Genomic DNA, 115343 nt, shown 5'->3' on the forward strand with positions numbered 1-115343 from the left:
TTGACCTAACACCAATCAAGAAAATTATTGTTGCAGACAAAGTGGTGTTAGACCCAATTTACTTTGAGTTTGACAAATCTAACATTACACCACAAGGAGCATTAGAGTTAGACAAACTAGTCTTAGTGATGAACAAATACCCAGAAATGGTAATTTATGCAACATCACATACAGATAGTAGAGGTCCTGCAGGTTATAACATGAGCTTATCTGATAGAAGAGCTAAATCTACAGTAGCTTACATCGTATCTAAAGGTATTGATGCAAGTAGAATATCTGGAGATGGTAAAGGAGAATCAGAGCTATTATATGACTGTGGATCTAGTTGTACAGAAGAGCAACATCAATTTAACAGACGTTCTGAGTTTACAATCGTAAGCGGTGGACCTAAACAATAATAAACACTAGTTTAACAACCAATTAAAAACCAAAAAATAGCCTTACTAATCTTAGTAAGGCTATTTTAATTTATAGCTATTTTAAAGTCTTTGTAGCTTTGTAAACTATTAAGGTTTGTTATTGTAAATAGTATTATTAAGTATGCGAAGATTGACCTACTAATTTTATTATACACTTTGGTGCAAAAAAAAAGCCTAACTATAAAATAGTAGGCTTTTTTATTAATTAATTTGATTACCATCTTTGTCAACAAAATGATATTCAAGGTATGTGTAAGCATCTCTTGGTTGTATTTTAACCCATTTTTTGTGTTCAAAAAACCATTTTGAACGAATTGATGGAAAACCTTTTGTTAAAAAGGCTGCTATAAAAGGATGTGTGTTTAAAGTCACCTTCTTATAGTCTTTTTTAAATATTTGTTCTATGTCGTGAGTTATTTTAGGCACAATGTTAATTGGTGCTTCGACTTCTTCTCCATTAAAACTGTTAGGATTTTCCTCTCTTGTTTTAATATTCATTTCTGGTCTTACTCTTTGACGTGTAATTTGAATCAATCCAAACTTACTAGGAGGTAATATTTTGTGTTTGGCACGATCATCTTTCATTTCGTCACGAAGATGATTGTAAAGTTTTTTTCTATGTTCAGCAGTATTTAGGTCAATAAAATCTATCACAATAATTCCACCCATATCACGTAATCTTAATTGTCGTGCTACTTCTGAAGCAGATATTAAGTTTACTTCAAGTGCTGTGTCTTCTTGAGAGTTTGATTTATTTGATCTATTACCACTATTTACATCAATGACGTGAAGCGCTTCAGTATGCTCGATGACAAGGTATGCACCTTTAGCCATAGAGACCGTCTTACCAAAAGCAGTTTTTATTTGTCTTTCTATTCCAAATTTTTCAAAAATAGGAATATTAGACTGATGTAATTTGACTATTGATTCTTTTTTTGGTGCGTATTGTTGCACGTAATCTTTAACTTGTGCATGTAATGCTTCATCATCTACATGAATCCCTGTAAAAGTGTCGTTAAATATATCTCTTAAAATAGAAGAGGCTTTATTTAACTCACCTAATACTTTGGTAGGATGATTTGCTTTATGCAATTTTTTACACATTGCTGTCCAACGACTAAGCAAATTTTGTAAATCTTTATCTAGTTCGGCTACTTTTTTGCCTTCTGCTACTGTTCGTACAATAACTCCAAAACCAGGCGGAGTTATACTCCTTACCAAACGTTTTAAGCGCTCTTTTTCTTCTTTGCTCTCTATCTTTTGCGAAATAGAAATTCGATCAGAAAATGGCACTAAAACAATATATCTGCCAGCTATGGACAGCTCTGAGCTAATCCTTGGGCCTTTAGTAGATATTGGTTCTTTAACTATTTGTACTAAAATAGACTGATTTGATTTTAAGACGTCAGTAATCTTTCCGTCTTTATCAATATCTTTTTCAAATGGGTAATCCTTTAAAGAAAAATCTTTTAGTTTACCTGTGCTTACACTTTTTGTAAATTTTAAAAGAGATGACATTTTTGGTCCTAAATCATGATAATGCAAAAATGCATCTTTTTCATAACCAACATTGACAAATGCTGCATTTAGTCCTGGAACAGCTTTTCTTATTTTGGCGATAAACACATCACCAACCGCAAAGTTGTTCCCATCTTCCTCTTTATGTAATTCAACTAATTTTCCATCTTTTAATAAGGCAAAATCAACAGCTTCTGGACTAGATCTAATAATTAATTCTTTATCCATTTAAGGTTAATTTTTATCCATACAACTAAGTATAGATGGATTATACAATATATCATACCTTTTTTTTAAACAAAAAAAGGTATGATAATCACAGGATTTTTTAAATCCGTTTGAGTTTAAAAATACGCAAGGTTTTACATATTTATAATAAACTCTATTTTCAAAGAACGATAATTTTAATAAACCAAAAAAGTAGTTATATAAACTACTTTTTGGTACTATTTCTTCTTCTTGTGACGATTAGCGCGTCTACGTTTTTTACGCTTATGCGTTGCAACCTTGTGTCTTTTACGTTTCTTACCACTTGGCATAGGGTTAATGTTTTTAAATTAATAATTCGTTTATAATATTTTTTACTTTACGTCTACGTTAGTTTTTACACCCTCTACAAATACTTTTGCAGGTTTAAACGCTGGTATGTTGTGAGCAGGAATCTTGATAGTCGTATTTTTTGAAATATTTCTTCCTGTTTTTTCTGCTCTTGTTTTAATGATAAAGCTACCAAATCCTCTAAGGTAAACATTATCACCTCCTTCTAAAGATGTCTTAACTTCTTCCATAAAAGTCTCTACAGTTGCCTGAACATCTCCTTTTTCTATTCCTAATTTTTCAGAAATCTTTGTTACTAAATCAGCTTTAGTCATTTTCTTTTCTTGTTTGCGTTATTAATTTTTCTAAGGGTTGGCAAATATAGGCATTTAATATTCAATATTTCAAACCTAATTCATTAAAATTTAATGCGATAAACTTTACTTTTGCTTTTCTTACTTTTTTCTAATAAATGAACTTTGCAAAACAATTAATTAATTGGTACACAGATAATAAACGAGATTTGCCTTGGCGTAACACTACAAACCCTTATTATATTTGGCTTTCCGAAATTATTTTACAACAAACACAAGTCGTTCAAGGCTTGCCATATTACACCGCTTTTACTACCAATTTCCCTACTGTTTTTGACTTAGCTAACGCTGAGGAACAAGAGGTGTTAAAGTTATGGCAAGGATTAGGTTATTACTCTAGAGCACGAAATTTGCACGCCTCAGCTAAATACATAGTAGATGAGCTTGATGGACATTTTCCGGATACTTTTGATGATATTATTAAACTGAAAGGAGTAGGTGATTATACAGCAAGTGCAATTGCTTCTATTAGTTTTAATGAGGTTACTGCAGTTGTTGACGGTAATGTTTACAGAGCGTTGTCTAGGATTTATGGTATTTACACTCCTATTAATACAGGTAAAGGTTTTAAAGAGTTTAAGATGTTAGCACAACAATTAATTGATGTTAAGCAACCAGCTACTTTTAATCAAGCTATAATGGAGTTTGGTGCAAGATTGTGTAAGCCTAAAAATCCAGATTGTAATAGTTGTCCTTTTAACAACACTTGTGTTGCTTTACAAAAAGCTGTAATTAGTGATTTGCCTGTAAAAATTAAAAGTGCTAAGGTTTCCAAAAAGTATTTTAACTTTATTGTAATTCTTTCTAAGGATGGTAAAACGGTTATACAACAGCGACTAGGTAGTGGTATTTGGCAAAATTTATATCAATTTCCTTTAATAGAAACTGATAAAGATGCGTCTTTTGATAGTATTGAGGAGCAAATTAAATTGATTGCACCATTAAAAGAACAATTTTTAGAATTGTCTTTGTATAACGAAAAAGCAATAGTGCATAAATTATCCCATCAGCATTTATACACTAAATTTTGGATTGTATCTTTAGATAGTAACCTTCCAGAAGGTATTGCTTTTGATAAAATAAAGGATTTTCCAGTACCAATATTGATAGGTAATTTTATCGAAAAATTTAATTTTTAATTCATTACTGTCAACGCCTCAATATTTTTTATTAAATTTATTTACATTGAAGCTTAAAACTGTAATTTTGTATTAGAAAAAAACACTACTTATGTCAGGAACATTAAATAAAGTTATGCTAATTGGGCATTTAGGAGATGAAGTTAAAATGCACTACTTTGAAGGAGGTGGTTGTGTTGGACGTTTTCCTTTAGCAACCAACGAGACTTATGTTAGCAAGCAAACTAACGAGCGTGTTACTAATACGGATTGGCATAATATAGTAGTGCGCAATAAAGCTGCTGAAATTTGTGAAAAATATCTAACAAAAGGTGATAAGGTTTATGTTGAAGGTCGTATAAAAACTAGAAAATGGCAAGACGAATCTGGAAATGATCGTTATAGTACAGAGATACAAGTGTCTGACTTTACATTTTTAAGTACAAAGCGTGATCCTGAGGCAGCTCCAGTGACACCAGCTGTACAACAGCAACAAGCACCAAAAACCGATATTCCAAAACAAACGTCTTCAGCCTCTAGCGAAGACGATCTACCGTTTTAATAAGTGATTATGGACCCTGAACCCTCTAGTTTTTTAGCATTAGTAATTTCTGACAACATTAATATTGTACTAGGTTTTGTGCTGTTAATTGTATTATTGATATGTTCTGCAATGATTTCTGGAGCAGAAGTCGCTTTGTTTTCATTAACAAAATCTGATCTTGAAGACGAAGCATTACAAGGTAAAAAGCAGATTCAAATAATTTCAAAGCTATTAATTCGTCCTAAAAAATTATTGGCAACCATTTTAGTGGCTAATAATTTTATAAATATTGGGATTGTAATACTGTTTGCCTTTTTAGGCAACTATTTGTTTGCAGGTATAAACTCTGCATTAGTTAAATTTATAGTGGAAGTAGTAGTCATTACTTTTTTAATATTACTTTTTGGTGAAATTTTACCTAAGATTTATGCTAGTCGCAATAATTTAAAATTTGCGACATTTATGGCCTATCCATTAGGTGTTTTAGATGTATTATTTTCGCCTTTAAGTTTGCCAATGCGCAGTATTACGCTGACAATTCATAATAGATTAGGAAAACAAAAATCTAATATCAGTGTGGATCAATTGTCTCAGGCATTAGAGCTAACAAGTGAGCATGACACAACTAAAGAAGAACAAAAAATATTACAAGGGATTGTAAGTTTTGGGAATACAGATACCAAACAAGTTATGCAACCGCGTATTGATGTCTTTGCTCTAAATGTAGAGCAACCTTATAGCGAGATTATTCCAGAAATTATAGAAAACGGTTATTCTAGAATACCAGTATATAAAGATAGTATGGATAATATCGTTGGCGTATTGTACGTTAAAGATTTATTGCCATATATTGATAAACAAATATTTGATTGGACATCTTTATTAAGATCACCATTTTTTGTGCCAGAAAATAAAAAATTGGACGATTTAATGGCGGAATTCCAAGAGAAAAAAGTACATCTTGCTGTAGTTGTTGATGAGTATGGAGGAACATCTGGATTAGTGTCATTAGAAGATATTATTGAAGAGATTGTAGGTGATATTAGTGACGAGTTTGATGACGAAGACTTAGTGTTTTCAAAGCTTGATGATAAAAATTATGCTTTTGAAGGTAAAACTGCATTAAAAGATTTTTATAAAATTATTAAGTTAGAAAACGATACAATTTTTGAAGATAATAAAGGTGAAGCTGAGACTATTGCTGGTTTTATTTTAGAAAATTCTGGAGGTTTTCCTAAACGAAACAGTAAAATACAGTTTGAAAACTACGTTTTTACAATTGAAGCATTAGATAAAAAACGTATAAAACGTGTCAAGGTTACCTTGCCCTAAATAACAAAATATAAAGGCTAATTATTATTGCCTAAGTAATTAAAACATGAGACATTTAATAATCTTCCTTTTAACCTTTGTAATACTAACAAGTTGTGGAAACGACCCAATACCAAAGCCAAAAGGGTATCTAAGGTTAGAGTATCCTCAGGCAGATTATAAAATGTATAATCAAGATTTGCCTTTTGCTTTTGATCAAAACATGCAAAGTGATACCATAATTTATAAGCCTTTACAAGATGATGTAAAAAGTTTTGGACTTAACATAGAGTATAAAAAATTAAAAGGAACCATTTACCTTACTTATAAAGCAATAGATGGACAAGAGCGCTTAATAAAGTACCTTAAAAATGCTCAAAATTTTACTCAAGAACATACTAAAAAAGCAGATGCTATTGAAGAGGTAGTTTGGGAAAACCCTGTGAATAAAGTGTATGGAATGTTTTATGAAGTTGGTGGTAATGCAGCTTCACAATCTCAGTTTTATATAACGGATAGTATAAATCATTTTTTAACTGGGTCATTATATTTTTATGCTAAACCTAATTATGACTCGATATTACCTGCTGCTAATTATCTTCAAAAAGATATTAAGCGTATAATGGAAAGTGTCCAATGGAAGTAATTTTGATTATTTAAACACATCTTTAAATCACAAATAGAAAAGAATAAAAAAAGCCTTGAATTTTCAAGGCTTTCATATTTAAATAAGGTAATGTTTGTTAAGCTTTTTTAGCGTCTGAACAACATGCTTTTTTGCAGTCTTTAGCGCAAGCTAATTTTTCTGCTTCAGTTTTGTTAGCACATTTTTTCTTGCATTCTGCAGTTTTAGCAGCACAATCTTTACAGTCTTTTTTAGTGCAATCTTCTTTACACTTCATTGTGCATTCTTTTTTTGCAGTAGAAAAAGCATCTACCGTATGCATGTCTTTTACTTTATAGGTGTCAGCAACACTTGTAACAGTAGTTTCTAATGATGCAGGAGTTACTAATGCTTCATCATATTCTACCATTGCTAATTCGCGATCAAAATCTACAATTGCAGATTTTACACCTTCCATTTTAGCCATTTTTTTCTCAATAGTTTTTGCACAACCCATTGCGCAAGTCATACCTTCGATTTTAAATTCAGCTTTAGCTAACTTAGCATTTGGATTAATTTCTGCTTTTTTTGTTAATTCTGTAGTTTCTGTAGCAGAAGGTGATGTCATAACTTCTGGCTCAGCTTCGTTTTTACAACTAAATGTTAATACTGTTATTGCAACTAGTACTAGTATATGTTTAAATGATTTCATTTTAATAAAATTTAATTATTGTTTAATAGTTACAAAATTACTAAATAATATGCTTTATTGCTTTTTATATTGGATTTTTGTACCGTAAAATTTAGCTATGCAAAATAATAACACTAAAAAATGGGTGTATTTACTTGTTTTGTCTCTTATTTGGGGAACGTCATTTATTTTAATTAAGAAGGCTTTGTTGGGTTTAAATGCCTATCAATTAGGTGCTTTGCGTACTTTAATTACAGGACTGTTTTTGTTTATGGCAGGTTATAAAAAGATACGTTTAATTAAAAAAACGGATTGGAAATGGATTGCGATTTCGGGCTTTTTAGGGTCTTTTATTCCTGCGTTTTTCTTTGCAATTGCCGAAACCCAAATAGATAGTGCGGTTGTGTCTGTTTTAAATAGTTTAGTGCCTTTAAACACTGTTTTAATTGGTGCTGCTGTATTTAAAATAGCAAGTACTACTAAGCAGGTTGTTGGTGTTATTATTGGCTTTATTGGTACGTCTATTTTGATCTTAGAAGGTGCAGATTTAAATCCAAATCAAAATTATTGGTTTGCAGGATTTGTAATAGCGTCTACGGTTATGTACGCCATAAATGTTAACATTATTAAGCGCTATTTGCAAGATGTTAAACCTTTAGCAATAGCTGTTGGTAATTATGTTGTTATTTTTATACCTGCTTTAGTTGTTTTGATTTTCGCAGACTTTTTTAATGTGGCAAACTTTAGTAATCCTGATTTTACAAACGCAATTGGTTACGTTGTTATTTTATCCTTTTTTGGTACTGCTTTGGCTAAAGTATTGTTTAACACTTTGGTGCAAATGTCTACTCCTGTATTTGCGTCTTCTGTGACTTATATTATGCCAATTGTTGCTTTAGTTTGGGGCTTGATGGATGGAGAAAGTTTTAGTGTGACACAAATTATTGGGACTTTAATTATTTTAATTGGTGTGTATTTAGCTAATAGAAAAGCAAAAAAAATCCGAAACGTTTAAGCTTCGGATTTTTAGTTTAATTGTAATGTATATTAGTTAAAATCTGCATCAGTAACTTCTTCGTTTACTTTTACATTTTTAATATTCATAGACATTGTTTGTGGTCCAGCTATGATAGTCTGTGCGTAAGGGAATTTTACTCCGTTTACTTCAGAGTAGTTATCATACTTTACTGTTGTAGTAACTTCTTGTCCTTGCGCTTTAGTTGTGCTTTCTTCTTGAACTAACAAGTTTGATGCAACATCATAATAACGGTAAGATGCATCGTCACCTTTCATTACTTTTACTTTATAGCTGTCTGCTCCATCAATATCAACAATACTTACTAATGTTATATTAGCCATATCATATGATGTTTCTGGAAACATTCCAGCTTCAGCTTTTTTGTCTGATACTTCAGTGTCTGATAAAGGCATTTTTTGACCTTGTTGCTCTCTGTAACCAGTTGTACCGTTCCATTTAGACTTCATCATTACCATACCTTGCATAGCAACTTCCATAGACTCTTTATTGTCTTTAGTTTTCTTTATTTCAACTGTCAATGGTGGCGCTCCTTGGATTACAAAATCACCATCCATTTTTACAGAGTTTACCATGTTAATATTGTTGGTTCCTCCAATAGCTGTAATATAGTTGTCTAATACTGTTTTAGCAGTTACGCCATCAGGAATTGACTTTGAAAATTCTGGTTTTTCAACTGGATTTGCAAACTTGTCAAAGTACTTAATTGGTACTCCTGTTTTTTCTAATCCAGGGATTACATCACTACCTTTTCCAACTATAATTATACGTGCATTTTCTGGCTTAAAGTATTTGTTAGCCACACGTTGTACGTCCTCTACAGTTACTGCATTTATTTTAGATAAATACGTTTTGTAAAAGTCAGAAGGTAATTTATTTAGTTTAATGCTTAATGCGTATCTAGCAATTGTCTGAGGGCTTTCTAAAGCTAAAACAAAATCTCCAACATACTTAGCTTTTGCATTAGCTAATGCTTCAGCAGTAACAGGTTCTGATTTTATTCTTTTAATTTCTTTTAAAGTCTCTACAACTGCACTGTCAGTAACAGTGTTTCTTACTTCAGCTCCAGCTGTAAATCTTGACGCACCAAAACGAGAAGCACCAATACTAGAACGTGCTCCATACGTCCAACCATTTGCTTCACGTAAATTCATGTTTAAGTAGCTGTTAAAACCACCACCTAAAATTTTATTAGCAATTAATACTGCATGGTAATCAGGATCATTCATTTCTAACGTTACGTTATTAGTTAATGATATGTTTGATTGTACAGCATTTGGCATGTCTACAAAATTGATTTGTGTACTTGCTAGGTTTGGATTAGGAGTAACTAGATTTGTTGTAAAATCAATTCCTTTATCCCATTTTTTGAAGTATTTTTTAACTTGCTTTTCAACTGTCTTAAAATCTACATCACCAATAATTACTAAGTATGCATTGTTTGGGTTGAAGTATTTTTGATAAAATGCTCTAACATTATCAATTGTAATATTATTTACAGTTTCTTCTGTAATATATTCTCCGTAAGGGTGGTTATTACCATAAGATAATGCGCTACCTACACGACCTGCTACAGCATCTACACTTTTTTCGTTGTTTTTTAAACCTTCTAGAATAAGTGCTTTTTCTTTATCAAATTCTTCTTGAGAAAATAATGGATTCATAGCTGCATCAGCCATTAATTCCATAATACGTTCAGAGTATTTAGATAAACCACTAGCATAAGCTCCATCAGAACTAAACCCAAGGCTTGCTCCTAAAAAGTCAATCTCTTCATTAAAAACATCTTTAGGGATGTTAGTTGTACCGTTTCCTAACATGGCACCTAACATTGCAGATACACCTGCTTTGTTACCTTCTGTAATTGGTTGGTTATCTATAGTTAAAGCGTATGATACTCTTGGAAGCTTATGGTTTTCAACAATTAAAACTTTAAGTCCGTTTTTTAGTTCAAACTCTCCAGGGACTTCTAAAGTAATGGTTGGAGCAGGACCTGGTTCTGGTTGTTTAGATCTGTCTATTTGGGCTGTTGCCGAAATTGATATAAACAATACCGCTAATAAGGCTGTTATTTTTGTTTTCATATCTATTGAAATTTCTTTTTTATTTTTCGTCTTTACTTGGTAAATATTCTAAAACAACACGTTGGTTAGGATTTAAATATTTTTTAGCAACATTTTGAATCTCTTCTCTAGTAATAGATCTGTAGATTTTAATTTCGTTGTTAATTAAACTAATATCCTTATAAAGCATATAGTAGCGAGCTAATGAGTTTGCTACACCAGAAATGCTTGAATTTGAACTTACAAAATTGTTTTCAAATTGGTTTTGAAGTTTTTGGTAATCTCTTTCAGACATTAATTCAGTTTGTACCTTAACTAATTCTTCATCAATTTCGGCTAATAAACCATCTAAAGTATTTTCACCTAAAGGTAAACCGTAGATAATGTATGTACCGTAATCTTCTTGGCTTTGGTTAAAAGCACCTACTTGTACAGCCATTTTTTTGTCATCAACAATTTTTTTATACAATTTAGATGTTTTACCAGAACTTAAATAACTAGATAACATATCTAATACATAAGCATCTCTATCTGTCATTGCTGGTGTTCTGTAAGCAGCAATAATTGCAGGGATTTGTATGTTGTCGTCGTAAGCTGTTGCTTTAATAGTCTCAGTAATTGGGTCCTCTTTAGGGAAATTTCTAACTATATCTTCTCCTCTTGGGATTGGTCCAAAATAGTCTTTAATCATCTTTTTTGTAGAGGCAATATCTATATCACCAGCAACAACTAATACAGCGTTATTTGGTACGTAGAATTTTTTGTTAAACGCTTGAAATTCTTCTAAAGAAGCAGCGTCTAAATGCTCCATTTTTCCAATAGTTGTTCCTTTATAAGGGTGTTTTTTGAAAATGTTAAGTTTAACATTTTCGATAAATTTACCATAAGGAGAATTGTCTACACGTAAACGTTTTTCTTCTTTTACAACTTCATTTTGAGTGTCCACACCAATCTGATTGATAATTGGATGCATTAAACGCTCAGATTCCATCCATAATCCTAATTCTAGGCTATTAGAAGGGAAAACTTCGTAATAATACGTTCTGTCGTCAGTTGTGTTTGCGTTATTACTTCCTCCTTGAGAGGTTACAATTTTAAACCATTCACCACGATCGATGTTTTCAGTACCTTCAAATAAAAGGTGTTCAAAAAAGTGAGCCATACCTGTACGATCTGGCTGTTCGTCTTTTGCACCAACATGGTACATTACAGAGGTAGTTACTACAGGAGCAGAGTTGTCTTGGTGTAAGATAACGTGTAAACCATTGTCTAAATCATACTCTTCGTAGTTAACTTCTTGTGCTGTAGCAGAAAAACCAGCTAAAAGCAAAGCAGCTAATGAGAATAAACTTTTTTTCATGTGTTTGATTATTTAATTTATCAGTTTAAGTATTAGTATACTGTTATATGTTTTTGTTACAACAGTTTTAACAAAAATAACAATACAACCATGTATTACTGCTTAATTTATTGAAAATTAACATCAAATTATAAAAATTTGGTTTCATTTTCACGAAATTTAAAGGGATTATTAACCAAAAACCATAAATTAATATGAAAAATATTTCCCTTCCTATAAGATTTGGGTTAGTTATAAGCGCATGTTTAATTGCCTTTTTTTTAATCCTGTCTTTGTTTAATTTACATACTAATCCTTTTTTTAGTTTATTTAATGGTGTAATAACAGGTTTTGGTATTTATGAAACTATAAAGTATTATAAATTACAACAAGCTGATAAATTTAGTTACACAGGCGGTTTTACCGTAGGTGTCATTGCCGGTTTTATAGCAGCGATTTTGTTTACAGTTTTTTTTACCTTTTATGCTACAGAAGTTGATGCTGAATTTTTGAAGAAATTATTAACCGTTTTTAAAAGAGACTATAATGTGCACATAGGCTTGGTTGCTTTTGTTGTTGCGATTATGGGATTTGCAACAACAGTAGTTATTACACTTACTTGTATGCAACTTTTTAAAAATAGCAGAAATATGCCTCAAAAATAATAAAAGGTTTGTAGATTAATTAATTAGAAGTATATTTGCATCCGTTTTCTCAGGAAAATGAGATTATTTTATATAAACTAATTAATAAAAACGTTACGCTATGTACGCAATTGTAGAGATAGCAGGGCATCAATTTAAAGTTGAAAAAGACCAAAAAGTTTTTGTTAACCGTTTAGCAACAGAAGAAGGAGAAGCAGTGTCTTTTGACAATGTCCTTTTAATTGCAGATGGTTCTAACATAACTGTAGGCGCCCCAGCTATAGGCGGAGCACAAGTAAGTGCAAAAGTCTTAAAGCACCTTCAAGGTGATAAAGTTATTGTTTTCAAGAAGAAAAGAAGAAAAGGTTACCGTAAGAAAAACGGACACAGACAAGCCTTAACTGAAATCGTAATTGAAAGTATAGTAGCTTCAGGAGCTAAGCCAGCAGCGAAAGCTGAAAAAGCTGCTCCAAAAAAAGAAACTAAAAAAGTAGAAGCTAAAGCTGCACCTAAAAAGGCTGCTAAAGCATCAGGAAAAGCTGACGACTTGAAAAAAGTTGAAGGTATTGGACCAAAAATTGCTGAAACATTAGTTGAAGCAGGAATCGCTACTTTTGCTGAATTAGCTAAAACTGATGCAGCTAAAATTTCTGAAATTATCGCAGGTGTACGTGGTAATCACGTAACTGACACATGGCCAGCACAAGCTCAATTAGCTGCTGATGGTAAGTGGGATGAGTTAAAGAAATGGCAAGACGAATTAGATGGTGGTAAAGCGTAATTGCTAAAACACTTTAAGTATAACAATTTAAACACTTAAGATCATGGCTCACAAAAAAGGGGTTGGTAGTTCGAAGAATGGTAGAGAATCTGAATCAAAACGTTTAGGCGTTAAGATTTTTGGAGGACAAGCTGCTATTGCTGGAAACATTATCATAAGACAACGTGGTAATACACATCACCCAGGTGAAAATGTATACCAAGGAAAAGATCACACTTTACATGCTAAAGTTGATGGTTTAGTAAAATTTACAAAGAAAAGAGACAACAAGTCTTACGTTTCTATTGAGCCTTTCCAAGCTTAATAATTTTATTTCCTAAAAAATTAAAACCCTTTCTATTATTTAGAAAGGGTTTTTTGTTGTTTTAGTATGTCGTTTATAATTTTTAAATGATGGTTGGTGTGCATTTGTAAAAATTTTGGTACACGTTTGGTATTTATGTGTCCAAATAAAGGATGTTTAAAATAGGCGTTTTTGTCTAAGTTTGTTAGTGTAGCAATATTAGATTTTGCTATTGTAATTTGTTGTATTAAATCTGCTTTAGTAATATTTTCTGGAGGTAGCACATGTTTTGGTGCTTTTGCTTTTCCTCTGGGGAAAAAGCCAAATATGAAAAAGACTTTACCTAAAAGTGTAAAGTTATTTTTAAATTGTTTTGGGTCTGATGTATTGGTAGCAATACTTACGTTGTTTATTACTTTAAGACTGTGGCCTATATGCCAAGCTATATTGCTTTTAGATACTTTAGAGTTTGATTGGTCGTGATTTATTATGTGATGTTCTAAATTATTTATGGCTGTAGTAAGTTTTTGTTTGGACATGGTCTTATTTTTTGTCTTGTGAAGATACTTAAAACGAACTTGACTTAACAAAAATGAAACCATTTTACTAGAAGAACAGTGCTTTTGCGGATTAATTTGCAATAAGGATTGTAGTGGCATCCTTTTTTGAGGTACGAGAAAAAGATATAACGGAAAGCGTGGTTGTTTTTGGTTTTTTTCCAAAAACAAATTGCCATAAAACAAAAAAATCCCAAACATTGCTGCTTGGGACTTAATATATAATTTCAAAGTATGTGATTGCTAAATCACTAAAAAGTGACGTGCAATGACGCTTTGATTAGTATCTGTAATGTTCTGGCTTGTATGGTCCTTCAACTTTAACACCAATATAATCAGCTTGGTAATCTGCTAATTCTGTTAGCTCTACACCAATTTTTTCTAAATGCAATTTAGCTACTTTTTCATCTAAATGCTTTGGTAACATATATACGTCGTTTTCGTATTTATCGCTATTTTTCCAAAGTTCGATTTGTGCTAAAGTTTGGTTTGTAAATGAGTTAGACATTACAAAACTAGGGTGTCCTGTTGCGCAACCTAAGTTTACTAAACGTCCTTCGGCAAGCAAGATAATATCTTTACCATCAATGTTGTATTTGTCAACCTGAGGTTTGATTGTGTCTTTAGTATGGCCATGGTTTTTGTTTAACCATCCTACTTGAATTTCGTTATCAAAGTGACCAATGTTTGCTACGATTACTTTGTCTTTCATTGCTTCAAAATGCTCTGCACGTACAATGTCTTTGTTACCTGTAGTTGTAATGATTATATCAGAATTACCAACAACTGTTTCTAGTTTTTTAACTTCAAAACCGTCCATTGCTGCTTGTAAGGCACAAATTGGGTCAATTTCTGTAACTGTTACAATACTTCCAGCACCTTTAAAAGAGGCAGCTGTACCTTTACCAACGTCTCCATAACCACAAACAGTTACACGTTTACCAGCTAACATAATGTCTGTTGCACGACGTATTGCGTCTACTGCAGACTCTTTACAACCGTATTTGTTGTCAAATTTAGATTTAGTTACAGAGTCGTTTACGTTAATTGCTGGCATTGTTAAAGTACCGTTTTTAACACGCTCGTACAGTCTGTGTACTCCTGTTGTAGTTTCTTCAGATAATCCTTTAATTCCTGCAGATAATTCTGGGTATTTATCTAAAACCATGTTGGTTAAATCTCCACCATCATCTAAAATCATGTTTAATGGTTTGCGGTCTTCTCCAAAAAATAAGGTTTGCTCGATACACCAATCAAATTCTTCTTCTGTCATGTCTTTCCAAGCGTACACAGCTGTACCTGCATCTGCTATTGCAGCAGCAGCTTGATCTTGTGTAGAGAAAATGTTACAAGAACTCCAAGTAACTTCTGCTCCTAAAGCTTGTAATGTTTCTATTAAAACAGCAGTTTGGATAGTCATGTGTAAACATCCAGCAATACGTGCTCCTTTTAAAGGTTGTTCGTTTTTGTATTCTTCACGTAAACTCATTAAACCTGGCATTTCTGCTTCGGCTAAATTAATTTCTTTTCTTCCCCAAGCCGCAAGCGACATGTCTTTTACCTTATTAGGTACGTAAGCAACGTTTTTTGTACTCATATTATTTCTCTCTTTATTTTATAAATGAAACACCTTTGGGAATTAGCACTTAAAATGGTTAAATTCGCTTAACTAAAATGCATATTTCGCCTTAGGCTTTGCAAAGATAACTAATAGAATTTAGAATATTAAATGCCTCTATATAAAACCCTTACTCCAAATTCACAAACTACTGTTAAAATCTGGAAGATTGAAGAGTCTTATGACCAATTAATCAATGGATTAGAATTAAAACCAGAGAGTTTAGATCGTGTCTTAGGTATGAAAAGTGAGCTGCATCAACGTGGTTTTTTAAGTGTTAGACACTTGCTTAATGCTTTTGGTTATACGGATCATGATTTATTTTATGACGCGAATGGCAAACCACATTTAAAGGATGGAAAGCATATATCTATAACCCATAGTTTTACGTTTTCTGGCGTTATTATTAGCGATACCGAAGTTGGTATAGATATTGAAAGACAGCGTCAAAAAATAGCAGTTATTGCAAAAAAGTTTGTGGCGTATGAGTTTGAATATTTGGATAAAGAAGCTTCTGATTATATTAATAAACTAACTGTTATTTGGGGAATAAAGGAATCTTTATACAAATTGTTTGCTACTCCAGGTATGTTGTTTAGGGAACATTTTTTGGTAATTCCGTTTTCTATAATTGATGCGCAAACGGTTTGCTGGATAGATTATAAGGGTTTAAAAAAACGTTATACTGCCAATTACTTAGAGTTTGAAGGTTTTACTTGTGCTTATGTTATAGAATAATGAGTGTTTACAACGACATACTTTCCGCGAAAGCGAAACAAGAAAAATTATTAGCTATACTAATTGATCCTGATAAATTTGATATTAATTCATTATCGCAATTTGCCAATAAAATTAATCGCTCTATAATTACACATGTTTTTGTTGGTGGTAGTACAGTTGAGTTGGAGGTTACGCAAAAATTAGTAGCTGCTTTAAAACCACTAACTAAATTACCCATTGTGCTATTTCCTGGTGATGTAACGCAAATATCAAAGGATGCTGACGCTATCTTGTTTTTGTCCTTAATTTCTGGTCGAAACCCTAAATATTTAATCGAAAAACAAATTGAAGCGGTTTCAATTTTAAAACACACCAATTTGGAAGTGATTCCTACGGGATATATTTTAATTGAAAACGGAAAAGAAACTGCGGTTCAAAAAGTAACAGAAACTAAACCGATCCCAACTGCTTTACATTGTTTAGTTGCCGATACAGCAAAAGCAGGTGAATTAATGGGTAAAAAAATTATTTACTTAGAAGCTGGAAGTGGAGCATTACATCCTGTGCCATTACAAATGATTAAGTTTGTGAAGCAAGATTTAACTATCCCTTTAATAGTTGGAGGTGGTATTAGAAGCAAACAACAATTGGATAACGCTTATAGTGCAGGAGCAGATTTAGTAGTAATTGGTACTGCTTTTGAAGAAAACCATGACTTTTTTGAAGAATTAAAACTATAAACCATGAAAATATCGGTAGATTTAACTTTGTCACCATTAAGTAATAATTATGAGCAGCACGTTATTGATTTTATTAAAGCTTTACGTGACTCTGATTTTACGGTTTTAGAAAACCCATTAAGTACTCAGGTTTTTGGCGATTTTGACCAGTTGATGCCTTTTTTAAACGAAAAGATTAAAGCTTCGTTTGAAAATCAAGACATCTGTGTACTAACTATGAAAGTTGTAAAAACAGACAGAAGCGATTATGAGCCACATTTTTGATTTCCTTTTTGGACAATATTTTGAATACGAAACAACAGATGTTGTTTTAGAGATTATTGCTGTAATTTTTGGTTTTTTATCTGTATTGTTTTCTAAACAAAATAAAATTTGGGTGTTTCCTACAGGTATGATAAGTACCTTAATTTTTGTGTATTTATTATTAAAATGGGATTTGTTAGGCGATATGATGATTAACGCCTATTATTTTGTAATGAGTGTTTATGGTTGGTATATATGGACAAGAAAAGTGGACGATCAACACGTTACACCTATATCTGTTACCACAAAAAAGGAAAAAAAATTAAGTGTAATTATTTTTTTAGCAACTATGTTATTTGTGTTTGCAGTTTATAAAACATTTGATAAGTGGACTAGTTGGGTAGCATATGTTGATACAATTACTACTGCAATATTTTTTGTTGGTATGTGGTTGATGGCTAGACGTAAAATTGAAAACTGGATTTACTGGATTATTGGAGACATTATCTCTGTTCCTTTATATTTTTATAAAGGATTTACATTTACTTCTTTTCAGTATTTAGGATTTACAGTAATTGCAATATTTGGTTATTTACAATGGAAAAAACACTTGAACAGCAACCGGCAAACTGTGTAAAAATAGTTTTGTTTGGACCAGAATCTACTGGAAAAACGACGTTATCTCAGCAATTAGCTAGGCATTATCATTCCGTTTGGGTACCGGAATATGCTAGAGATTATTTACAAAATAAATGGAATAACGAACGTAAAACCTGCGAAACTCACGATTTACTTCCAATAGCTATGGGTCAAATGAGTATGGAAAACCATTTGGCAAAAAAAACAGATTCTGTACTAATTTGTGATACTGATTTATTAGAGACTAAAGTATACTCTGAAACCTATTACTCTGGGACTTGCGATCCGATTTTAGAAAAATATGCTATAAAAAACACTTATGATTTATACTTTTTAACGTATATTGATACACCTTGGGAAGCAGATGATTTAAGGGACAAGCCTGAAGAAAGAGAAGCAATGTTTGAAACGTTTAAATCTACATTAATAAAATATAATAGACCTTATGTATTATTAAAAGGAGATAAGAAAACAAGATTACAATTAGCCATAAAACACATAGATTTATTATTAGCAAAACATAATGATGCAGTTTAATAGTTCAGATAAAATTTTCATAGAAAAAAAAGGATTAACACTTAAAAAGGTAGAGCAACAATTACAGTTGCTTAAAACAGGATTACCCTTTATTAATTTAGAAAGAGCAGCAACTATTGAAGACGGAATACTTAAGTTTTCTGAGCAAGAGAAATCGGGTTTAATAAAGGTTTATGATGCTCAAAAAGAAGCACTCAAAATTGTCAAATTTGTTCCTGCTTCTGGAGCAGCGACTAGGATGTTTAAATTTTTATTTGATTTTATCAAGGATTTTAAGCCTAAAAAGCAAAGTATAAATGCTTATGTAAATAAATTTAAGGCTTCAGAATTATCTTTATTTTTTATTGGGTTAGAAAAACTACCTTTTTATAATCTAGTAATAACCTATTTAAAGTCACAAAACAAAAACTATAATAAATTATCAAACGATGAAAAATTGGTTGCGTTTATCAAAGCTATTTTAAACGATGATCAATTAGCGTTTAGTGCTTTTCCAAAAGGATTATTACCGTTTCATAAATATAAGGATCATTTAGCCAGCGCTTTTGAGGAGCATTTATTTGAGGCTGCATTGTACGCGACCTCAAAAGGTAAAGCTTCTCTTCATTTTACTATTTCAGAAAAACATAAAGAAAAGTTTGATGCTGAGTTTACTAGAATTCAGCAAATAGTTGAAAGTAAAACCAATACTAAATTTGATATTTCTTTTTCCTATCAAAAAGAATCTACAGATACAATAGCTGTTTCAGCAAAAAATGAAATTGTTAGAGAGGACAATCACGAGCTATATTTTAGACCATCCGGTCATGGTGCTTTACTTGAAAACTTAAACGACTTTGATGCTGACATTATTTTTATTAAAAACATTGATAATGTTGTAGTTTACAAATATGAAGAAGAAGTCGCTAAGTCTAAAAAAATGCTAGCTGGTTTATTGATTAATATAAAAAAACAAGCGTTTAAGTATGCTAAAGATTTAGATACAAAACAATTGTCTCATGATGATATAGTCGAGATTGCAGAGTTTTTGATTTGTAAAATGAATGTTGTAATTTCTCCTGAATTTGAAAAATATTCTACAGCATATCAAATAGATTATTTAAAAAATAAACTAGACAGACCAATCCGCATTTGTGGTATGGTTGAAAACGAAGGAGAGCCAGGAGGAGGTCCATTTTGGGTTAAAGATGAAGGCGCAAATCTGTCTTTGCAAATAGTGGAATCTGCTCAAATTAACAAAAAGGATAAAGAGCAAAAAAACATCTTAAAAAAAGCGACGCATTTTAACCCTGTAGACATCGTTTGTAGTATAAAAAACTATAAAGGCGAAACGTATGATCTTCAAAAATTTGTTGACCACCAAACAGCTTTTATTACTATGAAAACAAAAGTTGGTAAAGATATTAAAGCGTTAGAGTTGCCAGGACTTTGGAACGGAAGTATGTCTAATTGGAACACTATTTTTGTTGAAGTACCTTTAGTTACCTTCAATCCAGTAAAAACGGTTAATGACTTATTAAAACCAACACATCAAGTCTTATAACGTGTTAGACAAACAAGCTTTAGAAAAAGAATTTAACCTTAAAGCTATCAGAAGTTCTGGTAGTGGTGGTCAGCATGTCAATAAAGTTGCTACTAAAATAGAGTTAAGTTTTTCTATTAATGATTCCTTAGTGCTTGCAAACGACCAAAAAGAACGTATTAAATCAAAATTAGCAACTAGGCTAACTAAAGATCAGGTATTATTATTGCAATGTGGAGACACTAGAAGTCAATTAAAAAATAAAGGGATTATTATAAAACGTGCAATTGCTATTTTACAACAAGCTTTACAAGTAGATCCAGAGCGTAAACCAACCAAAATCCCAAGAGCAGTTATTCGTAAACGCTTAAAAAACAAAAAACACAATTCAGATATAAAAGCTAGTCGAAAAAAACCAAAAATAGAGTAGCTTATTATATATGTCTTAATTGTATTTTAACAATATTAATTATTGCGTAGATTATTCTTTGAAAAAAAATCAAGAATCATATTTCATAAATCAAAATTCTAATCTACCTTTGCAGCGTTCTCAAAAAAGGGGTGCCTATATCGGCTGAGATCATACCCATTGAACCTAGAACAGGTAATGCTGTTTAGGAAATTTGAAACACAATTTTTTGTGTTACTATGTAATATATAGAGAGTCTATGTATTACAAAATTTAATTAATAACAATTAAGAATAATTACCTCTTTTTATTCGATTAGTAATTTAATCGTAATGAAAAATTTATTTCTTTTTTTAACACTATTAGTGTTATCGGTCAGTGTTAACGCACAAGACAAAAAAACAGTTGAGTCGGACTCAACAAAAATCACAAAACTTGATGAAGTCTTACTATCTGCTACTAGAGCAAAGGATAAGACACCAGTAGCTTTTTCAAACATCACAAAAGAAGAGTTAGAATCTATAAATCTTGGTCAGGATTTGCCAGTATTATTAGATCAATTACCATCCGTAGTAACAACAAGTGATGCAGGAGCAGGTGTTGGTTATACAGGGATTAGAGTTAGAGGTAGTGACGCGACACGTGTCAATGTTACTATCAACGGAATACCTTACAATGACCAAGAAAGTCAAGGGACATTCTGGGTTAATATGCCTGATTTTGTAAGTTCTGTTGAAGATATTCAATTACAACGTGGTGTTGGAACATCTACCAATGGATCTGGTGCTTTTGGTGCTAGCTTAAACTTGAAAACACTTAATCCATCGACTGATGGTTATGCTACAACAACTAACGCAGTAGGTAGTTTTGGAACTAGAAAACATAATATTAGTATTGGTTCTGGTATTAAAAATAATTTTTATGCTGAAGCTAGATTATCCAATATACAAAGTGATGGATATATTGATAGAGCTAGAGCAGACTTAAATAGTTATTATACAGAGGCTGGTTTTGTTAACGAAAAAACATCCATAAAAGCTATTGTTTTTGGAGGAAAAGAAGAGACTTACCAATCTTGGTACGGAACACCAGAAGCAGTTGTTAATAACGATTTAGAAGGAATTCAGGCTTTTATTGATAGAAATTATCCAAGTGATGCAGAAGCTGAAAATTTATTAAATTCAGGAAGAACATATAATTACTACACATATGATAATGAAATTGATAGCTATCAACAAACACATTATCAATTACATGCTTCTCACCAATTTAACTCTAATTTTTCTGCTAATATTTCTGGTAATTTTACAACAGGTAAAGGTTATTATGAACAATATAAAGATGGTGAGGAATTAGGTGACTATTTCCCAAATAATGCAAATGCTTCAGACGAAGGTGATGTCATTAGAAGACGTTGGTTAGATAATAATTTTACCGCAATTGTATATTCACTTAACTATAAAAGGGATAAGTTAAATTTATATTTAGGTGGAGGTTATAATTCTTATAAAGGGGATCATTTTGGTGAAGTTATTTGGGATTCATTTGAAACACCAATACCTGTAAGAAGCAATTATTATTTTAGTTATGGAGATAAGCAAGATTTTAATACGTACTTAAAAGCCGAGTATAATATCAATTCAAATTTATTTGCATTACTAGATTTACAATATAGAACGGTTGATTATGAGTCTGTTGGAACAAGCTCAGATTTACTAGATATTAATGTAAAAGAAACGTATAATTTTTTTAATCCAAAAATGGGATTAACCTACAGGATTAACAATAATAGTAATGTGTATGGATCTTACGCTGTAGGTAACAGAGAGCCAAATCGTGACGATTTAACAAAAAATCCAATCAAACCAGTATCGGAACAGTTACATGATTTTGAGTTTGGTTATAAATTACAAAATTCTAAGTTTTACCTAAATGCTAATTTATACTATATGGATTATAAAGATCAATTAGTGTTAACAGGAGATTTAGATGATGTTGGTGATCCAATCAGACAAAATGTAGCAGATAGTTACAGAGCTGGTATCGAGATACAAACAGGATATAAATTATCGGATCAATTTAGGATTGATGCTAATGCAACTTTTAGTCAAAATAAAATTAAAGCGTTTGATTATGTCGTTTATGACACGCAGTATGATCCTAGCACATTTGATACAGTATCTTATGATGCTGTTGTGACAACTTATAATGATACAGATATCTCATTTTCGCCAAACGTAATATTTGGTAGCACATTAACCTACTCCCCAATTAAAAATGCTAACATCGCTTTATTATCTAAGTATGTTGGGCAACAATATTTAGACAACACGTCAAGTGATAGTAAAAGTATGGATGGCTATTTTGTAAACAACTTAAATGTTTCTTATCGTATCAAACCAACTTGGATTAAAGAAATCGCTTTTAATGTATTGGTTAACAATGTGTTTAATAATAAATATGTATCTAATGGTTATACGTATAGCTATTTTTATAGACCAGAAAACTCTAATGATGCACCAATCACAGAAAATTTTTACTACCCACAAGCAACCACTAACTTTTTAGCAGGTGTAACCTTAAAATTTTAACCAATAATTTTTACAACAACCCTTTAAAAGCATCTCTAAATTAGAGGTGCTTTTTTAGTTATTGTAAACTCTAATAACATCTCCATTAACCTCTACAAAGTAAGGTTTTAAACTATATTGTCCACTAGTGCCATCAAAAGGAACACCTCCACCAGCAACGCTATAACTATTACCATCATCGCAATTACAAGTTGCAATACCACTTTCAACAGTTAGTAAAGAGCAGTCTGAAGGGACGTGATTAGGATCTGTAATTTCAAAAGCATAATAAGTGTTACCTGTGTAATAAATGACAATGCCATTATACCCAAAACCATTGATAACAATACTACCACCAGGAAACTGCAAGTCATTATATTGTGGTAAAGTTGTGTTTATGGAATTAAAAGTGTCAAAATTAATATTTGGTATAAAATTATTGCTGTTATCAGTATCATCGTTTTTTTGACATGACGTTATTAGCGCAAAGCATAATATTATTGTAGTTAAAGACCTTAACATATAAATTTAATAATTTTTTAGGATTGCAATTTACAACAATTACAATGTTGAGTTAAATATTTTGTATATTTGTAAGACAAAATCTCGTGTCGACGAGATTTTTGTGTTTAACGCTAAATTGTTTTAGCGTCTTTTTATTTAAACGAAAAAAATATGAGTAAAGTATCTTATTATACAGCAGAAGGGTTAAAAAAATTGCGTGACGAGCTTAAGCAACTTAAGGATGTGGAGCGCGTTAAGGCCTCTAGAGCAATAGCAGAAGCAAGAGATAAAGGTGATTTAAGTGAAAATGCTGAGTATGATGCAGCCAAGGAAGCGCAAGGTATGCTAGAAATGCGTATTGCTAAACTAGAAGATCAAATGGCTGGAGCACGTGTTATTGACGAGTCACAAATGGACACCTCTAAAATATTAGTCCTATCTAAAGTAAAAATCAAAAACCAAACCAATGGTATGGAAATGAATTATACTTTAGTAGCAGATGGCGAAGCAGATTTAGCCTCAGGTAAAATATCTGTAAACAGCCCAATAGGTAAAGGTTTATTAGGTAAATCAGTTGGTGATGTTGCTGAAATACAAGTGCCAAGTGGTATTATTAAATTTGATATTGTCGAAATTAGTAGGTAATTATTCATTTAAATAATAACGCTAAAGCGGAAATATATAAAAATGTAAATTTTTTGAAGATTCCTGTTTATTCTGAAACAAATTTCAGGTTAGCAGGAATCTTTTTTTATCTTTAGTTTCTAAACCGAAACCTATATGTCATCCATTTTTACCAAAATAGTAAACGGAGAAATTCCGTGTTATAAAGTAGCCGAAACTGAAGATTTTTTAGCCTTCTTAGATGTTAATCCTAATGCTAAAGGACATACTTTATGTATTCCTAAAAAAGAAGTAAATAAACTTTTTGATTTAGATGAAGCAACATACACTGCCTTAATGCTATTTTCTAGAAAAGTAGCAATAGCTTTAGAAAAAGCTGTGCCTTGTAAACGTGTTGGTGTAAGTGTAATTGGTTTAGAAGTACCACATATACATGTACATTTAATACCATTAAATACAATGGAAGACGCAAGGTTTATTAATAAAGTGTCTTTACAAAAGGAAGATTTTGAAGCTTTAGCAAAAGCAATTGCTGCTAATTTATAATTGGTAAACTAATACGCTTAGTATTGCAGCTATTAAAAGGGTAGCTGCACCAATCAAAATCCAAAACAGACTTTTGTACTTTTTAGATGATTTTTTAGGCTGGAAAGCTTTCATCTGGTAGTCATAAACGCGCTCAATGTCATCCGTCCAACGTGCTGGATAGATTTTAGTATTACAAACAATGCAATTCATTTCCGTACTTACCTCTTGTGTAATGCTTTTATAAAAAGAAGTTTCAATAAAACGTTGCTTAAAAGTTAATTGCAGTCCTTTAGTGCTAAAGCATTCAGGGCAATTATTATTTAAATCAACGGTATTTATTGTTAGTAATCTATCAGACATTTATATTGTTTTTAGGCTAATCTGCATTGTTGTTCCTTTTCCTTTTTCAGAGTGCAAAACTTTTATACGACCATTATGGAAGTCTTCTATTATTCGTTTTGCCAATGATAAGCCAAGTCCCCAACCACGTTTTTTAGTTGTATAACCAGGCTCAAAGATAGTACTAAATTCGTTTTTACTTATTCCTTTTCCTGTATCTGTTACAGTTATTTTCACGCGTTGTTCTAACTGTGTGATACTGACCTGTAAATCACCTTTTCCCTTCATGGCATCTATAGCATTTTTAACTAAATTTTCAATAGTCCAACCATATAATTGGGTATTTAAATTAACGTAGATAGGGTGTTCTGGTAAAGTGATATCAAAATTTATTAGTCTTGAAGATCTTGTTTTTAAGTAGTCATAAGCGTCTTTGGTTTCAGCAACAATATCAACCTTATTTAGTGTAGGAAGCGATCCTATTTTACTAAAACGCTCTGTGATTGTTTGCAAGCGACTAATGTCTTTTTCTATTTCTTTTATGTATTCAGGATTAGTGTTTTCACCTTTTAAAATTTCGGTCCAACCAATTAATGATGATAAAGGCGTCCCGATTTGATGTGCGGTTTCTTTAGCCATTCCTGACCATAATTTATTTTGAGTTGCAATTTTAGAGCTGCGATAAAAAAAGTAAACCACTGCTCCAAATAAGACAATAATTAATAATAGCGCTAATGGATAATATTTTAGTTTATTTAAAAGTGGCGAGTTTCCGTAGTATAGCATACCAAGGGACTCATCGCTATTAGTTTTGTTATTATAATAGGATAATGCAATAGGATGGTTTTCTTCTTCAAATTGTAATTGACTTTTTCTTAAAAAAGCATCAACATTTTTTATTCCTAAAGTATCTAAATTATTAAAGCTACTTATTTCTCCTTTAGGAGATACTAAAATCATTGGAGTAGTAGAGGTGGAGTCTGTTATAATAAATGTTGTGACATTGTTTACTTCGCCATCTAACCCGTTTCTAAAGCTATTTAAAAAATCACTTTGTGCATAGGACCATGTTTGCATTTTTCTGCGTTCTTCTGCTTTAAATTTTTGAAAAAACACATACGTATTCCATAATATTAAAGAGATAATAGCAAATGAAGCAATAATAATTATCCAGCGTATAAGCTGACGATGTTTTGTAAAAAACATGATTGTTAGTTTTTGGTGTTAATATAATGCAATTCTGTTAATATTATTGTGGAGGTTGGTTACTAATTGCCTTTTAGTTGACCGTCAGATTGTGTATTTTTGTAGTAAACAATACTCCTTTATGTTATCATTTACACCACAAGAATTCTCTACAGCTAAATTACATGGCTATTTACTTAGTGCTGTTGCACCTAGACCAATAGCTTTTGCTAGTACAATAGATGCAGACGGAAAACCTAATTTATCACCTTTTAGTTTTTTTAATGTGTTTAGTGCTAATCCACCAATATTAATTTTTTCGCCAGCAAGACGTGTTAGAGATAATACTATTAAGCATACATTGGTTAATGCAGAAGCGACTAAAGAGGTTGTAATTAATGTGGTAAACTACGATATTGTTCAGCAAATGTCTTTAAGTAGTACAGAGTATCCTGAAGGTATAAACGAATTTGAAAAAGCAGGTCTGACTATGTTAAAATCAGATGTGGTAAAACCATTTAGGGTAGCAGAAAGTCCTGTGCAAATGGAATGTAAAGTTAACCAGATTGTACACCTTGGTGAAAACGCAGGAGCAGGTAATTTAATCATTTGTGAAGTGGTTAAAATGCATGTGTCTGAAGATGTCTTGGATGAAAATGGTGCAATAGACCAAAATAAATTAGATTTAGTATCTAGAGCAGGAGGTAGCTATTATAGCAGAGCAAAATCTGGATTTTTTGAAATTCCAAAACCGTTGTCAACCCTTGGTATAGGTGTTGACGCTTTACCAAAAGCAGTTAGAGAAAGTGCTGTTTTAACAGGAAATGATTTGGGGCTTTTGGGGAATGTTGAAAACTTACCTGAGGAAAATAGCATTCAGGCTTTTAAAAACCAACATAATTTAAGTTCTTTGTCGACTGAACAAAAACATAAAAAAGCAAAAGACTTTTTAAGTTTTAGTGATGTGGAAAGCGCTTGGAAAGTGTTGTTATCGTAATTTTACGATATTTAATTAGACGAATATTTAATAATTATATAGAAAATGGAAGTACAAGGTAAAGTTAAGCTAGTAGGAGAAACTCAAAGTTTTGGTAGCAACGGATTTAGAAAAAGAGAATTAGTAGTAACTACAGAAGAGCAATATCCTCAACATATTTTAGTAGAGTTTGTTCAAGATAAATGTGATTTATTAAACAACTATCAAGTAGGACAAGATGTTAAAGTAAACATCAATTTACGTGGTAGAGAGTGGGTTAATCCTCAAGGAGAAACTAAATATTTTAACTCTATTCAGGGTTGGAGAATTGAAGGCGTTCAAGCTGGAGCAGCACCTCAAGGGATGCCAGAAGTACCACCAGCACAAGCTTTTGAGCCAGCTAACAATGTAAAAGATGAAGATCACGACGATTTACCATTTTAAGTAATAGTCAATCTTTAAACAATAACTTTATTAAAATTAGTTGTTGTACTAGATATAAAAACCTCAAGACTTTTGTTTTGAGGTTTTTTTATAAAAAAAAGCCTTGTAATTAAACAAGACTTTTTAAAATAGTGGATTTTATTAGCCTTTAGTTATAAACTTTAAAAACAGTGGAAAACTAATTATCAATATAAAGACTACATAAATATCTAAAAAATAAATTAATTAGAAGATAAAACGTTGGTAATTAATGTTATAAAATTAAATATTAGTGTTTTTTGTAAGTAAATACAGTTTATAATAAGGTTTTCTAATTCAATTTCTTACTTTAATATCTTAAACTAATTGATTACAAATGGAGTTTTTAAACAATAATCATGTGTTTCCTGAAGTTGATAAAGCCACAGAAGATGGTCTTCTAGCTGTTGGTGGAGATTTAAGTGCAAACCGATTGTTAACTGCGTATCAAAAAGGCATTTTTCCTTGGTTTGAAGATGATAACACTATAATGTGGTGGTCTCCAGATCCCAGATTTGTATTGTTTCCAAAAGATTTAAAAGTGTCTAAAAGCATGAAGCAAATCCTGCGTAACACAGATTTTGTGGTCACAGTTAATAAAGATTTTAACGCTGTTATTACAGCTTGTGCTGCAGCAAAACGACCAGGACAAGATGATACTTGGATTACAAAAGGTATGATTGACGCCTATACTAAATTACATCAATTAGGTTATGCAAAGTCTATAGAGGTTTGGCTAAATAATACACTTGTTGGAGGCTTATATGGTGTAGACTTAGGTAATGGTGTGTTTTGTGGAGAAAGCATGTTTGCTAAAGTTAGTAACGCCAGTAAAGTAGGGTTTATAAGTTTTATTCAAAATACAAACTATAAGCTTATTGACTGTCAGGTTTACACAAATCACTTGGAAAGTTTAGGTGCAATGGATATTTCTAGAGCGCAGTTTTTAAAGTATTTAACTTAAACCTCATGGTATCTAAAACAAGCTACTTCGTGGTCATTAACCATGCCTACAGCTTGCATAAATGCGTAAACAACCGTTGATCCAACAAATTTAAAACCTCGTTTTTTTAAATCTTTACTTAGGGCATCACTAATTGTAGTATTTGCAGGTGCACTTTTATAATGTGCTACTTTATTTTTTATAGGTGTATTATTTACAAAAGCCCATAAATAAGTGCTAAAACTACCAAACTCTTTTTGGATGTCCATAAATAATTGGGCATTAGTAATCGTGGCATTGACTTTTAATTTATTTCTAATAATGCCAGCATTTTGTAATAATTCAGATTTTTTTTCTTCATTGTAATTAGCTATTTTTTGATAATCAAATTGGTCAAATGCATCAAAAAAATTATTGCGTTTTCGTAAAATAGTTATCCAACTAAGACCAGCTTGGAAGGTTTCTAAGATTAAAAACTCAAATAGTGTAGCATCATCATATACAGGAGTTCCCCATTCTTTATCATGATAAGCTTCATATAAATCATCTCCAACGCACCAACCGCATTTATGTTTTGTCATTTTGTTTCGTTTTTCGATATTCTTTTATGGCAATTAACATGTAAATAAGCACTATTACATGTCTTAAATCAAACAAATATAGATTTTTAAAAATATGATAATTAGGAATCAAATTAAGACTTTTACAAGCTAATAAGCTGAAAAAACCAATAAATAAAATAGGTTTAAAGGTTCTTAAAGTTAACATTGTAAGGAAGTTTTAATATTTTCTACTAATGTAACAACAGTAACTTATAAATCATAATAGTTGCTGTATTTTTGTACTATGGATACACTTAAAGATACAATTATCAAACAAATTTTACAAGATGGGTTGGATAATAGCATGAGCTATGCTGAATATAGAGATTTGGTTTTGACTAAAGTCGAAAACAATTCAAACACAGGTCATGAGGTTAACGAAGCTTTAGCTAATTATACAATGCTTAATAGTAAGCGCATGAAGCGTTGGGATAAAACGATTAAGATTGGAGAAGGCGTTGCAGATGCTATTAAACATAAAACATTTAATCAAACTTGGATTATAATAACTGAAAGTTGGTGTGGAGATGCTGCACATGTAATGCCTGTTATTAATAAAATTGCAGAATTAAACGATGGTATCAATTTTAGAGTTGTATTAAGAGATGATAACGAAGCGTTAATGGACCAATTTTTAACTAATGGTTCTAGGTCTATAGCTAAGTTAATTATTTTAGATACAACTACTAAAGATGTTATTGCTACTTATGGTCCAAGACCAAGCACAGCAACTTTATTGGTAAATGACTATAAAGCTAAGTATGGTAAATTAACGCCAGAGTTTAAAGAAGACTTGCAACAATGGTATAATAAAGATAAAGGTCATACAGTTATAGCGGATTTAGTCGCTTTAATTGGTTAAATAATATATATTCTCTTTTACATTTAAAGGAGAATATATCTATTTTCCGGTAAACTGAAACGTAATAGATCCTAATTGCTTTGATTTTGTTGAGGTATTAAACTTAGCGTCCTTAGCATATTGTAAAGCATGTTCTTGTAAACATGCATTATTAGAAGTTGATGCATTGTTGATATAAGCATCTATAACAGTACCATTACTATTTACGGTTATATTAACTACAATTTTACCTTCTGCATCACATAAATAAACAGGAATTGGTAAGTATTGATCTGTCCGACCTTTTAAAGAATAGTATATAGAGCTGTTAGTGTTGGCTACATTACTTTGTTTGGTACTACTGTTTTTAGACCGTTTGTTAAGTATTTCATTTACGCTATTAAAACTAGTTAATGTCTTTTCAGAGATTGCAGAATTACCATGACTTGCTTCCGTAGCTTCTTCAGTTTTGATATCGTTTTTATAGGTCTCTAATTTTGGATTAGTATAATCCTCAGGAGGAGCTATAGGTTTGTAAGCTTGTGCGTAGTGTTTGTAGTTTTCAGAAGTGTTAAAAGCTTTGTTTGTTGCTTTATTAGCGCTTTGGATGAGTGTATTCTCGGCTATATTTTCAATAATATCTTCAACTTGCTCTATGTCGTACAATGTTTCAGCGACAGCTGTATTTGTTTTAAAAACAGTCACATTTAATACAGACAACAGTAATGTACCTGTTATTAACAAAGTTATAGCTAGCGCTTTATGAGAGTTTTTAAAAAGCATGTAGTACAAACGATTTTTAACTAATTGTTAGTATATGTATATACGTTTGTAAAGTATAAAAAGATGTGTTTTAGTTCTTTTTTGGGAGGTTTTTAATAAAATCATCTATCGAAAGCCCATTTTTTACATCAAAATCACCAATTTTTGTGCGACGTAAAACAGATAAGTGTCCACCGGAATCTAATGCTTTTCCAAAATCGTTAGCCAAAGATCGTATGTAAGTCCCTTTACTGCATACCACTCTAAAATCAATATTTAGACCATCAATGTTAGTAATCTCAAATTCTTGAATTGATATTTTTCTGGATTTAATTTCAACGGTTTCACCAGCTCTAGCATATTCGTAAAGACGCTTTCCTTCTTTTTTTAAAGCAGAAAATATTGGAGGATATTGGTCAATTTCACCTGTAAACTGCTTAGTCGTTTGGTGTATTAAATCTTCGGTAATATGGTTGGTATTAAAAGTCTCGTTAATTTCGGTTTCTAAATCGTATGATGGTGTTGTGCTTCCTAAAACAATTGTTCCTGTATACTCTTTAATTTGACCTTGAAAGGTGTCTATTTGTTTGGTCATTTTACCAGTGCAAATAACAAGCAATCCAGTTGCTAATGGATCTAAAGTTCCAGCATGACCTACTTTTATTTTTTTAATATTAAAAGCTTGGCGGATTTCCCAACGTAGTTTGTTTACCACCTGAAAAGACGTCCAATCTAATGGCTTGTCTATAAGTAAAACTTGTCCTGCTAAATAATCTTCTTTAGTCATTGACTTAATTTAATAGTGCAAATGTTATTGCAATTATACCAACAATAGCACAGTAAATAGCAAAATAGGATAGCTTACTTTTTTTAACCAAGCTAATCATCCAAGTGCAAGCAAATAAACCAGCAACAAAAGCAGCTACAAAACCAGCGGATAATGCAGTGATATTTTGACTGTCAAAATTTAAATCACCTCCTAAAATGTCTTTGGCTATTTTTCCGAATATTAAAGGTACAACCATTAAAAAAGAAAAGCGTGCAGCTTTAGTTTTGTCATTACCTAATAATACAGAAGTAGATATGGTTGCTCCACTTCTAGAAATGCCAGGAAGCATGGCTATTGCTTGAGACACTCCTATAATTAAAGCATCTTTAAAGGATACGTTTTTATTTGTGTTTTTAGCTTTATCAGCAAAAAATAATAGTATTGCTGTGACTAATAACATACAACCTACTAATAGGATGTTGCCACCAAAAAGTTGCTCTAATTGTTCTTCAAAAAACAATCCTACAAAAGCAGCAGGTAGCATAGAGATTGCAATTTTTGTTACAAATTTGGTGTCGTCATTCCATTTAAAAGCTAAAAAGCCTTTAATAATGTCTAAAATATCTTTTCTAAAAATAACAATGGTACTTAATGCAGTAGCAAAGTGAAGAACTACAGTAAATAATAAGCTTTCTTCAGGAATACTTTTATCGCCTAAAATGGCTTTACCTATTTCTAAATGACCACTTGAAGACACAGGAAGAAACTCAGTTAATCCTTGTACTATACCTAATAAAATTGAATCGAAAATATCCATGTTGGCAAAAGTATTAAAATACTATGACCAAATGATACAATGAAGTTGAAATTTAATAGTCTAATTTCAATAAAAATAAACTACTAGAAGTATTATTCGGCTTTAGGCTTAGATAGTATAGCGTAAACCTGTATGCCAAAGCCAATAATTACTAAAGCAGGAGCCAAACGGATACGTCTCCAGCTAAAAATAGCATCACTAAATACATTTGGGTCGTCACTACCACCACCAGACATCAAAATGAAGCCTAAGGCAATGCAAGCTAAGCCAATAAACATAAATTTATAGTTGTGTTTACCAAAAACTAATTCGGTTTTTAAACTGTTTTTATTGTTTTTGTTGCTTTCTCCCAAAGTATTATTTGTGTTGATTTTTGACAAATTTAAACTTTTTAAATTAATCGTAAATAAATTTTGTTTGATGTTTTTTAATAGTCACTTTATCTGTGTGTGCAACTTTAGTTTCAAACTTATTAGTTGTTGTCGCTAAATAAGCAATAATTGCAACTAGACCTATTAATACAAATGTGATTCGTTTCATAAACATTAGTTTTAGAGTTATTAATCATTTTAAAGTATTAGTTGGTCAATAGTGCGTTATTTTTTGGTTAAGTAAATATAACGCGCTAAAGTGCAAAGTATTGTTAACGCTTTAGTTAAAAGCTGTTAAATTAATACAGTTGATCGGTCTTTAAATTTAAAAAACGTTGTGTTGCAAAATGAGTACTTATCCAAGTAATTAGGATACCTAGTAAAAAGATTATTAAAAATAAACCACCTATTAAAATAGGACTTTGACGTAAAACTAATTCTGGAAAAGCTTGGTCCACATAATACACTATAAACCCTAAGCCTACTAAAGCAAGGATAGCACCAAGTATACCTAGTTTAATGCTTTTCCAAACAAATGGTCTACGTATAAAGCGTTTGGTAGCACCTACCATTTGCATCGTTTTTATAGTAAAACGCTTAGCGTAAACAGATAATCTAATGCTGCTATTAATTAGTAATACCGCAATTAAAGTAAAAATAGCACTTAGTAATAAGACCCAAAAGCTAATTTTTTTAACGCGACTATTCATTAAGGTTACTAAATCTTTGTCATACCTAACTTCTTCAACAAAACCTTTTTCTAGTGCAGTTGCAGCTAATTCTTCTAACTTATCAGAAGTCACAAAATCTGCTTTAAGGTTAACATCAATATTATTTTGTAAAGGATTAAATCCTAAAAACTCCATAAAATCTTCACCATTTTCAGCTTTCATAGACTCAGCTGCTTGCTCTTTAGAGATGTATTCGGTAGATTTTACATAATCTGCCAATGCTAGACTTTTTTCAAGCTGCTTAACTTCGACGTCCTTGGCGTTGTCTTTTAAATAAATAGTAACCGTTACTTGTTCTTTAAACAGGTCTGCCACCTTTTTAGCGTTAAGAACCAAAAGGCCTAAAATACCCAATAAAAATAATACTAATGCAATACTTAGTACTACAGAAAAGTAAGAAGAAATTAATCTACGTTTTTGATATCTTTCAAAAGAAGAGCTCATAAATTGATGTTAGTTTATAGTGTAAAAATATAAAAGAAAATGAAATCCCTTTGATTTAGAACGTCAAACTTTTAATAGTCTTATAATAAGTTTAAATTTGTTGCTTAATTAAGCGGAAAAACACAAAAATGCAATACCATTTTAACGACATCGAAGCCAAATGGCAAAAATATTGGGCCGAAAATCAGACTTTTAAAGCCTCAAACAGTAGTGACAAACCAAAATATTATGTTTTGGACATGTTTCCTTATCCATCAGGAGCAGGATTACACGTTGGTCATCCATTAGGTTATATCGCGTCAGATATTTATGCACGTTACAAACGCCATAAAGGATTTAATGTATTGCATCCTCAAGGGTATGATAGCTTTGGATTGCCTGCCGAACAGTATGCTATTCAAACTGGTCAACATCCTGCAATTACTACAGAGACTAACATAAAAACCTACAGACGTCAATTAGACCAAATTGGTTTTAGTTTTGATTGGAGTCGCGAAGTACGTACATCAAGTCCAGAATATTACAAATGGACGCAATGGATTTTTATTCAATTATTTGAGTCATATTATTGTTTTAACGATAATAAAGCAAAAGATATAAAGGAGTTAATTTACGTTTTTAAATTAAACGGAAATTGTCCAAAAGAATCTGGATTAAATGTCGCTTGCGATGATAATATCGAAATATTTTCTGCTGACGATTGGAATGGTTTTTCATCCGAAAAACAACAAGAAATATTATTACAATATAGATTAACGTATTTAGCCGAAACCGAAGTTAACTGGTGTCCTGCTTTAGGAACCGTTTTAGCTAACGACGAGATTATAAACGGAGTGTCAGAACGTGGTGGACATCTTGTTATGCGTAAAAAAATGACGCAATGGAGTATGCGTATTTCTGCTTACGCAGAACGTTTACTGCAAGGGTTAGATACTATAGATTGGACAGACTCGCTTAAAGAAAGTCAACGTAACTGGATTGGTAAATCTGTTGGAGCAAGTGTGACTTTTAATGTTATACCTTCTGTCTCGTCCAGCGCAGTCGAGACGTCTCATCAAATAGAAGTCTTCACAACTAGACCTGATACTATTTTTGGTGTTAGTTTTATGACCTTAGCTCCAGAGCATGAGTTAGTATCTCAAATAACAACACCAGAACAAAAAGCAGAAGTTGAAGCATACATTTTAGCAACCTCAAAACGTAGCGAGCGTGATCGTATGGCAGATGTAAAAACCATTTCTGGTGCGTTTACAGGTGCATACGCAGAGCATCCTTTTAGTAAAGAACCAATTCCAATTTGGATTGGAGATTACGTATTAGCTGGTTATGGTACAGGAGCAGTAATGTCTGTACCTTGTGGTGACCAACGTGATTACGATTTTGCAAAACATTTTGATATTGAAATTCTTAATATTTTTGAAGGTGCAGATATAAGCCAAGAAGCTTTTACATCTAAAGACAACGTGAAAATTGCAAATAGCGATTTCCTTAACGGAATGAACTATAAAAAAGCATCTAAACGTGCTATTTTTGAGTTGGAGCAATTAGGTCAAGGCGAAGGAAAAACCAACTACAGATTGCGCGATGCAGTATTTTCGCGTCAACGATATTGGGGAGAACCGTTTCCAGTATATTACGTTAATGGAATGCCACAAATGATTGACAAACAACATTTACCAATTACACTTCCAGAAGTAGAAAAATATTTACCAACCGAAACTGGAGAGCCACCTTTAGGTCGTGCAGACATTTGGGCTTGGGATACTACTACAAATACTGTAGTTAGCAATGATAAAATTAACAACACAACCATACATCCTTTAGAGCTAAATACAATGCCAGGTTGGGCTGGAAGCTCATGGTACTTTTTTCGTTATATGGAAGAAAAAGCCAATAGAGGAGAAGATTTTGCAAGTAAAGATGCACTTAATTACTGGGAAAACGTAGACCTTTATATTGGAGGAAGTGAGCATGCAACAGGACATTTATTGTACTCACGTTTTTGGGTGAAGTTTTTAAAAGATAGAGAATTTGTTGGAGTTGATGAGCCTTTTAAAAAGCTGATTAACCAAGGGATGATTCTTGGGACTAGTGCATTTGTTTATCGTGAAGATGGTACAAATACCTATCTGTCTAAAGGATTAATTAATGATAAAAAAGTAGCACCTATTCACGTTAAAGTGCAATATGTTAATGCTTCAGATGAATTAGATATCGAAGGATTAAAAAATGATGGAGAATTTGGTGAAGACTTTAAAGATGCAGAATTCATATTAGAAGATGGAGTTTATAAAGTAGGTCGCGAAGTCGAAAAAATGTCTAAATCCAAATACAACGTTGTAAACCCAGATAATATTTGCGAGCAGTATGGAGCAGATAGTTTACGTTTATACGAAATGTTTTTAGGACCTTTAGAGCAAGCTAAACCTTGGAATACTGCTGGTATTACAGGTGTGCATGGTTTCTTAAAAAAACTATGGAAATTATATGTTGGCGAAAACGGAGTTACTGTAAATGATGCTGAGCCAACAAAAGACAATCTAAAAACGTTACATAAAACCATTAAAAAGGTTGAAGAAGATATCGAGAATTTCTCGTTTAATACTTCGGTTTCAACGTTTATGATTGCTGTTAACGAGTTGACACAACAAAAATGCACAAGTAAAGAAGTGTTACAACCACTATTGGTTTTATTGTCGCCTTATGCACCTCATATTACTGAAGAATTATATAGCCAATTAGGTAATGAAGGTTCCATTGCAACTGTAGCATTTCCAAAATTTGATGCAAGTCATTTAGTTGAAAGTAGCAAAAATTATCCAATTTCGTTTAACGGAAAAATGCGTTTTACCTTAGAGTTACCAATGGATATGTCTAAAGACGATATAGAAAAAACAGTAATGGCTCATGAAAAAACAATAGCACAATTAGATGGTCGTACACCTAAAAAAGTGATTATTGTTCCAGGTAAAATTGTAAATATTGTAGGCTAACGTTATTATAAATAATACAGTCATTGCGGAGAACGAAGCAATTTCTTTAATGAGCTAATTTTAGGATACTAACAAGAGTAATCAGGAAAACGTCAGTTCAAGTGATTCGACGTAGGAGAATTATATCGAGAACCAATAGACCTCTTGATACAATTTGCTCGTACCTCACAAACCAATCGATGTGACGTTGCGTTAATAATTATTTTTAAAAATATAACTGTTTAGTATAATTAAAAGGCGAACGTCATTGCGAGAAACGAAGCAATTTCTTTATTGAGCTAATTTTAGGATACTAACAAGAGTAATCAGGAAAACGTCAGTTCGAGTGATTCGACGTAGGAGAATTGTATCGAGAACCAATAGACCTCTCGATACAATTTGCTCGTACCTCACAAACCACTCGATGTGACGTTGCGTTTATAGTTACCCTCACGCAATGACACCTTGTGAAGAAGATTATTTTCTGAGTTACGATAAACTAAAGACAGATTAGTCTTACAGCTTAATGTAAACACTTGATTCGGCAATTTTAAAAGGTTAATTAAAATAAAGTCTAAATCTGACATTTTTTCTATCCTTTAAGTTGGCTTACTTTTTGCTATATTTATGGTATCAATTTTAAAATTTAAAAAAATATGTTTTCAGGATATATGGGTTACTATATACTAATAGGAGCTATAGGTTTAATTAGTAGTATAGTAAGTAGTAAGTTAAAAAGTAAATTTGCATTTTACTCTAAAGTCCATTTGCGTAATGGTATGACAGGAGCAGAAATTGCAGAAAAAATGCTAGCAGATAATGGTATTAGAGACGTAAAGGTTATTTCTGTTAAAGGACAATTAACGGATCACTATAATCCAGTGGATAAAACTGTAAATTTAAGTGAAGTCGTGTATAGTCATGCAAATGCAGCAGCTGCAGCTGTAGCTGCACACGAGTGTGGCCATGCGGTCCAACATGCAACAGCCTATAGTTATTTGACTATGCGATCTAAATTAGTACCTGTTGTTCAAGTAACATCTAGTATGTCACAATGGGTTATTATTGGTGGTATTGCATTAATGGCTTCTGGTGCATTAGGTGCAAGTGGACTTTATGTTGCAATTGCAGGTTTGGTCATGATGGGATTTGCTACACTATTTAGTTTTATCACTTTGCCAGTAGAGTATGATGCAAGTAATAGAGCTTTGGCTTGGTTAAAAGCAAAAAATATTGTCACACCAGAAGAATATAAAGGCTCTGAAGATGCACTTAAATGGGCTGCAAGAACCTACTTAGTAGCAGCAATTGGAGCGTTAGCCTCTTTATTATATTGGGCTATGCAAATTTTAGGTAGACGCGATTAAGTCACTTAAATTATATAAAAATAATACATAATAGTTTTTCTTTTTTTTACATTTGAGCAACCAATAATTTATTCAATAATAATGGAAAATAATTTAGAAAATTCGTTTGACAATTACCAAGGGAATACATTAGTAAATGTGGCATCTGAAGCAGATAGAGTTGCATTTTATAAAAAAACGTATGGTCATGTTGCTGTAGGTGTATTAGTATTTATTTTATTTGAATACCTACTTTTACAAAGCCAAACTGTTGTAGAGTTTATGTTGTCTATGACAGAAGGTTATAAGTGGTTATTACTACTTGGAGGTTTTATGTTAGTCACAACTTATGCTGAAAGTACAGCAATGAAAACTGCCGATAAAAATAAACAGTATTTAGCTTATGCATTATATATATTAGCTCAGGCTGTTATTTTTGTGCCAATGATATACATTGCAGCTTTTTACATGGATTCTGGTCCAGAGATGTTACAGCAAGCAGCATTGGTAACATTAGCGTTATTTACAGGTTTAACTGCTGTAGTAATGATGACTAAAACAGATTTTTCGTTTTTAAAAGCAGGTTTAACTATTGGTGGCTTTATAGCTTTAGGGTTAATTGTTGCTGGATCACTTTTTGGTGGATTTACACTAGGTTTATGGTTTTCTGTTGGGATGTGTTTATTAGCAGGAGGATCTATTTTATACCAAACGTCTCAGATTAAAGATAAATACACAACTGAAGATTATATACCTGCAGCATTAGGTTTATTTGCATCTTTAATGTTGTTATTTTGGTATATCCTTAGAATATTTATGTCAAGAGACTAATAATTATACCAGTAAATAGTAAAAAAAGCACCTAAATTTTAGGTGCTTTTTTTACGTCTAAACTTAAATTTTAACAAGGTATAATTAACTTGTAATTTGCTGTTTTATAGTTGTTTGTTGGATGTAAAACTATTTTTAAAATTAATATCAAAAATTATTATATGGTGTCAATCAATATGTTAAATTTGTTATGCTATTAATTTATATATTATGAAAAATAAACTACTATCATTGATTTTTTTGTTACCATCATTAATCATGTCACAAGTAGGCAATGGTTTTGAAAACACTCCAGGTGTAACATTTAACGCTGTAAGTAATGCGTGTCAATATTTTGACACAAATACTACAACAGCACATACATTAATTAATTATAATGCCAATTGCGGTTTGGTTTATGTTACTGAGGCAAGTTCTGGTTCAACATTAGGATACGCTATTGTATTAGATCCAACAACACCTAATGGTCCTGTAGGTTTCTCTGATGGAGATTATTTTGGTGTTGCTACAGCAGCTTCTATCCAATCAGAATTAGGTTTTGCGCCACCAGAAGGGACGCAAGCTTTTTTTATGGATGATGTTGATGGTACAGTTACTATGACTTTTGACCAAGTCGATCTAGTAGGATCTAATCCACAGTTTAGTATGCAATATTTTTTAGATGATACTAATTGGGATATTTTAGACTTTTTTAGAGTGACTATTCAATTTTCAGATTGTGCTTCACCAGCGCTTACGCTAATTGATACCACTACAGAAACTAATGGTATTGACGATTTACCAGGTTTGCAAGGGTCTTGGCAATTATTGTCTGCAGATTTATCTGCTAATGCAACGTGCAAAGCACAATTGGTAATTGAGTTTTCTTCTAATTCTGGAGCAGAGCAATTGGCTTTAGATGCTATAGATTTTATTCCTGGTTTGACACTAAGTACAGATGTATTTGATTTAAGTAGTGTGTTATCTATATATCCAAATCCTTCTAATGGATTAATGACGATTAAAAACAACGGAGTTAATTTAAAGGCTGTTAATGTTACAGATATTAATGGACGTTTAATTAAAACAATAAATTTAAATAATAGCTCAATAAATACTATTTTAGATTTAAGTACAGATTTAGCTTCTGGATTGTATTTTATTACTGTAGTTTCAGAAAAAGGAAATCTTGTTAAAAAGATAATTATAGAATAATTTAGTAATTTAGATATATATAAAAAAAGCGCCTTTTTGAAGGCGCTTTTTTTATATTTTTATTTGTCGTTCTATTTGTTGGTCTAGAGATATAAAGGTTTCTGTTCTAGAAACACCAGCAATGGATTGTATATCATTGTTTAGTAAATGCATTAAATGCTCGTTGTCCTTACATAGTATTTTTATTAATATACTCCAGTTTCCTGTAGTGTAATGACACTCTAAAACTTCGGGTATTTTTTTTAATTGTTTAACTGCTTCCGGATTACTCATGGCTTTGTCTAAATAAATACCTACAAATGCCATAGTGGTATAGCCCAAAACTTTTGGGTTAATAACAAATTTAGAGCCTGCAATAAGTTTAGATTTTTCTAGTTTTCTTAAGCGTTGGTGTATGGCAGCTCCAGAGATTCCGACTTGACGTGCGATTTCTAAAACAGGTGTTCTAGCATCTTGCATTAAAGCACGAAGTATCTTTTTATCGATACCATCTATTGTAATGTTATTGTTTGTAGTTTTCAAGATGAAATGGGTTGAATTTTAAAAGATAAATTTAAGGATTCTATTTTAAACTGAAACTGGGTTTGTTAAAGATCCTGTTTTTAATTGCATTAAGGATGGAAATGGCATCCTTTTTTGCCATTAAAAGCAAAAAAGATATAATGTACAGCCTGACCTAAGCAACACTTACAAGGTTAATTAAAACCTTGTAAGTGTTGTGTGGTAATGCCCTAAAATTAAATATTTAAGGGGTTGTAGCCTAAATATGGGACTTCGGTTTCTTTAAAAGTAATTCCGTAATCTTTTAATTCTTCTAGAATTGGAGTGTAGACTTCTTTTGTAATTGGTATTTGTACGCCTGGAGTTGTAATCTTACCATTTAATATGGCCAATGTTGCAATTGCCACAGGAAGTCCTACGGTTTTTGCCATAGCTGTGTAAGTTTGGTCTTCGCCAAGGGTAACCATTGTAGAGTCTATTTGGTGTTTTTTACCATCAAGCTCATAACCAAATTTGTGGTACATGACAATCATGTCCTTGTCTTGAGGATCTAATGTCCAGCTATCTAGTAATATTTTTTGTAATATTTGTGCAGGCGTTGCTTTTTTAAGTTCGACCATTTTAGTCTTGCTAAATAGGTCTAACTCTAAAAACTTGTCCCAAATAATATCATCTTGATCTATTTTTAAGGCGTGTCTAAATTTAAGCTCAACAGAGTCTGTTGGACTATAGGGTAAAAAGGCATTGACAAAGTCACGATAGCTCATGTTTTCACTATCATCAATAGTGTAACTGTCGTCTGTCATACCTAATGCAACAAAGACTTGCCAAGCTCTAGAAAATCCTACACGACGCATGGTCCCACGATATAATGTTTTTACATTGTCAAGATTATATACGCTTTGGTACTTTAATGAGTCACGATTAGCATAAGCTTCAAAGCGTCCAAATCCTTCCACGTCTAAAAACTCGGTACGTCTAAATAAGCGATTGTATGGTATGTATTTGTATGTGTTTTCTTGTAAAAATTTTGCTGCTCCACCTTGTCCTGCTGTGACTACATTTCTTGGATTCCAAGTAAATTTGTAATTCCATAAATTGTTGTCACTTTCTGGAGCTACTAATCCACCAGTAAAGGACTCGAATAATATAATTTTTCCGCCTTTATCACGTATACCATCAATAACTTGCATAGCACTCATATGATCTAGTCCTGGATCTACACCAATCTCGTTCATAAACACCAATCCTTTGTCTTTAGCATCTTGATCTAAAGCTTGCATTTCATCACTGACATAAGACGCTGTAACCATACTTTTATTAAAAGTAATACAGTCTTTGGCAACTTCTATATGGAATCTTGCAGGTAGCATTGATACAACTATATCTGCTGCTTTAATAGCATGTTCTCTAGATATTGGATCAAATACATCTAAACTAATTGCCGAGGCGTTAGTATGATTACTAATCATTATTTTTGCGCTTTCAACATTTAAGTCACCAACTGTAATATGTAATTTTTCGGTTTCTGATTTATCTAGTAAGTATTTAATAAGGTACGAGGTTGATTTTCCGGAACCTATGACTAATATCTTTCGCATAATGGGATTTGTTGAGTATTTTTGAACTACGAATGTAGAAAATTTTAATTGGGATAAAAACGAAAATGAAGTATTTATATGAATAAGAAGCTATTACTTTTAGGAACTATTTTAGGATTATTAAGTGTTGTTTTAGGCGCTTTTGGAGCACATGGATTAAAAGCTTTAGTATCTGCAGAAGCAGTCCAAAGTTACGAAACTGGTGTGCGCTACCAAATGTATCATGCATTGTTGTTGTTAGTCGTTGGGAGTCATAATTTGGTGACCTCAAAATCTAAAACAATAATTTTTTATTTGGTTTTGTCAGGTATAATCTTGTTTTCCGGATCTATTTACGGATTAGCAACTAACACATTAACTGCTTTTAATTTTAAATCGATAGCGTTTGTGACACCAATAGGAGGTTTACTATTAATCTTGTCATGGGGTATCCTGTTGATAAATATTTTAAAGATCAAACAGAATAATTAGTATTTGTTTGGCGTTTCTAGTGTAATAATTTTAACTTTGCAACTCAAACAACACATACACAACACACACAAATTATGGTAGACCATACCCAATTTACGAAAACGATTGCGTTGGAACAATACGGAATCAAAAATGCCCAAGTAAAATATCAATTAACACCAGATCAATTACAACAGGAAACTCTAGAAAAAGGTCAAGGTAAAGTAGCCTCTTCAGGAGCTTTAGCAGTAAATACAGGCGAGTTTACAGGACGCTCTCCAATGGACCGTTTTATTGTAAAAGACAGTATTACTGAAGATAAAGTGTGGTGGGGAAATATCAACATTCCTTTTGATGCTGATAAGTTTCAAAAACTATACGATAAAGTAACAGATTACTTATCTAACAAAGAGGTTTTTGTTAGAGACAGTTTTGCTTGTGCTGATGAAGACTACAAACTAAACATTCGTGTTATAAATGAGTATCCATGGAGTAACATGTTTGCTTACAATATGTTTTTAAGACCAACTGAAGAAGAGTTAAAAGATTTTACTCCAGAATGGACTGTAGTTAATGCTCCAGGTTTTATGGCAGATCCAGAAGTTGATGGTACACGTCAGCATAACTTTGCTATTTTAGATTTTACTAGAAAAATTGCTTTAATTGGTGGTACAGGTTACACAGGAGAAATCAAAAAAGGAATCTTCTCTGCACTAAACTTTATTTTACCAGTTTATAAAAATACATTACCAATGCACTGTAGTGCAAATGTTGGTAAGGATGGTGACACAGCAATTTTCTTTGGATTATCAGGAACAGGAAAAACAACATTATCTACAGATCCTGACAGAAGCTTAATTGGAGATGATGAGCATGGTTGGACTGCAGAGAATACTGTGTTTAACTTTGAAGGTGGTTGTTACGCTAAAGTGATTAACTTATCAGGAGAGCAAGAACCAGAAATTTTTGGTGCGATTAAAAAAGGAGCAATTCTAGAAAACGTTATCATGAATGATAAAGGAGAGGTAGATTTTGAAGATACTTCTATTACACAAAATACGCGTGTAAGTTATCCAATACATCATATTGAAAATATTAGAGTACCATCTACAGGAGAGAATCCTAAAAACATTTTCTTTTTAACAGCAGATGCTTTTGGAGTATTGCCTCCAATATCTAAACTAACACCAGCTCAAGCTGCTTTCCATTTTATATCTGGTTATACAGCAAAAGTAGCAGGTACAGAAGCAGGAATTACTGAGCCAGTACCAAGTTTTTCGGCATGTTTTGGAGCACCTTTTATGCCTTTACATCCAACAAAATATGCTGAGATGTTAAGTAAAAAAATGAAAGACGCTAACGTAAACGTGTGGTTGATTAACACAGGTTGGACTGGAGGGTCTTACGGAGTAGGAAGTAGAATTAAGTTAAAATATACGCGTGCTATGATTAGTGCAGTGCTTAATGGAGATTTAGGATTGTATAACTATAAAGATTATCACATCCATTCTGTATTTGGTGTAGCACAACCTAGAACTTGTCCAGGTGTACCTGATGAGGTATTAAGCCCAAGAGCAACTTGGAAAGACGATAAAGAATATTACAAGACAGCTTTTAAATTAGCTAATGCTTTTAGAGAGAATTTTGAGAAATTTGAATCTTATGCAAGCGAAGAAATTAGACGTGGTGGACCACAACGTTACGCTGAATAGTAATAGATAAAGTGTTAATAAAAAAAGCGCCAATTGAAATTTTCAATTGGCGCTTTTAATTTATAGTAGATTAAGGTTTATTTGCCTTTATTAACTTTGTCAATATATTTTTGAAGTGCCATAGTCATAGATGGTGTTTCAGGTGTTGGTGCAGCAATGTCTACACGCAATCCTTTTTCTTCAACAGCTTTAATGGTCGTGTTACCAAAAACAGCAATTCTAGTATCGTTTTGTTTAAATTCTGGAAAGTTGTGGAATAAAGACTCGATACCACTAGGACTAAAAAATACTAAAATGTCATAAGTCACATTTTCTAAATCTGATAAGTCACTAATAACTGTTTTATAAAATACAGCTTCTTTCCAGTCAATATTTAACGCGTTTAAAGTTTCTGGTACCTCAGGCTTTAATTTGTCTGTTGTAGGTAATAAAAACTTTTCGTCTTTATATTTTTTTATTAAAGGTGATAAGTCTGCAAAATTACGTTTACCAACATAAATTTTACGCTTTCTGTACACTACATATTTTTGTAAATAGTAAGCAACTGCTTCAGATTGACAAAAATATTTTAAAGAATCTGGTACTTTAAAACGCATTTCTTCAGCCACTCTAAAAAAGTGATCAACAGCATTTCTACTAGTTAAAATAATAGCGGTGTAATTTTTTAAATCAACTTTTTGTTGTCTGATATCTTTAGATGGCACACCTTCTACATGAATAAAAGGTCTAAAATCAATTTTTACTTTCTGCTTTTCAGAGAGATCAAAATAAGGCGAATTTTCTATTTTAGGTTCCGGTTGCGAGACTAAAATCGTTTTCACTTTCATAAGTTGTATAATTTTATTTAGACCCAATTAGTTGTTATAATTTTATATAAAACAACATAAGGTGCAATTTCGAGAGTGCAAAGATACAAAATAAAATAAAACAAGCTCTTTCTAAAGACATTAAGATTATTCTTAATAAATAAAAACAAGCCAAAAAATTGCAAAGCTAAAAGGATGGCAAGCAGTGTAATTAATAGGGTTTGGTTAGGTGTTAAAGTATAGATTAGTACAGCATTTATTGGTAGAAGTACTAATCCTACAAAGTTTTGAAAGCTAGTTTTTTCAAAAATATATTTATCTATAATAGGCTCTATATCCAATACGCTTGATAATAACCTTTCAAAAAGCACCTTTAATATTAAAAATAACCCAATAAGTAAAGCGTATTTAAAGACGTCCAATTGTGGTAACCTGTTAAAGGATTGCTCATTTAAATAGGTATGCAGTAAAAGTCCTAAGTTAAGTGTAAAGTTTAAAAACAACAAGCCTTCAAATAAATCAAAAAAGCGCTGTTCCTTTATATATAGGTTGGTATGTCTGGAGTTAAATAGTAGTAAGATAAACTCATTAAATCTTTTAGTAAATAATGTCTTAGATAGCGCTACAATAATTAGGCAACCTATAAAAGTTAGGGTTAAAATATCTACAGTATATAGGTCTCTTAGCATGGCATAAAATTATTATTTTTTAATAGTAAATCGCCTAATAATTAAGTAATTTTTATAATTAAGTAATTTTATAAAAATGTACATTTGCCTAAATTTTAATTAGTATTGATGCAAGACGCTGTTGTTATAATACCAACATACAACGAAATTGAGAATATAGAAGCTATTTTAAGTGCAGTTTTTGCACTTCCTAAAGCGTTTGATGTATTAGTGGTGGACGATAATTCGCCAGATCAAACCGCTGTTAAGGTTAAAGCATTACAAGCAGAGTTTGACAATCAGCTGTTTTTAGAAGTTAGAAAAGAAAAATCTGGGTTAGGTACTGCGTATATACATGGTTTTAAATGGGCTTTAAATAAACAGTACCAATATATTTTTGAGATGGATGCAGATTTTTCTCACAACCCAACAGATTTAATACGTTTGTATGACGCTTGTCGTTTAGACAATGCAGACTTAGCCATAGGGTCACGTTATGTAAAAGGTGTCAATGTAGTCAATTGGCCTCTAGGTCGTGTAATATTGTCTTATGGTGCTTCTATTTATGTAAGATTAATTACAGGTATGCGTGTTAAAGACGCTACAGCAGGTTTTATATGTTACAAAAGACAGGTTTTAGAGCAACTAAATTTAGATCAAATAAAGTTTGTTGGCTACGCGTTTCAAATAGAAATGAAATTTAAGGCGTATTTAAAAAAGTTTAAATTAGTAGAAGTACCAGTCATATTTACTGACAGAACAAAAGGAGAATCCAAATTAAGCTCAAGTATTATATCCGAAGCTATATTTGGTGTTATAAGTATGAAAATTAAAAGTTTATTCAAATCCAATTAATAATGCAAAACAAGAAGACACTTATTAAAAATGCAAAAATCGTTAATGAAGGCACAATTTTTAATGGTGATATATTAATCGAAGGTCAGTTTATTACAAAAATAGACCATTCTATTAGCCCAAAATCTGCAGATGTTAATGTTTTTGACGCAGAGGGTAAATATGTCATCCCAGGAGCAATTGATGATCAAGTGCATTTTAGAGAACCAGGTTTAACGCATAAAGCAAATATAGAGACAGAGTCTAGAGCTGCTATTGCTGGTGGAATTACCTCTTTTATCGAGATGCCAAACACCAATCCACAAACAACAACTATTGAAAAGCTAGACGAGAAATTTGCAATTGCTGCTAAAAAATCTTGGGCTAACTATTCCTTTATGTTTGGTGGTACTAATGACAATTTAGAAGAAATTTTAAAAGTAAATAAAAAGGAAGTTGCAGGTCTAAAACTATTTTTAGGATCGTCAACAGGTAATATGCTTGTTGATAATCCAGAGGTTTTAGAAAAAATATTTAACAGTACAGATTTATTAATTTCTGTGCATTGTGAGGACGAAGCAACTATTCAAAAAAACTTAGATATTTATAAGGAGCGCTATGGAGATGATATTCCTGTAAATTTTCATCCTATAATTAGAAGTGAGGAAGCATGTTATATTTCTTCTTCTAAAGCTATAGAGTTAGCTAAAAAAACAGGAGCGCGTTTACATGTGTTTCATTTATCTACAGGTAAGGAAACCGAATTGTTTGACAATAAAGTACCTTTAAAAGATAAAAAAATTACGGCAGAGGTTTGTATACATCACCTGTGGTTTAGCGATAAAGATTATGACGATAAAGGCACGCTAATTAAATGGAATCCTGCGGTTAAAACCGAAAAAGATCGCGAGCAACTACTTAAAGCCTTGTTAGATGACAAGATAGATGTTATTGCTACAGATCATGCACCACATACCTTTGAAGAAAAATCAAACGTATACACATCTGCACCATCTGGAGGTCCTTTAGTACAACATGCACTACCAGCATTGCTAGAAATGTATCATGATGGTGATATCTCTATTGAGAAAATTGTAGAAAAATTTTGCCATAATCCAGCTATTTTATTTGAAGTAGAAAAACGAGGATATATCAGAGAAGGCTATTTTGCAGACCTAGTTGTTGTAGATTTAAACAACCCTTGGACTGTTAAAAAGGATAATATTTTATATAAATGTGGATGGTCTCCTTTTGAGGGTACAACATTTAAATCTAGGATTACCCATACGTTTGTAAATGGTGGTTTAGCTTACAAAAATTTTAAGTTTTATGATACTAACTACGCACAACGTTTAACCTTTAATAGATAGTTATGTTAAAACAGAACATTGTAATATACATATTTATAACCTTGTTATTTGTGTCTTGTTACGGAATTGAAAAACCAAAAAAACCTGAAAATTTAATGAGTAAGGATAAAATGGTAGATGTTCTGGTAGAATTAGCATTAGTGTCTTCTGCTAAAGGAATTAATAAACGCGAGCTAGAAAATAAAGGGATAGTACCTGATACATTTGTTTACAGAAAACATAAAATTGACAGCACCATATTTGCAGACAGTAATAACTACTATGCATATGACATAGATGAGTATTCTCAAATATATAAGGATGTTAGAGATAGTCTAGAAAGTTTAAGAGCTTTTTATAAAGCCGAAGAGAAAAAGGAAGACAAAATCAAACAAAAAGAATTAAAAGAAACGGTTAAACAAAAGCTTAATCGCGTGCAAACGCCAAAGTAGTTTGCTTTAAACTAGTGTCTATACTTGTAAAATTATAATCTATAGCAGTTGTAATTTTACTATTGCTAAATTGACTTTGGGACAAAGCCGAATGTGCTGTTTGTTTAGACAGCAAGCGTCGTTTTCCTGTTAGTTTATGTCGTAACCAATCTAATCGCCAACCTAAAGCTAATAGTAGTTTTGTAGCTTTCTTTTTTGGAGGTGTTACATTTAGATAGTGTGCAGTTTTGTAAATAAAGTCTTTAAAGCTTAAGTTTTCAGATACCAGTATGTAGCGTTCATTAATAATGTTGCTGTTCATAAGTGTAACCATACAGCTTACAACATCATTAACATCCACATAACCTGTACTTCCAGTAGTGTAATAGGTTATCCCTTTTTTTACCATAGTAATAAGCGATCCACTACCATAATTCCAAATACCAGGACCAATTATAATGCCAGGGTTTACAATAACTGCATCCAAACCTTCTTGTGTGCCACGCCACACTTCAAGCTCTGCACCATATTTGGTAATAGCATAAACACTATTATCAAATTCTTTATTCCAATCTGTGTCTTCAGTAATTAATTTTTCATTAGTAGTTGGTGTGCCTATAGCAGCTATGGAGCTGACATAACATAGTTTTTTTACCTGATTAGATAAACAAAGGTTAACAATATTTGCTGTCCCTTCAATATTAGTTTTTCTAAGTAATTCAAACTTGTTAGGTTCAAAAGACACAAAAGCTGCACAATGATAAACTTGGGTAATACCATTAAAAGCTTCAGTTAAATCTGGTATATCGTTTAAATCGGCTTTTACCCAATCAATTTTGCTAAAAAGAACATCAGGTGTATCAGTGTAATAGCTAAAAATGCGTTTAACGGTTTCAAACTTTTTTTCATTTCTATAAATAGCACGTACAGATTGGTTTTCATTTAATAAATTAAACAATAAGTGTGCACCAACCAAGCCTGTTCCTCCTGTAACTAAAATCATACCTCTAAGGTAATAAATATTAGATATTGTATGTAGTTTATGGCACGATTTTTATCTTTGCGACTTCAATAATAAAACCACACTAAAATGGCTAATGCATTTGTAGAAGAATTAAGATGGAGAGGGATGGTACACGATATCATGCCAGGAACCGAAGCGCAACTTGATAAAGAGATGACCACAGCCTATATTGGTTTTGACCCAACATCAGACTCGTTACACATAGGTAGTTTAGTACCAATAATATTGCTAGTACATTTAAAAAAAGCAGGACATAAACCCGTAGCTTTAGTTGGTGGAGCAACAGGTATGATTGGTGACCCTTCTGGAAAAAGTGACGAGCGTAATTTACTAGACGAAGCAACACTTAACCATAACGTAGCAGGTATTAAGTCTGTATTGTCTCGTTTTTTAGACTTTAACTCTAACGATAAAAACGCACCAGTTTTAGTTAATAATTATGATTGGATGAAGACGTTTTCATTCATAGATTTTGCGCGTGACGTTGGTAAACGTATTACTGTAAACTACATGATGGCTAAGGATAGTGTTAAAAAACGTCTGTCTGGAGAAGAAGGTAATGTAGGTATGAGTTTTACTGAGTTTACTTACCAATTAATCCAAGGATACGATTTTTACCATTTACACAAAAACCTAAATTGTAAATTACAAATGGGTGGAAGTGATCAATGGGGAAACATCACCACAGGAACAGAATTAGTAAGACGTATGAATGTTGGTGATGACACAGCTAAAGCTTACGCGATGACCTGTCCATTAATTACAAAAGCAGACGGAAGTAAATTTGGTAAAAGTGAAGGTGGTAATGTTTGGTTAGATACTGATAAAACCAGTGTATATAAATTCTACCAGTTTTGGTTAAACAGCTCAGACGAAGATGCAGAAAAGTACATCAAAATTTTTACCTTTTTAGATAAAGATACCATTGAGGCTTTAATTGCAGAACATAAAGAGAATCCAGGTTTTAGAACCTTACAAAAGCGATTAGCAGAAGAGGTGACCACGTTTGTACACAGTAAAGAAGAATTAGAAAATGCTGAAAAAGCATCAGGAATATTATTTAGTAAAGATTTTAAAAATGAAATCAATCAGCTAAACGAAAATTTATTTTTAGATGTTTTTGAAGGTGTGCCACAAGCCGAAGTGTCTATGGACAAAATCGAAGCTGGTTTAGACATGATTGCTGCATTAGCTGCTGAAACTGATTTTTTAGCCAGTAATGGAGAAGCACGTCGAGCATTAAAAGAAAACTCGGTGTCTGTAAACAAGGATAAAGTAACAGAGGATTACACGATTACTAAAGACGATTTAATTAACGATAAGTATATTGTAATTAACAGAGGTAAAAAAACAACCTTTATTATTAAAGCTATCTAAAAAATTGCTGAGGTTGTAAATCTCAAATACTATAGTAAATAAAAAAGCCTGCTTAAAATAAGCAGGCTTTTTTTGATGAAATCAGTTAACCAACCAAAAACTAATTTCTCTTTTTCATATTAGGTTGGTCGTATCTTTTTTAAAGTCCTTACAATACCATTAAATTACAGCCTCTAATATCACTATTATCAAAGCGACCAATAATTTCAAAGTCCTCATTATCATGTATTTTACCTAAATCTTGAGTCGCAATAAAACTACAAGAATTTATATTTGCCAAATCAATAACATTAATACCACCAGTTTTTGGACTATTAAAAACGGTTAAAGCATCTTCAGTATCTCTAGTTAAAATACGCATCCAAGGTGGACAATTAAAAATACCATGTCCTTTGGAGTATGCTTGGCTTAATAACTCGGTCATACCATATTCGCTATGGATAGCATCTACGCCAAAGCCAGCTTTTAAGGTGTTGTGTAGTTCTTCTCTAATAATCTCTTTACGACGTCCTTTCATGCCACCAGTTTCCATAACAATAGTATGTTTAAGGTTAAAAGTGTGCAGATCTATTAAATCTAAAAGCGCAAAGGATACACCAATAAGTAATACGTGTTCTTCTGCTTGATCCAATGCAATTAGTGTGTCCTTTAATTGGTCTAAATTATTTAAGTAAAAACCACTTTTTGGCTTATTGGAATCTTTAATTAAATGATCTACCATGTAAACTAAAGAGGAACCTTCGCGTTCTAAATAATTGGGCAATAAGGCCAAAATAGTGTAATCCTTTATGTCACCATAAAAATGCTTAAAGCCTAATTTAAAACTAGTTTCATAGACGCTTAAGTCAGATACCAAATGCTTACTGGTAATTTGTCCTGTAGTACCACTACTTGAAAAAGTAGTTTCAATAGGGTTAGTTGTGCTTAATACCTGATGAGATTTAAAAAATTGTATGGGTAAAAACGGAATCTCATGCAAGTCTGAGATATCACTTGGATTAATATACAGTAAGTCGCAAAACGAACGATAGATTGTATTGTTTTCAAACTGAAAACGAAACACCTCTAAGGCTTTTGCCTTAAACTGATCAGGAGTTGTAATTGTAAAAATGTCCTTAGTCGTAGTCATGAAATTGTAAAACACAAAAGTATATAAAATAAAAAAAGCGTTGCTATTGCAACGCTTTTTTTGTGAGGCATAATAAAACTTATTCTACTACTAATTTTTTAGTAGTAGTCGCTCCATTTTGTGTTAATTTTAAAATGTAAACGCCAGCTTTTAAATTAGACACGTTTAAACGACTAGTCGTTAACTTTGTGTTTAATACTTGCTTTCCTAAAACATCATAAGCAACAACCGCTACTGGTTGGTTGTTTGCAGTTTTGATATTTACAAATCCGTTAGACGTTGGATTAGGGAATACTGAGAATTCTGATTGTTCGAAAGTTTTATTGGATAAAGTTGCAGTTTTTGATAACACAACGTTGTCTATTAAAATTCCATTTCCAGTCGTATTTCTAACTGAGAAAATAACTTCTAAAGCACCTGCATCAGGTGTAAAAGTATATGTCATTTCAACCCATCCAGCACTTGATGCTAAATCAGTATAGGCTGTATATGAAGAATATCCGCCATCATGAAAGGCGTTTCTTAATTGACCATCTCCTTTTGCGTAATAAGTCAAAGTGTACTCTTCATTAGTAGCAGTAATAGCTTCGTTTGTAAATCTTTTGTGATTAGTACCAGTAACGCTTAAAGCAACAGAAAATGAACCTTCCTGAGCATCTGTAGATTGTGTAACTGCAGAGGCAGCAATACTTGACCTAGATCCAAACCAGTTTGTTGGTGTGTCTAAAGAAGCAGTTCCAGGCCATGTTTCAAACCCTGGATTAGTTAATTCATTTTGTCCAACTGAAAGTGTCAGAGTTAATAAAGTAAAAAGTAAAAAGTAAATTTTTTTCATAAAATGTGTTGTTAAATTTAGCTTCAAATCTATACAAAAAAAAAGAGTTATCTGATAACAGATAACTCTTTTAACAATACCTTAATATGGGATTATTCTACTATTAAACGCTTAGTAGTAGAGGTTCCGTTTTGGTTTAATTTTAATATATAAACACCAGTTGTTAAGCTTGTAACATCTAATGTGTTGTTGTTAAGTGTTTTAGATAAAACTTGCTTTCCTAATACATCATATACAGTAACATTAACAGCAGTATTTGCTTTAGTTGTAATGTTTACAAATCCTGTATTTGTTGGATTTGGATAGATGTTAAAGTTAGCTTTGTTAAAGGTGTCTACTGATAAAGCATTGTTAGTATAAGTTGCTATTGGGTAAGGTACAGTTGTTGCATCATTAGTTGTGCCTCCTTCTAATTGGTTAGCACCACTAAAAGTCCAGTTTGCTAATACAAATGTTCCATCAGGTCCAGTATTATTAACTCTGTAACCCCAACCATCTAAATGATCCCATTCAGGACATGTCGTTCCGCTGGCATTAGGATCACAATCAACAGTTCCAAAAGTGTCTATAATTGTAGCTCCTTCGTATAATTCAATTGCATCATCTCCATTAATACCTACAACAGCATTAGTGTAAGTTGGTGCAAAACCAAAAAAGCTTGTAAAGTTTGTAGCATCAGTTGTTAAATATATTCTAGTTCCTGCAGTTATTGCATCGGCAGGAAAATTATATTCAACATTACCAGCAGAAGAGCCACCACCATTGGTTACGGAGCTGATTCCGAAAACACTAAGATCAGAAATATCAGCTAATGCCATTAATTCAATACCTTTTGGTGTACCACCACTTAAAGGACCATCATAGGCTCCAACTAAAACTAAAGCGTTAGTTGCAGCTCCAAATACATTACCCGTAATTGCAACTGTTTGGTTAGCAGCAGGAGCAGAAGATATTGTAATATCTCCAGCGTAACTATTTACAGCTAAACCAGAAACTAATCTTACAAAAATTTCAGTGTTTGCAGCTGTACCAGCAACCTGAGGAACTGTTACAGAATTTGAAAAACCTGTTCCTGATGTTAATGATACTTCAAAATTTATTGGAGCAGTAACAGTAATATCGTTTGTTAAAAATAAGCCTTCTACAGATATTGAGTCCTCATTAGATGGTCCAGCACCAACAGCATAATTTAAGGCATCTGGAGTACCAAAAACACTAAATTGAGGTGTAGCAGGACTAACTGTTCCTGTTAACGCTAAAGTAGCATCAGTTGCACCCATTGATGAAGCTGTAATATCTCCTGTATAAGTGTTTGCGCTAAGTCCAGAAATTAATCTAACATATACAGTTGTTGTTGTGGCAGTACCACCAATTTGAAAAACTGTCGTAGATGAACCATAAGGACCTGCTGCAGCATCTGCGACTTCAAAATTTGCTGGAGCAGTAACAGTAATGTCTTGTGTTAAATTTAAACCAGATACGTTAAAAGATTGTTCTGTAGATGGACCGTTACCTTCAAAATAATCTAGGCTAGAAACACTACCAATAATATTTACAGTTGGCGTTGTATTGACTGTAGTTGTATAACTTCCAAATGGCACAATGGTGCTTAAAGCAGCACCTCCATTACAAGTACCCTCACCATCTAATAGATTTTGAGCTCCAAAAGTGAAATCTAATGGGTCAAATACTCCAGCATTGGCAGGTATACCATCAACTCTGTAATAATAAGTATCTACATGTTCCCAAGCTGTATTTGATCCGTCTACACCATCTTCTCCAAATCTATCTATAATAGTCATCGATGCGTCCACTAATTGAAAACCATCATCACCATTACTGCTGATACCAGAATTCGATACAACATTTGTAGTAATACCAAATTCAGTAGATAAAACTGCTGCATCATTTGTAATGTATGCAAAAGTATTAGTAAGTGTACCTAAACTAGAAAGGTCCATGTTAGAACCAAATCCACCACCATTTGATTGTCTTTGTAAGTTCCATCCTGTAAAGTCAATCATTCCGTTTACATAGATTTCTACAGTTCTACCAGAAGCTCCAGAGCATGGTGAGTCAGCATAACCTGTAATAACTGCTTCTTGTGCAAAAGACACTGAAGTTATTAAAATTGTTAAAATTAAAAAGTAAAGTTTTTTCATAATTAATGGATATAAAATTAGGCAATAAAGATACACAGAAAATTGACTTAACCCAACTATTAATAATGCTATCCTGCTTCTTAATGTTAAAATAACATCATTTTAATGCTTTGGTTATCAGATTTGTAGTTAAAGACTGATTATGCGTCTATTATATTTTTTTAGATTAATTTAGCATGTTATCTTAATGTTATTAATCATTTAAAAATTAAATCTTTTAGTAATAGTTTTATCTTTACATTAATATAACCATTATGTAATTCAATAGTAAAGTTCATAAATATGCGACTACATCAGGTTGCTTTTAATAAAGGACTACGTATTGAAACACTATGTGATAGATAAAAAAACCACATATAATAGACACATGAATAAAAAAGACATTAAAATCCTTTTAGTGGATGATGAGCCAGATATTTTAGAAATTGTAGGTTATAATTTAACTAATGAAGGCTATCAAGTAGTCACAGCTAAAAACGGATTAGAAGCAGTCAAAAAAGCTAAAAAAGAAAAGCCACAGCTTATTATTCTAGATGTGATGATGCCAGAAATGGATGGTATTGAAGCGTGTGAAGCTATCAGGAAAATTCCAGAATTAAGCGCATCGCTTATTACGTTTTTAACAGCCAGAGGAGAAGATTACTCGCAAGTGGCTGGATTTGATGCAGGTGCAGATGATTATATTACTAAGCCTATTAAGCCAAAAGTGTTGGTTAGTAAGGTTAAAGCATTGTTACGTCGTTTAAAAGCAGAAGAAACTAGTAAGTCTTTAATGACCATTGGTAACCTAGTAATTAATAGAGAAGAATATAAAATTATTCTGGATGGTGACGAGATTATTTTACCAAGAAAAGAATTTGAATTATTATCTTTATTAGCCTCTAAACCTAATAAAGTCTTTAAACGTGAAGATATTTTAGATCGTGTTTGGGGTAACGAAGTCGTGGTTGGTGGACGTACAATTGACGTACATATTAGAAAACTACGAGAAAAAATTGGCGATGACAGTTTTAAAACCGTCAAAGGTGTTGGTTATAAATTTGTAGAATAATTTGAAGTTAAAAAAGACTTACAAGTTTGCATTAAAAACCTCGTTTTTAATAACAATCTTCCTCACCCTTTTTATGGGTCTGTTTTTATATACGTTTTATATTGTGGACGTAGGACAAATGGTGCTTTTTGCTTTCGCAACCTTTAGCGTATCATTTTTAATAACACAATTTAGGGTAGAAAAATTTATCTATAAGCGTATTAACAAAATTTACAAAGATCTTACCCTTTTAGAAGCAGTTAGTTTTAGTAAAAAAAGCATCACTACAGACATGGCTACGCTGACCAAACAGATAGACCAATATGCTAAAAACAAAAAACTAGAAATTGAAACACTTAAAGTAAGAGAAGAATACCGTAAGGAGTTTATGGGTAATATTTCCCATGAGCTTAAAACACCATTATTTACAGTACAAGGCTATCTTGAAACATTGCTAGATGGTGCTATGAATGACAAAAATGTAGCTGAAAAATATCTAGAAAGAGCCAATAAAGGTGTGGAGCGACTAATCTATATTGTTAAGGATTTAGACATGATTACCAAACTTGAAGTTGGAGATTTAAGTCTAAACGTCGATACCTTTGATATTGTAGAGCTAGTGCAAAGTGTTTTTGAGCTTTTAGAAATGAAGGCAGCTAAGAAAAAAATCACCCTAACCTTTGATATGGAATATAAGTATCCAATAATGGTAAAAGGCGATGAAGAGCGTATACAGCAAGTACTGACAAATTTAATTGTAAACTCTATTAAATATGGACGTGAAAAAGGGACGACCGAAATTAGTATAGAAAAATTAATTAAAAACAAAGTCATTGTCAGAGTAACAGACAATGGAGAAGGGATTGAGAAAAAGCACATCTCTAGATTGTTTGAGCGTTTTTACAGAGTCGATAAAAGTGGATCACGTAAAGAAGGAGGTTCTGGTCTAGGTCTAGCAATTGTTAAACATATTATCGAGGCACACGACGAAAAAATTTATGTGGAAAGCGAGTTTAATATTGGTAGCGAGTTTTCTTTTACTCTTGAAAAAGCAAAAACAACGCCTTAAAATCAATTGCGTTATTAAAAGCCTTAAAACCAGAATAAGCAGTCACACGTTCCAATTGTTTTAAAGTAAAATCCTCCTGACTACAACTAGCAATTACACCTTGATTGTTTAAATACTCTGCTAAATACTCTTGCTCAAATTGTCCAGGAGTTGGTATAAAAAACGCTTGTTTACCCAACTTAGCCAAATCCATAACGGTTGTATAACCAGACCTAGACACCACAAGCTCACTTTTATTAAGTGCCTGTTGCAATTCTTCGGTTTGCATAAAATTATAAATCGTAAAAGGGGTTTCAAACATAACAGTCTGTTCGGCTTCAATTTTTCCTCTAACAAACATCACTTTACCTTCATAGTTTATTAAATCAGATAGTAATTTTTCTTCTAAAATAGTGCGTTGTGGCTCAGGACCAGACAGTAAAACCATGACATCATATTTAGGCTTTACTTTCACTTTTTCTAATCGACTTAAAGGACCAATGTACTTAATAGTTAAACCTTTGTTTTTAAAGTTATGACCAAGGTTTCCGCTTAAATTGGGTTGGTTTTCAAAATCCGGAATCCAACATTCATCAAAATCCTTTAAATAGTGATCATGAAAATAAGTGCTTAATTTAGTGGTGCTTCCACTTAACACATTTAATTGATGCGTTATAAATACAGAAGGTACCGTTTTGGACAAAACACCCATTCTGTTGTCAGATATAATACCCTTAATATTATAGTCCATAATAATTTTTTGTGTCGCGCGATGTTCTTTTTTTATTGCTGTTTTAATTTTAGGTAATTGCCAAAGCATTAACCATTTAAACCATGTTTTAGATTTAGCATATGTAACATTATAAGCAGGTAATGTAAGGCACGTCACACCCTCAAATTCTTTTTTAAGCAAATCCAACGCTTGACCATCACTAGCAATAATAGGCTCAAAACCCGCATCAATCAAGGCGTTAATAATAGGTATGCATCGCGTCGCATGACCAATTCCCCAATTTAAAGGCGCAACAAGAATTCGTTTTTTCATTATAAAAATTTGGGCGTTACCACAAGGGTCAGGCTGTCCGTTATATCTTTTTTTGCCATTTATGGCAGCAAAAAAAGGATGCCACTTCCATCCTTAACGCAGTAAAATGTCAAAATCAAAGATAATCATAAAGTTACTTAGGTATATTTCCTTAATTTTACGCCAGAAATAACAAATAGTTAAGAAGTGGGTAGCAAGAACAAGCAAAAAAGATTTAGAGAAAATGAAACCTTTGATAATGTGTTTCAGCCAACTAGAAGTCAATTAGTAGACCAGGTTTACGAGCATAAAGGAAATTGGAATAAAAATGTCTTTAAAAATAACAACCCATTAGTGTTAGAGCTAGGTTGTGGTAAAGGCGAATATAGTGTTGCTTTAGCAGAAAAGTTTCCAGACAAAAACTTTATTGGTATAGACATTAAAGGTGCGCGTTTTTGGAGAGGAGCCAAAACTGCTACGGAAAATAATATGCCTAACGTTGCCTTTATACGTACACAAATTGAGTTGGTCGAGTCTGTTTTTGCAGAAAACGAAGTAGACGAAATCTGGATTACTTTTCCAGATCCACAAATAAAATATAAGCGTACAAAACACCGCATGACTAACTCGCAGTTTTTAAAACGTTACAAAACAATTTTAAAACCAGACGGAATCATGAATCTTAAAACAGATTCAGAGTTTATGCATGGTTACACATTAGGGTTACTACATGGCGAAGGTCATGAGGTACTACATTCTAATAATGATGTGTATAGACAAGATGGAAGCCCAGAAGAAGTAACTAGCATCCAAACACACTATGAAAGCATCTATTTAGAACAAAACAAACCAATTACGTATATTAGATTTAAAATTAACTAACTATTGAATTTAACAATTACCTTTTTTGTAAGCTTATTAATTGCACTTGTTGGTGTAATCCCTCCAGGATTGCTTAACATGACAGCAGCAAAAATTAGTATAAAAGAAGGGTATAGTCGTGGCTTAGTATTCTCGTTAGGTGTTTGTGTTATTGTAGTTATACAAACATTAATAGCGGTTATTTTTGCACGCTATTTAAGTAAACATTCAGAAGTAGTTAGGATATTGCAGCAAGTCGCATTTGTGTTATTTGTTTTAATAACGGTTTACTTTTTTTTATTAGCAACCAAGGATCCAAAACCAGAAGTAGAAGCCGATCGTAAAAGTAAACGCAGTCAGTTTTTTTATGGTATGGTGTTGTCAGCATTAAATGTGTTTCCAATTCCGTATCAAGCGTATATGAGTATAACTTTGGCTAGTTTAGGATGGATAACATTGGACAATCCAAACATTGCGTCCTATGTTGCTGGAGCAGCATCTGGTACGTTTGTGATGTTGTATATTTATGTGTTTTTTCTAAAAAAGATAAAAAGCAAAAAGCTAAAGTCACAAAAAAACATGAATTACATTATAGGTTCAATTACAGGTATAATTGCAATTGTAACACTAATAAATATTATAAAAGACTTTTAAAACTATGAAACCCGAAACACTTAATTTTTTTGATAAAGTGTATGAGGTAGCACGACAAATTCCGTATGGTCGTGTGACAAGTTATGGAGCTATAGCTAATTTTTTAGGCGCAACACGTGGAGCCAGAATGGTAGGTTATGCTATGAATGGGTCGCATAATAAAGAGGTGCCTGCACACAGAGTGGTAAACCGTAAGGGTTTGCTAACTGGTAAACATCATTTTGATGGGACTAACCTCATGCAACAATTACTAGAAAGCGAAGGTGTTGAGGTTGTAGATAACCAAATCCAAAATTTTGAAACCCTATTCTGGGATCCTTCTGCATTACTTTCGGAATAATTTTTGATACCTATTTTGCATGAAGTACTACACCCTTTTTAATGTAATCTTGCTAATTTTTTTGGTTACATCTTGTAAAAAAGATAATAAAATAAAATTTCCAGTTTTAATTACTTCGGAATACGATACTGTTATTCAGGTGGATTCTAAAGTTATGATGGAAGCTAATCATCTAATTTATGGTGTTAATGTTTTGGATACTTTAGATTTTTCGCTTAAAAAAGATAATAATCAAGCTGATTTTATTAACGCTAAGCAAGGATTTAAAAACGACAGTTTAATAGTGTATGTAGACGTGAATAATGCTAATTTTCACACCCATGAAATAAATGTTTCGGAACTCTCACCACCACCTCCACCTTCATTTTATATTCCAGAATTTCAAGAATATGATAAGGTTTATCGTGATAGTGTTTTTTTAGAAGTCATGGAAAAAAATAAGATTAAAAATAAGCAAAGGTTGAAAAAGCATTACAATACCATTCCAGTATTTATTTATAATCAATCGGATAATAATAGACTAATAGTACCATCTGTTATTAACGGAGAATTGTATGTAATAGTTGAAGCATTGGATAAAAATAACCAATGGAAACCCATTGAATATAATAAGGTGCCTAGAAGGATTTGTATAAGTGATTTTGAATACTACCAGCTAAAGCCAAAACATGTTATGGTGTCGTCCATACTTAAATACGCAGGCGATTATAAAACCAAGATGCGTGTCAAAGTACTTAACGATCAAAAATTGTATTATTCTAACCCATTTAATGGTTCAATTAATTATTCTCAATTTGATACCATCCAAGCTGTAAACGATATGAATACATGGTTTTCAGATACGACCAATCAAACCCATAACATTAAAAAGAAGTTAATATTCTTAGATTTTCAGTTATAAATTTTCCTTATCAAACCATAAAAAAACAACAAACCAAGCGCTTCATTCTTCAAGGTTTATGTAGTATCTTTGCATTTTAGAATCATTCTGAATTAGTTAACAATTATCCAGAGTGGATTATTATACGCTGTAGGCAAAGTCTTTAAGCAATAATTTACTCCTTTTTTTCTAAATAATTATGAAATTAAATAAACAAGACATACTTAAAGCGTTAGAAACTATAACAGTACCAGGAGAAGGTCAAAATATGGTCGAAAGCGGGGCAATAACAAACGTAGTAACTTTTGCAGACGAGGTTATTGTAGACATAACAATAAAAAACCCAGCCTTACAAGCGCGTAAAAAAACTGAGGTCGAAATCTTACAAGCCATTCACAAGCTAGTGTATGAAAAAGCGAAGATTAAAGTCAATATTAAAGTGGACGCACCAGAAAAATCAGCACCAAACGTCATCAAAGGAAAACACATTCCTGGAATACAAAACATAGTAGCAGTAGCTTCTGGAAAAGGCGGTGTAGGTAAATCTACAGTAACAGCAAACCTAGCAGTAACGTTAGCAAAAATGGGCTTTAAAGTGGGTGTGTTAGATGCCGATATTTACGGACCATCAATGCCAATCATGTTTGATGTAGAGTTGGAACGTCCATTATCTACAACAGTAGATGGTAAATCAAAAATGAAACCTGTAGAAAACTACGGAGTTAAAATATTATCAATCGGGTTTTTTACAAAACCAGATCAAGCAGTTGTATGGCGTGGACCTATGGCAGCAAAAGCATTAAACCAAATGATTTTTGATGCAGCTTGGGGAGAATTAGACTTTTTACTAATTGACTTACCACCAGGTACAGGAGATATCCACCTAAGCATCATGCAATCATTACCAATAACAGGTGCAGTAGTGGTTAGTACACCACAAAACGTCGCTTTAGCAGATGCTAAAAAAGGAGTTGCAATGTTCCAACAAGACAGTATTAACGTACCAGTTTTAGGAATTATAGAAAACATGGCTTACTTTACACCAGCAGAGTTGCCTGATAACAAATATTATATCTTTGGTAAAGAAGGTGCAAAACACCTAGCTGAAGATTTACAAGTGCCTTTATTAGGAGAGTTACCATTAGTACAAAGCATACGCGAAGCAGGAGACGTTGGTCGCCCAGCAGCAATGCAAACCGGAACACCTCTAGAAAAAGCATTTGAAACAATAACACAAAACGTAGTGCAACAAGTAGTGGACAGAAACGATAATCTTCCAGCAACAGAAGCTATCAAAATTACCACTATGGCAGGATGTTCTGCAGTTAATAAAAAATAAATGACAACACAAGAACTAAGATTAAACGTAGAAAAAGCACTAGAAGAAATTCGTCCTTTTTTACAAAGTGATGGAGGAGACATAGCGCTTTTATCTATCGAGAATAACGAAGTTAAAGTACAATTACAAGGTGCTTGTACCTCATGTAGTGTCAACCAAATGACTCTAAAGTCAGGTGTAGAGATGACTATCAAAAAGTACGCACCACAAATCGAACGTGTAATCAACGTGGCGTAAAACATAAGTTTTGGCGTTACCACAAAGGTCAGGCACTCACACAGTGGGTAAGTACTGAGCTTTGTCAAAGTACATCATACTTAACGCAGTTAAAAAGCTAACAAAAGTCATAAAACAAAACCAAATCTTGTTTTACTTTTGTCAGGTACACTAAAAGCCCTAAGTAAAGGCTAAAGGTAAATTTGAAAAGAAAAAATAATGATTAAAACAGACATACTAATAATAGGAGCAGGACCAACTGGTCTTTTTGCTGTGTTTGAAGCAGGATTATTAAAATTAAAATGTCATTTAATAGACGCATTGCCACAACCAGGTGGACAATGCTCAGAGATATATCCTAAAAAACCTATTTATGATATTCCAGCCTATCCAGAAATTCTTGCAGGAGATTTAACACATAAGTTAATGGAGCAATGCAAGCAATTTGAACCAGGTTTTACACTTGGCGAGCGTGCAGAAACGATTGACAAACAAGAGGATGGTACATTTATAGTAACCACTAATAAAGGCACAAAACATCACGCTCCAGTAGTAGCAATAGCTGGTGGATTAGGTAGTTTTGAGCCTCGTAAACCGATTATTGATAATCTAGCTAATTACGAAGACAAAGGGGTTGAATACATTATTAAAGAACCTGAGTTTTACAGAGATAAAAAAGTAGTCATTGCAGGAGGAGGAGATTCAGCTTTAGATTGGAGTATTTACCTAAGCGATATCGCTTCAGAAGTAACCTTAATCCATAGACGTAACGAATTTAGAGGGCATTTAGATTCAGTAGAAAAAGTACAAGAATTAAAAAATGCAGGTAAGATTAATTTAATCACACCAGCTGAGGTTATTGGAGTAGAAGGGACTAATAAAGTAGAGGCTATTACTATAAAACAAGATGCTAAAACCTTTAAAAAAGAATGTGATCATTTTGTACCACTTTTTGGATTATCACCAAAATTAGGGCCAATTGCAGATTGGGGTTTAGAGATAGAAAAAAATGCAATTAAGGTGGATAATAGCTTGGATTACCAAACTAACATTCCAGGTATTTTTGCTATTGGAGATGTTAATACCTATCCAGGAAAATTAAAATTAATTTTATGTGGTTTTCACGAAGCAACATTAATGTGTCAATCAGCGTATCAAATTATTAATCCAGGAAAACGTTATGTATTAAAATATACCACAGTCAGCGGAGTCGATGGTTTTGATGGTACCCGTAAAGAAGCGCCAAAAGCAGTGGTAAAATCGATTCAGTAGGCAGTAAATAGTAATGAGGGAATGGCAGTACAAAAATTTGAAGACTTACTAGTTAGGCAAAAGTCGCAGGATGTAGCAATACATCTTTGCAAAGTATTTCAAGATAATAAAGACTTCTCTTTTAAGCATCAAATAGCGAAGTCTGCTAGATGTTATATTTATCAATTAGATTGCATTATTTAAAAGAGACAGAAGCTAAGATTCTTATTGAAAGTACTAACTAAATCTCAAAAATGCTACACGAACTAATAAAATCAATAAAACCTAACAACTAGCTATTAATTACTTCTCCTCATGGAACAAGACATAAATATAAAAATAACAGACAGAGATGGTGTAACACATGAAGTGCTTGCACCAACAGACATGGCAATGAACCTTATGGAAGTCGTACGCAGTTACGAGCTAGCTCCAGAAGGTACTATCGGAATCTGTGGTGGTATGGCAATGTGCGCAAGTTGTCAATGTTACGTGTTAAGTGATACGATGCTTCCAGAAATGCAAGACGATGAAGAAGCGATGCTTAGCGAAGCATTCAACGTAAAAGATAATTCAAGATTAGGTTGTCAAATACAAATGACACCAGACCTAGAAGGTCTGGAAGTCCAATTAGCTCCTGAAGAATAATTCAAATCTCATCGCACACGTCATTGCGAACATAGTGAAGCAATCTGCTTAACACTAGTAATCACAAGAACAAAACAAAACGTTACTACCAACAAAAAATAACAACACACTGCAGCTCCTCTCTTTAGTTAAAGAGCGATGATTTTTTTTTATAAAAAAAACGGAGAGTTTGCCTAAAACGCGAAGCAGTTTAAAAACTAAAGCGCAACAACACATCATCGCAAACAAAACAAATCCCAACCCACACGTCATTGCGAACAAAGTGAAGCAATCTCTTTAATATCAGCAATTACATAAACAAAGCAAATCCCAATCCAAACGTCATTGCGAACATAGCAAAGCAATCTATCTAATACTAGCAATCACAAGTACAAAGCAAAGCAATCTCTCTAATAAATAATCTGTTTCAAAAAAAACAGCAAAACCTAACCGCTATAATCCAACAAACGTCTAGGACCTTCCAGTAAAACACGCACAATTTGTAACGTACCATCTTCTTTAGTAGCAATTTGCCATTTAATCAAAGAAATCGCGCCATTTTCAATCTCAATACCAGTTATGCTTCTAGGATGCACACAACTACCATCATTAAAAAAAGCCACATCACCAGGTTCCGGAAAACGTGGTCTATGCGTATGACCAACAACAGTCATTATATTATTATTCTCAGTAATCCACTTTTTAGTTCGACGTTCGACTTTAATCAGTTCTTTATAGTTTTTTGCAGGACTAGTGGGATCTGCAATACCCATAACATTTAAAGGTTTCCAAAGGACACGTACCATAAACCGACTCCATTTCCAGAAGGTATAATTCCACCAATCCGCTTGATGACCATGTGTTAAAAATACCTCTTGCTGTGTGTCTTTATGTTTTAAAATAATAGCTTCGTGGTATTCAATATCCCCAAATAATTCTACATCTGCACCAACCTTAGGATCAAAAAAAGAATGTAAATTTTTCTTAACATAGTCAGGATCGCGATACACCATATCATGATTTCCCCAAATCATATGCAAGCGGTTTTGTTTATGAAACAGTTGCATCAAGCCATACACGTTTTTATGAGCATAAAGGATGGACTCAAACGATATGTTTTCCCACAACTCATCACCATCACCTAATTCGGCATAGTCAAAACCTTGGACATAATAATGTTTTAAGGCATGGTAATAGATGTTTCGGTTATTAGCAAAATCGTCTGCAAAACTATTATCACCACGATGACAATCGCTAAACAGTATAAATTTGGAGTCGTCATCAAACGCAACAACTTTGGCGTTGTAATAAGCGCGATCTAATTTCTTTTTTGCTGAAAACATAGTATACTTTTTCTAGAAGCAAGATAGGATTTATTTTATAATCCAAACCAGTTCACAATTCAACAACTATAAGTCATGAATGATATGTACTATAAGTAGTTGTAAGCCATGCAGGACTTTAAATAAACGACACAAAACAGGTTGTAAATTAGATTTTAAAGCTCAAATAATTAATATTCAAAGCCTTAGGTTTTAGGGTTTGTATAATCAAATAGCCCATTACGGTTGTGTTAAATCAAGTAAAATAAGCGTGGCGTCTCTTTGTTTTAATTGTGATTTGTCGTAAAATTGCACTCAAATCAATAATTTGAAAATCGGCAATACGTAATTGTTGTGTAAAAAGATTCAGTTTTAACCAAACGGAATCTATTAAAAACGGGAAAATCAATAGTAGCAGTATTACGCTTATTATAAGTTTAATACGATGTGTTTATTAAAGTTTACCTAACCAGTAAAACCACTTTAACTAGCATAAATAATACATTACAATCCCTTTTTATTTATTTAGTAAATTAGTTAAATAGCTAATTTTTAGTCAGCTACGTTTTTTTAAAACAAAGCTATAGACGTTTATTGCTATTTATGTAACTGTAAATAGTAACTAAGTTATACACAATGGATTGCGGTAAAAATGATTTTTTATGTTTAACTGTATAGCGCTATTACTATGTTAACAACAAGCTTACCAACAAACCATGAGCAGATAACACAATTTCTGAGCAACTATAAAGGCATAGTGATAATAATCACAGTAATTACCGCATTAATCATTACACTAATCGTAATGCCAAAAGTAGTGGCTATTAGTAAAGCCAAAAACTTAACAGCCTTACCAAATGGACGTACCTCGCACAAAGGGGTTATTCCTACCTTAGGTGGTGTTGGTGTGTTTACAGGTGTGGTGTTAACCATTCAAGTCGCAGCAATACTGTTTGCTAATTACAGTCAATTAATAGATTTAATGGTATTTAATGTCCTTATTTTATTACTGTTATTAGTAGGTTTGGCGGACGATATCATGAAAATTTCACCAAAACGTAAACTAGCCTATCAATTGCTAGTCGCTTCTATATTTGTAATTGCAACCAATTTAAACATCAACTCGTTTGTAGGCTTATTTGGTATTTATAAAATCTCATTACTCTCAGCCATACTGTTTTCAATATTTGTTATTGTATTAGTGATTAATGCTTATAATTTAATTGATGGTATCGATGGATTAGCAGGAGTGTTAGGAGCTATAATTTCTATTATCACAGCCTTATTATTTTATTATAGTGGTCACTTTTTTTACTGCTTGATATCCTTGGCGTTAATTGGTGCATTAATAGGCTTTTTAGTATTTAACTTTTCACGAAACCGAAAAATATTTCTGGGTGACACTGGATCAATGGTGGTTGGATTTGTATTAGCCATTCAAATGATTACCTATTTAAGCTTAGCAGGAAATAATCCTGATAAAGAAATCTTTCAAAACGCACCAGTAATAGTTTTGGCCTTATTATCCTATCCACTATTAGATACACTTAGGGTGTTTTGCGTTAGGATTTGCAACAAAAAAAGTCCATTTTCGGCAGACCGTAATCACATACACCATCGTTTAATCGACCTTGGACTAAAACACAAATGGGCAACCAGTCTTATTGCACTGTATACTATAGGGATAACACTATTGGTGTTGGCACTAAATCATTTAGCAACTAATGTAGTATTTGCGATTACTGTTCCGGTAGCTATATTTATTTTAGTCATTCCGTTTGCAATACAGAATAATTCTGGTAAGATTAAATTTGTTTTGCCTACTTTGTAAATTCGCATTAAAATAACGATCAGAATAATATTTATATAATCAAAGGGTTTTATATTAAACCAAACCTATAAAATGAAAAAAATAGCATTAATCACAGGCGTTACAGGACAAGATGGCGCATATTTAACCGAGTTTCTATTAAAAAAAGACTACATCGTTCATGGTATAAAACGTCGTAGTTCATTATTTAATACAGATAGGATTGACCATCTATATCAAGATCCGCATGTGGATAATCGTAATTTTATTCTGCATTATGGAGACATGACAGACAGTACTAATTTAATTAGAATTATTAAAGAAGTACAACCTGACGAAATCTATAACCTAGCAGCTATGAGTCACGTGGCTGTTTCGTTTGAAATTCCGGAATACACAGGTAATGCAGATGGTTTAGGGACACTTCGTATTTTGGATGCTGTACGTTTATTAGGTTTAGAGAAAAAAACCAGAATCTATCAAGCGTCAACCTCAGAGTTATACGGTAAAGTACAAGAAGTACCTCAAACCGAAACCACACCTTTTTACCCAAGATCACCTTATGCTGTAGCAAAAATGTACGCCTTTTGGATGACTGTAAATTACAGAGAAGCTTATGGAATGTTCGCCTGTAACGGAATCTTGTTTAATCACGAATCACCTTTAAGAGGAGAAACCTTTGTAACCAGAAAAATTACCAGAGCTGTAGCTAGAATTGGACTAGGCTTACAAGATAAATTATACTTAGGTAACCTTGACGCACAACGTGATTGGGGACACGCTAAGGATTATGTACGCATGATGTGGATGATTTTACAAGCAGACCAACCAGAAGACTGGGTCATTGCAACTGGTAAAACCACAACCATTCGTGACTTTGTTAAACTAGCTTTTAAACACATTGGTGTAACCTTACAATTTGTAGGCACAGGTGTGGATGAGGTCGCTATTATTAAAGAAACCACAAATCCTGACTACCAATTACAAGTAGGACAAGAGGTGTTAGGTGTGGACGCTAGATATTTTAGACCTACCGAAGTCGATTTACTTATTGGAGACGCAACCAAAGCCAAAGAAAAATTAGGTTGGACTCCAAAAATCCAGTTAGAAGAGTTAATCGAAGACATGATGTCGTCAGACATTAAACTAATGAAAAAAGAACAACTGCTTAAAGATGGTGGCTACCAAACCTTAAATTATTTCGAGTAACGTAGCACACACCTAGTAACAGTAAACAACAGCACATGTCAAGCACATTATCAAAAGACGCAAAAATATATATAGCAGGTCATAACGGAATGGTAGGATCTGCCATTTGGCGCACACTAACAGCATCAGGTTATACTAACCTAATTGGGCAATCTAGCAAACAATTAGACTTACGTAACCAAGACGCAGTCAACCAATTTATGGAAGCCACAACACCAGACGTGGTTATTGTAGCAGCAGCCAAAGTTGGCGGTATATTAGCCAATAGTCAGTTTCAGTATCAATTTTTACTAGAAAACCTTCAAATTCAAAATAACATTATAGATGCAGCACATCGTAATAACGCTAAAAAGCTAATCTTTTTAGGCAGTTCTTGCATCTATCCTAAACTAGCACAACAACCCTTAACAGAGGACAGTTTATTAACTGGACCATTAGAGCCTACTAATGAGGGTTACGCGATTGCAAAAATAGCAGGTGTCAAACTGTGTCAACACATCAAAAACCAATACAATAAGGATTTTGTAAGTTTAATGCCAACCAATTTATATGGCTCAAACGATAATTTTGACCTAAAAACATCACACGTATTACCAGCAATGATACGCAAGTTTCATGATGCCAAATTGGATAACAATGCTCCAGTAACCCTTTGGGGAAGTGGGACACCAATGCGCGAATTTTTATTTGTGGACGATCTAGCACAAGCAGTCCTGTTTGCTATGCAAAACCAGTTACCAGACCATTTGTATAATGTAGGTACAGGAACAGATATAACCATCAAACAGTTAGCAACAACCATCCAAAAAGCAACAGGTCATACAGGACCAATAATTTGGGATAGCACAAAACCAGATGGGACACCACGCAAATTAATGGACGTCTCAAAACTAAAACAAGCAGGTTGGCAATACACCACTAACCTAGAGCAAGGGATTGCAAAAACCTACCAATGGTTTTTAGACAACCACGACACCTACAAGCAAGTTAAATTATAACGTAGTAAGACTAAATGCAAAATCAAACAGACAACATTACAACAGTAGTGGACAACCCTAATAAAATAACATCAATATGTTGTATTGGAGCAGGCTATGTTGGAGGACCAACTATGGCTGTTATGGCTCAAAAAAATCCAGACATCAAAATAACAGTCGTGGATTTAAATGCACAACGTATTGCAGACTGGAATAACGACGACCTGTCCCAACTTCCTATTTTTGAACCTGGTTTAGACCAAGTCGTTAAAGAAGCCAGAGGTCGTAATCTGTTTTTTTCGACTAATGTCGAAGAGGCTATAGACCAAGCGCAAATGATATTTATTTCTGTAAACACACCTACCAAAACCTATGGTGCAGGAAAAGGGATGGCAGCAGACTTAAAGTATATCGAGCTATGTGCAAGACAAATCGCCAAAGTCGCAACCACTAATAAAATTGTAGTCGAAAAATCTACACTACCAGTCAAAACAGCGCATGCTATAAAAAGCATATTAAACCATACAGGTAATGGTGTTAAGTTTCAAATACTATCCAATCCAGAATTTCTGGCAGAAGGGACAGCAATAACAGACCTAACACATCCTGATCGTGTCCTAATTGGTGGAGACCAAACACCAGAAGGTCAGCAAGCCATACAAGCCTTAGTGGATGTGTATGCGACTTGGGTACCAAAAGCACAAATACTAACCACAAATATCTGGTCGTCAGAGCTGTCCAAATTAGTAGCCAATGCCTTTTTAGCACAGCGTGTGTCGTCTATAAATGCCATTTCAGAGCTATGCGAAGCAACACAAGCCAACGTAGAGGAAGTTTCAAAAGCAATTGGTATGGACTCGCGTATTGGACCTAAATTTTTAAAAGCCTCAGTTGGATTTGGTGGATCATGTTTTCAAAAAGATATCCTAAACCTAGTCTATATTTCTAAGTCTTTAGGCTTAAATCAAGTGGCAGACTATTGGGAACAGGTAATTATCATGAATAACCACCAACGCGACCGTTTTGCAAAAAACATTGTACAAACCTTGTACAACACAGTATCAGACAAAAAAATAGCCTTTTTAGGTTGGGCATTTAAAAAAGATACCAACGATACCAGAGAGGCTGCAGCCATTTACGTGGCAGACAAGTTAATGGACGAACAAGCCAAAATTAGCGTGTACGATCCTAAAGTATCAGCAAAACAAATGCAGTTTGATATTAACTATCTAAACACACGTACAGAAGCACAAAACCAAACCTATTTAAGTACACAAGACAATCCGTATGACGCAGTTAATGGTGCACATGCAATTGCAGTGTTAACAGAGTGGGACGAGTTTAAAACCTACGACTGGCAACGTATTTATAATAGCATGAACAAACCAGCCTTTATCTTTGATGGTCGAAACCTATTAGATAAACAAGCACTAGAAACCATTGGGTTTAAAGTGAAAGCTATTGGGAAGTAAATAATAAATGAGCAAACTAACAAATATAGTATTAGGCTTAAAACAAAACGACTTTATTAAAGATTCGTTTTGGGCATTGTTAGGTAATGTAATTGCCAAAGGAATGTCGCTTTTAGGTGCTATTTTAGTGGCTCGTTTTTTACAGAAAGATTTATATGGTGAATATGGTACAATTAAATCCACATTAACCAATTTAGCAATCTTTTCAACACTTGGCTTAGGTTATACAGCAACTAAATATATTGCACAGTATAAAAATGAAAAACCAGAACTGTTAAATACTATTACTAAGTTTTCAATGAAAATTTCGTTTGTAGTTAGTACGGTTTTAGCAATTGCGTTGTTGCTTTTTGCAAACTATATTGCATCAGATGTTTTAGAAGCACCACATTTAACTACGCCTTTAAGGTTTGTGTCTGTTTGGATTGTATTTAATGCATTAACTACAGCACAAATAGGAATACTGTCAGGTTTTAATGCCTTTAAACCTATGGCACGTATAAGTACTTATGTTGGTGTTTTTGCTTTTATAACTAGTGTCATTTTTACCTATGTTTGGAGTCTTAATGGTGCCTTATTAGCGTTGTTAAGTACACAAATATTAAACTGGTTACTTAATTATATCGAAGTCCAAAAGTACCTACCTAAAAATCAAGAATTTGTAAAAGATAAAACCTTTTTAAAGCAAATCATACAGTTTTCAATTCCTGTAGCTTTGCAAGAAGGCTTGTACGCACTAACTTCTTGGTTAATGATTTTAATGTTATTAAAATTGAGCGATTTTGGTCAAGTTGGATTGTACTCAGCAGCTATACAGTGGAGTGTCATATTGTTATTCATTCCTGGTATTTTACGTAATGTTATTTTGACACATTTGTCTGGTGTATCTAATAACCAAAACGAACATAAAAAAATTCTAAAACAAACATTAACCATTAATTTTTTAGCAACCTTTATTCCTTTTTTAATAATTTATTTTCTTAGAGGATTCGTAACTAGTTTTTATGGTGAAAGTTATGGTAAAGACTTAGAGTCCGTCTTAACTATATCACTTCTTGCGGTTGTTTTTATAAGTTTATCTAATGTGTATACCCAAGCTTATATGTCGTTAGGAAAGAATTGGTTAATGTTGGTTATGCGCTTATTTAGGGATTGTGGTATCATTGGGTTTGCTTATGTTTTAATTATCCAAAATTATTATACTGGAGCTATTGCATTAGTAATGAGTACTGTTATTATTCAAGTCTTATTTTTAATTTGTATATCCTTTGTGTTTCATAAAGTTTTAAGACCTAATATTAAAGCTAGATTAATTTAAGATGCAGATTAATATTTCAAAACTTATTAATTATTTTATTGTAGCAAACATTTTTGGATTTCCAATGGTAGTAGTGCTTAATTTGTTTATGGGCTTCTCTACTAGTATAGGTTCTATTGTTTTTAGAGCTTTAATCTTAGTGAGTGCAATACTGTTAATAGCTAATGCTATTAAAATTAAAAAACAAGTTAGCTTACAATCTAAATTACTAATCTTTTTTTGGATAATGTATAGTGTGCGGTTGATTTATGATTTGTCTTTTAGGCAGTTATATTTAAATACGACCCACTATAAGTCAGAATATTCAATATACTTGTTTGCTTTTGGTGGTATTCTATTTCCAATTTTAGCTATAATTGTAAATGCTAAATATATTAATTATAGTAAGTTGAGTAATACGTTTCTAAAAGCTTCTTTTTTGCAAGGTGTTTTAGTAGTTTTTGGATTGTATAAAATATTTGGATTAAATATAACTAAGATTGCAACGCAAAGACATTTATATATGTCAGATGAATTAGGAGAGAATCTCACTAATGGTAGTCCGTTAAACCCTATTTTAGTTTCACGTTGTGGTGCATTGTTAATTGTACTTTTTATAGCTAAAGTTTTTCTTCTGAAATCAAAAAATAATTTTTTAATCAAATATCTTTCTATTCCATTAGGTTTAATATTAATAGTTTTAGGTGGTTCTCGAGGTCCACTTTTGTCTACCATAATTATATTGTTTTTTAGTTATTTATTTTTTCTTTATGTTAATAGACTAAATACTAATAAAATTTTGAGTCAAATCATGGTTGTGTTATTATCAGGATATTTATTGTTTTTTACTTATCAAGCTTTTAGTGAAAGTATTGGTGTGTTAGATAGGCTTAATAGTTTTGATTCAAATAATAATTTAGAAACAGGTAGATCGAAACATTGGAATTCAGCTATAAATCAATTTATTGATAATCCTTTTTTGGGAGATCAAATTTTTGATAAGCACCTTTGGATTTATCCACACAATTTAATTCTAGAGTCTTTTATGGCTTTGGGAATAATTGGAGGTTTTTTGTTTGGCTATCTTATAATTAGTAATCTATTAAAGTATAAAAGTATTTTAAGATATAATATTAATGCTTTACCAGTTTTAATCTTATTTGCAGTTTTTTTGATGTTTGGTATGTCTTCAGGCGGATTATACAATAGTACAGAATTCTGGGTTACATTGACCCTAATTTCTATTTACAATATTAATAATATGAAACGATTGTCAAAGTATGAATAAAACGTGTCTTATATATAACTATGCACAACACTACAGGATAGGTGTATTCAAATTATTAGATGTTAAACTTAATATAGACTCCTATTTTGGTGATAAAATGGCTGATGTAAAGAAGCTTGATTATAATGAATTAGCCAATTATAAAAATGAATTAAAAAACATACAGATTTTTAAAGGTGTTTATTTTCAAAAAGGTGCTGTTAGGTTACTGTTTAAAAAGTATGATAACTATATTTTGTTAGGAGAATACTATAATATTAGTACGTGGTTAATTTTAATTTTAGCTAAATTTTCTAATAAAAAAGTGTTTTTATGGACGCATGGATGGTATGGTAATGAAAGTGTATTAAAACGTTTTATAAAAAAAACATTCTTTAAATTAAGCAATGGTATTTTACTTTATGGTAATTATGCCAAGGATTTAATGATAAAAGAAGGCTTTGATACCAATAATTTACATGTTATTTATAACTCGTTATTTTATAATAAGCAATTGGAGATTCGTAATCAATTAATACCCACTAATGTTTACCAATCTTATTTTAAAAACTCAAATCCAGTCCTTGTTTTTATTGGACGTTTAACTAAGGTAAAACAACTTAATAAACTTTTAGAGGCAGTCTCAAATATCAATAATAACGGTGTTTCTGTAAATGTCGTTTTAATTGGTGATGGTGTTTTAAAAGATGAATTGGTTAATTTGAGTAAAAAATTAAATATAGATAATCAGGTTTGGTTTTATGGTGCTTGTTATGATGAAGTAAAAATAGGAGAGTTAATTTATAACGCAGACTTATGTGTGTCACCTGGTAATGTAGGCTTGACTGCTATTCATACAATGACGTATGGTACACCTGTAATTACGCATGATAATTTTGCAATGCAAATGCCAGAATTTGAAGCTATAAAGCAAGGTGTGACAGGTGATTTTTTTAAATACAATGATTTTAATGATTTAGTTAATAAAATAAACCTTTGGCTTAAGAATAATAATAGAGAACAAGTACGAGTTAATTGTTATAATATGATTGATGATTATTTTAATCCCAATTTCCAATTAGAGGTTATAAAAAAAATATTAGATGAAGGAGATGTTAAGAAAGCAGTATAGAGCAGTACGTATGTATTGTTTACGTAAAAAACTAGGTTTAAAAAATGTACATAATACATTTTATTTAGGTGGTACATCTAAAGTTTCCAAAGATTTAATTGCAGGAGCTTATGCATATATTGGTCCTAATTGTTTAATATATCCTAAAGTGACAATTGGTGATTATACAATGTTGGCTAATAATGTTAGTATAATTGGTGGTGATCATAAGTTTGATACAGTTGGTATGCCAATTATCTTTTCTGGTAGAGGCGTATTAAATAATACCATTATAGGCAAAGATGTTTGGATTGGTGCATACACAAAGGTAAAAGCAGGTGTAACAATAGGTGATGGAGCCATAATTGCAATGGGTTCAGTTGTAACTAAAAATGTTGAAGCTTTTGCTGTTTATGGTGGTGTGCCAGCGGTTAAAATAAAGGATAGATTCAATAATCTAGAAGATTTAAAAATTCACGCTGATATGTTAAATAAAACACTCTTGGAAAATGGTTTTACATTCGCACAACTGTGTAAATAATTAAACAAAATATAGCATGCAAGCTGTTGCAAAACAAATGTTAGCATTGTATGATTGGATTTTAAATAAAACTAACAAACCAGATTTTATAGTTGTAGGATGAGTAATATAGAAATTGAAAAATATAAGGATAACATAACGTTAAAGAATAAAATAAGCCGAAAAATTTGGTTTGTTTTTTATTGTCTTTTATTTAGGCCTTTTTCTGGACGGATGTTTATAAAGTGGCGTAATCTTATTTTAAAAATCTTTGGTGCTAAGATAGGTGTAGGATCTATCGTATATGCTAGTGCAAAGATTTTAGCACCTTGGAATTTGGAAATAGGTAAAGAGACCTGTATTGGTCCAAACGTTAAATTTCATATTGGAAAAACAATAATTGGCTCTAAAGTTACAATTTCTCAAGGGAGTTATTTATGCACTGGTTCTCATGAAGTTAGTTCTATTAGTGTTCCATTTATATCTAAAGCTATAGTAATTCAGGATTTTGCCTGGGTTGCAGCAGAGTGTTTTATAATGATGGGTGTTACTATTGGAGAAGGAGCTGTGGTTGGAGCAAGGTCTAGTGTCTTTAAAAATGTGGATGACTGGTCTATTGTTGGAGGGAATCCAGCGCAATTCATTAAAAAAAGAATAATAAATGAACACTAAAAATTATAATCCAATACAATCAGATCCATTTTCTTTAAAGACTAAGCTTAAAGTTAAATTGTGGCAAATAATTAATAAAACATTTTTTAAGTATAGCCCATTTTTTTGTAGAAAATACAGAGTGTGGTTAATTAGACTTTTTGGAGCTGATGTAGATTGGACATGTTCTCTAGATCGTCATGCAATTATAGACCATCCATGGAATCTGAAAATGGGTCCACTTTCTAGTTTGAAAGCTAATAGTTGGACATATTGCTTGGATAAAATAACTATCGGTGAGAAATGCTGTATAAGTAAACATGTTTTTCTTTTGACAGGAAGTCATAAATTAAATTCTTTAAATTTTGATTTAATTACAATGCCTATTGTTATTAAGGATTGTGTTTGGCTTTCAACTCGAGCTAATATTTTACCTGGCGTCACGATTAATGACTTTGCTGTTATTGGTGCTAATTCGGTAGTAACTAAAAGTGTAGCTGCATTTACCATAGTTGGAGGTAATCCTGCAAAGTTTATTAAACAAAGAGAAATAAAATAGTATGTCTAAAATACCTATTACAGTTGTCGTTTCGGTTAAAAATGAGGAGTTAAATTTACCGCATTGTCTTGAAAAATTAAATCAATTTTCAGAGGTTATTGTCGTGGATTCTCAAAGTACAGATAGTACTCCAGATATCGTTAAGCAATTTGGTTATAAAATAGTTGACTTTAATTGGGATGGTAAATTTCCTAAAAAAAGGAATTGGACGTTGCGTAACGTACCACTTCAAAATGATTGGATATTATTTTTAGACGCAGACGAGTTTTTGACGCAACCATTTATTAATGAAATAGAGACTAAAACCAAACAAACAAATTATAGTGGGTTTTGGTTATGTTACAATAATTATTTTATGGGTAAAGAGCTTAAACATGGTGATAAAATGAAAAAATTAGCCTTGTTTAAAAAGAATACTGGAGCATACGAGCGTATCGAGGAAGATTCCTGGAGCCATTTAGATATGGAAGTGCATGAACATCCAATTATTGATGGGCAAATAGGTGCAATATCAAGTCCAATTATTCATAAAGATTACAAAGGTTTAGAACATTACATAGCAAGACACAACGCGTATTCATCATGGGAAGCAAAGCGCTATTTGTTTCTTAAAAAAACAGGCTTTAAAAATTTGACATCTCGTCAAAAAATTAAATATAAAGTAATTAATAGTGGATTATTACCAATGGTATATTTTACGGGTTCTTATGTGCTTAAATTAGGGTTTTTAGATGGTGTAGCTGGTTATCGATTAGCTAAATATAAAGCCAATTACTTTTTTCAAATTCAAACAAAAATAATAGAACAAAAACATAAATAATGAAACGTATTTTAATTACTGGTGGAGCTGGATTTGTTGGCTCGCATTTGTGTGAACGCTTATTAAAAGAAGGGAATGATGTTATCTGTTTGGATAATTATTTTACTGGAGCCAAACAAAATATAGTGCACCTTTTAGATAATCCTTATTTTGAGTTAGTACGTCACGATGTGACTCATCCTTATTTTGCTGAGGTGGATGAAATCTATAATTTGGCTTGTCCTGCGTCTCCTGTACATTATCAATACAATCCAATTAAAACAATTAAAACCTCTGTCCTTGGTGCTGTAAACGTGCTAGGTTTGGCTAAACGTGTTAATGCAAAAGTATTGCAAGCTAGTACAAGTGAGGTATATGGTGACCCAAAAGTGCATCCACAAACAGAAGATTATTGGGGACATGTAAATCCAATTGGGATTAGATCATGCTACGATGAAGGGAAGCGTTGTGCAGAAACCTTATTTATGGATTACCATTTGCAAAATCAAGTCGCTATAAAAATCATTCGTATTTTTAATACGTATGGTCCAAACATGAATCCTAGTGATGGTCGTGTCGTGTCTAATTTTATTATGCAAGCGTTACAAGGTCAGGATATTACAATCTTTGGCGATGGTTTACAAACACGTTCGTTTCAATACGTAGACGATTTAGTAGAAGGTATGATTAGAATGATGAATTCTGGTCCTGATTTTTTAGGTCCTGTTAACTTAGGTAATCCAAACGAGTTTACCATGTTAGAGCTGGCAGAAACGATTATACGATTAACTAATTCTAAATCAAAATTAATCTTTATGCCTTTACCTCAAGACGACCCAAAACAACGTCAACCAGATATTAGCTTGGCTAAAGCAAAATTAAATGGTTGGGAACCAAATATACAGTTGGAAGATGGGTTGACTAAAACCATAGCGTATTTTAAAACTCAACTGGCTAAAGGCTTATAACCAATGAAAATTTCAATCATAACAGCTACATACAACAGCGTCGCAACAATAGTAAGTTGTATGGAGTCTGTACTGCAACAAACCTATCCAAATATCGAGTATGTTATTATCGATGGTCAGTCCACAGATAACACACTAGAAATGGCACAACACATTAAAAGTAAATCGCCTCAGGCTAATATTGTCATTCAATCAGAAGCTGATAAAGGGATTTATGATGCCTTAAATAAAGGGATTGCGTTGGCAACAGGAGATGTGATTGGTTTTGTACATTCGGATGATATGTTGGCTAATCCTAATACCATTCAAAATATTGTAAACACGTTTAACACGCAAAAGTTAGATGGTGTGTATGGTGATTTGCAATATGTCACGCAAACCAATACAGATAAAGTGATTAGACATTGGCAAAGTCAACAATTTAAATCCAGCTTACTTAAAAAAGGATGGATGCCAGCACATCCTACCTTATTTTTAAAACGCGATGTGTATGCTAAACAAGGTCATTTTAACTTAAAATATAAAATTGCTGCAGATTATGATTTTATTTTACGCGTCTTTAAAGACCAAAGCTACACCTTTGGCTATTTACCAGAAGTGATTACCAAAATGAGAGCTGGTGGAGCAAGCAACCGTAGTTTAAAAAATATTATTATTAAATCTAAAGAAGACTACAAAGCAGTAACAGCCAATAAAGTTGGTGGATGGTACACTATTGTGTTTAAAAACCTGTCTAAAGTCAATCAGTTTTTTAAATAATGTTAAGCTATATAGTGAGACTAAATAACAAAAAACAACAACCCAAATAGCGCAACCAAAAAGGGTCAAAAAAGTAGCCCTATAGCATAGGTATAGTAACGGTATAGCAAAGGTATAGATAGTGTATGGATAGTGTATTAAAAATATAGGCCAAAAAAGGTGTAAAAATTAGCCATTTTAAATACGTAAAAGACATGCTTTTAATCCACTAAAAAGTGGTAGTTTATAATTTTGTGCTATTTTTGACACATTAAACAAAATAACTAATACAAAACGTCACGCATCATAAAGATTAGACGTTTAAAAACAACTACCTAACCAGTAGTGGTATAGATAATAATCGCTAATAGTAATCATAAGTATGCAACCCAAATTAAAACAGCACATCGTAAAAGTCATGACAATAGTAGTTTTGGCTTTGTCATTAAGCAGCTGTGTGAGTAATAAAGAAATTTTATACTTTCAGGACGCTAACCAATATAACCAAACTAACGTACAGTATCAAGAAAACACCATTCAGCCTAACGATATATTAGCAGTAACTATAAGTGCTGCCATACCAGAAGCAGCCATTCCGTATAATAAAAATGCAAATGCAGCTGCTACAAATATGAGTGTGGATTTATTAAAACTGCAAGGGTATTTAGTAAATCCGGAAGGGTTTATAGCCTTGCCAGTGTTAGGTAAAATTAAAGCCACACAGCTTACCAACTCGCAACTAGAAAACCAAATTGTGGCACAACTAGAAAATGGTGGTCACCTAATTAATCCTATTGTAACCGTTAGATTGCTTAATGCTAAAGTGACTGTTTTAGGTGAAGTCCAACGTCCTGGAACCTTTAGTTTTACTGAGCAGTACATTAGTGTACCTCAAGCCTTAGGCTATGCTGGCGATTTAACCATAAACGGAAAGCGTAACGATATTTTGTTAATCAGAGAGGTGGACGCAACACGTAAAATTACACACATAGATTTGACCACCACCAATTGGATGGACAATCCAGAATACAGACTAAAACCTAACGACGTGTTAGTGGTACAACCTAATCGTGCTAAAGTAAAAACAGCAGGTTACGTAGGTAATGTAACAACAATAGTAGCAATTGCATCGGTAACCCTAAGTGCTATAATTTTATTGACTAGATAAAAAGACTATGGATAATTACCTAGAGCAACAAGACACACAGGATCAGCAAATAGACTTAAAAGGGATTGCTAATAAGTATTTAGCCTATTGGTATTGGATCGCTTTAAGCGGAATAATAGCCTTAATTATAGCCTTTTTATATTTACGTTACACACCTGATAGCTACAAAACTGCTGCAAAAATTAAGGTATTAACTGAAAAAGAATCGACTGCCTTAAACCTAGACTTAGATAAATTATTAGGTAAAGGAAACGTTAACCTTGAAAACGAACGTGCAGTATTGCAATCCTTTAGATTAAACCGACAGGTGGTTAATCAATTAAATTTACAGGTGCAATATTTTCAGTCTGGTCGTGTCAATAAATCCGAAGTCTTTAACGCACCTTTTAAAGTGGTGTTTGAACCAGAATTAGCAAAACCAGATGCCGAATTAGATTTTCAAATTACACTTCAGGATAAAGGTTATAAATTAGTAAACCTGGAAACCGAAGCAACCTTACAAGTCCCAAACTTCTATTTTGAAAAGCCAACGGTTGATTTTCCGTTTACCATTCAGCCTGCAAATGCACAAAGTTTAGTAGCTAATGATAATCCAGTGTACGAGGTTAAAATTAGTAGTCAAACACAAGCGACTCAAAACTTATTGGAAGCCATAAAAATTGCACCTGATGGAAAGGATAGTGATATTTTAATATTAAGTCTTGAAGATCCAAGTAAGCAAAAAGCACAACAGGTTTTAAATACTTTAATAGAAGTCTATACACAGGATGGTATTACAGACAGACAGGAAGTGTCTAAACGTACTATCGCGTTTATTGACGAAAGGTTTACGTATCTAACTACCGAGTTGGACTCGATTGAAGTCGCAAAAGGCAGCTACAAACAAAACAATAACCTAAGTATTTTTGAGGCAGATGCAGCATCTGTGATTCAGAAAAAATCAATTAAAGACGAACAACTTTTTGAAGCCGAAACGCAATTACTGTTAGCAGATGTGTTGGACAAAAGCATAACAAGTAACCAAGACATAAAATTATTACCAGCTAATATTGGTTTAAATAGTGGTGCAGTAAATACTTTGGTTAGCGATTATAATGCTGCAGTGTTAGAATATAACAAATGGAAAGCCACAGCAGGAGACAATAACCCAAGGGTTAAGATTTTAAAAGCGTCTATTACAGATTTAAATAACAACATACAACGCTCGTTATCTGGTTATAAAACCCAATTGCAACAGTCCTTATCGCAAAATAAACGTGCACAAGGCTTAGCGCAACAGTCTTTTAAAACCTTACCGAGTAAAGAAAAAATATTACGTAGCATAGAGCGTCAACAAATCCTAAAAGAAAACCTATACTTACTATTATTACAAAAACGCGAAGAAGCAGCAATTACTATGGCTGTAACTGCAGCTAATGTAAAAGTGATAGATTACGCGATTACCAACTCGATTCCTGTAGCACCAAAACGTAAAATAGTACTGTTAGCTGCATTGTTGCTAGGTTTAGGACTACCAATCGGTATTTTGTATTTAAAGTTTTTAACCAATACTAAAATTTACACGAGTAAAGATGTTGAAAATATTAATCCTAATACTGCAATTGTTGGTGAGATTCCGGTAATTCCTAATGCTAAACAAGCCATAAAATTAACCTCAGGAAACACACAAACTGAGGAAGCCTTTAGAACCTTAATCCATAACCTAAACTTTACGTTGCATAACACAGTGTCAAATCAAGGTCAGGTTATTGCAGTAACGTCTTCGGTTAAAGGCGAAGGGAAAACAACAGTGGCATTTAATATCGCACAAACCTATTTTCATTTAAAAAAGAAAGTCTTGTTAGTTGGTGCAGATTTGCGTAATCCTCAATTACACACCTTAATTGGAAGCTCTAAAGAGAAAGCTGGATTATCTAATTATTTAAGTAATCAAACCAATAATTGGCAAGAGACTTTAGTCCATATGGATGCTAATAGTAATCAATTTGATTTACTATTGTCAGGACCAATTCCGCCAATGCCAACGGTTTTATTATCAAGTGTTCATTTTAAAGCGTTTTTAAACGAAGCAAAAGCACAGTATGATTATATTATTGTAGATACAGCACCAACCTTATTAGTAGCAGATACGCTAACGTTTATGGATGGGATTGATTATACAGCTTATGTGGTGAGATCTGGTGTGACAGAAAAACCATTAATTGAATATTCTAAAAAATTAGTAGACCAGAAAAAGATTAAAAACATGGGTTATATCATTAACGATATTGATTTTAAAGGGTCGTATGGTTATGGTTATAATTATGGCTATGGTTATGGTTATCATGCCGAAACGGTTAAGAAAAAATGGTATCAGTTTAAAAAATAGAACAATAATATCGCCTTAAAAAGGTTTGTAAAGTAACTCCCTAAACTATTAATAGCGCAATATAGTAACTAAGTTAAAATAGTAACTTGATGAATATTAAATCGCTATTACTACACATTGCTGTAGCTAGTACATTAGTCATGTACAAAGCTGTAGCGCAAGACAAACCACACGTAAAGCTAGCGTTGGGTGTCAACATTATTAATAACTATCCATACAGCAGGTTACCTTGGGCAATAGACAAGTTAGACTTTGCAACGCCTTTTAATTTAGGCGTAGACTACCAGTTAAATCCTAATTGGAGTGTTGGTGTTAATGTGTCCACAAATACGTTAAAAACACCCAAATCCAATGCGAGTTTGTTTGCAGTACAAGCAGATGTTAATTATTATATTATCCCAAATACAGCAAGAGATTACAAGGAGTTATACGTGTTTTTAGCAGCAGGAAAATATACGTACGCTAATACAGACGCACTTATAGTTGGTCCAGGTTTAGGTATTAGTTATTGGCTGCTTCCTAAAATGGCTATTAATATCTCAGGACGTGCCAACGTTGCAGTTAAAAATAACAGTCCAGAAGTGGGTAGCTATTACCAATGTAATATTGGTGTCATCTGGCGATTTACAGATGGGTTTTAAGTGAAATAAATAAGCCTATATAGTATCTAAATAACAAAGACAGTAAAGGCACTACCACAATCACAACCAAAAGCAACAGAAAGAGAAACTATAAAAGCAAAAGCAAAAGCAAAAGTAACAGGATCACAAAACCAAAAGTAACAGCAAAAAAGGTAGAGTATAAAACAAAAAAAGCACGTCTTAACGACGTGCTTTTTTTTATATATAATTAAAAGTATGAAAGGTTAATCAAACAGAAAACAACAAAAACGAAAGTAATGCTATTTTCTATTATCTACTGACTAACCACTTATTACTACAATTTATTTAAAAGCATTTAATCCAGTCACATCTAATCCAGTAATTAATAAATGGATATCATGTGTACCTTCATAAGTAACAACACTTTCAAGATTCATCATATGTCTCATAATGCTGTACTCGCCACTAATTCCCATACCACCTAACATTTGTCTAGCATCTCTAGCAATTTTTAAAGCCATATCTACATTATTACGTTTCGCCATAGATATTTGTGCTGAGGTAGCAGTACCATTTTCACGCATAACACCTAATCGCCAAGCTAATAATTGAGCTTTGGTAATTTCGGTAATCATTTCCGCAAGCTTCTTTTGTTGTAATTGGAATTGTCCAATAGGCTTACCAAATTGCATACGTTCTTTACTATATCTTAAAGCGGTATCGTAGCAATCCATTGCTGCTCCAATCGCTCCCCAAGCAATACCAAAACGTGCCGAATCTAAGCAACCTAATGGTGCACCTAATCCAGATTTGTTTGGTAATAAGTTTTCTTTTGGTACTTTAACGTTGTCAAAAATAAGCTCGCCTGTTGCAGACGCACGAAGGGACCATTTGTTATGTGTTTCAGGAGTTGTAAAGCCTTCCATGCCACGTTCTACAATTAAACCATGGATACGTCCTGCTTCATTTTTAGCCCAAACTACAGCGATGTTACAAAATGGCGAATTTGAAATCCACATTTTTGCACCATTTAATAGGTAATGGTCTCCCATATCTTTAAAGTTGGTAACCATGCCTCCAGGATTACTTCCATGGTCAGGCTCAGTTAAACCAAAACTTCCAATCCATTCTCCACTAGCTAATTTTGGTAAGTATTTTTGGCGTTGTGCCTCGTTACCATATTTCCAAATAGGATACATTACTAACGACGATTGTACTGAGGCAGTACTACGTACACCAGAGTCACCACGTTCTATCTCTTGCATAATTAAACCATAAGCAATCTGGTCTAAACCTGCACCACCATATTCCACAGGAATATAAGGTCCAAAAGCACCAATATCTGCTAATCCTTTAACAATTTGCTTCGGGAATTCTGCTTTTTGAGCATACTCCTCAATAATAGGAGAGACGTCACGCTTAACCCATTCACGAGCAGCATCACGTACTAATTTATGTTCTTCAGTTAAAAGTTCGTCAAGATTATAGTAATCTGGCGCTTCAAATAAATCTGGTTTCATTTAAGTCTGTATTAAAAATAAACTATTCGTGTAGCTTATTGTTTCAATCACAAAAATAACGAAATCGTTTTCAGAACACAATATTATATCAAAAATTAAGGCAAATTTTTACGAATTCTTTTATTTACTCGCATATAATAACATATTTAGCATTTTAGCATAAATCCTTATAGTAACAAATCAAACCCAATAGTATCAAACCAATGTCACAATTAGCAAAACCAATGTCACCCTGAGCGCAGTCGAAGGGTCTCTAATAAGCCACCAAACCCAATTACATTTTAAGATAAAAATCTTTAGTTAACGCAATATAATCATCAGTATATTGATGTCTTGTGGTTTCAATAACCAAGGTCTCGGTTTTAATTTCGCTTTCGCGGAAAGAAAAGGCTAGCAAGCTTCTTTTAACATCCGAAGTAGGCGTGCCTTTAACATGTAAAATGTTATTAGGAAACAAATTAACTTTAGACGCTAGGTCTATAAAGTGAGCCTCTTCTTTAAAAGGAATAACAACCGTAAAAATACCAGTTTCAGACAATAGTTGAGCAGTACAAGCAACTAAATGATCAAACGGTAAAGCATCTGTAAAACGTGCTAAGTCACGTTGTGTATTGTCAGATTTATAATCCTCAGCGTAAAACGGAGGATTGGAGGTAATTAAATCGTATTTGTCCTCAATTTCTTCAGTAAATTCAGCTAAATCGGCATGATAACAAAATAAGCGATCAGCCCAAGGTGAAGTTTCAAAATTTTCCACACATTGCTCGTAGGCATGTTCATCTATTTCTAAAGCATCAATTACTTGTGCGTTGCTACGTTGCGCTAGCATTAAAGCTAAAATTCCTGTGCCTGCACCAATATCTAAAATGGCAAAAGGATTGGTGTCTAAAGGTGACCAAGCACCAAGTAAAACGCTATCAGTCCCAATTTTCATGGCACATTGATCTTGTTGTACAGTAAATTGTTTAAATTTAAAAGGCTTGCTCATATGACGTTATCCTAAATGTATTGAGGATCTCTTTAGTTTTGGATGTGATATTGAAATAAATTCAGCACAAAAAAATTAATCTTCTAAATATAAGTCAATCAAGCCTTCTGGAGTATCTACAAAAATAGTTTTGTTTGGTTTATCCACTTTAGAAATAAACTCATCATTCATTGGGATTAAAATCTCAATACCATCTCTGTCAATTTCAAATAACGATTGTGCTGTGCTGTCATTAACGGCTTTTATAATGCCAACAGTTCCAAAGGTTTTGTCTTCAACTTTAAAGCCTATAATTTCATGAAAATAAAATTTATCGTCTTCTAGTTCTGGTAAAAAACTTAGCGGTAAGTATATGTTGCTTTTAATTAAACTATCAGCATCAGCTTCGGTATCGACATCTTCAAATTTTACACGAAGTAATTCAGATTTATGTAATTGAGAGCTTTCAACAAAAAACGGAACCAATGAACCACGTAAATCTATTAACATAGAGTATAAGTTTTCATAAAGTCCAGGCTCATCAGTATCTAGTTTTATAAGGAGCTCGCCTTTAAAACTATATTTTTTAACAATTTTACCTAAAAAGAAACAGTCTTTAATATCCATAACAAAAGTTTTTTGCATAAAAAACTCCGATAAAAATTATCGGAGTTTAAAAGTATAAAAAATAATTTTTATTCTTCTTCTTCGTTAGATGCTTTTGCATCTTCAGCAGGAGCTTCTTCTACAACTGGAGCGTTAGCTGCAATTCTAGCTTCATTAGCTGCTTTTTCTGCTTCAAAAGCTTTAGTTTTAGCATCAGCTTGCGCTTTTGATAAACCGTCTTTTTTAGCTTCTACTTTACTTGCTTTTTCATCTAACCAAGCTGTAAACTTTGCTTCAGCTTGCTCTTCTGTTAAAGCACCTTTTCTAACACCACCTGCTAAATGGTTTTTAAGCATAACACCTTTGTAAGACAAAATTGCTTTTGCTGTGTCAGTTGGTTGTGCACCATTCTGTAACCATTGTACAGCGCCATCAACGTTTATTTCGATAGTTGCTGGGTTTGTGTTTGGATTGTAAGCACCTAATTTTTCTAGGTATTTACCATCTCTTTTTGCTCTAGCATCTGCTGCTACGATCCAGTAATAAGGTTTTCCTTTTTTACCGTGTCTTTGTAATCTAATTTTTACTGGCATAAATAATTAATTTGTAAGGTACGCGACCTCTATTATTAATAAGCTGCAAAGATACTATATTTTTTTAATTTTCAACTTTTTAAAGTAATTCTGTCAAATAAAATAAATTATTCTATTTTTGGTCTTGTATAAAAGTAACGATAATGAAAAAAATAACAATTTTATTAGTTGTATTATTAACCTTGACATCTTGTAGTGAGGATTTAGTCTTTAATAATCCTGCATTTATAGGATATAATGATGGTGAGTTATGGGAAGCAACAACCTATAGAGCTAATGTTGATGGCTCAGGAAATTTAACAATTACTGGTATTAGAGGTTTAGAGACTATAATACTTAAAACAAATGATACTGCCGAGACTTTATACCTTTTAGGTAATACAACATCATCTGCAACTTATGAAAATGAGTTTGGTGATTTTTATTCAACTAATAACGTGCCTGACCCAGATTTACAAGTGTATCCTGCAGATGGTAAAATAAATATTTCTGATTTTAATATTATTGAAAGAACCGTTTCTGGAACGTTTACTTTTAACGTATTTGATAGTTCTGGTACACAAACAGAAAACTTTAATAAAGGGTATTTTTATAATGTGCCAATTTTAAGCATCGGAACCGTAGTATCGATAGATCCTTTAGTGGCTTGCCAAAATGCAACAGCAGTAGCGTTGACCACTCAAACTAATTACGAAGCAGTAGATATTATGTCTGCAGATTATCCGCAAGTATGTAACTTTTATAAAACTGCATTAGAGAATAAAAAGCAACAATGTGGTGATACAGATGGATCAATACAAGATTTAATAGATGATTTAGGAGATTGTACTAATTAATCACCTTTAAATGATAATATTTAAGCCAACGCATTAGCGTTGGCTTTTTTTTTGTTAAATACTCTTAAGGCTATCACAAACCCTGTTAAATCGCTTGACAACAGCTGTCATTTGTGCTATATTGTAATTGTAGATGTCAAACAATATGCATCTTTAAAAAATATATTGAAATTTAAATGATCAAAGATATTATGAATTACAGCGAAAAAATTTCAAACAAGTTAAACGAATTATTAATTAAAAATTATGATGCCGAAAAAGGGTATTTAAATGCAATTGATAACGTAGATAATAATGAATTAAAAATGTTTTTTAAAAGACGTGCCTCAGAGCGTAGCGCGTTTGCAAAAGAACTAAGAACTGAAATCTTGCAATATGGACAAATCCCTGAAGATTCTGGAAGTTTTAAAGGAACCATGCACAGAAATTGGATGAGCTTAAAATCAACCTTTACTTCAAATAATGAAGAAGCAATCTTAGAAGAAGCAATTAAAGGTGAGGAAGCCAGTCTTGAGGAATATGATAAATTGTTAAAAGAAAATAATTTGCCTCCAACGATAGATAGCTTAATTGCTAAGCATAGAAATGCAATCCAAGCAGCAATTAATACCGAAAAAGTGCATGAAGAATTAATCTCATAAATGCATAATTATATTATAAAAAAAAGCCAGCATTTACATGTTGGCTTTTTTTGTTTACAACTGTTTGCTAATTCGCTTTATAAAAATATAAATTCTATGTACTTTTATAGGCTCGTATTTTTCAGCACAAACTTCAAAGAAATCACAGCATGTACTTAATATTTGATACCGAAACCACAGGATTACCTAAGCGTTGGGATGCACCAATTACTGATACAGATAATTGGCCTAGATGTATTCAAATTGCTTGGCAATTACATGATGAGATGGGTAATTGTATCGAGCATCAGGATTATTTAGTACAACCAGAAGGTTTTAATATACCTTATGATGCTGAAAAAATTCATGGTATATCTACAGAATTAGCTCAACAACAAGGGATTCCGTTATCTGAAGTTTTAGAAAAATTTAATGTTGCGCTTAGTAAAACCAAGTATGTAGTCGGTCAAAATGTAAAGTTTGATTTAAATATTATGGGAGCGGAATTTGTTCGCGAAAGCGTAGAAAACCCATTGCAAGAACTTCCGGTTTTAGATACTTGTACAGAGCAGACTGCAGAGTTATGCGAGATTCCAGGTGGACGTTATGGTAAATTTAAGTTGCCAACTTTAACAGAGTTGCATCAGTTTTTATTTAATCAGCCTTTTGCAGAAGCGCACAATGCAACAGCAGATGTTGAGGCAACAACACGTTGCTTTTTAGAGTTAATAAGATTAAAAAAATATACAAAAGAGCAATTAGACGTTCAGCCAGAGTATTTTGAGCATTTCAATAAAGCAAATCCGCAAACAATTCAGCTTATAGGATTAAAGCATATTAACCTTAAAAAGGAAAGTGCTAAAATCCAAGCGCAATTACAAAAGCAGAATACAAGTGAGATTTCTTCTGCCGAAATTAAAGAAAACATCAAAGATCTGCAATCTGTAGATTTTGTTCATTTACATAATCACTCGCAATTTTCAGTTTTACAATCTACTATTAGTATTACTGATTTGGTTGATTTGGCAGCTGAGCAGGACATGCCTGCAGTAGCACTTACAGACCATGCAAACATGATGGGAGCCTTCCATTTTGTAAAGGCTATTAACGGTCATAACAGAGCTATAAAAGCTAAAAATGCAGAAGCAGAAGCGAGAGGAGAAACACCTAAAGCCAAAGAAATAAAAGGGATTTTAGGATGCGAGTTTTTTGTTTGCGAAGATCATACTGATAAAAGTAGAAAGGATAATGGGTATCAAATTGTCCTAATTGCTAAAAATAAAAACGGATACCACAATTTAGCTAAGCTATCATCGCATGCGTTTGTTGATGGTTTTTACTATTTACCACGTATTGATAAAAAATTAATCGAGCAGTATCGCGAAGACTTAATCTGCCTAACAGGAAACTTATATGGTGAGGTGCCAAGTAAGGTTTTAAATGTTGGAGAAAGTCAAGCTGAAGAAGCGTTGCTTTGGTGGAAAGACTTATTTCAAGACGATTTGTATATAGAGCTTATGCGTCATGATCAAGAGGACGAAAATCGTGTAAATCCAACGTTAATCAAGTTTGCTAATCAACACAATATTAAGCTTGTTGCAACTAATAATACCTATTACGGAAAACAAAGCGATGCTAATGCACACGATATTTTATTGTGTGTTAAAGATGGCGAAAAACAATCAACACCAATAGGTAGAGGTCGTGGTTACCGTTACGGTTTACCAAATCAAGAGTATTACTTTAAGTCCTCTGAAGAAATGAAGGCTTTATTTAGAGATATTCCTGAAGCGATTACCAATATCCAAGAAGTTGTAGATAAAATTGAAGGATTTGAGCTTGCTAGAGACGTGTTATTGCCAGCGTTTGATATTCCCGACGAGTTTAAACATGTCGATGATGAGGTAGATGGAGGAAAACGAGGAGAAAATGCTTTTTTAAGGCATTTAACCTTTGTTGGAGCTAAAAAGCGTTATGGAGAAGAACTGTCTGAGGAAGTTATAGAACGATTAGATTTTGAACTTTCAGTTATTGAAAATACTGGGTATCCTGGGTATTTCTTAATTGTAGAAGATTTTATACGCGAAGCCCGAAAAATGGATGTTTCGGTAGGACCTGGACGTGGTAGTGCTGCAGGTTCTGTAGTAGCGTACTGTTTATGGATTACAAATATTGATCCTTTACTATATAACTTACTTTTTGAGCGTTTTCTAAATCCGGATCGTGTAAGTATGCCAGATATTGATATCGATTTTGATGATGAAGGTCGCTCACGTGTCATGGATTATGTAATAGATAAATATGGTGCAAATCAAGTTGCACAAATTATTACTTATGGTACTATGGCTGCTAAAAGTAGTATCAGAGATACAGCACGTGTATTAGATTTACCACTTTTTGACGCAGATAGGATAGCAAAGTTGATTCCTACTATGTCTAAATTGAAAAAGATTTTTGGACTATCTGAAAAGGAATTGGGTCAAAAATTTAGAGCGGAAGATTTAGAAAAAATAAACGAGCTTTTTAATATTTCGGAAGGCGATAATTTAGAAGCCGAAACAATAAATCTTGCTAGAAGCCTAGAAGGTTCTGTAAGAAATACAGGGATTCACGCTTGTGGTGTAATTATTACGCCAGATGATATTACTAAGTTTGTACCTGTATCAACAGCAAAAGATTCAGACTTATATGTAACCCAATTTGATAACTCTGTAGTAGAGGATGCTGGATTACTTAAGATGGATTTCTTGGGATTAAAAACGTTAACCTTAATTAAGGATACCGTTAAAATTGTAAAGGCTAAACATGGGATAGTTTTAGATCCTGACACTTTTCCTTTAGATGATGTCAAGACTTACGAGTTGTTCCAGCGTGGAGAAACGGTTGGTGTTTTTCAATATGAATCTCCGGGAATGCAAAAACACTTAAAGGATCTTAAGCCTACCGTTTTTGACGATTTAATTGCAATGAATGCACTGTACAGACCTGGTCCAATGGAATACATACCAAGTTTTGTACGTAGAAAACATGGTGATGAGGATATTGAGTATGACTTACCAGCAATGGAGGAGTACTTAAAAGAAACCTACGGAATTACAGTATACCAAGAACAAGTAATGCTTTTGTCACAAAAGTTGGCAGACTTTACAAAAGGTGAAGCCGATGTCTTGCGTAAAGCAATGGGTAAAAAACAAATTGCGGTTTTGGATAAAATGAAACCAAAATTTGTAGAGCAAGCCAGCGCAAAGGGACATGATCCTAAAAAGTTAGAAAAAATTTGGAAGGATTGGGAAGCATTTGCAAGTTACGCCTTTAACAAATCCCACTCGACGTGTTATGCTTGGATTGCATACCAAACAGCATATTTAAAAGCGCATTATCCAGCAGAATATATGGCTGCTGTACTGTCTAATAACATGAATGATATTAAGCAGGTGACCTTTTTTATGGACGAGTGTAAGCGTATGAAGTTACCAGTACTTGGTCCTGATGTTAACGAGTCTTATTATAAATTTTCTGTAAATAAAGACAACGCTGTGCGATTTGGTATGGGAGCCATCAAAGGTGTTGGACATGGTGCAGTAATGACTATTGTTAATAATAGAAATGAAGATGGACCATATACGTCAATCTTTGATTTAGCTAAACGTATAGATTTACGTGCAGCTAATAAAAAAGCATTTGAAAATTTAGCGTTAGCAGGTGGATTTGATGAGTTGGGAGACACACATCGTGCACAATACTTTTTTAAAGATGGTAGTGAGTTGACCTTTTTAGAAAAAGCAATTAAATATGGTGCTAAGCATCAAGAAAACGAAAATTCAGCTCAAGTCAGTTTGTTTGGAGGAGAGAGTGATGTGCAAATCGAAGAGCCTGTAATCCCAGAGTGTGACACTTGGGGAACAATGGAAAAATTATCCAGAGAGCGTGAAGTGGTTGGTGTCTATATTTCTGGGCATCCTTTGGATGATTTTAGAACAGAAATGAAATCGTTTTGTAATGGTAAAATCTCTGATTTTCATGATCTTAATCCGCATGTTAACAAAGAAATTACCTTTGGAGGAGTAGTAACAGATGTACAACATCGTGTTAGTAAACAAGGTAAAGGTTGGGCACTATTTACTATTGAAGATTATACGGATTCTTTTGAATTTAGAGTATTTGGAGAAGAGTATTTAAAACATCGACCTTTTTTATTACAAAACACATTTGTACACGTTAAAGCATTTGTTAGAGAAGGATGGGTGAATAGAGATACAGGTAAAAAAAGTGAGCCAAGATTACAGTTTAACAGCTTTCAGCTGTTGCATGATGTTATGGAAAAAAATGTCCGTAAAATATCAATTCAATTAAATATTAAAGAGTTAGAGGCAGAAAAGATTCATTATTTAAAAGAATTAATCTCAATGCATCCAGGTAATCACGCGCTTAACTTTTTAGTTTATGATAATAGAGATAAAATTAAGTTAACTATGATTAGTCGAAAACAAAAAATTAAAGTCACTAATGAGTTGCTTAATGAGTTGCAAGAACAACAGATTCATTTTTTAATTAATCAGTAAATAAATAAAGGTTTGTTTTACGTTTTAAAATCATTAACATAAGTCAAACCAATACAGCAATAGTTAAAACAAATTGTTTGGTTGTAAGCTTTGGTAATATTTTTGACTAATATTGCATATTAACACGTAGTAAAACACAATTAAAACATAATATTATGGCATTAGAAATCACAGATGCAAACTTTGAAGAAACAGTATTAAAAAGCGATAAGCCTGTAGTAGTAGACTTTTGGGCAGCTTGGTGTGGACCATGTCGTATGGTTGGACCAATCATCGATGAATTAAGTACTGAGTATGAAGGTAAAGCCATCGTAGGAAAAGTAGACGTAGATGCAAATCAAGAATTTGCAGCAAAATATGGTGTACGTAACATCCCAACGGTTTTAGTATTTCAAAATGGTGAAGTAGTAGGACGTCAGGTAGGTGTAGCACCAAAAACAGCTTACGCTGAAGCATTAGACGCTTTATTATAAGTCAATGTTATTAAAGTATTGATAAAAGGTTTGCTGTAATGGCAAACCTTTTTTACTTTAGTTGAAACTATAATAAATGCCTAAATAAATTAAAGGCTTTATTTTATAGTGATATTAAACTTTAAGATTTAAACGATCAAAATTATAAAAAATGAGTAAAACAATAAAAGTACAAGATGCTATTGATGCTAAACTTTTAGAAGAGCGTAAAGTGTTTCTTTGGGGAATGGTAGATGATAAATCGGCAAAGCATGTTATAGATAGATTGCTGTATTTAGATAGCTTAGATACAAAAGATATTACATTATACATTAATAGCCCAGGTGGTTATGTAACCTCAGGATTTGCAATGTACGACTGCATAAAAAGTTTAAAAAGCGACGTCTCTACAGTATGTACAGGACTAGCAGCATCAATGGGTTCAATATTACTGTCTGTTGGAGCAAAAGGAAAACGTTTTATTCAACCACATGCAAGAGTCATGATACATCAACCAAGTGGTGGTGCACGTGGTCAAGCAAGTGATATTGAAATTACAGCTCAAGAAATTGTTAAAACAAAAGAGCTAAGTGCTCATATTTTAGCAGACAACTGTGGTCAAACGTATGAAAAAGTAATGAAGGATTTTAATCGTGACCATTGGATGGGAGCGGATGAGTCAGTTGCTTATGGTATTGTTGATGGTATAGCTGAGTAATGAAACTACAAGACGAACTTAATAAAGCAGGAGGATTTAAAAACCTCGAGCATTTGGCAAAACAAGTGGTCGAGGGTTTTATATCGGGAATGCATAAAAGTCCGTTTCATGGTTTTTCTGCAGAGTTTGCAGAACACAAAATTTATAATCAAGGTGAAAGCACACGTCATATAGATTGGAAGCTATTTGCTAAAACAGATAAACTGTATACCAAACGGTATGATGACGAAACTAATTTACGTTGTCATATTATTTTGGATAATAGTAGCTCTATGCATTATCCAAAAATGGACAACTACGCTTTAGAAAATTTAAATAAGATTGCTTTTTCTGCGTTAGCCTCAGCAGCTTTGATGTATATCTTAAAAAAACAGCGAGACGCTGTTGGACTAAGCATATATAGTGATGCATACGATTTTTACGCATCAGAAAAAGGTAGCGAGCGTCATCATCAAATGCTAATCCATCAATTGGAAGAAGCAGTTAAAGCAGACCCTAGGACTAGACAAACAGATACCTATGTGTATTTGCATCAAATAGCAGAGAAGATACACAGACGCTCTTTAATATTTGTGTTTACAGACATGTTTCAGGCTTCAACAAATCAAGAGAAGTTATTTGAAGCTTTAAGACATCTAAAACATAATAAGCATGAGGTGGTTTTGTTTCATGTGCATGATAAAAATAAGGAAGTTGCTTTTGATTTTAATAATAAGCCCAAAAAATTTATTGATATAGAAACTGGAGACTACGTCAATTTATATGCAGACCAAGTGAAGGATAATTATAAAAACGAAGTTTTAAATTATTTTAATGATTTAAAAATGAAATGTCTGCAATACAAGATTAAATATGTTAATGCTGATGTAAATCAGACGTTTGACAAAATTTTGACTACGTATATGATCGAGCGCGAAAAATTTATTTAAAAAAAAATAAAAAAAAGTGAAAAAAAAGTGAAAAAAAGTTTGCGACATTGATGAAGAAGTGTATCTTTGCACTCGCAATAACGCAACGGTCTGGTAGTTCAGCTGGTTAGAATGTCGCCCTGTCACGGCGAAGGTCGCGGGTTCGAATCCCGTCCAGACCGCGAAAATTGCTAAAAGCTCCGATTTATCGGAGCTTTTTTTGGCAATAAAATTTAGTTGTGTTGTTTTGATAGATGTAGTAGTCTATCAAACTGGTAGAAAGCTAGTCAAATAGCTTGAACCGATGGAAAGCTTTCCTTTTTTCTTCTAGAAAATTGGGATGCTTTTTTGTTTTAGACCACTTCGTCTATGTTATTTGCTTTTCATCGAATTATTTACTACTTTTACTCTATGTTATGATATTTTCGTCGGGCTTTAAAAGTTTCCCTCAAATATTACCTCTATTAAAGCTAATTAATTAATCTTCTTGGACATACAAATAATTAGTGTGTGATTTTGGTAAGCTATAGTATTAGCTTACTGTTAGTATATTTAAATTTTAAAATTAATATATAACTCAAAATTAACCTTAAATAATTATTATTATGAAATCCCTAAAAATTACATTAGTAGCAATCTTTTCTATCGTATTATTAACTGGAGTAAGCGCTTTAAACGATACAACACCAAATAAAGAAAACTCTAATACTGAAGTTAAAAAAGTAGATATTAAGTTGCTTGCAACTAATGGTATCAAAAAAGATAAAGTGCCATCTCAAGGATAGGCTATTGTTTTATTGGCATAGTGTTTTATGCATTGAAAAATTATCAGTGCTATGTATACCTATATTTATCTATTTTATCCTAAATTTGGTTTTACCTTAATTTTGTAAATAGATTGATAAAATATTTTCCATTAGTAATTTTACTTTTTGCTAGTCTTGGTTTTAGTCAGAGTTCCGACTCAATATACTATTACAGAAACTTAGCTAAAAATGATCAAATAACTACTGAAGATAGAATTACCTATGCTAAAAAAGCAATTACATTATCCGCTAAAACTGATAGTGACTCTACTTTATTAAATAGTCAAAGGGTCTTATCTTTTTTATACATTATTGATGGGCAAATAGATAATATCAAATCAATAAACCTTGATAATTTATCTCTTGCTAAAAAAATAAAAGATTCGGTATCAATAGCAAATGCATACTATAATCTAGGCTACTCTTATGGTAAGACACAAAAAGTTGATAGTGCTTATTATTATTACTTCAACGCAGTTAAGCTTTATGATAAGTTAAAGGATTTTAAAAATTATGCTGCAGTTTTATTAAATATGGCTAATATCCAAGAGTCTGAAAGAGATTATATTGGAGCACAAAATAATGTAATTAAGGCTATTAATGTTGTTGATAAGCTTCAAAAAAACGACTATAATGTAGATACAGAATGGTCATTATATAACCTTATTGGTATAATATCTGGAGAGCTTCAGCAATATGATAACTCAATAGAATATCACAACAAAGCGATTAATAGTAGTAATAAACTAAAGGATAATTATTTCTACAAAATCTATTCTAACGTAAATATAGCTTCGACTTATCGAAAAAAAGGGGATTACAATCTTGCTATTGATAAGTATAATCAAATTTTAAAAAGTAGTAAACTGTTATCAGAGGATGCTTCGACTTATGCTTATGTAATAAACGATTTGGCGTACTCTAAATTCTTGCGTGGTAAGGATTCTAATAAAGAAATTGAAACCCTTTATAGACAAGCGTTTAGGCTTAGCGACTCCATTTTAGATAAAAATATAAAGATGTCTGTTAGTCTTAATTTTTCAGACTATTTTAAAACCATTAATCAACTTGATTCTGCAGCGATGTATTCTACTACAGCATATACTTTGGGTAAAGAGTTAAAGCATAATAAGACTATTTTAAAAGCGCTTTATATTAAGTCTGAAATTGAAAAAGGTGAAGCTTCTAAAAAATATCTCTTTGAACATATTAGACTAAATGATAGTTTGCTTTTTGCAGAACGATCAAGTCGAAATAAATTTATGAGAATTGATTATGAAACGGAAGAAATTAAACAAGAAAACCAACAAATCTCACGTCAGCGCTTGTGGTTACTTATTGTTTCTGGAGGGCTATTATTTACATTGTTTTTTCTGTACATTATTAAAACCCAACGTGAAAAAAATAAAGAACTACAGTTAGAACGACAGCAGCAAGAAGCTAATGAGGAGATATACAAGCTCATGTTATCTCAGCAAGATAAAATTGATGAAGCAAGAAGTTTAGAAAAAAACAGAATATCTAAAGATATTCATGATGGTATATTAGGAAAACTTTTTGGAGTAAGACTTAGTTTGGATGGTCTAAATTTAAGCGTAAATAAAGAGGCTATTGACAAAAGAAGCCACTATATAAGCGAGCTTAAAAATATAGAAGAAGACATCCGTAAAGTATCCCACGAACTAAATACCGACTTTATAAAACAATCTGGTTTTTTGGATATTGTAAAGACTTTGGTTGATGCACAAATGAATGCTTATAAAATAGAGTACACCTTTTATGGAGACGATAGTATTGATTGGGATGCATTAAATAATAAAGTAAAAATTCACCTGTATCGTATTTTACAAGAAACGATGCAAAATGCATATAAACATGCTGAAGCAACTAAGGTGGATATTTCATTTAAAATGGAAGCTAATGCATTAGTTTTTTGCATTTCGGATAACGGAAAAGGGTTTGATACACATAAAGCTAAAAAAGGCATTGGAATAAAAAATATAGAGGATAGAATACAAGAAATTAATGGCGAGCTTAAAATAAAAAGCCATGAAAAAACTGGCACTAAAATTATAATTATTGTCCCTACAATTAATAATTAACCTATGGAAAGTAAAGTATTAAAAATATTAATGGTTGATGATCACCCAATGATTATTGAAGGTTATCAACACACATTGTTAGCTACTAAAAAAGAAAATCAAATATTAGAAATTGATATTGCTACGGACTGTGATTCTGCTTTAGCAGCAATAAAAAAATCAAAAAATATTGGAAAGCCCTACGATATCTATTTTTTTGATATTAGCATACCTCAATCCTCAGATGGTATTTATAAATCAGGAGAAGATTTGGCCAAACATATTAAGCAGACACAACCAGAAGCTAAAGTGGTTATTTTAACCATGTTTAATGAGGTTTACAGAATACACAATATAATTAAAACAATAAATCCTGAAGGGTTTTTAATTAAAAGTGATTTAACATCAAGCGAGTTAGCTAGTGCTTTTGAGGTTATCCAAACAAAACCGCCATTTTATACAGGAACAATAAATACTATAATTAAACGAAGCATCTTTAATCCTATTGAAGTGGATGAGATAAATCACAAAATGCTTTACTTTTTGTCATTAGGTATTAGGACAAAAGATTTAGTAGAGCCATTAGGTATTACATTAAGTGCAATTGAAAAGCGTAAAAAAAATCTTAAAGAATTATTTATTGTGGACGACGGTAAGGACGAAACGCTTATTAGCATAGCTAAGGAGAAAGGCTATATTTAATTTTAAATGTTAAATTTTAATTTTTTTTAGCTGTCAAAAATCTTTCAAACAACTTAGTATTACTAAAACTTGCGGTTTTAACCACAGTAACGTTGTGGTTTTAACCACAATAGGTAAATATAAGATTATATATATTTGTTATATAACTTAGTATAAAGTTAATCATTCCCTTCAAACTTCTGTTTGATTAATAGCATTTACATTTACACACTATAAAGCAACATTTAAGGATGTTGCTTTATCTTTTTTATACCATTAGGTGTTTATATTCCCAAAACGTAGCAATAAAATATCCAAAGTATACAATAGCTACTATAAACTTTAATAAGGTTCCTGTTATAAATCCTAAAAACGATCCAAACGCAGCCTTTAATGCCTGATTATTATTAGCATTATTATATTTTTCACCTATAAAAGCACCAATAAATGGACCAATAATTATACCTGCTGGAATAGGCGAGAATAAGCCAATAATCAATCCAATAGTTGTTCCAATGACTCCAGATCGACTACCACCAAATCGTTTGGTACCAATTGCAGGAATAAAATAATCTAAAGTAAATATAGCTATAGCTACAATACCTGTAATTACTAAAAACATTGTGTCATTGGGTACAGCTGTAGTCATATATAAAAACAATAAGCCAATCCAACTTAATGGAGGACCAGGAATAATAGGTAATAAGCTGCCAGCTAATCCAAATAATATAAACATTAAACCTAACAGGCTAAATAAGATATCCATTTCTTTATTTTATTAATAAGACTGATTAAAAGAAAGATTGTTACAATTTTATAACTAAAAAATTAGTTTAAACTATATTTTTAGTTATATTTGAATCATTCAACTAAAAAGTTAGTTTAAAAAAATGAAAGCACTTACCAAAGCAGAAGAGGATATTATGCAAGTTTTATGGCAGCTAGAAAATGCTAATGTTAAACAAATAATTGAGTTTTTACCAGAACCTAAGCCAGCATATAACACAGTGTCCACCATTGTCAGGATTTTAGAATCTAAGGGGTTTGTAGATTATAAAAAACAAGGTAAAGGACATATTTACTTTCCTGTTTTAAAAAAACAAGATTATAGTAATCAATCGATTACTAAATTGGTGGATAATTATTTTCAAGGTTCGTTTAAAAGTATGGTTTCTTTTTTTGTTAAAAAAAATGATATTAGTTTAAACGAGTTAGAGACCGTATTAAAGGAGATTAATAAAAAAGAATAGTCATGATAAGTTATTTGTTTCAAAGTATTTTATTTCAGTTATTATTTTTAATAGTCTATGATTTGTTTTTAAAAAGAGATACTTTTTTTAGTCACAATAGGTTGTATTTGTTAATTACATCTTTATTGTCATTAGTTATTCCGTTTATTAAAATAGACAGTTTTAATACACTGCTAGATAGCAATTCAATTATTGTGTTGCCAGAAATTGTTTTGGGCAGTTTAAACAATCAATCTAATACAAATTATTCATATGACACTGTAGTCTCACTAATGACAGTAGCTAATGGCTATGTTTTAATCACATTAATAATTTTTAGTGTTTTTGTAATAAAGCTAATTAAGATTTTAAAATTAATCCATCAAAACCCAAAAACAATACAAGATAATTTAACGATTGTCCATTTAAAAGATACAAACACAGCCTTCTCTTTTTTTAATTATATCTTTTTAGGAGATACATTAACAACCACTCAGAGGCAATCTGTTTTTGAACACGAAAAGATACATGCCAAACAAAAACACACCTTTGATTTGTTGTGGTTTGAGGTCTTAAAGATTGTGTTATGGTTTAATCCTTTAGTGTATTTATATCAAATCAGAATTAGTAATATTCACGAATTTTTAGCGGATCAAAATGCAGTAAAATTCAATAAATCGGAGTATTATCAACAATTATTGCAGCAAGTTTTTAATGTTAAAACGTATGCTTTTATCAATCCATTTTTCAATCAATCATTAATCAAAAAACGAATCATTATGTTACAAAAATCAAAAACAAAACAGACGCATTTAGTTAAGTATTTATTATTAATTCCTATGGTTTTAGGAATGTTAGTCTATTCATCTTGTTCCAACGAAAGTGAAGCAACCAAAGACCCAATAGTAAATATACAGACCGAAACATTAGATATAAACAACAGTAAGCAAATAGGTGTAGACCTGCCATTTTCTGCTATTGATCAATCCCCTTTATTTGAAGCCTGTAAAACGCTTGTTGACAAAGACCATCAAAAAAAATGTTTTTCAGATCAAGTATCTAATCATGTCCTAAACAATTTTAATACTAAATTAGCTGATAACTTAGATTTAAAAAAAGGAATCACGAAGGTATTTGTAAGTTTTAAAATAAGTAAAACAGGAGAGATTATTGATGTCATGTCAAGAGCAGAACATCCTGATCTTGAGGCAGAAGCCAATCGTGTAATAAATAATCTACCTATATTGACACCTGGTATGCATGAAGGTAAAGCAGTAGATGTTGTTTACGGTTTACCAATCGCGTTTAAAATTAAATAAATGAAAACCTTTAGTGTCATAGTCAGTATTTTGTTATTTGTTAGTGTTAACGCTCAAACATCCATTCTAGAGACTGCAGATAGTTTATATAATCATGGAAATTACACTAAAGCAATCCAATTTTATAATCAGTTAGATAATACTGCAGATTATACGGATAAAATAGCCAAATCCTATCAATATTTAGGCAACTATGACCAAGCAGTAGGCTACTATAATAAGGCAGTATTAAATAGTCCAAATAATCTTTTATTTAAGTTTGAATTAAGTAAATTATTGTTTCAAAATGGTCAATTAGTCCAAGCTAAAAACCATTTGATGGACCTAATAAAAGCAAATCAATCTAACCCTAATTACTACTATTATTTAGGGTTGGTTGGTAATGCTTCAGACGATTTTGAAACTGCTCAGAAAAATTTTTTAAAAGCCTTTCAACTTGATCAAACACATCAAAAAGTAATTTTTGAACTGGCTAAATACAGTCTCCAAAAAAGAGCATTTAAAAAAGTTGAAGATTATATAAACATAGGGTTAGAAACCTATCCCAATAACAAGCAATTAATAGGACTTATTGCTCAAAAATACTATTTAAATAATGAATACCATGAATCCATAAGTCAATTTTTAAAACTCTTAGATTTGGGCGAAACAACTAAGTTTGTTTACGAAAAATTAGGGTATTGTTATGGTAAAGTTTACTACTACAGTAAGGCTGTGAAATATTTAGACTTAGCTTTAAAGTTAGATCCAAAGGATGCTAATAACCATTATTTATTAGGTATTAATTATGAACAAATCCGTGAATATGATTTAGCCGAAAAGCATGTTTTGGAAGCAATTAAACTGCAGGACCAATCCTTGGATGAGCAGTATGCTAAATTAGGCGTTTTGTACAATTTACAAGATAAACCAGACCAAGCTATTCAGGCTTTTACTAATGCAATAAAAGAAAATCCAAAGTCAGAGTCCAATTACTTTTTTAGGACGTTTACAAAATTGGATTATTTTAAAGACCTTGACGCTAAACAAAAAGAGGTTGAAAAGTACATTAATCAATTTCCAGACAGTAAATATTCAGAAATATTAAAGGTTAAATTAGCGACGTATAAAAGCGAAAAATTTCAAAATAAAACCGAATAAATTAATGTTGTTAGATCATCGGTATAATTGGATTTTTATCTAGGATTTTTATCTTAAATCAAATTTATTAGTATAATTAATAACTTTGTATGAAAAATACTATATATTGAAATGTATTAAATTTTTATAATTATGAAAAGATGTCTACCCGTGATTTTTGCTTTATTAAGTTTTGCAAGTATAGTAAATGCACAAACCGCTAATGATTGTAAACAAACCTGCACAATTGATAAAATAGTTTACGAAACTGCTTTTTTAGGTGTTCAGTTTGGTAGTCCATGTGATAAAGAAAGTAAAACAGATCAAGGTGTTATTATCTTAAAAGTAATAGATAATACTGCTGCTGCAGAAAACAACTTGCAACCCTACGACTTAGTTTTGGCAATAGACGATTTAGAAGTAAATAGAAGAGGTGATGCTATGAATGCTGTAAAAGCTTATCAGCCTTTTGATACTGTAAAGTTAACGATTCAACGTGACGGAAAAATAAGTGTAAAAACAATCACATTAGGTGCTAAATCATCTAAAGTAATTCAAGAGGAAGTGTGCTGCGATGCAATAACAACTACCTTATCTAAACAAAATATTAGTCTATATCCAAATCCTGCAGTAAGCCAGTTAAATGTAGCTTTTAAAGCGGTCCTTCAAGGCGAGTATAATTTTGCTATTTACATGACCAATGGTGTACTTGTTAAACAATACAAAAAACGCTTTACTAAAGGTGATTTAAACGAAGTATTAAATGTAGATAAATTAGAGGATGGTGTCTATGTATTAAAAATTTCAAAAGACAATACAACCTATTCTAATCTGTTTGTAGTTAAAAGAAATTAATAACATACCAGTTTCTGTCATTTAAAAAAGTTGTACTTTTCGGCTATATTAGTTAATTATGAAGCAAATAGCTGTTTTCTTACTGTGTTTGATGTTGGCCTCTTGTCAATATTTTGATGTACAGAAGACCTCTTCTGAAGCTATTTTAAAAAAAGAACTCAAAACTTTTAATTGGAAAGAAGTAGACAGTTATCCAAGTTTTAAAACTTGCGATACTTTACAGTCAAAATTAGATGCTAAACAGTGTTTTGAGACAACCTTAGCTAATCATATCTCAAGTAAATTGCAAGAACAAACTATTATTGTGTCTCAGGATATAAATGACACAATTTTATTATCCTTATTAATTTCAGAAAAAGGAGAATTAGTTATAAATGCTATAGAAATAGATAGTGTTACTACCCTAGAGATTCCAGAAATTAAAACTATAATTACCAATAGCTTGGATACGCTACCTACAATTTATCCAGCTATCAAACGTGGACAACAAGTAAAGTCTCAGTTTAAATTACCTATAGTGTTACGGGTTAATTAATGGTGGTTATTAAAATTTAATAGCAAACTTTTTCATTAGTCTTAAAATTTCAACATACAACCAAATTAAAGTAACTAAAAGTCCCCAAGTTGCCATCCACTCTTTGTGCTTTGAAGCTTTGTTTTTTTGTCTTTCTATGTAATCAAAATCTAGTAAAAGTGATAATGCAGCAAAAATGGCTGCAAAAATATTAAAACCAATAGCTAGCCAAGAGGTTCCCCATATAAAAGATTTAATTCCAAAAAAGCTTAAAATCCATGAGATAATATATACTACAAATATAGTCGTGCACACGGTAATAATAACACTTTTAGTGGTGTTGGTTACTACAATTAAACGGGTTTGATATAAAAACAAAACCACAAAAAAGGTTACGATGGTTACACCTATGGCTTGATACGGTAAATCCGGAAACCTAGCCTGAGCATAAGCAGTAATACCACCAAGAAAAAAGCCTTTTACGACAGCGTACAATGGTACTAAAACATGAGCCCACTGTTGTCTAACAGAAAGCACAATACTAATAACAATAGTAGCAAGCATACCTCCAGAAGCAAACCATTTAATACTGGTTCCGTTGGCATAAAGCTTCCAAATGGCAACAACAATAGTTGTTATAACTAGTAAACAAAATAAGGTTTTGGTCATAATACCTGTAACTGTCATTTTATGACCAGAAGCAGGATTTTGATTTTTCCAAAAGTAATTTGTAAATGCTGGATTAGAAGTTTTTTCTAAATAACGCATGTTATAAATTTAACTTATAGCCTAAAGCAAGATCCAAAGGAAAGTTACCTTCGTTATCTATAAAAGCTGCAAATAACGAATCCACAACAAGCGTGATATACCCATTTCCTAATTTGTAATCGGCTCCTAAACCAAAAATTAAAGGCACATCAAACCCAGAATTTTTTACTTCATCAATAATTATTGTTTCCGTATTATTAGGGTCTTGATAGGTAATAGTAGTTTTAGATGTAGTAAAAGTAGCAAACTTAGTTTGTCCGTAAATATTAAAACTTGGTTTGTTTAAAAATCTAAAGCGGTAACCTAAAGCAATTTGGGTTGCGCTATATTTAAAATCGTCAGTATCTCCTGCACTACGTATATTTAAAAACCCAGAATGTTTTGGTGTTGGATTGTCCTGAAATACTTCCAATTCTGCTCCAAAAAAGGGTACAGATTTATTGTCTGGATTAACCACAAAAGGATGGTTGGTTAAACCACTAAAAATACCAACTCTAGTTTTTAATTTTGGCTTATCGCTATTATATGTATAACTAGCATCGCTTGATGCATTGACTTGGTTAATAAAATCTTTTAGACTGTAAAGTGTTAGTTTTACTTTGGACGCATCTTGACCTGTTGTAGCCTTTAAAGTAGTTTGATAAGCATTATCATATTTATTGTTTGTGCCTTTAGTGTTTGTCAATTCTGTTAAGGCTTCATTTTGACCTTTAATAAAGTAACGATAACGTCCTTCAAAGGTGTTCCATAACAAGTCGTAGTCACCTTCTACCTCTGTCTTAAGTTCAATTTTTTCGTTATTAAACGTATACGTGTTTTGTGCAATAGTAAGCGTTGTAAAGCTTAAGGCTAAAAATAAAACTAGGGTTTTCATAATGCTGTAGTTTGGTTTAATGCTAAAGTAAATGTTTTTGGCTGAAAAAGCTATTTCTTAAATGTTCGGTTTTTCCATTTATAGGTTGTAAACATAGATATAAAGGCAATATAAACACTAAAAAATGGGTAAATAAAACAGCTCCACAAATAATGCTTAAGCAATTCTTCTTTATTAAATAATTGGCAGGCTTTATAAATTAGTATAAAGTCTATAGCTACTTTTATAAAAAATAGATAAGCAAAAGGTTTTAATGCAAATAGTCCTAAAGCCACTAATAGTAATCCAATTAAAAGACTAGCATTCATTAGTAATACTAGTAGCCCAACAATTTTGGCAAAATTATTCTTGTAATTACTAGTTTTGCTAGCCCAACGCACACGTTGTGATATTAAGTTTTTAAGATTACTTTGTGGTTTTGTGGTAACTATAGCTTGATTGTTTTTTAAATATAGAATGCTTTGATTATCAGTTTTTACAGCTTTTTCCATTAAAAAAATATCATCACCACTGGCAATATTTGTATTGCCTTCAAAACCATTTAGTTGTTTAAAAAACTGTTTTTGATAAGCTAAATTTGCGCCATTACATAAAAATGGTTTGTTAATGCCAAAACCACCTATGGTAGCACCAATTAGACTTAAAAAATCTAAAGTTTCAAAATAATTTAATAGTCCTTTGTTTTGATTATAGCATACTGGTCCAGCAATCATTTTTACAGTATGACTTTGTATAAAGTTATCAAAACTATCTAACCAGTAAATGGGGACAATACAATCTGCATCTGTGGTAATAATCCATTGGTGTTTAGCTTGTTTAATGGCAGATGTTATAGCGTCTTTTTTTGGTGAATTTGTTTCGCGTTGATTGTCTATTATTTTAATGCTATACTCAGTGGTTTGGCTATGAGATAGTTGATTTTTAATGGTTTTAATAGAATCATCTTCTGAGTCGTCATTTACTAAAACAACCTCAAATAAATGTTTAGGATAATTTAAGTTTAAAAGAGAGTCTATTAATTCCGGTAAATTTTTGGCTTCATTTCTAAACGGAATAATTACCGTAAACGTGGTCTTTGGAGTAATATCTTGTAGTCTAAATTGTTTTACTTTATCAAAACCTAGTACAAAAAAGCCTATTAAAAACAGATATAGAATAGTAATGATTACAAAGGTGATTAGCATTTAATGTTGGTTTTTGTTGGATTAAAGCGTAAAACAAAATAACTTCCAATTAGTCCTGGAATTGCAAAATTAAGACACCACATAATTAACGCACAGCTTAAAACAGGAAGTTCTGCAATGTTAGCAAATCCAAATAAATAAATGGCAACGCTTCCTTTTATAACCACATCAAAAATTGAAATAGCCGGAATAATAGATGCTAGTAAATACAGTGTTGTAATTATTACCATAGCATTAGGATAACTTATTTCAATTCCTAAAAGGATTAAAATATAATAAAACTGAAAAGAGAATATTATATATCGTAATAACGATAGTACAAAGCCAATTGTAATGTAAGGTAAACCTAATGTTTTGGTATAATTAGTTGTTTTTTGAATAGAAAACTCCTTTATTTTATACTTACTTTGTTTTAATACAAATAGTGTTATTACAAAAATAGTGATAGCTATAAGTAACCCTCTTGATATTTTAATAAAATCAACAGTTATGTCGTACGTATTATAGTATAAAATAAGACCAATAACGCCTAAAATAACTGTAATACCCATTTGCATCATATTACTAATTAAATTGATTAGTAATATGCGTTTTCGGTCTGCTTTTGGGTAATAAATGGCTTTGGCACCATATTCTCCAATACGGTTAGGTGTTAATAAAGATGCTGTTAAGGCACCTAAACTTTGCTCTGAAGCTTCAAAAACCGACAGAACCTTAAGCTTGGATACTAAAAAACGCCATTTTATAATTTCTACAAACCAGTTTAAACCACTTAAAAAACTTAAAATCACTATGTTTTTTAGACTAAACAGTTTGTTTTGGTTTAAAAAGTGAATAAAATGACTAAAATTTAAAGTGTCATTATATAGTAGTTTTTGGTAGATAAAATAAAATGCACCAACAACTATACTTAATTTAATAAGTACAAAAAAGAATTGTTTAGTTTTGTAAGGCAAGTTGCTGTGCATAAAAGTTGCGCCAATGTTGACGTTTGCAAATTAAACTAAATATTACATAATGTTATCTACTATCAAACACTATTGCTTACTATTAATTGCTGTTTTTGCTTTAAGTACAGCAGACGCACAAATAGAAACTAGTAAATGGAAAGCCTTATTTGCTGTAGGTTTTAACAGTCCATCACAAGACGGATTGGTGACTCCTTTTGAAGCTAATAGTATTAATTTTCCAACCATAAATTTAGGTGTCCAGCGTATGTTTACGCCACAATTAGGAGCTAAATTAGACTTTGGTTATAATCGTTTTGCAAATGCAGATAATACACCAGAGTTTAAAACAAACTACACACGTGTAAATTTACAGTTTGTGTATGATGCTACACGCGATTTTAATTTTTTACCGTTTGGAACTGGATTGTTATTTCATGTTGGTCCTGGTTACTCTATGATAAAGCCATTAGGAGATTATGGTGATAATAAAACTTCGTTTTTAAATGCAATGGGTGGCATGGAATTTCACTATGGAATAAGTCAAACAGTTTCAGCGTTTGTGGATGCCTCTTATATATTAGGTTTTGCAGACAATTTTGAACCAATCACAGAAGGTTATGGATCTTTTAATGGCAATATGTTAACTGTAACTGTTGGTGTGGCTGTATCATTAAGCGGATGTTATACATGTAATTAAATGAGTAAAGAGCAAATTATACTAGGTATTGATCCAGGAACAACCATTATGGGTTTTGGTTTAATAAAGGTGGTTAACAAAAAAATGAGTCTTATTCAATTAAATGAATTGGATCTTAAAAAATACGATGACCATTATTTAAAGCTGAAATTAATTTTTGAACGTACCATAGAGCTAATTGAAACTCATCATCCAGATGAGATTGCTATCGAAGCACCTTTTTTTGGTAAAAACGTACAAAGTATGCTTAAGTTAGGTCGTGCACAAGGTGTCGCTATGGCTGCAGGATTAAGTCGCGAAGTACCAATAACAGAGTATGCGCCAAAAAAAATTAAAATGGCAATAACAGGTAATGGTAACGCTAGTAAAGAGCAGGTTGCTAAAATGTTACAAAGTATGTTGGGTATTAAAACCTTACCAAAAAATCTAGATTCGATGGATGGACTTGGAGCAGCTGTGTGCCATTTTTACAATCAAGGACGTGTGGAGATTGGTAAAAGCTATACAGGTTGGAGTGCTTTTGTAAAGCAGAATGAAAAGCGTGTTAAAAAGTAGTAACACTTATATTTTACAACTAATAGCTTAATAATATGTCAGGAATATACATACACATACCGTTTTGCAAGCAAGCCTGTCATTATTGTGACTTTCATTTTTCGACGTCCATGAAAAAGAAAGATCAGCTTATTTTCGCTTTAGCGAAAGAAATGGAATTACGTAAAGACGAGTTTAAAAATATAACGGTAGAAACCATCTATTTTGGAGGAGGTACACCAAGTGTTTTGTCTGCAGACGAATTGCAATACTTGATAGATAGTGTCTATTTAAACTATAAAGTCACAGATAATCCAGAAGTTACCTTAGAGGCCAATCCTGACGATTTAAACAAAGAGGTTATAATTAAACTCTCTAAAAGCCCTATTAATAGACTTAGTATTGGTATTCAATCTTTTTATGAAAAGGATTTAAAACTAATGAATCGTGCACACAATGCACAAGAAGCTAAGCGCTGTTTGCAATTAGCAACCCAATATTTTGATAATATAAGTTTAGACTTAATTTATGGGATACCAAATAGTACAAATGCAGAATGGTTGGATAATATACAAACTGCATTAAGCTTTGGTGTGCCACATATTTCTAGTTATGCCTTAACCGTTGAGCCTAAAACAGCACTAGCTAGTTTTATTGCAAAAGGAATTATAGATAATGTGGATGACGATTTGGCACACGAGCAGTTTCATATTTTAATAGAGCAATTAGAGCAAGCAGGTTTTGATCATTACGAGTTATCTAATTTTGGTAAAAAAGGCTTTTATAGTAAAAATAATAGTGCTTATTGGTTAGGTAAGCCATATTTGGGGATTGGACCTTCTGCTCATAGTTTTAATGGAGATCAGCGTGCTTGGAATGTAAAAAACAACGCGATTTATATCTCCAAAATTAATCTTAATCAATTACCATTGGAGGTAGAAACTTTGACTGTAAATGATAAGTATAATGAGTACGTCATGACTGGATTACGTACTATTTGGGGAGTTTCGTTAGATAAAATTGAAAAACAGTTTGGAGAATCTTTTTTGGAATACTTGTTGCAACACGCTAATCAGTATATAAACAAACAAATGTTGTATATTGAGGATAACAACTTAAAAACAACAAAAACCGGTAAGTTTCTAAGCGACGGAATTGCTTCGGACTTATTTAAAATTATCTAATTTTGATTTCTACAATAACCATAAACAATAAAAAATATACCGTAAACTTAGCGCAACCTTTAGACATATCTATGCCACTTCGCGCTTCAATATCCAATGCTAATGCTTGGTATGTTGATGCTCCTAAAATAGAACCTGTAGTCGTTAATGACTGGACTGCAAGCGTTAAAGAAGGTGCATCAATAAATTTTAATAACATTCAATTTAATCCACATGCACATGGTACACATACTGAGTGTGTTGGTCATATTACAGAGCAGTTTTATAGTGTAAATAAATGCTTAAAACAGTTTTTTTATTTAGCTGAAGTTATTTCTGTCGCACCAGAATTAATAGGAGAGGATCAGGTAATATCAAAAGCGCAACTACAATATTTATTAAAACAGCGCAAACCTAAGGCTTTAGTTATAAGGACTATGCCTAATACTAAAGAGAAAAAATCTAGACAATACTCCAATACAAACTGGCCTTATTTAACAGAGGAAGCTGCTTTATTTATAAAAAAAATAGGAGTAAAACACTTATTGATTGATTTACCAAGTGTTGATAAAGAGAAGGATGATGGCAAACTATTAGCACATAAAGCCTTTTGGGATTTTAATGGTAAGATTAGAAAAGACGCCACAATTACAGAGTTTATATACGTGTCAAACAAAATTGAAGATGGGAAGTATATTTTAAATCTTCAAATCGCTCCAATCGAGAATGATGCAACACCAAGTAAACCTATATTATATAAAATCGAAAATTAAATGGAAACATTTTTTACTTTAATTATAGGAGGAATCCTAGGGTTAGGTGTCTATACGCTTTATAATCATTTACAAAACAAAAAAAAGGTAACAGCACAGTCTGTTATACTATTGGATAAAATAAAAAAGGTCTGTAAATTTATAACTGTAGAAGGGGACTTTGCCGAAATCTATCACTACGAAGACGTTAAAGAACGGTTTTTAAAATTAGTGTCAAGCAAGAAAAAAGCCTTAGTAGTAATTAATGCTAAAGCCTATGTTGGTTACGATTTTAATAAAATTGAATTAACGTCAAACCATAAAAAAAAGACCGTAACTATTAGTCATTTTCCGCAGCCAGAAATTTTATCTATCGAGACTAATATTAATTATTACGATAAAAAAGATGGCTACTTTAATAGATTTGAAGCCACAGATTTGACCAATTTAAGCGAGGAAGCTAAGCAACATATTAGAGACAAAGTGCCAGAAAGCGGATTGTATAATGTGGCAAAAAAAGAAGCTTTAGAATCTTTACTTCTTGTAGAAAATATTGTAGAGACTATTGGTTGGACTTTGGACTATTCAGCTTTAAAAATTAGCGCTAAACAAGATAAGTTATTAAAATAAAGTGCATTTGGTCGATTAAATCAGTATTTAGTCAGATTTGATGTTTTAAGGATGTATATTTATGGTAACCTATTTATGTTTTAATACCTTGATTTCTAGAACCAAAGCTATTAGTTATGAACAAATTTTTACAATACATTAATGACACTTTATTAAGCCTAGACATTCCGCCAATCGCAACCAAGGAAGAAGCCCATTATTTAAAAAAACTAAGGAGGCAATCTAGCAAGTCTAATACAAAACATCAAAAATAAAATTAATTTGACTTTATATGGATATAGAGCAATTACGTACCTATTGCTTAAGTAAGCCAAAGGTTACCAATTCTTTTCCGTTTGATGAAAGCACCTTAGTATTTAAAGTATTAGGTAAAATGTTTGCGTTAGTACCACTAGAAAAATGGGAGCGTGGACTAGCATCTATAAACTTAAAGTGCGATCCAGAATATGCAATAAACCTACGGGAAGCTCATGAAAGCATTGTGCCTGGTTGGCACTCCAATAAAAAACATTGGAATACGGTCTACATCCATAAAGCCGACTTAAAACCAGAATTTATAAAGCAATTAATAGACCACTCCTATGATATGGTAATCAAAGGAATGACTAAAAAAATGCGGTTAGAATTAAAGTCTTAAAAACATTTATCGACACTTAACTGCAACTTATCTATATATAATTCTCTTTTAAAGAAATAAAAAATTCAACACGCTATACCATGTTACCTTTGACACCATTAAACATATATTCTCACAGTATGAGTGTTCTCAATTTTTTTAAAGCCAAAATAAAAGTCATAACTAATGTTAAAGACAATACATTAGATAATATGTATGACAATCAGTATAGTAAAAGTTTGTATTTAAATTTAAAGCAATTAGAATTTATTTCAAATTTTGAAATGCATCTAGATAATAAAGACGTAGATAGTTATTCTCTTAGTTTTCTTCAAGAGCTATCTACAATTAAGCAGTCTGCTAAGTTAAATACAATACAATCTATTCGTTTTTACAAAAACCAAAAGTAGGTTTTCCATTCGTCGACACTTAAACGCTATCCGTCGACACTTATCAATGTCTAACCGAAATATAAATTTTAAACCTTGATTAAGGGGTAAATTTCGATGGATTAATACAAATACCCTCAAGATGATTAAAAAACTGAAAATTCTTCTAATTGAAGATGACATGATTGAAATAATGAAATTGAACAGAACAATTTCTACTCTAAAATTAGATCATACTATTATTGAAGCCAATAATGGTGAAGTTGCATTGCAAATATTAGAGAAAAAAGACAACTTACCTGACATAATTTTATTAGATTTAAACATGCCTAAAATTAATGGTATAGAGTTTTTAAAAATTTTAAAGAAGGATGATGTTTTAAAATATATTCCTACAATAATTTTGACAACGTCTAATAACCAAAAAGACTTGTTAGAATGTTACAAAACAGGTGTTGCAGGATATGTGATTAAGCCTTTAAAATATGAGGATTACGTAATCAAAATTGAAAGATTATTAGCCTATTGGAGTATAAATGAATTAATAGTAGTATAAGTAATGAAGGGTATAGTTTTTACAGAATTTTTAGAGTTAGTAGAAGACAAGTTTGGTCTAGAAATGGTTGATAATATAATAACCAGCTCTACACTAGAATCCGATGGAGTTTACACAGCTGTTGGGACGTATAGTTTTTCAGAAATGCTTCAGCTTTTAACACATTTAAGCGAAAATACTGGTATTTCAATAGATAACTTATTACTGGTTTATGCAGAGCACTTTTTTAGTGTAATAGAAAACAGTTATCCTGGATTATTAGCAACTTATAAAGATCCAATCGAGATGATTTCGTCTATTGAAAATCATATTCATGTAGAAGTTAGAAAAATTTATCCTGACGCAGAATTGCCAACGTTTGAAGTCGTGGAAAAAACTGAAAACTCTTTAGTAATGATTTATACTTCAAGCAGAGCAATGCATCACTTTGGTTTAGGGTTAATGAATAAAACATTCGCGCATTTTAATGCAACAGCAACTATAGATTTACAAAAAATTAAAGAAGACGGAACAGAAGTTAGATTTGTTATTAATAAAAATTAATGAGTCAAGATCAGTCAGAAATATTAAAGCGTGCTTTAACTAGAGAAAAGGCAGCAAGAAAAGCTGCTGAAAAAATTCTTGAAGAAAAATCAAGAGAACTCTACTTTACATCTCAAAGGTTAGAACAACTTCTAGACGAAAAATCCTCACAACTTCAAGGTGTTTTCGAGAATATAGCTGATGCTTATGTCGTCATGGACCTACAAGGAGATGTCATAAAATTTAACGAAGCTGCAACAAAATTATTTGGTTACGATGTCTCTATAGATAAAGTAAATGTTACCAATCTTATATATAAGGCAGACTACCAATACGCTATGACTTCTTTTTATGAGTTATACACTAAAGGTTTTTTTAAAGGTTATGAAGCCAGAGTATACACCAAATCTAAAGAAGTAAAATGGGTGCATATTAATGCTAGTATCATTTTTGATAAAGATAAAAAACCAGTTGCTGCACAAGGTATTGTTAGGGATATCACCAATCAAAAAATTTCTGAAGAAAAATTAATAGAATCTGAAAACAGATTAGCATCGTTAGTTGTTAATTTGGATAGTGGTATTATACTAGAAGACGAAAACAGAAACATTGTATTGACTAATAATAAATTTTGTGAGCTATTTGGAATAAATGCTGAACCTAAAGATTTGATAGGTTTAGATTGTAAAGCAGCTTCAGAGCAAAATAAAATATTATTTAAAGATCCAGATGGGTTTTTAAAGAGAATGAGAGCAATTGATGAGGCCAAAAAAGAGGTGCTTAGTGATGAGCTAGAAATGGTTGATGGTAAAATTTTAGAACGTAATTATACGCCAATTATAATTGGCGAAAAGTCTAAAGGGTATTTGTGGACATTTAAGGATGTGACCCTAAATCGTACCTACAGAAAAAGTTTAGAAGCGCAAAAGCAAAAGTATTACAACATAATTGCTAACATGAATTTAGGACTGGTAGAGGTTAATAATCAAGACGAAATCTTGATGGTAAACCAAAGTTTTGAAAGAATGTCAGGTTATACTCAAGAAGAGGTCAAAGGTAAAAATGCAAGAGAGTTGTTTATTATAGATGGTGGTTCTGAAATTGTCTTAGAGGAAAACAAAAAACGATTACAAGGCCAATCCAGTTCTTATGAGCTTAAAGTGAAAAACAAGGCAGGCGAAGTTAAATATTTATTAATAAGTGGTGCTCCAAATTATAATTTAGATGGAGAAGTTGTAGGATCCATTGGTATCCATTTGGATATTACTGAGATAAAAAACTTAGAGTTACAAAAAGAAAAACTATTATCTAAATTAGAAAAAAGTAATGACGAGCTGCAAGAATATGCACACATAGTGTCTCACGATTTAAAATCACCTTTACGCAGTATTCACGCACTAGTTAGTTGGTTAAAAGAAGATAATCAAGGAAAGTTAGATGATGTAAGTCTTCAAAATTTTGCGTTGATAGAATCTACTCTAGAAAAAATGGAGCAACTAATTACAGATGTTTTAAATTACTCCAGCGTAGGGTCAGATAATTCTGTAAAAACTGAAGTCGATTTAAATACTATGGTTAGTGAGCTAATTAGTATGTTGTACATTCCTGACCATATACAAATAAAAAGCCTTAATATATTACCAAATATAAAAGGAGATAAAACCAAATTACAGCAGTTATTTCAAAATCTAATTAGCAATGCAGTAAAGTTTATTGATAAAACAGAAGGACATATTAACATAGATGTGGAGGATTTAAAAAGTCACTACAAGTTTTCAATTCAAGATAATGGTATGGGAATTGATAAAAAGTTTCATGATAAAATATTTAAAATATTCCATGCACTTAATAAAAGTAAAGACTCTACAGGAATAGGATTATCTATTGTCAAAAAGATAGTTAATTTACATGACGGAGAAATTTGGTTAGATAGTCAACCAACTGTAGGAACCACTTTTTATTTTACATTAAAAAAATAGCAATGAAAACAGTACAATTAGTAAAACATAAAAATAAAAATTGGGAATATGTTGTTGAAAAACAGGATTTAATAGAACCTTTAGTATTGGTTTTTGGAAATAGATTTTTGTTGGAAGAAAAAACGGTATACCAAGACCTTAGACAAATTTTTCCTGATGGCCATATTGTTTTTGCATCTTCTTGTGCAGAAATTTCGTCTAATACAGTTAATCAAAATAGTATTACAGTTACAGCTATTCAATTTGAAAAAAGTAAGTTTTTAATCAAAACAAGTAATGTTTTGAATAAAGATTTAGA

121 protein-coding genes, 1 tRNA gene and 1 pseudogene (1 of these 123 running past the window's edge) are annotated in these 115343 nt (G+C 32.3%); 87 read left to right on the forward strand and 36 right to left on the reverse strand.

Going from position 1 to position 115343, the window contains the following annotated elements; translation table 11 throughout:
* The coding region (locus tag V6251_RS06135; RefSeq protein ID WP_341587444.1) for an OmpA family protein at positions 1–398 on the forward strand (398 nt) is incomplete at its 5' end.
* Between the two features lie 222 nt (positions 399–620).
* On the opposite strand, the gene V6251_RS06140 is transcribed toward V6251_RS06135, so the two are convergent.
* Positions 621–2165 (reverse strand): Rne/Rng family ribonuclease, encoded by a 1545-nt coding sequence (locus V6251_RS06140; protein ID WP_341587445.1) that lies wholly within the window; start codon positions 2163–2165, stop codon positions 621–623.
* A gap of 353 nt (positions 2166–2518) precedes the next feature.
* Positions 2519–2809, reverse strand: coding sequence for an HU family DNA-binding protein (locus V6251_RS06145; RefSeq protein WP_028283181.1), 291 nt, complete (start codon positions 2807–2809; stop codon positions 2519–2521).
* Between the two features lie 137 nt (positions 2810–2946).
* Between V6251_RS06145 and mutY the strand changes: the two genes are divergently transcribed.
* The 4 genes from mutY (at position 2947) to gldD (ending at position 6467) form a co-directional block, all read left to right on the forward strand.
* Positions 2947–3987 carry an A/G-specific adenine glycosylase gene (mutY, locus tag V6251_RS06150; protein WP_341587446.1) on the forward strand — a complete coding sequence of 347 codons (1041 nt, stop codon included), beginning with the start codon at positions 2947–2949 and terminating at the stop codon, positions 3985–3987.
* 91 nt (positions 3988–4078) lie between these two features.
* Entirely contained in the window at positions 4079–4528 is a 450-nt protein-coding gene (locus V6251_RS06155; RefSeq protein ID WP_341587447.1) for a single-stranded DNA-binding protein, read from the forward strand.
* A gap of 9 nt (positions 4529–4537) precedes the next feature.
* On the forward strand, positions 4538–5842 hold the full coding sequence (locus V6251_RS06160; RefSeq protein WP_341587448.1) for a gliding motility-associated protein GldE: 1305 nt from the start codon (positions 4538–4540) through the stop codon (positions 5840–5842).
* A gap of 46 nt (positions 5843–5888) precedes the next feature.
* Entirely contained in the window at positions 5889–6467 is a 579-nt protein-coding gene (gene gldD / locus V6251_RS06165) for a gliding motility lipoprotein GldD (RefSeq protein WP_341587449.1), read from the forward strand.
* 97 nt (positions 6468–6564) lie between these two features.
* Here gldD and V6251_RS06170 read toward each other — a convergent pair whose 3' ends face one another.
* Entirely contained in the window at positions 6565–7137 is a 573-nt protein-coding gene (locus V6251_RS06170) for a heavy metal-associated domain-containing protein (protein WP_341587450.1), read from the reverse strand.
* A gap of 97 nt (positions 7138–7234) precedes the next feature.
* On the opposite strand from V6251_RS06170, the gene V6251_RS06175 reads away from it, so the two are divergent.
* Complete coding sequence (locus tag V6251_RS06175) at positions 7235–8131, forward strand: DMT family transporter (RefSeq protein WP_341587451.1); 897 nt, start codon at positions 7235–7237, stop codon at positions 8129–8131.
* A 32-nt stretch (positions 8132–8163) separates the two neighbouring features.
* Here V6251_RS06175 and V6251_RS06180 read toward each other — a convergent pair whose 3' ends face one another.
* Entirely contained in the window at positions 8164–10236 is a 2073-nt protein-coding gene (locus V6251_RS06180; protein ID WP_341587452.1) for a M16 family metallopeptidase, read from the reverse strand.
* A gap of 19 nt (positions 10237–10255) precedes the next feature.
* Positions 10256–11575 carry a M16 family metallopeptidase gene (locus V6251_RS06185; protein WP_292948089.1) on the reverse strand — a complete coding sequence of 440 codons (1320 nt, stop codon included), beginning with the start codon at positions 11573–11575 and terminating at the stop codon, positions 10256–10258.
* Positions 11576–11769: 194 nt separating this feature from the next.
* On the opposite strand from V6251_RS06185, the gene V6251_RS06190 reads away from it, so the two are divergent.
* The 3 genes from V6251_RS06190 (at position 11770) to rpmA (ending at position 13283) form a co-directional block, all read left to right on the forward strand.
* A complete protein-coding gene (locus tag V6251_RS06190; protein ID WP_341587453.1) occupies positions 11770–12219 on the forward strand; it encodes a DUF4199 domain-containing protein in 450 nt (149 codons plus the stop codon).
* 100 nt (positions 12220–12319) lie between these two features.
* The gene (rplU, locus tag V6251_RS06195; protein ID WP_145004235.1) at positions 12320–12979 is read left to right on the forward strand and encodes a 50S ribosomal protein L21; all 660 of its coding nucleotides are present in this window, start codon (positions 12320–12322) and stop codon (positions 12977–12979) included.
* Positions 12980–13022: 43 nt separating this feature from the next.
* Positions 13023–13283, forward strand: a complete 261-nt coding sequence (rpmA, locus tag V6251_RS06200; RefSeq protein WP_028283192.1) for a 50S ribosomal protein L27 — start codon at positions 13023–13025, stop codon at positions 13281–13283.
* A 35-nt stretch (positions 13284–13318) separates the two neighbouring features.
* On the opposite strand, the gene V6251_RS06205 is transcribed toward rpmA, so the two are convergent.
* On the reverse strand, positions 13319–13801 hold the full coding sequence (locus V6251_RS06205) for a DUF1569 domain-containing protein (RefSeq protein ID WP_341587454.1): 483 nt from the start codon (positions 13799–13801) through the stop codon (positions 13319–13321).
* Positions 13802–14099: 298 nt separating this feature from the next.
* Positions 14100–15416, reverse strand: coding sequence for an adenosylhomocysteinase (gene ahcY / locus V6251_RS06210; RefSeq protein ID WP_339808617.1), 1317 nt, complete (start codon positions 15414–15416; stop codon positions 14100–14102).
* A gap of 132 nt (positions 15417–15548) precedes the next feature.
* Between ahcY and V6251_RS06215 the strand changes: the two genes are divergently transcribed.
* The 8 genes from V6251_RS06215 to V6251_RS06250 all read left to right on the forward strand — a co-directional run bounded on the left by V6251_RS06215 (position 15549) and on the right by V6251_RS06250 (position 22838).
* Entirely contained in the window at positions 15549–16175 is a 627-nt protein-coding gene (locus V6251_RS06215; protein WP_341587455.1) for a 4'-phosphopantetheinyl transferase family protein, read from the forward strand.
* Positions 16175–16897 (forward strand): geranylgeranylglyceryl/heptaprenylglyceryl phosphate synthase, encoded by a 723-nt coding sequence (locus tag V6251_RS06220; protein WP_341587456.1) that lies wholly within the window; start codon positions 16175–16177, stop codon positions 16895–16897. The genes V6251_RS06215 and V6251_RS06220 overlap by 1 nt, the downstream gene beginning before the upstream one ends.
* Before the next feature lie 3 nt (positions 16898–16900).
* Complete coding sequence (locus tag V6251_RS06225) at positions 16901–17161, forward strand: hypothetical protein (protein WP_341587457.1); 261 nt, start codon at positions 16901–16903, stop codon at positions 17159–17161.
* On the forward strand, positions 17145–17777 hold the full coding sequence (pnuC, locus tag V6251_RS06230) for a nicotinamide riboside transporter PnuC (protein ID WP_341587458.1): 633 nt from the start codon (positions 17145–17147) through the stop codon (positions 17775–17777). The genes V6251_RS06225 and pnuC overlap by 17 nt, the downstream gene beginning before the upstream one ends.
* On the forward strand, positions 17738–18316 hold the full coding sequence (locus V6251_RS06235) for an ATP-binding protein (protein ID WP_341587459.1): 579 nt from the start codon (positions 17738–17740) through the stop codon (positions 18314–18316). Before pnuC ends, V6251_RS06235 begins: the two co-directional genes overlap by 40 nt.
* Complete coding sequence (locus tag V6251_RS06240) at positions 18303–19859, forward strand: DUF4301 family protein (RefSeq protein ID WP_341587460.1); 1557 nt, start codon at positions 18303–18305, stop codon at positions 19857–19859. Before V6251_RS06235 ends, V6251_RS06240 begins: the two co-directional genes overlap by 14 nt.
* A 1-nt stretch (position 19860) precedes the next feature.
* A complete protein-coding gene (arfB, locus tag V6251_RS06245) occupies positions 19861–20268 on the forward strand; it encodes an alternative ribosome rescue aminoacyl-tRNA hydrolase ArfB (protein WP_341587461.1) in 408 nt (135 codons plus the stop codon).
* A 311-nt stretch (positions 20269–20579) separates the two neighbouring features.
* Positions 20580–22838, forward strand: coding sequence for a TonB-dependent receptor (locus V6251_RS06250; protein ID WP_341587462.1), 2259 nt, complete (start codon positions 20580–20582; stop codon positions 22836–22838).
* A 54-nt stretch (positions 22839–22892) separates the two neighbouring features.
* Here V6251_RS06250 and V6251_RS06255 read toward each other — a convergent pair whose 3' ends face one another.
* Positions 22893–23339, reverse strand: coding sequence for a hypothetical protein (locus tag V6251_RS06255; protein ID WP_341587463.1), 447 nt, complete (start codon positions 23337–23339; stop codon positions 22893–22895).
* Between the two features lie 153 nt (positions 23340–23492).
* Between V6251_RS06255 and greA the strand changes: the two genes are divergently transcribed.
* Positions 23493–23966 (forward strand): transcription elongation factor GreA, encoded by a 474-nt coding sequence (greA, locus tag V6251_RS06260; protein WP_145004207.1) that lies wholly within the window; start codon positions 23493–23495, stop codon positions 23964–23966.
* A 135-nt stretch (positions 23967–24101) separates the two neighbouring features.
* A complete protein-coding gene (locus V6251_RS06265) occupies positions 24102–24491 on the forward strand; it encodes an HIT family protein (RefSeq protein WP_341587464.1) in 390 nt (129 codons plus the stop codon).
* On the opposite strand, the gene V6251_RS06270 is transcribed toward V6251_RS06265, so the two are convergent.
* Positions 24486–24833, reverse strand: a complete 348-nt coding sequence (locus V6251_RS06270) for a hypothetical protein (protein WP_145004201.1) — start codon at positions 24831–24833, stop codon at positions 24486–24488. The two genes, V6251_RS06265 and V6251_RS06270, sit on opposite strands and share 6 nt — an antisense overlap.
* On the reverse strand, positions 24834–26018 hold the full coding sequence (locus V6251_RS06275) for a sensor histidine kinase (RefSeq protein WP_341587465.1): 1185 nt from the start codon (positions 26016–26018) through the stop codon (positions 24834–24836).
* Between the two features lie 121 nt (positions 26019–26139).
* On the opposite strand from V6251_RS06275, the gene V6251_RS06280 reads away from it, so the two are divergent.
* The 3 genes from V6251_RS06280 (at position 26140) to aat (ending at position 28399) form a co-directional block, all read left to right on the forward strand.
* Complete coding sequence (locus V6251_RS06280; protein ID WP_145004196.1) at positions 26140–26994, forward strand: flavin reductase family protein; 855 nt, start codon at positions 26140–26142, stop codon at positions 26992–26994.
* A 45-nt stretch (positions 26995–27039) separates the two neighbouring features.
* Entirely contained in the window at positions 27040–27417 is a 378-nt protein-coding gene (locus tag V6251_RS06285) for a DUF3127 domain-containing protein (RefSeq protein ID WP_145004194.1), read from the forward strand.
* A 355-nt stretch (positions 27418–27772) separates the two neighbouring features.
* Positions 27773–28399: a leucyl/phenylalanyl-tRNA--protein transferase gene (aat, locus tag V6251_RS06290; RefSeq protein WP_341587466.1), complete on the forward strand. Its 627-nt coding sequence runs from the start codon at positions 27773–27775 to the stop codon at positions 28397–28399.
* On the opposite strand, the gene V6251_RS06295 is transcribed toward aat, so the two are convergent.
* Positions 28396–28959 carry a DNA-3-methyladenine glycosylase I gene (locus V6251_RS06295; RefSeq protein ID WP_341587467.1) on the reverse strand — a complete coding sequence of 188 codons (564 nt, stop codon included), beginning with the start codon at positions 28957–28959 and terminating at the stop codon, positions 28396–28398. The two genes, aat and V6251_RS06295, sit on opposite strands and share 4 nt — an antisense overlap.
* Positions 28960–29224: 265 nt before the next feature.
* Between V6251_RS06295 and V6251_RS06300 the strand changes: the two genes are divergently transcribed.
* Positions 29225–29842, forward strand: a complete 618-nt coding sequence (locus V6251_RS06300) for a thioredoxin family protein (RefSeq protein ID WP_341587468.1) — start codon at positions 29225–29227, stop codon at positions 29840–29842.
* A 39-nt stretch (positions 29843–29881) separates the two neighbouring features.
* On the opposite strand, the gene V6251_RS06305 is transcribed toward V6251_RS06300, so the two are convergent.
* From V6251_RS06305 to V6251_RS06330, 6 genes are all read right to left on the reverse strand, one after another.
* A complete protein-coding gene (locus tag V6251_RS06305) occupies positions 29882–30604 on the reverse strand; it encodes an energy transducer TonB family protein (protein ID WP_341587469.1) in 723 nt (240 codons plus the stop codon).
* A 70-nt stretch (positions 30605–30674) separates the two neighbouring features.
* Positions 30675–31370 carry a tRNA pseudouridine(55) synthase TruB gene (gene truB / locus V6251_RS06310; RefSeq protein WP_341587470.1) on the reverse strand — a complete coding sequence of 232 codons (696 nt, stop codon included), beginning with the start codon at positions 31368–31370 and terminating at the stop codon, positions 30675–30677.
* A 4-nt stretch (positions 31371–31374) separates the two neighbouring features.
* Positions 31375–32169 carry an undecaprenyl-diphosphate phosphatase gene (locus V6251_RS06315; RefSeq protein WP_341587471.1) on the reverse strand — a complete coding sequence of 265 codons (795 nt, stop codon included), beginning with the start codon at positions 32167–32169 and terminating at the stop codon, positions 31375–31377.
* Between the two features lie 92 nt (positions 32170–32261).
* The gene (locus V6251_RS06320; protein ID WP_292948102.1) at positions 32262–32522 is read right to left on the reverse strand and encodes a DUF3098 domain-containing protein; all 261 of its coding nucleotides are present in this window, start codon (positions 32520–32522) and stop codon (positions 32262–32264) included.
* Positions 32523–32565: 43 nt separating this feature from the next.
* Positions 32566–32709: a hypothetical protein gene (locus V6251_RS06325; RefSeq protein ID WP_186439217.1), complete on the reverse strand. Its 144-nt coding sequence runs from the start codon at positions 32707–32709 to the stop codon at positions 32566–32568.
* 130 nt (positions 32710–32839) lie between these two features.
* Positions 32840–33715 carry a cell division protein FtsX gene (locus tag V6251_RS06330; protein ID WP_145004175.1) on the reverse strand — a complete coding sequence of 292 codons (876 nt, stop codon included), beginning with the start codon at positions 33713–33715 and terminating at the stop codon, positions 32840–32842.
* A gap of 128 nt (positions 33716–33843) precedes the next feature.
* On the opposite strand from V6251_RS06330, the gene leuS reads away from it, so the two are divergent.
* The 4 genes from leuS (at position 33844) to V6251_RS06350 (ending at position 40058) form a co-directional block, all read left to right on the forward strand.
* Positions 33844–36708, forward strand: a complete 2865-nt coding sequence (leuS, locus tag V6251_RS06335; protein WP_341587472.1) for a leucine--tRNA ligase — start codon at positions 33844–33846, stop codon at positions 36706–36708.
* Between the two features lie 635 nt (positions 36709–37343).
* On the forward strand, positions 37344–38054 hold the full coding sequence (locus V6251_RS06340) for a zinc metallopeptidase (protein ID WP_292948058.1): 711 nt from the start codon (positions 37344–37346) through the stop codon (positions 38052–38054).
* An 81-nt stretch (positions 38055–38135) separates the two neighbouring features.
* Complete coding sequence (locus tag V6251_RS06345) at positions 38136–38864, forward strand: Bax inhibitor-1/YccA family protein (RefSeq protein WP_292948056.1); 729 nt, start codon at positions 38136–38138, stop codon at positions 38862–38864.
* A 210-nt stretch (positions 38865–39074) separates the two neighbouring features.
* Entirely contained in the window at positions 39075–40058 is a 984-nt protein-coding gene (locus V6251_RS06350; RefSeq protein ID WP_341587473.1) for a T9SS type A sorting domain-containing protein, read from the forward strand.
* A gap of 51 nt (positions 40059–40109) precedes the next feature.
* Here V6251_RS06350 and V6251_RS06355 read toward each other — a convergent pair whose 3' ends face one another.
* Both V6251_RS06355 and V6251_RS06360 read right to left on the reverse strand, forming a co-directional pair.
* The gene (locus tag V6251_RS06355; RefSeq protein WP_028283223.1) at positions 40110–40580 is read right to left on the reverse strand and encodes an Lrp/AsnC family transcriptional regulator; all 471 of its coding nucleotides are present in this window, start codon (positions 40578–40580) and stop codon (positions 40110–40112) included.
* 215 nt (positions 40581–40795) lie between these two features.
* Positions 40796–42160: a saccharopine dehydrogenase family protein gene (locus V6251_RS06360; RefSeq protein ID WP_341587474.1), complete on the reverse strand. Its 1365-nt coding sequence runs from the start codon at positions 42158–42160 to the stop codon at positions 40796–40798.
* A gap of 78 nt (positions 42161–42238) precedes the next feature.
* On the opposite strand from V6251_RS06360, the gene V6251_RS06365 reads away from it, so the two are divergent.
* Together V6251_RS06365 and pckA are read left to right on the forward strand one after the other, a co-directional pair.
* Positions 42239–42631 carry a DUF423 domain-containing protein gene (locus tag V6251_RS06365; protein WP_341587475.1) on the forward strand — a complete coding sequence of 131 codons (393 nt, stop codon included), beginning with the start codon at positions 42239–42241 and terminating at the stop codon, positions 42629–42631.
* Positions 42632–42705: 74 nt separating this feature from the next.
* The gene (pckA, locus tag V6251_RS06370) at positions 42706–44322 is read left to right on the forward strand and encodes a phosphoenolpyruvate carboxykinase (ATP) (RefSeq protein WP_341587476.1); all 1617 of its coding nucleotides are present in this window, start codon (positions 42706–42708) and stop codon (positions 44320–44322) included.
* 77 nt (positions 44323–44399) lie between these two features.
* Here the strand turns inward: pckA and V6251_RS06375 are convergent, their stop codons facing one another.
* Both V6251_RS06375 and V6251_RS06380 read right to left on the reverse strand, forming a co-directional pair.
* Positions 44400–45149 carry a uroporphyrinogen-III synthase gene (locus V6251_RS06375; RefSeq protein ID WP_145004153.1) on the reverse strand — a complete coding sequence of 250 codons (750 nt, stop codon included), beginning with the start codon at positions 45147–45149 and terminating at the stop codon, positions 44400–44402.
* A gap of 17 nt (positions 45150–45166) precedes the next feature.
* Positions 45167–45817: a DUF4271 domain-containing protein gene (locus V6251_RS06380; RefSeq protein WP_341587477.1), complete on the reverse strand. Its 651-nt coding sequence runs from the start codon at positions 45815–45817 to the stop codon at positions 45167–45169.
* A 108-nt stretch (positions 45818–45925) separates the two neighbouring features.
* Between V6251_RS06380 and V6251_RS06385 the strand changes: the two genes are divergently transcribed.
* Genes V6251_RS06385 through V6251_RS06395 form a run of 3 tightly spaced genes read left to right on the forward strand, consistent with a single transcriptional unit; the run spans position 45926 to position 48431 of the window.
* On the forward strand, positions 45926–46651 hold the full coding sequence (locus V6251_RS06385) for a polyprenol monophosphomannose synthase (RefSeq protein WP_292948042.1): 726 nt from the start codon (positions 45926–45928) through the stop codon (positions 46649–46651).
* 2 nt (positions 46652–46653) lie between these two features.
* On the forward strand, positions 46654–48000 hold the full coding sequence (locus V6251_RS06390) for a dihydroorotase (protein ID WP_341587478.1): 1347 nt from the start codon (positions 46654–46656) through the stop codon (positions 47998–48000).
* A gap of 2 nt (positions 48001–48002) precedes the next feature.
* Positions 48003–48431, forward strand: a complete 429-nt coding sequence (locus V6251_RS06395) for a DUF4296 domain-containing protein (RefSeq protein WP_341587479.1) — start codon at positions 48003–48005, stop codon at positions 48429–48431.
* Here the strand turns inward: V6251_RS06395 and V6251_RS06400 are convergent.
* Complete coding sequence (locus tag V6251_RS06400) at positions 48406–49413, reverse strand: NAD-dependent epimerase/dehydratase family protein (protein WP_341587480.1); 1008 nt, start codon at positions 49411–49413, stop codon at positions 48406–48408. The two genes, V6251_RS06395 and V6251_RS06400, sit on opposite strands and share 26 nt — an antisense overlap.
* An 87-nt stretch (positions 49414–49500) precedes the next feature.
* Here V6251_RS06400 and tyrS point away from each other — a divergent pair, with 87 nt between their 5' ends.
* Entirely contained in the window at positions 49501–50811 is a 1311-nt protein-coding gene (gene tyrS / locus V6251_RS06405; protein ID WP_341587481.1) for a tyrosine--tRNA ligase, read from the forward strand.
* Positions 50812–50959: 148 nt separating this feature from the next.
* Here the strand turns inward: tyrS and V6251_RS06410 are convergent, their stop codons facing one another.
* From V6251_RS06410 to V6251_RS06420, 3 genes are all read right to left on the reverse strand, one after another.
* Entirely contained in the window at positions 50960–51940 is a 981-nt protein-coding gene (locus V6251_RS06410; RefSeq protein WP_341587482.1) for a LuxE/PaaK family acyltransferase, read from the reverse strand.
* 79 nt (positions 51941–52019) lie between these two features.
* Complete coding sequence (locus V6251_RS06415) at positions 52020–52775, reverse strand: T9SS type A sorting domain-containing protein (RefSeq protein WP_341587483.1); 756 nt, start codon at positions 52773–52775, stop codon at positions 52020–52022.
* A 92-nt stretch (positions 52776–52867) separates the two neighbouring features.
* Positions 52868–54937: a T9SS type A sorting domain-containing protein gene (locus V6251_RS06420; RefSeq protein WP_341587484.1), complete on the reverse strand. Its 2070-nt coding sequence runs from the start codon at positions 54935–54937 to the stop codon at positions 52868–52870.
* 367 nt (positions 54938–55304) lie between these two features.
* On the opposite strand from V6251_RS06420, the gene V6251_RS06425 reads away from it, so the two are divergent.
* Together V6251_RS06425 and V6251_RS06430 are read left to right on the forward strand one after the other, a co-directional pair.
* Positions 55305–55988: a response regulator transcription factor gene (locus tag V6251_RS06425; protein ID WP_145004123.1), complete on the forward strand. Its 684-nt coding sequence runs from the start codon at positions 55305–55307 to the stop codon at positions 55986–55988.
* A 73-nt stretch (positions 55989–56061) separates the two neighbouring features.
* Positions 56062–57036: a sensor histidine kinase gene (locus tag V6251_RS06430; RefSeq protein ID WP_341587485.1), complete on the forward strand. Its 975-nt coding sequence runs from the start codon at positions 56062–56064 to the stop codon at positions 57034–57036.
* Here V6251_RS06430 and V6251_RS06435 read toward each other — a convergent pair.
* A complete protein-coding gene (locus V6251_RS06435; protein WP_341587486.1) occupies positions 57005–58060 on the reverse strand; it encodes a glycosyltransferase in 1056 nt (351 codons plus the stop codon). The two genes, V6251_RS06430 and V6251_RS06435, sit on opposite strands and share 32 nt — an antisense overlap.
* Before the next feature lie 186 nt (positions 58061–58246).
* On the opposite strand from V6251_RS06435, the gene trmB reads away from it, so the two are divergent.
* The 9 genes from trmB (at position 58247) to V6251_RS06480 (ending at position 64228) form a co-directional block, all read left to right on the forward strand.
* Positions 58247–58921 (forward strand): tRNA (guanosine(46)-N7)-methyltransferase TrmB, encoded by a 675-nt coding sequence (gene trmB / locus V6251_RS06440; protein WP_341587487.1) that lies wholly within the window; start codon positions 58247–58249, stop codon positions 58919–58921.
* Positions 58922–58924: 3 nt separating this feature from the next.
* Positions 58925–59554, forward strand: a complete 630-nt coding sequence (locus V6251_RS06445; protein ID WP_145004112.1) for a LysE family transporter — start codon at positions 58925–58927, stop codon at positions 59552–59554.
* 4 nt (positions 59555–59558) lie between these two features.
* Complete coding sequence (locus tag V6251_RS06450) at positions 59559–59894, forward strand: MGMT family protein (protein WP_145004109.1); 336 nt, start codon at positions 59559–59561, stop codon at positions 59892–59894.
* Between the two features lie 19 nt (positions 59895–59913).
* Positions 59914–60795: a hypothetical protein gene (locus V6251_RS06455; protein WP_341587488.1), complete on the forward strand. Its 882-nt coding sequence runs from the start codon at positions 59914–59916 to the stop codon at positions 60793–60795.
* Between the two features lie 178 nt (positions 60796–60973).
* On the forward strand, positions 60974–62113 hold the full coding sequence (locus V6251_RS06460; protein WP_292948027.1) for an Mrp/NBP35 family ATP-binding protein: 1140 nt from the start codon (positions 60974–60976) through the stop codon (positions 62111–62113).
* Positions 62114–62350 (forward strand): NifU family protein, encoded by a 237-nt coding sequence (locus tag V6251_RS06465; protein ID WP_292948026.1) that lies wholly within the window; start codon positions 62114–62116, stop codon positions 62348–62350.
* Positions 62351–62548: 198 nt separating this feature from the next.
* Complete coding sequence (locus V6251_RS06470; RefSeq protein WP_145004098.1) at positions 62549–63601, forward strand: NAD(P)/FAD-dependent oxidoreductase; 1053 nt, start codon at positions 62549–62551, stop codon at positions 63599–63601.
* Positions 63602–63622: 21 nt separating this feature from the next.
* On the forward strand, positions 63623–63784 hold the full coding sequence (locus tag V6251_RS06475; protein WP_341587489.1) for a hypothetical protein: 162 nt from the start codon (positions 63623–63625) through the stop codon (positions 63782–63784).
* 111 nt (positions 63785–63895) lie between these two features.
* On the forward strand, positions 63896–64228 hold the full coding sequence (locus tag V6251_RS06480) for a 2Fe-2S iron-sulfur cluster-binding protein (RefSeq protein WP_145004093.1): 333 nt from the start codon (positions 63896–63898) through the stop codon (positions 64226–64228).
* Positions 64229–64653: 425 nt separating this feature from the next.
* On the opposite strand, the gene V6251_RS06485 is transcribed toward V6251_RS06480, so the two are convergent.
* Complete coding sequence (locus V6251_RS06485) at positions 64654–65550, reverse strand: serine/threonine protein phosphatase (protein WP_341587490.1); 897 nt, start codon at positions 65548–65550, stop codon at positions 64654–64656.
* A gap of 784 nt (positions 65551–66334) precedes the next feature.
* On the opposite strand from V6251_RS06485, the gene V6251_RS06490 reads away from it, so the two are divergent.
* The 16 genes and pseudogenes from V6251_RS06490 to V6251_RS06565 all read left to right on the forward strand — a co-directional run bounded on the left by V6251_RS06490 (position 66335) and on the right by V6251_RS06565 (position 83084).
* Positions 66335–67360 (forward strand): MraY family glycosyltransferase, encoded by a 1026-nt coding sequence (locus V6251_RS06490; RefSeq protein ID WP_341587491.1) that lies wholly within the window; start codon positions 66335–66337, stop codon positions 67358–67360.
* 72 nt (positions 67361–67432) lie between these two features.
* The gene (gene gmd / locus V6251_RS06495) at positions 67433–68548 is read left to right on the forward strand and encodes a GDP-mannose 4,6-dehydratase (RefSeq protein WP_341587492.1); all 1116 of its coding nucleotides are present in this window, start codon (positions 67433–67435) and stop codon (positions 68546–68548) included.
* Positions 68549–68583: 35 nt separating this feature from the next.
* Positions 68584–69546: a GDP-L-fucose synthase family protein gene (locus V6251_RS06500; RefSeq protein WP_341587493.1), complete on the forward strand. Its 963-nt coding sequence runs from the start codon at positions 68584–68586 to the stop codon at positions 69544–69546.
* 14 nt (positions 69547–69560) lie between these two features.
* On the forward strand, positions 69561–70997 hold the full coding sequence (locus tag V6251_RS06505; RefSeq protein ID WP_341587494.1) for a nucleotide sugar dehydrogenase: 1437 nt from the start codon (positions 69561–69563) through the stop codon (positions 70995–70997).
* 7 nt (positions 70998–71004) lie between these two features.
* On the forward strand, positions 71005–72315 hold the full coding sequence (locus V6251_RS06510) for an oligosaccharide flippase family protein (protein WP_341587495.1): 1311 nt from the start codon (positions 71005–71007) through the stop codon (positions 72313–72315).
* Position 72316: 1 nt separating this feature from the next.
* The gene (locus V6251_RS06515) at positions 72317–73582 is read left to right on the forward strand and encodes an O-antigen ligase family protein (RefSeq protein WP_341587496.1); all 1266 of its coding nucleotides are present in this window, start codon (positions 72317–72319) and stop codon (positions 73580–73582) included.
* Positions 73575–74693: a glycosyltransferase gene (locus V6251_RS06520; RefSeq protein ID WP_341587497.1), complete on the forward strand. Its 1119-nt coding sequence runs from the start codon at positions 73575–73577 to the stop codon at positions 74691–74693. Before V6251_RS06515 ends, V6251_RS06520 begins: the two co-directional genes overlap by 8 nt.
* Positions 74665–75213 (forward strand): acyltransferase, encoded by a 549-nt coding sequence (locus V6251_RS06525; RefSeq protein WP_341587498.1) that lies wholly within the window; start codon positions 74665–74667, stop codon positions 75211–75213. Before V6251_RS06520 ends, V6251_RS06525 begins: the two co-directional genes overlap by 29 nt.
* Before the next feature lie 99 nt (positions 75214–75312).
* Positions 75313–75864, forward strand: a complete 552-nt coding sequence (locus V6251_RS06530; protein ID WP_341587499.1) for a putative colanic acid biosynthesis acetyltransferase — start codon at positions 75313–75315, stop codon at positions 75862–75864.
* Positions 75865–76270: 406 nt separating this feature from the next.
* Positions 76271–76390 (forward strand): annotated as a pseudogene (locus tag V6251_RS15535) (type B chloramphenicol O-acetyltransferase); the annotation flags it as partial.
* A 13-nt stretch (positions 76391–76403) separates the two neighbouring features.
* A complete protein-coding gene (locus tag V6251_RS06540; RefSeq protein ID WP_341587501.1) occupies positions 76404–77222 on the forward strand; it encodes a glycosyltransferase family 2 protein in 819 nt (272 codons plus the stop codon).
* Positions 77222–78169, forward strand: a complete 948-nt coding sequence (locus V6251_RS06545) for a UDP-glucuronic acid decarboxylase family protein (RefSeq protein WP_341587502.1) — start codon at positions 77222–77224, stop codon at positions 78167–78169. Before V6251_RS06540 ends, V6251_RS06545 begins: the two co-directional genes overlap by 1 nt.
* 3 nt (positions 78170–78172) lie before the next feature.
* Complete coding sequence (locus V6251_RS06550) at positions 78173–78928, forward strand: glycosyltransferase family 2 protein (protein ID WP_341587503.1); 756 nt, start codon at positions 78173–78175, stop codon at positions 78926–78928.
* Positions 78929–79325: 397 nt separating this feature from the next.
* Positions 79326–80075: a polysaccharide biosynthesis/export family protein gene (locus tag V6251_RS06555; RefSeq protein ID WP_341587504.1), complete on the forward strand. Its 750-nt coding sequence runs from the start codon at positions 79326–79328 to the stop codon at positions 80073–80075.
* A 7-nt stretch (positions 80076–80082) separates the two neighbouring features.
* Positions 80083–82443, forward strand: a complete 2361-nt coding sequence (locus V6251_RS06560) for a polysaccharide biosynthesis tyrosine autokinase (RefSeq protein WP_341587505.1) — start codon at positions 80083–80085, stop codon at positions 82441–82443.
* An 89-nt stretch (positions 82444–82532) separates the two neighbouring features.
* Entirely contained in the window at positions 82533–83084 is a 552-nt protein-coding gene (locus tag V6251_RS06565) for an outer membrane beta-barrel protein (protein ID WP_341587506.1), read from the forward strand.
* Positions 83085–83386: 302 nt separating this feature from the next.
* Here the strand turns inward: V6251_RS06565 and V6251_RS06570 are convergent, their stop codons facing one another.
* The 4 genes from V6251_RS06570 to V6251_RS06585 all read right to left on the reverse strand — a co-directional run bounded on the left by V6251_RS06570 (position 83387) and on the right by V6251_RS06585 (position 86731).
* Complete coding sequence (locus V6251_RS06570; RefSeq protein ID WP_341587507.1) at positions 83387–84565, reverse strand: acyl-CoA dehydrogenase family protein; 1179 nt, start codon at positions 84563–84565, stop codon at positions 83387–83389.
* A gap of 274 nt (positions 84566–84839) precedes the next feature.
* A complete protein-coding gene (locus V6251_RS06575; protein WP_341587508.1) occupies positions 84840–85553 on the reverse strand; it encodes a tRNA1(Val) (adenine(37)-N6)-methyltransferase in 714 nt (237 codons plus the stop codon).
* A 75-nt stretch (positions 85554–85628) separates the two neighbouring features.
* Positions 85629–86159, reverse strand: a complete 531-nt coding sequence (gene rimM / locus V6251_RS06580; RefSeq protein ID WP_341587509.1) for a ribosome maturation factor RimM — start codon at positions 86157–86159, stop codon at positions 85629–85631.
* Positions 86160–86227: 68 nt separating this feature from the next.
* Positions 86228–86731, reverse strand: coding sequence for a 30S ribosomal protein S16 (locus V6251_RS06585; protein WP_145004023.1), 504 nt, complete (start codon positions 86729–86731; stop codon positions 86228–86230).
* Positions 86732–86874: 143 nt separating this feature from the next.
* Here V6251_RS06585 and V6251_RS06590 point away from each other — a divergent pair, with 143 nt between their 5' ends.
* From V6251_RS06590 to V6251_RS06635, 10 genes are all read left to right on the forward strand, one after another.
* On the forward strand, positions 86875–87567 hold the full coding sequence (locus V6251_RS06590) for a DUF6252 family protein (protein WP_145004020.1): 693 nt from the start codon (positions 86875–86877) through the stop codon (positions 87565–87567).
* 191 nt (positions 87568–87758) lie between these two features.
* The gene (locus V6251_RS06595) at positions 87759–88208 is read left to right on the forward strand and encodes a ferritin-like domain-containing protein (RefSeq protein WP_341587632.1); all 450 of its coding nucleotides are present in this window, start codon (positions 87759–87761) and stop codon (positions 88206–88208) included.
* 149 nt (positions 88209–88357) lie between these two features.
* Complete coding sequence (gene dnaE / locus V6251_RS06600) at positions 88358–92749, forward strand: DNA polymerase III subunit alpha (RefSeq protein WP_341587510.1); 4392 nt, start codon at positions 88358–88360, stop codon at positions 92747–92749.
* A 116-nt stretch (positions 92750–92865) separates the two neighbouring features.
* Positions 92866–93222, forward strand: coding sequence for a thioredoxin (gene trxA, locus V6251_RS06605; RefSeq protein ID WP_261375478.1), 357 nt, complete (start codon positions 92866–92868; stop codon positions 93220–93222).
* A gap of 151 nt (positions 93223–93373) precedes the next feature.
* Positions 93374–93919 (forward strand): ClpP family protease, encoded by a 546-nt coding sequence (locus V6251_RS06610; RefSeq protein WP_341587511.1) that lies wholly within the window; start codon positions 93374–93376, stop codon positions 93917–93919.
* Entirely contained in the window at positions 93919–94848 is a 930-nt protein-coding gene (locus tag V6251_RS06615) for a DUF58 domain-containing protein (protein ID WP_341587512.1), read from the forward strand. The genes V6251_RS06610 and V6251_RS06615 overlap by 1 nt, the downstream gene beginning before the upstream one ends.
* A gap of 87 nt (positions 94849–94935) precedes the next feature.
* Positions 94936–95009 (forward strand) — tRNA-Asp (locus tag V6251_RS06620).
* Between the two features lie 423 nt (positions 95010–95432).
* Positions 95433–95612, forward strand: coding sequence for a hypothetical protein (locus V6251_RS06625; protein ID WP_028283267.1), 180 nt, complete (start codon positions 95433–95435; stop codon positions 95610–95612).
* 113 nt (positions 95613–95725) lie between these two features.
* A complete protein-coding gene (locus V6251_RS06630) occupies positions 95726–97735 on the forward strand; it encodes an ATP-binding protein (RefSeq protein WP_341587513.1) in 2010 nt (669 codons plus the stop codon).
* 3 nt (positions 97736–97738) lie between these two features.
* A complete protein-coding gene (locus V6251_RS06635) occupies positions 97739–98416 on the forward strand; it encodes a response regulator (RefSeq protein ID WP_341587514.1) in 678 nt (225 codons plus the stop codon).
* Between the two features lie 247 nt (positions 98417–98663).
* Here V6251_RS06635 and V6251_RS06640 read toward each other — a convergent pair whose 3' ends face one another.
* Positions 98664–99161, reverse strand: a complete 498-nt coding sequence (locus tag V6251_RS06640; protein WP_341587515.1) for a DUF456 domain-containing protein — start codon at positions 99159–99161, stop codon at positions 98664–98666.
* A gap of 124 nt (positions 99162–99285) precedes the next feature.
* On the opposite strand from V6251_RS06640, the gene V6251_RS06645 reads away from it, so the two are divergent.
* The 5 genes from V6251_RS06645 to V6251_RS06665 all read left to right on the forward strand — a co-directional run bounded on the left by V6251_RS06645 (position 99286) and on the right by V6251_RS06665 (position 103452).
* The gene (locus V6251_RS06645) at positions 99286–99645 is read left to right on the forward strand and encodes a BlaI/MecI/CopY family transcriptional regulator (RefSeq protein ID WP_292947998.1); all 360 of its coding nucleotides are present in this window, start codon (positions 99286–99288) and stop codon (positions 99643–99645) included.
* 2 nt (positions 99646–99647) lie between these two features.
* The gene (locus V6251_RS06650) at positions 99648–100943 is read left to right on the forward strand and encodes a M56 family metallopeptidase (RefSeq protein WP_341587516.1); all 1296 of its coding nucleotides are present in this window, start codon (positions 99648–99650) and stop codon (positions 100941–100943) included.
* A complete protein-coding gene (locus tag V6251_RS06655; RefSeq protein ID WP_341587517.1) occupies positions 100944–102083 on the forward strand; it encodes a tetratricopeptide repeat protein in 1140 nt (379 codons plus the stop codon).
* Between the two features lie 132 nt (positions 102084–102215).
* Positions 102216–102917: a PDZ domain-containing protein gene (locus V6251_RS06660; protein WP_341587518.1), complete on the forward strand. Its 702-nt coding sequence runs from the start codon at positions 102216–102218 to the stop codon at positions 102915–102917.
* A gap of 58 nt (positions 102918–102975) precedes the next feature.
* Positions 102976–103452, forward strand: coding sequence for a hypothetical protein (locus V6251_RS06665; protein ID WP_341587519.1), 477 nt, complete (start codon positions 102976–102978; stop codon positions 103450–103452).
* 9 nt (positions 103453–103461) lie between these two features.
* Here the strand turns inward: V6251_RS06665 and V6251_RS06670 are convergent, their stop codons facing one another.
* From V6251_RS06670 to V6251_RS06685, 4 genes are read right to left on the reverse strand one after another with little or no spacing between them, the layout of a single operon-like run.
* Positions 103462–104199, reverse strand: coding sequence for a Bax inhibitor-1/YccA family protein (locus V6251_RS06670; protein ID WP_341587520.1), 738 nt, complete (start codon positions 104197–104199; stop codon positions 103462–103464).
* A 1-nt stretch (position 104200) separates the two neighbouring features.
* Positions 104201–105073, reverse strand: a complete 873-nt coding sequence (locus tag V6251_RS06675) for a hypothetical protein (protein WP_341587521.1) — start codon at positions 105071–105073, stop codon at positions 104201–104203.
* Between the two features lie 50 nt (positions 105074–105123).
* Positions 105124–106257 (reverse strand): glycosyltransferase family 2 protein, encoded by a 1134-nt coding sequence (locus tag V6251_RS06680; protein WP_341587522.1) that lies wholly within the window; start codon positions 106255–106257, stop codon positions 105124–105126.
* Entirely contained in the window at positions 106251–107225 is a 975-nt protein-coding gene (locus tag V6251_RS06685; protein WP_341587523.1) for a hypothetical protein, read from the reverse strand. The genes V6251_RS06680 and V6251_RS06685 overlap by 7 nt, the downstream gene beginning before the upstream one ends.
* A 49-nt stretch (positions 107226–107274) precedes the next feature.
* Here V6251_RS06685 and V6251_RS06690 point away from each other — a divergent pair, with 49 nt between their 5' ends.
* The 12 genes from V6251_RS06690 to V6251_RS06745 all read left to right on the forward strand — a co-directional run.
* Positions 107275–107904: an outer membrane beta-barrel protein gene (locus V6251_RS06690; RefSeq protein ID WP_341587524.1), complete on the forward strand. Its 630-nt coding sequence runs from the start codon at positions 107275–107277 to the stop codon at positions 107902–107904.
* Complete coding sequence (gene ruvC, locus V6251_RS06695; RefSeq protein ID WP_292947980.1) at positions 107905–108459, forward strand: crossover junction endodeoxyribonuclease RuvC; 555 nt, start codon at positions 107905–107907, stop codon at positions 108457–108459. It abuts the gene before it with no gap.
* A gap of 35 nt (positions 108460–108494) precedes the next feature.
* Positions 108495–109622: a radical SAM family heme chaperone HemW gene (gene hemW, locus V6251_RS06700; protein ID WP_341587525.1), complete on the forward strand. Its 1128-nt coding sequence runs from the start codon at positions 108495–108497 to the stop codon at positions 109620–109622.
* 2 nt (positions 109623–109624) lie between these two features.
* Positions 109625–110374 carry a cyclase family protein gene (locus tag V6251_RS06705; protein WP_341587526.1) on the forward strand — a complete coding sequence of 250 codons (750 nt, stop codon included), beginning with the start codon at positions 109625–109627 and terminating at the stop codon, positions 110372–110374.
* Positions 110375–110983: a DUF4230 domain-containing protein gene (locus V6251_RS06710; protein WP_145003957.1), complete on the forward strand. Its 609-nt coding sequence runs from the start codon at positions 110375–110377 to the stop codon at positions 110981–110983.
* 116 nt (positions 110984–111099) lie between these two features.
* Entirely contained in the window at positions 111100–111237 is a 138-nt protein-coding gene (locus V6251_RS06715) for a hypothetical protein (RefSeq protein WP_186439215.1), read from the forward strand.
* Between the two features lie 17 nt (positions 111238–111254).
* Positions 111255–111620 (forward strand): MmcQ/YjbR family DNA-binding protein, encoded by a 366-nt coding sequence (locus tag V6251_RS06720; protein ID WP_341587527.1) that lies wholly within the window; start codon positions 111255–111257, stop codon positions 111618–111620.
* 119 nt (positions 111621–111739) lie between these two features.
* Positions 111740–112009 (forward strand): hypothetical protein, encoded by a 270-nt coding sequence (locus V6251_RS06725; RefSeq protein ID WP_341587528.1) that lies wholly within the window; start codon positions 111740–111742, stop codon positions 112007–112009.
* 121 nt (positions 112010–112130) lie between these two features.
* Positions 112131–112544 carry a response regulator gene (locus tag V6251_RS06730; RefSeq protein ID WP_145003948.1) on the forward strand — a complete coding sequence of 138 codons (414 nt, stop codon included), beginning with the start codon at positions 112131–112133 and terminating at the stop codon, positions 112542–112544.
* 3 nt (positions 112545–112547) lie between these two features.
* A complete protein-coding gene (locus tag V6251_RS06735; protein ID WP_145003944.1) occupies positions 112548–113087 on the forward strand; it encodes a heme NO-binding domain-containing protein in 540 nt (179 codons plus the stop codon).
* A complete protein-coding gene (locus tag V6251_RS06740) occupies positions 113087–115045 on the forward strand; it encodes a PAS domain-containing sensor histidine kinase (protein WP_341587529.1) in 1959 nt (652 codons plus the stop codon). The genes V6251_RS06735 and V6251_RS06740 overlap by 1 nt, the downstream gene beginning before the upstream one ends.
* Positions 115046–115047: 2 nt before the next feature.
* A protein-coding gene (locus V6251_RS06745; RefSeq protein ID WP_341587530.1) for an FIST signal transduction protein crosses the window boundary here: on the forward strand, positions 115048–115343 show its 5' end (the start). The gene runs 838 nt beyond the window's last position; only the first 296 of its 1134 coding nucleotides appear in the window; the start codon lies at positions 115048–115050; its stop codon lies off the right edge, out of view.

This window comes from Olleya sp. Ti.3.14 (assembly GCF_038154885.1).
In the GTDB taxonomy this organism is placed as follows: Bacteria; Bacteroidota; Bacteroidia; order Flavobacteriales; family Flavobacteriaceae; genus Olleya.

Coding starts and splice junctions, on each gene's coding strand:
- V6251_RS06140 (WP_341587445.1), bottom strand. CDS start 2,165: ATGGATAAAGAATTAATTATTAGATCTAGTCCAGAAGCTGTTGATTTT.
- V6251_RS06145 (WP_028283181.1), bottom strand. CDS start 2,809: ATGACTAAAGCTGATTTAGTAACAAAGATTTCTGAAAAATTAGGAATA.
- mutY (WP_341587446.1), top strand. CDS start 2,947: ATGAACTTTGCAAAACAATTAATTAATTGGTACACAGATAATAAACGA.
- V6251_RS06155 (WP_341587447.1), top strand. CDS start 4,079: ATGTCAGGAACATTAAATAAAGTTATGCTAATTGGGCATTTAGGAGAT.
- V6251_RS06160 (WP_341587448.1), top strand. CDS start 4,538: ATGGACCCTGAACCCTCTAGTTTTTTAGCATTAGTAATTTCTGACAAC.
- gldD (WP_341587449.1), top strand. CDS start 5,889: ATGAGACATTTAATAATCTTCCTTTTAACCTTTGTAATACTAACAAGT.
- V6251_RS06170 (WP_341587450.1), bottom strand. CDS start 7,137: ATGAAATCATTTAAACATATACTAGTACTAGTTGCAATAACAGTATTA.
- V6251_RS06175 (WP_341587451.1), top strand. CDS start 7,235: ATGCAAAATAATAACACTAAAAAATGGGTGTATTTACTTGTTTTGTCT.
- V6251_RS06180 (WP_341587452.1), bottom strand. CDS start 10,236: ATGAAAACAAAAATAACAGCCTTATTAGCGGTATTGTTTATATCAATT.
- V6251_RS06185 (WP_292948089.1), bottom strand. CDS start 11,575: ATGAAAAAAAGTTTATTCTCATTAGCTGCTTTGCTTTTAGCTGGTTTT.
- V6251_RS06190 (WP_341587453.1), top strand. CDS start 11,770: ATGAAAAATATTTCCCTTCCTATAAGATTTGGGTTAGTTATAAGCGCA.
- rplU (WP_145004235.1), top strand. CDS start 12,320: ATGTACGCAATTGTAGAGATAGCAGGGCATCAATTTAAAGTTGAAAAA.
- rpmA (WP_028283192.1), top strand. CDS start 13,023: ATGGCTCACAAAAAAGGGGTTGGTAGTTCGAAGAATGGTAGAGAATCT.
- V6251_RS06205 (WP_341587454.1), bottom strand. CDS start 13,801: ATGTCCAAACAAAAACTTACTACAGCCATAAATAATTTAGAACATCAC.
- ahcY (WP_339808617.1), bottom strand. CDS start 15,416: ATGAGTACAAAAAACGTTGCTTACGTACCTAATAAGGTAAAAGACATG.
- V6251_RS06215 (WP_341587455.1), top strand. CDS start 15,549: ATGCCTCTATATAAAACCCTTACTCCAAATTCACAAACTACTGTTAAA.
- V6251_RS06220 (WP_341587456.1), top strand. CDS start 16,175: ATGAGTGTTTACAACGACATACTTTCCGCGAAAGCGAAACAAGAAAAA.
- V6251_RS06225 (WP_341587457.1), top strand. CDS start 16,901: ATGAAAATATCGGTAGATTTAACTTTGTCACCATTAAGTAATAATTAT.
- pnuC (WP_341587458.1), top strand. CDS start 17,145: ATGAGCCACATTTTTGATTTCCTTTTTGGACAATATTTTGAATACGAA.
- V6251_RS06235 (WP_341587459.1), top strand. CDS start 17,738: ATGGAAAAAACACTTGAACAGCAACCGGCAAACTGTGTAAAAATAGTT.
- V6251_RS06240 (WP_341587460.1), top strand. CDS start 18,303: ATGATGCAGTTTAATAGTTCAGATAAAATTTTCATAGAAAAAAAAGGA.
- V6251_RS06250 (WP_341587462.1), top strand. CDS start 20,580: ATGAAAAATTTATTTCTTTTTTTAACACTATTAGTGTTATCGGTCAGT.
- V6251_RS06255 (WP_341587463.1), bottom strand. CDS start 23,339: ATGTTAAGGTCTTTAACTACAATAATATTATGCTTTGCGCTAATAACG.
- greA (WP_145004207.1), top strand. CDS start 23,493: ATGAGTAAAGTATCTTATTATACAGCAGAAGGGTTAAAAAAATTGCGT.
- V6251_RS06265 (WP_341587464.1), top strand. CDS start 24,102: ATGTCATCCATTTTTACCAAAATAGTAAACGGAGAAATTCCGTGTTAT.
- V6251_RS06270 (WP_145004201.1), bottom strand. CDS start 24,833: ATGTCTGATAGATTACTAACAATAAATACCGTTGATTTAAATAATAAT.
- V6251_RS06275 (WP_341587465.1), bottom strand. CDS start 26,018: ATGTTTTTTACAAAACATCGTCAGCTTATACGCTGGATAATTATTATT.
- V6251_RS06280 (WP_145004196.1), top strand. CDS start 26,140: ATGTTATCATTTACACCACAAGAATTCTCTACAGCTAAATTACATGGC.
- V6251_RS06285 (WP_145004194.1), top strand. CDS start 27,040: ATGGAAGTACAAGGTAAAGTTAAGCTAGTAGGAGAAACTCAAAGTTTT.
- aat (WP_341587466.1), top strand. CDS start 27,773: ATGGAGTTTTTAAACAATAATCATGTGTTTCCTGAAGTTGATAAAGCC.
- V6251_RS06295 (WP_341587467.1), bottom strand. CDS start 28,959: ATGACAAAACATAAATGCGGTTGGTGCGTTGGAGATGATTTATATGAA.
- V6251_RS06300 (WP_341587468.1), top strand. CDS start 29,225: ATGGATACACTTAAAGATACAATTATCAAACAAATTTTACAAGATGGG.
- V6251_RS06305 (WP_341587469.1), bottom strand. CDS start 30,604: ATGCTTTTTAAAAACTCTCATAAAGCGCTAGCTATAACTTTGTTAATA.
- truB (WP_341587470.1), bottom strand. CDS start 31,370: ATGACTAAAGAAGATTATTTAGCAGGACAAGTTTTACTTATAGACAAG.
- V6251_RS06315 (WP_341587471.1), bottom strand. CDS start 32,169: ATGGATATTTTCGATTCAATTTTATTAGGTATAGTACAAGGATTAACT.
- V6251_RS06325 (WP_186439217.1), bottom strand. CDS start 32,709: ATGAAACGAATCACATTTGTATTAATAGGTCTAGTTGCAATTATTGCT.
- V6251_RS06330 (WP_145004175.1), bottom strand. CDS start 33,715: ATGAGCTCTTCTTTTGAAAGATATCAAAAACGTAGATTAATTTCTTCT.
- leuS (WP_341587472.1), top strand. CDS start 33,844: ATGCAATACCATTTTAACGACATCGAAGCCAAATGGCAAAAATATTGG.
- V6251_RS06340 (WP_292948058.1), top strand. CDS start 37,344: ATGTTTTCAGGATATATGGGTTACTATATACTAATAGGAGCTATAGGT.
- V6251_RS06345 (WP_292948056.1), top strand. CDS start 38,136: ATGGAAAATAATTTAGAAAATTCGTTTGACAATTACCAAGGGAATACA.
- V6251_RS06350 (WP_341587473.1), top strand. CDS start 39,075: ATGAAAAATAAACTACTATCATTGATTTTTTTGTTACCATCATTAATC.
- V6251_RS06360 (WP_341587474.1), bottom strand. CDS start 42,160: ATGCGAAAGATATTAGTCATAGGTTCCGGAAAATCAACCTCGTACCTT.
- V6251_RS06365 (WP_341587475.1), top strand. CDS start 42,239: ATGAATAAGAAGCTATTACTTTTAGGAACTATTTTAGGATTATTAAGT.
- pckA (WP_341587476.1), top strand. CDS start 42,706: ATGGTAGACCATACCCAATTTACGAAAACGATTGCGTTGGAACAATAC.
- V6251_RS06375 (WP_145004153.1), bottom strand. CDS start 45,149: ATGAAAGTGAAAACGATTTTAGTCTCGCAACCGGAACCTAAAATAGAA.
- V6251_RS06380 (WP_341587477.1), bottom strand. CDS start 45,817: ATGCTAAGAGACCTATATACTGTAGATATTTTAACCCTAACTTTTATA.
- V6251_RS06385 (WP_292948042.1), top strand. CDS start 45,926: ATGCAAGACGCTGTTGTTATAATACCAACATACAACGAAATTGAGAAT.
- V6251_RS06390 (WP_341587478.1), top strand. CDS start 46,654: ATGCAAAACAAGAAGACACTTATTAAAAATGCAAAAATCGTTAATGAA.
- V6251_RS06395 (WP_341587479.1), top strand. CDS start 48,003: ATGTTAAAACAGAACATTGTAATATACATATTTATAACCTTGTTATTT.
- V6251_RS06400 (WP_341587480.1), bottom strand. CDS start 49,413: ATGATTTTAGTTACAGGAGGAACAGGCTTGGTTGGTGCACACTTATTG.
- tyrS (WP_341587481.1), top strand. CDS start 49,501: ATGGCTAATGCATTTGTAGAAGAATTAAGATGGAGAGGGATGGTACAC.
- V6251_RS06410 (WP_341587482.1), bottom strand. CDS start 51,940: ATGACTACGACTAAGGACATTTTTACAATTACAACTCCTGATCAGTTT.
- V6251_RS06415 (WP_341587483.1), bottom strand. CDS start 52,775: ATGAAAAAAATTTACTTTTTACTTTTTACTTTATTAACTCTGACACTT.
- V6251_RS06420 (WP_341587484.1), bottom strand. CDS start 54,937: ATGAAAAAACTTTACTTTTTAATTTTAACAATTTTAATAACTTCAGTG.
- V6251_RS06425 (WP_145004123.1), top strand. CDS start 55,305: ATGAATAAAAAAGACATTAAAATCCTTTTAGTGGATGATGAGCCAGAT.
- V6251_RS06430 (WP_341587485.1), top strand. CDS start 56,062: ATGGGTCTGTTTTTATATACGTTTTATATTGTGGACGTAGGACAAATG.
- V6251_RS06435 (WP_341587486.1), bottom strand. CDS start 58,060: ATGAAAAAACGAATTCTTGTTGCGCCTTTAAATTGGGGAATTGGTCAT.
- V6251_RS06450 (WP_145004109.1), top strand. CDS start 59,559: ATGAAACCCGAAACACTTAATTTTTTTGATAAAGTGTATGAGGTAGCA.
- V6251_RS06455 (WP_341587488.1), top strand. CDS start 59,914: ATGAAGTACTACACCCTTTTTAATGTAATCTTGCTAATTTTTTTGGTT.
- V6251_RS06460 (WP_292948027.1), top strand. CDS start 60,974: ATGAAATTAAATAAACAAGACATACTTAAAGCGTTAGAAACTATAACA.
- V6251_RS06465 (WP_292948026.1), top strand. CDS start 62,114: ATGACAACACAAGAACTAAGATTAAACGTAGAAAAAGCACTAGAAGAA.
- V6251_RS06470 (WP_145004098.1), top strand. CDS start 62,549: ATGATTAAAACAGACATACTAATAATAGGAGCAGGACCAACTGGTCTT.
- V6251_RS06475 (WP_341587489.1), top strand. CDS start 63,623: ATGGCAGTACAAAAATTTGAAGACTTACTAGTTAGGCAAAAGTCGCAG.
- V6251_RS06480 (WP_145004093.1), top strand. CDS start 63,896: ATGGAACAAGACATAAATATAAAAATAACAGACAGAGATGGTGTAACA.
- V6251_RS06485 (WP_341587490.1), bottom strand. CDS start 65,550: ATGTTTTCAGCAAAAAAGAAATTAGATCGCGCTTATTACAACGCCAAA.
- V6251_RS06490 (WP_341587491.1), top strand. CDS start 66,335: ATGCCAAAAGTAGTGGCTATTAGTAAAGCCAAAAACTTAACAGCCTTA.
- gmd (WP_341587492.1), top strand. CDS start 67,433: ATGAAAAAAATAGCATTAATCACAGGCGTTACAGGACAAGATGGCGCA.
- V6251_RS06500 (WP_341587493.1), top strand. CDS start 68,584: ATGTCAAGCACATTATCAAAAGACGCAAAAATATATATAGCAGGTCAT.
- V6251_RS06505 (WP_341587494.1), top strand. CDS start 69,561: ATGCAAAATCAAACAGACAACATTACAACAGTAGTGGACAACCCTAAT.
- V6251_RS06510 (WP_341587495.1), top strand. CDS start 71,005: ATGAGCAAACTAACAAATATAGTATTAGGCTTAAAACAAAACGACTTT.
- V6251_RS06515 (WP_341587496.1), top strand. CDS start 72,317: ATGCAGATTAATATTTCAAAACTTATTAATTATTTTATTGTAGCAAAC.
- V6251_RS06520 (WP_341587497.1), top strand. CDS start 73,575: ATGAATAAAACGTGTCTTATATATAACTATGCACAACACTACAGGATA.
- V6251_RS06525 (WP_341587498.1), top strand. CDS start 74,665: ATGAAGGAGATGTTAAGAAAGCAGTATAGAGCAGTACGTATGTATTGT.
- V6251_RS06530 (WP_341587499.1), top strand. CDS start 75,313: ATGAGTAATATAGAAATTGAAAAATATAAGGATAACATAACGTTAAAG.
- V6251_RS06540 (WP_341587501.1), top strand. CDS start 76,404: ATGTCTAAAATACCTATTACAGTTGTCGTTTCGGTTAAAAATGAGGAG.
- V6251_RS06545 (WP_341587502.1), top strand. CDS start 77,222: ATGAAACGTATTTTAATTACTGGTGGAGCTGGATTTGTTGGCTCGCAT.
- V6251_RS06550 (WP_341587503.1), top strand. CDS start 78,173: ATGAAAATTTCAATCATAACAGCTACATACAACAGCGTCGCAACAATA.
- V6251_RS06555 (WP_341587504.1), top strand. CDS start 79,326: ATGACAATAGTAGTTTTGGCTTTGTCATTAAGCAGCTGTGTGAGTAAT.
- V6251_RS06560 (WP_341587505.1), top strand. CDS start 80,083: ATGGATAATTACCTAGAGCAACAAGACACACAGGATCAGCAAATAGAC.
- V6251_RS06565 (WP_341587506.1), top strand. CDS start 82,533: ATGAATATTAAATCGCTATTACTACACATTGCTGTAGCTAGTACATTA.
- V6251_RS06570 (WP_341587507.1), bottom strand. CDS start 84,565: ATGAAACCAGATTTATTTGAAGCGCCAGATTACTATAATCTTGACGAA.
- V6251_RS06575 (WP_341587508.1), bottom strand. CDS start 85,553: ATGAGCAAGCCTTTTAAATTTAAACAATTTACTGTACAACAAGATCAA.
- rimM (WP_341587509.1), bottom strand. CDS start 86,159: ATGGATATTAAAGACTGTTTCTTTTTAGGTAAAATTGTTAAAAAATAT.
- V6251_RS06585 (WP_145004023.1), bottom strand. CDS start 86,731: ATGCCAGTAAAAATTAGATTACAAAGACACGGTAAAAAAGGAAAACCT.
- V6251_RS06590 (WP_145004020.1), top strand. CDS start 86,875: ATGAAAAAAATAACAATTTTATTAGTTGTATTATTAACCTTGACATCT.
- V6251_RS06595 (WP_341587632.1), top strand. CDS start 87,759: ATGAATTACAGCGAAAAAATTTCAAACAAGTTAAACGAATTATTAATT.
- dnaE (WP_341587510.1), top strand. CDS start 88,358: ATGTACTTAATATTTGATACCGAAACCACAGGATTACCTAAGCGTTGG.
- V6251_RS06610 (WP_341587511.1), top strand. CDS start 93,374: ATGAGTAAAACAATAAAAGTACAAGATGCTATTGATGCTAAACTTTTA.
- V6251_RS06615 (WP_341587512.1), top strand. CDS start 93,919: ATGAAACTACAAGACGAACTTAATAAAGCAGGAGGATTTAAAAACCTC.
- V6251_RS06625 (WP_028283267.1), top strand. CDS start 95,433: ATGAAATCCCTAAAAATTACATTAGTAGCAATCTTTTCTATCGTATTA.
- V6251_RS06635 (WP_341587514.1), top strand. CDS start 97,739: ATGGAAAGTAAAGTATTAAAAATATTAATGGTTGATGATCACCCAATG.
- V6251_RS06640 (WP_341587515.1), bottom strand. CDS start 99,161: ATGGATATCTTATTTAGCCTGTTAGGTTTAATGTTTATATTATTTGGA.
- V6251_RS06645 (WP_292947998.1), top strand. CDS start 99,286: ATGAAAGCACTTACCAAAGCAGAAGAGGATATTATGCAAGTTTTATGG.
- V6251_RS06650 (WP_341587516.1), top strand. CDS start 99,648: ATGATAAGTTATTTGTTTCAAAGTATTTTATTTCAGTTATTATTTTTA.
- V6251_RS06655 (WP_341587517.1), top strand. CDS start 100,944: ATGAAAACCTTTAGTGTCATAGTCAGTATTTTGTTATTTGTTAGTGTT.
- V6251_RS06660 (WP_341587518.1), top strand. CDS start 102,216: ATGAAAAGATGTCTACCCGTGATTTTTGCTTTATTAAGTTTTGCAAGT.
- V6251_RS06665 (WP_341587519.1), top strand. CDS start 102,976: ATGAAGCAAATAGCTGTTTTCTTACTGTGTTTGATGTTGGCCTCTTGT.
- V6251_RS06670 (WP_341587520.1), bottom strand. CDS start 104,199: ATGCGTTATTTAGAAAAAACTTCTAATCCAGCATTTACAAATTACTTT.
- V6251_RS06675 (WP_341587521.1), bottom strand. CDS start 105,073: ATGAAAACCCTAGTTTTATTTTTAGCCTTAAGCTTTACAACGCTTACT.
- V6251_RS06680 (WP_341587522.1), bottom strand. CDS start 106,257: ATGCTAATCACCTTTGTAATCATTACTATTCTATATCTGTTTTTAATA.
- V6251_RS06685 (WP_341587523.1), bottom strand. CDS start 107,225: ATGCACAGCAACTTGCCTTACAAAACTAAACAATTCTTTTTTGTACTT.
- V6251_RS06690 (WP_341587524.1), top strand. CDS start 107,275: ATGTTATCTACTATCAAACACTATTGCTTACTATTAATTGCTGTTTTT.
- ruvC (WP_292947980.1), top strand. CDS start 107,905: ATGAGTAAAGAGCAAATTATACTAGGTATTGATCCAGGAACAACCATT.
- hemW (WP_341587525.1), top strand. CDS start 108,495: ATGTCAGGAATATACATACACATACCGTTTTGCAAGCAAGCCTGTCAT.
- V6251_RS06710 (WP_145003957.1), top strand. CDS start 110,375: ATGGAAACATTTTTTACTTTAATTATAGGAGGAATCCTAGGGTTAGGT.
- V6251_RS06715 (WP_186439215.1), top strand. CDS start 111,100: ATGAACAAATTTTTACAATACATTAATGACACTTTATTAAGCCTAGAC.
- V6251_RS06720 (WP_341587527.1), top strand. CDS start 111,255: ATGGATATAGAGCAATTACGTACCTATTGCTTAAGTAAGCCAAAGGTT.
- V6251_RS06725 (WP_341587528.1), top strand. CDS start 111,740: ATGAGTGTTCTCAATTTTTTTAAAGCCAAAATAAAAGTCATAACTAAT.
- V6251_RS06730 (WP_145003948.1), top strand. CDS start 112,131: ATGATTAAAAAACTGAAAATTCTTCTAATTGAAGATGACATGATTGAA.
- V6251_RS06735 (WP_145003944.1), top strand. CDS start 112,548: ATGAAGGGTATAGTTTTTACAGAATTTTTAGAGTTAGTAGAAGACAAG.
- V6251_RS06740 (WP_341587529.1), top strand. CDS start 113,087: ATGAGTCAAGATCAGTCAGAAATATTAAAGCGTGCTTTAACTAGAGAA.